The organism is Ameyamaea chiangmaiensis (genome assembly GCF_013376175.1).
Taxonomy (GTDB): Bacteria; Pseudomonadota; Alphaproteobacteria; order Acetobacterales; family Acetobacteraceae; genus Ameyamaea; species Ameyamaea chiangmaiensis.
In genome coordinates, this window is the sequence record NZ_JABXXR010000001.1 from 1 (window position 1) to 91,283 (window position 91,283).

Here is a 91,283-nt window from a genome sequence, read left to right on the forward strand (position 1 = left end):
GCCGTGCTGGGCATCGGCACCTCCGCCGGCAATGTCGTGCAGGGCGCCCAGCATCAGGCCGCCACCCGGCAGTGCCCGATCGATCGCCTCGATCCCGAAGGGCAGCACGGTACGGCGCGGGTCGTGCGTGCGGCCTTCCAGCCGACGGATTCGGTCACGGAGCTGTTCGAGGGCGGGCGTGGCGGCGGACATGGCGGCGGGCGGGCTCGCAGACAGATGGAGTATGTTCGTGTTTTGTTCCTTTGTTAGGGGGTTAGTCAAGGGGTTTGCGCCCGCCTCAGTCGAGACGGACGGAGGGACGTACGAAGCTTTCCAGCCAGTCGACGAACCATGCCAGCAGGCCACGGGCCACACCGAAGACCGCGAACTGGTGCTGGCGATAGAGCATAATGTGGCCCAGCCGCGCCGACAGTCCGCGCAGCCAGCCGCCGCCGAACACCGCGCCGCCGGGGAATGCGCCCCAGCCGTTATAGTCGCCCAGCGCCACCACGGCGCCGCGGTTGCGGAACCGGAAGGGCGGAATGGCCTTGCCCTCGATCCAGGCGGGGAAATGGCGGATCAGATGCAGCGCCTGCTGGCGGGCGGCCTGGGCGGTGGGCGCCACCGGATCGTCGGTGATACAGGCGCAGTCCCCCACCGCGAAGATGGACGCATCGGCGCGGCTTTGCAGGTTGGGGGCCACCTCGATCTGGCCGGTACGGCTGAGTGTCAGGTCGCCCATACGGGTGGTTACCTCCGGCGCCTTGACCCCTGCCGCCCAGACCCGCAGCGTTGCCCGCACGCGGCTGCCGTCCTTCAGGATCAGCCCTTCGGCGTCCGCGCCGCTGACCTGTGAGCCTGTGCGCACCGTGACGCCGATGGCCTGGAGTTCCTTGACGGCGGCGGCCGAGACACTTTCGGGAAAGGCCGGCAGGATCCGGGGACCGGCCTCGAGCAAGGTGATGTTCAGCGGCGGGGGTGTGCGTCCGAAGCTGTACAGGGCAACCAGATCGAGTGCCTTGTGCAGTTCGGCGGCAAGCTGCGTGCCGGTCGCGCCGCCCCCCACGATGGCGATGTCCAGCCCCTGAGCGTTGCCGAAAGCACGAAGCTGCTCGGCCCGGAAGCGGTCGTTGAAGGCGCGTGCCTCGACCAGATTGTCGATGAACAGACAGTGTTCGGCGACTCCGGGCGTGCCGAAATCGTTGGCGCGACTGCCGATGGCCAGAATCATCGCGTCGTAGTCCAGGGTCCGTTCGCCCAGCACCTGTGCGCCATCGGGGCTGGTGATCGGTGCGAGGGTCAGACGCTTGGCCGTGCGGTCCAGGGCCTGGATTTCGCCGGGCCAGAACTCGAAATGATGGCGGCTGGCCTGAGACAGAAAGCTGATTCGGTCGTTGGGATTGCGCGCCGTGCCTGCGGCGAAACAGTGCAGGATAGGTTTCCACACATGCGCGAAACTCTTGTCGACCAGCGTAACGGATGCCCGGCCGGTGCGCCCCAGGCTTTCGCCAAGGCGTGTGGCCAGCGCCATTCCTGCCACGCCCCCGCCCACAATCACGATGCGCACTGGCTTGTCGCTATTGGTCATGGAGTGGTTGTCTCCCGTTTCAGTCACGCGCGACCGGCGCCCTCGGGGAGCGTCGAATCAAGGGACGCGGATAGTAGGACTAAATTTGTCCACATTGTAAGGGGGCCATGCGTGCGGGGCTGACGGGGTGTGATCGCGCTATTGCCCAATGCCGGGGTATGGCGTCAGATAGGCCGCAAGAGCAAAAAAAGGAGGAAACGATGGCGGAAGCCCTTGTTCTGGAAGCCAAAGGAAAACTGGCTCTTCGCGATATTCCGGTCGATCTGGCCGTGGGGCCTGACGATGTTCGGGTGCGTATTCACACCGTCGGCATCTGCGGCAGCGACGTCCACTATTACACGCATGGGCGGATCGGCCCGTTCGTGGTGCGCGAACCCATGATTCTCGGGCACGAGGCGGCGGGTGTGGTCGAGGCGGTGGGTGAGCACGTCACGACGCTGAAAGTCGGCGACCGGGTGTGCATGGAGCCGGGCATACCCGACCCGAACTCCCGTGCGTCCCGTCTTGGACTGTACAATGTCGACCCGGCTGTGCGCTTCTGGGCCACGCCCCCGGTGCACGGGTGCCTCACTCCGCTGGTCGTCCATCCGGCAGCCTTCACCTTTCGACTGCCGGATCAGGTGAGCTTTGCCGAAGGGGCGATGGTCGAGCCTTTCGCCGTGGGCGTGCAGGCTGCGGTGAAGGGGCGGGTGTCCATCGGGGATGTGTGCGTGGTCACCGGGTGTGGGCCGATCGGCCTGATGACGGCACTGGCCGCGCTGGCGAATGGAGCCAGCAAGGTCATCGTGTCCGATGTGGCGGCGCCGAAGCTGGAGATCGCGGCCCGATATGCCAACATCGTACCGGTCAACCTGACCGAGACGACACTGGCCGAAACCGTCCGCCGCGAATGCGGTGCCGACTGGGGCGCGGACGTGGTGTTCGAGGCCAGTGGCAACGCCCGCGCCTATGACGACGCGCTGGGCGCGGTACGTCCGGGGGGAACCCTGGTGCTGGTCGGCATGCCGATCGACAAGGTGCCGTTCGATATTGTCGCCGCCCAGGCAAAGGAGATCACGATCGAGACGGTATTTCGCTACGCCAATGTCTATGACCGTGCCATCGCCGCCATCGCGTCGGGCCGTGCCGATCTCAAGCCTCTGGTATCGGTCACGTACGACCTGAAGGACGGTATCGAAGCCTTCGATCGTGCCGTGGAGGCGCGTCCGTCGGACGTCAAGATCCAGATTCGCTTGTGATCTGTTCGTACGATGTCTCGTAATAAAGTATTGAGAAGACTGGAAAGGTCCGGAATGCAGAAGACGGTTTCAAGCCGCTACACGCTCTCGCGTCGCGGTATCATGGGGTTGACGGCATCGGCTGTTGCGACGCGGTTCATATCGTCGGCAAGCGCGGCTTCGCCGCAACCGCCAAGCGTCGTCAGCGTGCCGCCGCGGGAATGGGGGCCGGGCAGTCCGCCCGTGATGTATCCCGATCCCGACATTATCGTTCTCGATGATCGCTTCAAACCTTATCTGCTGGGCATTACGCAGCTTCGTCGGGTGTGGGACAAGGGGCTCTGGCTTGAAGGACCGGCCTGGTCCGAGCAGGGCAATTACCTTGTCTTCAGCGATGTCCATGCCAATCGGCAGTATCGCTATCTGTGGGAGACAGGTGCGGTCACCGTTCTCAATGGCGATTCCGGCAACAGCAATGGGAATGCCTTCGATTTCGAAGGACGCCAGATCATCCAGCAGGATCTTTATCGCCGGATCATACGGCGCGAGCATAACGGCGTGTATCGCGTGCTGGCGGACAGTTTCGATGGAAAGCCCCTCAATTCGCCCAACGACATGGCGGTTCATCCCGACGGCAGCGTCTGGTTCACCGACCCCACATATGGCGACACGCTGTCGGAAGGCCATCCCGACGCCGCGGGCGGACCGACCAATCCCGGTGGTCGGCTCAATCCGCTGATCGGGCAGGACCAACCGACGCTGATTGCGAACCAGAAGCGCGAATTGCCATCAAACTGTTACCGGATCGATAAATCCGGTCGTATCGATCTTGTGATTTCCGGGGCTGACGTGCCGGATCCGAACGGCATCGCGTTCTCGCCGGATTATCGCACCCTGTATGTCGCCAGTACCACCAAGGGCCCCGGAACGGACGGTCCGGGCGGTCAGTCCGTCATATACGCCTTCGACGTCGAAGGCACGAAGGTCACGCACCGGCGTGTTTTCCACGACATGGTGATCGAGGGGGTGAAGTGCCCGCCCGACGGTTTCAAGGTCGATGTCGACGGCAATCTGTGGTGCGGTGTCAGCGGCCCGCTGGGCTATCGCGGTGTGGTTGTGATTTCGCCCGACGCAAAGGTTCTGGGGCGCATCCGGCTGCCGCAACTGTGCGCGAACCTGACATTCGCCGGACCCAAGCGGAATATGCTGATGATGATGTGCGGGCAGTCGATCTATACGCTTCAGGTTCAGACGCAGGGGGCCGCTCCGAGCTGAAGACGGACGGCGCCGGGCCCCGCACGACGTTATGGTGCGAGGCCCGGGACCGGCGGTATCAGGCCGATTTGCTGAGCGTGGCGTGCCTTTCATCAACGACGTAGGGACCACCGGCGAGGATCTGGAGTGCCAGTAAGGCCATAGTGCCGGCTTCGCGCGCGCCCAGCGGCAACGTCGCGTTACCATTCGTCCAGCGGCACAGCGCCGCCTCGCGAATATCCCAGCCGGACAGCGTGTCGCTCGTGACGTGCGCGTCCAGCACGGTCGAGTGATTGGCGTCAAACAGGGTGATGTCACCAACCAGAACGCCCAAGGTGCGGCGATCGTCGACGAAGGGGCCGATCGCATCGCAGGGCCGGGACGCGTTGGAGCGGATATGGACGCTCTGGACGCCGGGTGGGATCATGAAGATCAGACGGCCCTCCTGTTCCCGGACGGGGCGCAGTATCTTGCCGTTCGCCGTTACGAGATGCACGTTGCGTTCGGTGGTCAGCGCCATCTCTGGCTCTTTTACGTCAAAATCGAGTGCCCGGGCGCGTGCCAGAATTGTGTTATAGAGTGGTTCGACGACGGCGCGGTCGACGCACAGCGGGGCGGCCGCGTCCGCAAGCCACGTTCGCGGTGTCCGGGGTGTCGCCCGTCCGGCGATCGTCACCACATTTCCATACTGGGTGAACTGGCCGCGATTTCCGGTGTCGAGATAGGTTTCGGTCATTGCGCCATCCGCGACGATGATGGAATGCTGTTCCGTCTCGATATGAAAATAGTCATACGACAGAATGGTGCGGTCGTAGGCGATGGACGAGCCATTGATCAGGAGGCGGGCTGGGACAAACCGGCCATTGAAGAAGAGGCAGTGTTCCGGCGTTACCAGAAGGTCCTTGTTGGGGACGCCGTCCGCAAGGGCGTTTTGGCGAATCCTGACGGGATAGCCGGCCTGATCGTCGGGTTTGTCTGTCTGGACGACGGTGTGCGCGGTGCCACTCCAGATAACGTCGCGCAGTTCGGTTCCGCGATCGGTATAGGCAATGATCTTGGAACCCTTTTCCAGGGTTTCGATCGCGACAGGCCCCTGAGGCGTGTCTATGAGCGTGCCTGCCAGGAAGCAGACCCCGATATAGGTGTTGGTGCCGTCATACGTAATGCTCAGCGGATTGTTCGTCGAACTGTTGACCGTGTTATAGGTCCCGTTTGCAAGGGTAACGCCGGACGCGAGGTTGACGGAATAGGTCGCGACCGTCGCATTGCCGCTGCCACCATAGAGTGTGATGGTCTTTGCCGTTGACGTTCCGCTGACCGTATAACCGGTAATGCCGGCCGTCGTGTTCTGTAGTTCGATGGTGTCCAGCGACGGGTTGTAGTTGTTCAGTGTGACGTTCGAGCCGCTGCTGGAGAGAAGGTTCAGAACGCTTCCACCTGCATTGAGCACCAGCGTCCCGCCACCGCTGGTAAAATTGATGGTCGTCCCCTGAAGGATGCTGATCAGGTTCGTCCCGGAGCTGTAGGTGCCTCCATACCCGATATTGATGGTCGAGCCGGACAGCGCACCCGCGAGCAGGCCGCCCGTGAAAGATGCTGCTCCGCCATAGACATTCACGGTTATGGCCGCTGCCGCCTGAATGGCTACGTCGATGGACGTGGTGCCGCCGATATACAGTGTTGGCGCGGTCGCGAGGGCCAGAAGGATGTTGATACTGCCTGTCGAGCCCGGAACAGACACATAGGTCCCCCCAAGCACGCTGGCCAGACTGCCGACGCTGTCGGAGCCGGTAACGATGTGTTCGGAGAGCACGCTGTGCGGAACGCCGGTCACCGTCGTCGTAGGTGCGCCGGCCTGGGTGATGGTGACGGTGCTGATACCGAGAAAGGCGTCGGAGACCGTGTACGTCACGCCGTTGGCTGGATTCGTGTAGGTGCTGGCCATAGGAAATTCACCTCAATGATAATCAGGGAAATTGTTAAATCCGGCGATACGAAATATCTAACACAATAGTTAAAGTCATGTTCTGGTGGTTTAAGGCAACATAAAATTTACCATAGCGCAGATTATCACGTATATGTGATAATTGGCCCTATATTTGTATTTTTATGTTTGTTTTGTAAAAAATTGTGTAATTTCTATTAATAATAGAATATTAAAAATAATAATTTTCAAATCGAGACTATAATGGGAATAATTTTTTTTGTGAGAAATTACCAAAAGTATACTTTTTGTGCTGATACCCCCCCCTCCAAAAACATTGTGTGATTAGGGGCTTTGATCGATAGAAAAAATACTCATACGCGCACAGGACGCCCTTCCGGAGCCTCTGTTCACTTCGCAACGACCGCATCGGATATATGTGGGACCGAATCACGAACCCGTTCCTCGGCCCCTGTGTCTGTGTCCGCTGGAAGGCATCTTCGGACTGCGACGTCAGTGGACGGGTCGACCACGCCTGTCGCATCCTCACCGACGCGGCGATGTTGGGACTGCGTCAACCCGACCGGAAGCTGCCGCGACCGGCAGCGCGAGGGAGGCTGTTGCCCGCGTATACCCCTTGGGGGTATATTGTAGCACTTCACTTCGGGATGATCGGGTATGCCGCGTCAGATCACACTGCCGATTGAGGGTATGACATGCGCCGCGTGCGCCACGCGGCTGGAAAAAGTACTCGGCCGCCTTGAGGCGGTTGAGGCCAGCGTCAACTTCGCCGCCCGCCGCGCACGCATCGAGCTTGCGGACGACGGCGCGGCGGCCTCGACCGGCGCGGTGCTTCAGGCCGTGTCGCGTGCCGGCTTTGCGGTCCCGGAAACGCAGATCGATCTGGCCGTCAGCGGTATGACCTGCGCGTCTTGTGCCGCCCGGATCGAGAAAAGCCTCAACCGCATGCCCGGCGTGCGGGCGGCGGTGAACAGCGCGCGGGGGCGCGCCCACGTCGCGTGGCCGCACGGGGCGACAGATGCAGCGTCGATCGTGGCGCGTATCCGTGCGCTCGGCTTCGATGCCCAGCCGGTTGCCGCCCAAGGCCGATCGGCGCAGGACGGCAACCGCAGAGCCGATCGCCGGTCGCGTTTTCGTCTATCGCTGGCCGTCGCCATGTCCGTGCCGTTGCTGCTGAACATGCTCGCAATGCTTTCGACAGGTCATGACCTTCTGTCCCGCCAGGTGCAGCTTGGGCTGGCGACGGTCGTGCAGACATGGTGCGCGTGGCCCTACTACCGCAACGCCTGGAACGCGGTGCGCACGGGTGGGGCGAACATGGACGTGCTGGTGGCGCTTGGCACCTCCATCGCGTTCGGGTTCAGCGTTGTCGTAACCCTGCTCGGCCTTGCCCAGCCGGTCTATTTTGAGGCGAGCGCCATAATCGTGACGCTGGTGACCCTCGGGCGATGGCTCGAATCCCGGGCGCGCCGCCGCGCGGGTGACGGTATCCGCCTGTTGCTCGACCGCGCGCCGCGTGTCGCGCATCGCCTGGACGCGGGGCAGGTTGTCGACGTGCCGGCCGAGCGGGTGTGCGTGGGTGACGTGTTGCTGGTGCGCCCGGGTGATGTCTTTCCGGTCGATGGGGTCATCGTGGAGGGCACGACCGATGTCGACCTGTCGATGTTGACGGGAGAGAGTGTGCCGGTAACGCGCGGACCGGACAGCGAGGTATTCGCTGCGACGGTAAACCGCACGGGTGCGGTGCGGATGCGCGCGACATCTGTCGGGTCCGACACGGCGCTGGCCCGCATCATCCGGATGGTCGAGGCCGCCGAAGGAACCAAGGCGTCGGTCCAGCGCCTCGCCGACCGCGTGTCGGCGATCTTCGTGCCCGTCATCGTCGCGCTGGCCCTCCTGACGGCCACGGCCGATGTCATACTGGGGTTCGGGCCGGTGAGTGCCATGGTGAACGCGGTCTCGGTCCTGGTCATCGCCTGCCCCTGTGCGCTGGGCCTGGCAACGCCCGCCGCCCTGATGGTCGGCGTGGGACGGGCGGCGCAGGTCGGTATCCTGTTCCGCGATGCCGGTGCCCTTGAACGGGCGGCGGGGCTGACGACGATCGCGTTCGATAAAACCGGAACGCTCACGCGCGGTGCGGTGCGGGTCGTGGAGGCCGTGCCGGTGGGCGAGGGGACGGTGGCCGGCCTCCTGGACATTGCCGCGGCCATCGAACAGGGGACGGATCATCCGGTGGCCGTGGCGATCCGCGCGGCCGCCGGAGGTAGCTCCGGGGTGAGCGGGACGACCGCCCGGGATATCGTGGTCCTGCCCGGCATTGGTGTAACGGGCCGTATCGGCGGCGCGGCTGTCCTGATCGCAGCCCCTCGGGCCGCGCGCGAGAAGGCTGCCGCCCTTGATGAAACGCTGATCAGCACGTGGGAGACGGCGGGCCGGACGGTCGTGTGCGTGCTGCGTGAGGGCGTGGTCGTCGGATATATTGCTCTGGCCGACGAAATCAGGCCGGAGGCACGGGAGGTGATCGACACGCTGCGTCGGCAGGGCCTTCGCACGGTGATGATGACCGGCGACAACGCCCGCGCCGCCGCGCGTGTCGGGTCAGACCTTGGTCTGGACAGCGTACGGGCGGAGATGGCACCGCCGGACAAGGCCCATCTGCTGGAGGTACTGCGGCGCGACGGCGGAGCGCAGGCGCGCGTTGGCATGGTGGGTGACGGCATCAACGATGCGCCGGCGCTGGCCGCGGCCGATGTCGGATTTGCGATCGGCGCCGGGACCGATATCGCGATCGAGGCCGCCGATGTCGTGCTGATGCGCAGTGACCTGACCGGGGTAACGGACGCGTTGTCCCTGTCGCGCGCCAGCCTGCGCTGCATCCGGCAGAACCTGTTTTTCGCGTTTGCCTACAACCTGCTGGGTGTGCCGCTGGCAGCGACGGGCATGCTCAGCCCGATGGTCGCGGCGGGGGCGATGGCGCTCAGTTCGGTGTCGGTCGTCGGCAATGCGCTGCTTCTCGGACGCTGGCGGCCACCCGTGTCGCCGGCGTCCTGAAGCACCGGACCGTCAGAGGGCGGCGATGCCGGTCAATTCGACCTTCCAGTCGGGGTGCGCCAGCAGGGCCTGCACCGTCGCCCGCGCGGGCTTGTTGTCGCGATCCAGCCACGCGTCCCATGCGCGGTTCATGGCGGTGATGTCGCCGATATCGGCGAGGAAGATCTGAACCGAGATCAGCCGGGACTTGTCGGTACCAGCCTCGGCCAGAAGGGCGTCCACCTGCCGCAGGATGTCGGCCATCTGCCCTTCGGCGTCCAGCGAGGCGTCATCGGCGACCTGCCCCGCGAGATAGACCAGTCCGTTGTGCACGACAGCGCCGGTGAGGCGGTCTTCGGGGGCAAGGCGAGTGAGGGTCATGACGGCTCCGTTGTGTTGTCGGGTGGCGTCCGCCGCCACCGGGCCGCCGTTCGTAGCGGAAATCGCCGATGGACGGCACCCTCTCCGGCTGCCGCGGTCTTGACGCATCTGAACACGGCTTCCATTCCCTGAAGGCACACTCACACGGAACAAGAGCAGCATCATGACACAGGCGATTGCAGCAGAGGTCAGCGGCCTTCTTCGGGGATTGGGCATCGCCGAACGCCATTTTATCGGCGGCGATCTGGCTGTCGCGTCGCCCATCACGGGCGAGACCATCGCAACCGTGCCGCAGGGCGCGGCGGCGGACGTGACGGACGTGGTCGCCCGCGCGCAGACGGCCTTTACGGCGTGGCGGCGTGTTCCGGCACCCCGCCGTGGCGAACTGGTGCGCCTGCTGGGCGAGGAACTGCGCGCGCACAAGGATGTGCTGGGCCGTCTGGTCTCGCTCGAGGTCGGGAAGGTCGTGTCCGAAGGTCTGGGCGAAGTACAGGAGATGATCGACATCTGCGACTTCGCCGTGGGCCTGTCCCGCCAACTGTATGGCCTGACCATCCAGTCCGAGCGCCCCGACCACCGCCTGACCGAGCAATGGCACCCCGCCGGTGTCGTGGGCATTATCTCGGCTTTCAATTTTCCGGTCGCCGTGTGGGCGTGGAATGCCGCGCTGGCGCTGGTGTGCGGGGACACGATTATCTGGAAACCATCGGAAAAGGCACCGCTGACGGCCTTGGCGACGCACGCGCTTCTGGAACGCGCGCTGGCGCGTTTTGGTGCCGCACCAGAGGGGCTGGCTCAGGTGCTGATGGGTGGGCGTGAGGTGGGCGGGGCGCTGGTGGACGACGCGCGCGTGGCCATTGTTTCGGCAACTGGCTCGACCCGCATGGGGCGCGATGTGGCGCAGCGCGTGGCCGCGCGTTTCGGTCGGTCGATCCTTGAACTCGGCGGTAACAACGCTTCGATCGTCACGCCGTCGGCGGATCTGGACCTGACCCTGCGCGCCGTCGCGTTCGGTGCGATGGGCACGGCCGGGCAGCGTTGCACGACGCTGCGGCGCCTGATGGTGCATGAAAGCGTCTACGATGTGCTGGTTCCGAAACTTGTCCGGGTTTACCAGACGATTTCGGTCGGAAGTCCGATCGCGGGCCATGCGCTGGTGGGCCCCCTGATCGACAGGGCGTCGTTCGAGGCGATGCAGGATGCCCTTGCGGCCGCGCGCGAGGCCGGTGGCATCGTCCATGGTGGCGAGCGCGTGGACGTGAACGGGGACGCCTCGTTCTATGCGCGTCCGGCTCTGGTGGAAATGCCCGGACAGGTCGGTCCAGTCGTGGACGAGACGTTCGCCCCGATCCTCTATGTGATGAAATATGCGACGCTGGCGGACGCCATCGCGTTGCAGAACGGCGTGCCGCAGGGGCTGTCATCGTCGATCTTCGCCACCGACCTGCGCGAGGTCGAGCAGTTCCTGTCCGCTGCCGGGTCGGATTGCGGTATCGCCAACGTGAACATGGGCCCCTCGGGCGCCGAGATCGGGGGGGCGTTCGGGGGCGAGAAAGAGACCGGCGGCGGCCGGGAGTCCGGTTCGGACGCATGGCGCGGATACATGCGGCGGCAGACGAACGCCATCAACTATGGCCGTTCGCTGCCGCTCGCGCAGGGTGTAACCTTCGACGTGGGCTAAGCGCCCGCGTCGGTGCGACGTCGCCGATCAGGCGCCGGTTTCGACCAGTACCAGCTCCGCGTCGTCCTGCGCGGTTATGCGCAGGGTGGTGACCCCGCCGATCGCCGCGCCGTCGCGCGGGTTGAGCGTGTCCGGTGCGGCCGTCGCGTCCGCATCGGCGATCGTTACACGCCCCTTGGCGGAGACGAGGTAGCCCTGGCGCCCGTCGAGGCGATGTTCGATCGTCTGACCCGCCTTTAGCGTGGCCCCGAGCACACGGCCGTCCGCGCGGATAGACAGCGCGCCCTCGTCTTCGGCATAGCCCGATGCGAGGGTAATGAACTGCCCGGCGCGCGCGTCGCGCGGGAAGGGACGCGATCCCCAGGTCGGTGCGCCGCCACGCTCGCGTGGCAGGATCCAGATCTGGAACAGGTCGGTAGGCGTGGATTCGCGATTATATTCGCTGTGCACGATACCGCTGCCAGCCGACATCACCTGCACGTCCCCGGCCTCGGTCCGGCCGCGGTTGCCCAGACTGTCCTCGTGCGTCACGGCGCCTTCGCGGACATAGGTGATGATTTCCATGTCGCGATGCGGGTGGGACGGAAAGCCTGCGCCCGGTGCGATACGGTCGTCGTTCCACACGCGCAGGTCGCCCCAGTGCACGCGATCGGGATCGTGATAGGACGCGAACGAAAAGTGGTGATGGGCATCGAGCCAGCCGTGATTCGCGGCACCGAGGCTCGCAAAGGGTCTGATATCGATCATCTGTCGTCTCCTACCGGTCGGGCACTGGCCCCCGGTTCTGTTTACGAACCCAGAAATAGCGCTCGACCGGACGCATAGAAATGGCAATGATGGAAAGACAACGATGCCGGATGTTTCATGAATCGACTGCCTGACCTCGAAGCCTGGGCCATATTCGCCAAGGTGGTGGAGACCCGGTCCTTCGCGCAGGCGGCCGAGGCCCTGCGCCTGTCCAAGCCCACGGTCTCCAAGGCCATCACGCGCCTGGAACAGCGCCTGGGCGTCGCGCTGCTCAATCGTACCTCGCGCAAACTGGCGCTGACCGAGGCAGGGCGCGGGGCTGTGGACCGCGCGGCGCGGCTTCTGGCCGAAGGGGAGCTGATCGAGGCCGAGATTCAGGACCGGGCACCGGTGCCGGCGGGCCGCGTGCGCGTATCGGCGCCCATGTCGTTCGGCCTGATGCATCTGGCGCCGATCCTGCCGGACTTCATGGCGGCCTATCCCGCTGTCGAGATCGAGGTCGATTTCAATGACGCCGTCGTCGATCTCGTCGGTGGCGGCTACGATCTGGCGCTGCGGATCGGGACGTTGGCCACGTCGTCGCTGCGGGCACGGCGACTGTGTGCGGTCCGGCTTCTGGTGGTCGCTTCGCCCCAGAACCTGCATCGGTTCGGTCAGCCGGCGCATCCGCGCGATCTGGAGAACCGTCCAGGCCTTGTCTATACCGGCGTCGCGTCACCCGGGACCGTGCGTTTGACCGGCCCCGGCGACGACAGCTATCAGGTCACCCTGTCGGGCGGGTTGCGGTCCAACAATGCGGAGGCGTTCCTCCCGGCGCTGAGGGCCGGTTGCGGGATTGCCCTGATGCCCGAGTTCATGATCTGGCGCGAACTGCGCGACGGGGTTCTGGAACATGTGCTGCCCGACTGGGGGGCGGCGCCGATCGCGCTCCATCTGGTGACGCCGCCCGGCGCGCTGCGCCCGGCCCGGGTGTCGGTCCTGATGGAGTATCTGCGTTCGCGTCTTTCGTCCGCGCCCTGGGCGATCGACCATGATCCCCGTCAGGACGTGTAACACCAGCCCAGAAGGCGGTCGAGCATGGCGTTGATGGTCGTGCACAGCGCGTCGGCCTTGGCCGGTGACACCGGCCAGGGCGCGTTCTCGGAGGCGAGATATGTCGTCTGGGCAAGTTCGAGCTGGATCGCGTGGATGCCGCGTTCCGGTTGGCCGTAGTGACGTGTGGTGTAACCGCCCTTGAAGCGGCCGTTATACACATGGCTGTAGCCTGACGCGGCCGCCACCTGTCGCACCGCATCGGCAAGCGAGGCCGCGCACGACGCGCCGTCATGGGTGCCGATGTTCAGGTCGGGCAGGACGCCTTCGAACAGGCGCGGGATTTCCGAACGGATCGAATGGGCGTCCCACAGGATCGCGGTGCCGAACTGGGCGCGCAGGCGATCGAGTTCCTGCGTGATCGCGTCGTGATAGGGACGCCAGTAGGACGCCACCCGCGCCGCCGTCTCGTCCGGACCCGGTGCCTCGCCATCGCGATAGATCGGGTCTCCGTCGAAGGTCAGATGCGGGACGAGGCCCGTGACGGGGAGGCCGGGATACAGGACGCCGTCATCCGCGCCGCGATTGAGATCGACGACATAGCGGGAATGAGTCGCCCGCAGCACGCCGATCCCGCGCGCCGCCGCACCGTCGTACAGCGCCTCCATCCACCAGTCGGTATCCACGCAAGCCTGGCCGATCGAGCCGAAGCGATCGAGGATGTCGCGGGGCACGTGCCGCCCCGCATGCGGAATGGTGACCAGAACCGGCGTCGTGCCGGGGTTGAGCGTGAAAAGGGCTGGATCCATGGTGGTCTTCTGTCCCGTGTTCGCTGGTCAGTCGTCGAGGAGCGCGGTGACCACGTGCGCGAAGGCGCGCAGGGCGTCCGCACGCATCGGATGCTCGCCGTCGCGCACGCGCCAGGTGCCGTGGCACATCACATCGCGGATTGGCAGCCGACTGGTGGCAAACAGCGCGCTGTCGAACCGTGTGCTGGCCTGACGGGCGGGTATCGGCAGGTGCTCCGTGTCCAGCACGCACAGATCGGCACGCGCCCCCGTCCGCACCCCCCACAGCGGCAATCCGCAGGCCTGCGCGCCCCCCTGCGTGGCCGATTGCCATAAGTAAGTGCCAACGGAGCCGAGGGCGTCGTCCGGCAGGCTGATGCAGCGCTGCTGATGCCACAGGCGCTGGCCGTATTCCAGCAGGCGCAGTTCCTCGCCCGGCGAGATCTGGATATTGCTGTCGGATCCGATGCCGAACGTGCCACGCTCTTTCAGAAACGGCGAGAGCGGAAAGACCCCGTCACCAAGATTGGCTTCGGTGATCGGACACAGCCCCGCAACAGCGCCGCTGTGCGCCAGACGCGTCGTCTCCTGTGCTGTCATGTGCGTGGCATGTACCAGGCACCAGTTACGCCCGACATCGACGGATTCCAGAAGACAGGCGACGGGTGTCTGTCCTGTCGCCGCTACGCACTGGTCGATTTCGGCCTGTTGTTCGGCGATGTGGATGTGAAAGGGGCGGTCCGCCGCCTGTGCCGACAGGGCACGGATCGCGGCGATATCGGCGGCGCGCAGGGAATGGGCCGCATAGCCGGTCAGAATGCGGCCCGGTGCGTAGCGCTGCCGGTCGATGCGGGTGACGAGGTCGTCGATGAACGCCGGATCGGACGCAAAGCGACGTTGCGGCTCCGCCAGCGGCGTGGCACCAAACCCCGCGTGGGTGTACAGCGTCGGCAGCAATGTCAGTCCAATGCCGGTGTCACGCGCGGCGATAGCCAGTTGCTGGGCCATCTCGGCCGGATCGGTATAGGCGTTTCCCTGCGGATCGCGGTGCAGATAGTGAAATTCGGCGACATGCGTGTAACCGGCGCAAAGCATCTCGGTATAGAGCGCGCGGGCGATGGCCTGAAGCTGTTCGGGGGTGACGCGCAGGGCAAGCCGATACATCAGTTGCCGCCACGTCCAGAAACTGTCGCGCGGCTGCAGACGCGCTTCGGCGAGGCCGGCCATGGCGCGCTGAAACGCGTGCGAGTGCAGGTTGGGCATCGCCGGCACCACGAGGGGCGCACGCCAGTCCGCATTCTCGGGCGTTGCGTCCGGTGTGACGGAGGCGAAGTGACCCTGTGCATCGACCTCCAGCCGCACGTTCGCCCGCCATCCGTCCGGCAGCAGGGCGTGCTCGGCAAAACCGGTGCTAGGCAGGGTCATGCTGCGGATCTCCGTCTGGCCATCGCAGCGATCCTACAGGCTTTGACACAGTTGTATATACCATTCATTGTCGCGCACGTCTGACGGGAGAGCGGGAATGTGGGACCGGTTGTGGATCGGGATCAACGCGGCGACGATGGATATCGACAGGGACGCCGGTCCCTACGGTCTGATTGACGACGCGGCCATCGGCGTTCGCGACGGTCGCATCGTCTGGGTGGGCGCGCGCGCCGATCTGTCCGGTCGTCCCGGGGCACTGGCCCGACAGGTGATCGACGGCGACGGCGCTCTTGTGACGCCGGGGTTGATCGACGCGCACACGCATATCGTGTTCGCCGGTGATCGCAGCGGCGAGTTCGAGCGGCGACTCAATGGCGAACGCTATGCCGATATCGCGCGCGAGGGCGGCGGCATTCTCGCAACCGTACGTGCGACGCGCGCTGCCGACGAGGCCGCGTTGCTGGCGTCCGCGCTTGGTCGCGCGCGGCGAATGATCGCGGCCGGAACGACGACGATCGAGATCAAGTCCGGATATGGCCTGACGGAGGCTGGCGAGATCAAGATGCTCCGCGTGGCGCGCGCGATCGAAACCGCGTTGCCGGTCAGGGTGCGGACGAGTTTCCTGGCTGCCCATGCGCTGCCGCCGGAATATGCGGGGCGGCCGGACGCGTATGTCGATCACATCTGTGAGGACATGCTGCCGGCGGTGGTGGCGGAGGGCCTTGTCGACGCCGTGGATGCCTTCTGCGAGGGGATTGCCTTTTCGCCCGATCAGGTCAGTCGAGTCTTCGAGGCCGCCCGGTCGGCCGGCCGGCCCGTGCGTCTGCATGCCGACCAGATGTCCGATCGGAACGGGGGCGCGCTGGCCGCCGCGTTCGGCGCCTTGTCGGCGGACCATATCGAGTATCTGAACGAAGGCGGCGTCGCAGCGATGGCCGCCGCCGGGACGGTGGCGATGCTGCTGCCCGGTGCGTTCTACTTTATCGGCGAAACGATGCAGCCGCCCGTGGCACAGTTGCGGGCGGCCGGCGTGCCGATCGGCCTAGCGACGGACTGCAATCCGGGAACATCGCCGATGACGTCGCTGACGGCGGTGATGAACATGGGCTGCACGCTGTTTCGTCTGACGCCGGCCGAGGCGTTGTCGGCAACGACCCGGGTCGCCGCCAAGGCCCTGGGGATGGTGGGGGAGGTGGGATGTCTGCGGGCGGGACTGCATGCCGATCTGGCGTTCTGGGCGGTCAGTGGACCACAGGAACTGTCCTACTGGATCGGGGGGGTGATGCCTTCCGGTCGCGTGTTTGCCGGGGTGCCCGATGATGCCGTCTGATCGCCGGTTCGCGACTGATCCCTCCACGGTCCGTCCCGTGGCTCGCTATGAGCAGGTCAAGCGTTACATCACCGACCGGATCGCCGATGGCGTCTGGCATGAAGGCGACCGGCTCCCGTCGGAAATGGATCTGGTCGATGCGCTCGGCGTCTCCCGCATGACGGTCAACCGGGCCTTGCGGGAGTTGACCGGCGAAGGGGTGATCACACGGGCCCAGGGGGTGGGCAGCTTCGTCGCCCCCGCGGCACCGCGCGCCGAGCTTCTGGAACTGCATGATATCGCCGACGAGATCACGCGGAGCGGGCACACGCATCGCGCGCGTGTCCTGATGGTGTCGAGCGTCCGCGCCGACATGGCGCTGGCCGCCGCATTCGACGTGCGGCCGGGGACGAAGCTGTTTCATTCCGTCATCGTGCATGACGAGGACGAGACCCCGCTTCAGGTGGAGGAACGCTACGTCGCGCCGCATTTTCTGCCCGATTATCTCGACCTCGATCTGGCGACAGTCCCACCCCACCGGCATCTGAGCCGCGCCGCCCCGGCCGAACAGATCGAGCATGTGATTTTTGCCGTCACGCCGTGCGAGCGCCTGCGGGCATGGCTTGATCTGCCGACACCGGAGCCGTGTCTGCAGCTTATGCGGCGCACATGGGTAAACGGACGCGTGGTGATGCGGGGGACGTTTACCTCCCCCGGAAGCCGGTACAGCATCGGCGGCCGCTACATCCCGTAACGACCGCGTATCGGCTTGACAGGTCGGGCGAGCCGCGCTTACCGAATTTGTATAGACAGGAACAGGCAGGCGCCGCACCGCGCAGGCCCTGCGGAGATATCCCGATGACCGTGATGCCGACCTCACCCGATCGCCATGCCAATGCGCGCGTGGTTCGCGCCGCGACCGGCGCGACCCTGACCGCGCGTAACTGGCAGTCCGAAGCGGCCCTGCGCATGCTGATGAACAATCTCGATCCCGAGGTGGCGGAAAATCCGTCCGAGCTGGTGGTGTATGGCGGCATCGGTCGCGCGGCGCGTAACTGGGCCTGTTTCGATGCCATCGTGGAGGCGCTGTCGAGGCTTGAAGGCGACCAGACCCTGCTGGTGCAGTCGGGCAAGCCGGTGGGCGTGTTCCGCACGCACGAGAACGCGCCGAGGGTCCTGATCGCCAATTCCAATCTGGTGCCGCACTGGGCCAACTGGGACGTATTCAACGAACTCGATCGTCGTGGCCTGATGATGTACGGACAGATGACCGCCGGTTCTTGGATCTATATCGGCAGTCAGGGCATCGTTCAGGGCACATACGAGACGTTCGTCGAAATGGGACGTCAGGCCTATGGCGGCGATCTTTCGGGGCGGTGGATCCTGACGGGCGGTCTCGGCGGCATGAGCGGCGCGCAGCCGCTGGCCGCCGTGATGGCCGGCGCATCCATGCTGGCGGTGGAATGCCAGCCGAGCCGGATCGAGAAACGTCTTGAAACCGGCTATCTCGATCGCAAGGCGTCCTCGCTGGACGAGGCGCTGGAGATGATCGCCGACGCGTGCGCGCGCCGGCAGCCCGTGTCGGTCGGGCTGCTGGGCAACGCGGCGGAGGTGTTCCCGGAACTGGTGCGGCGGGGCGTGCGGCCGGACGCGGTGACGGACCAGACGTCGGCGCATGATCCGCTGAACGGTTATCTGCCCGCCGGATGGACGCTGGAACAGGCCGAGCGCATGCGTGTCACCGACCCGGCGGCGGTGGAAAAGGCAGCGAAGGAATCGATGCGGCTCCAGGTCGAGGCGATGGTCGCCTTTCACGCTGCGGGCGTGCCGACCTTCGACTATGGCAACAATATTCGTCAGATGGCGCAGGAAGCGGGCGCGCGCGACGCATTCTCGTTTCCCGGCTTTGTGCCCGCCTATATTCGCCCGCTGTTCTGCCGGGGCATCGGACCGTTCCGCTGGGCAGCCCTCTCCGGCGACCCGGACGATATCTTCAGGACCGACCAGAAGGTCAAGGAACTGCTGCCCGACGACCAGCATCTGCACAACTGGCTTGATATGGCGCGCGACAAAATCCGGTTTCAGGGGCTGCCGTCGCGGATCTGCTGGGTCGGGCTCGGCGATCGGCATCGCCTTGGCCTTGCGTTCAATGAAATGGTTGCGCGTGGTGAGGTTAAGGCGCCGATCGTGATCGGCCGCGACCATCTCGACAGTGGTTCCGTCGCCAGCCCGAACCGCGAGACCGAGGCCATGCGCGACGGCAGCGATGCCGTGTCCGACTGGCCGCTGCTCAATGCGCTGCTGAACACGGCGTCGGGTGCCACCTGGGTGTCGCTGCATCACGGCGGCGGCGTCGGCATGGGCTTTTCGCAGCATGCCGGGATGGTGATCGTCGCCGACGGCACGCAGGACGCCGCACGGCGGCTGGAGCGCGTGTTGTGGAACGATCCGGCGACGGGGGTGATGCGTCACGCCGACGCGGGATACGACAGTGCCGTGGCCTGTGCGCGGGAAAAAGGGCTCGATCTTCCCATGGTCGGACAGGTATCCGTACGATGAGCGATCCGGAACAGACGATGACGGCGCAGACGATCCGGCTCGACCCCGGCGCGCTGACGCTGGACGACATCCGCGTCGTCGTGGCCGCGCGTCCACGGATCGAGATCGGCGCACCAACGTGGGCGTTGCTGGACGAGACCGCGCGGTCGGTCGATCGCATCGTTGCGCGGGGGGAGCCGGTGTATGGTGTGAACACCGGCTTTGGAAAACTCGCCAAGACGCGCATTGCCGATGACAATCTGCGCGTTTTGCAGCGCAATCTGGTGCTCAGCCACGCGGCCGGGATCGGCGCGCCGATGGCCGAGCGGGTCGTGCGCCTGATGATGCTGTTGAAGGCCAACGGTCTGGCGCGCGGTTTCTCCGGCGTGCGGCCGGACGTGGTTCGGCTGTTGATCGAGATGCTCAATCGTGGCGTGACGCCGGTCGTGCCGGAGAAGGGATCGGTCGGAGCATCGGGCGATCTGGCGCCACTGGCACACCTCAGTGCCGTGATGATCGGCGAGGGCGAGGCCTTCGTGGACGGCAATCGCCTGTCCGGTGGTCACGCCCTGCGCGCGGTCGGTCTGGCGCCGGTCGAACTGGGCCCCAAGGAGGGGCTGGCTCTGCTCAACGGCACGCAGGCGTCCACGGCGCTGGCATTGGTGGCCCTGCTGGATGCGGAGGGGCTCTTTCACTCCGCACTGGTGACAGGGGGGCTGACCCTTGATGCGGCGCGCGGTACGGATGCGCCGTTTGATCCGCGTCTGCATGCGCTGAGGGGACAGAAAGGCCAGATCGCCTGTGCGGCGGTCTATCGTGCCCTGATGGAGGGGTCGGCGATCCGTGCCTCCCATCGTCACGAGGATGAGCGCGTGCAGGATCCGTACTGCCTGCGGTGCCAGCCACAGGTCATGGGTGCGTGTCTGGACTCGCTGCGCCATGCTGCATCGGTTCTTCTGATCGAAGCGAACGCGGTGTCGGATAATCCGATCCATTTCGCACAGACCGACGAGATGATATCGGGCGGCAATTTCCATGCCGAGCCGGTGGCGATTGCAGCCGACCTGATGGCGATCGCGGTCTCGGAGATCGGGGCCATCGCGGAGCGGCGGCTTGCCTTGCTGGTGGACGCGCAGATGAGCGGTCTCCCCCCATTCCTGGTCCATGACAGCGGCCTGAATTCGGGGTTCATGATCGCGCAGGTGACGGCGGCGGCCCTGGCGTCGGAAAACAAGACCCTGGCGCATCCCGCCAGCATCGACAGTCTGCCGACATCGGCAAACCAGGAAGATCACGTCAGCATGGCGACCTTTGCCGCCCGGCGCGTACATGACATCAACGACAACGTGCGGACGATCATCGCGATCGAATATCTCGCCGCGGTGCAGGGGCTGGATTTTCTCGCCCCCCTGACGACGTCGGCGCCTCTGGCCGATGCGGCCACTGCCTTGCGCGCGGTCGTGCCGTTTTATGCGCGCGACCGTGTGTTCACTCCCGACATCGAAGCCGCCCGAGCCCTGGTGGCGGCCGGCGCATTGCCGCGCGCCGTGTTCCCCGTGGCATTGCCGAGGGTCGTCTGACCAGGCGGTGCGGACTGCGGGCCTCGCGACCTGTGGGAGCGGGGGCCGTCGGGATGGCGGCGCTTGATCGGCGTGTGCGCAGAACGCGAGGGTGTCGTTCAGACGAATATGATGCACCCACAGGATGTGCGGCTTTGCGGCGTGACGGAAGTGGGGGTGGTTAACCTTAGGCTGTCACGTGATAAGAACATGATGTTTACCATTTTCGTTCCGTAAAACTAACGTAGTGTCCAGCACGTTTCTTGACTGTGAGGGCGCACATGTTTTCTCCGGATCGACCATCGTATGATGGTGCAGATTCCGTCGAGTTGGTTCCTGCTTTGCGACCGGAACCCGCAGACCTTATGTGGACCACATCAGGACGGTGCTCCGGGACAGCTATAGACCCGCCACGGTGACCGTCGATATCGGCGCACGCTCGTTGGAACTGAACGGCGGGACGAACCCCGCCTTGTATTGTCGCCTACCTGCGCCTTCATGCATCTCGACGATCATCACCAGTGGGATATCGGCGCTATAACGGGCCGTCATCCCTCGGATAACGGTCCATCGTGGCCACGACAATATTGCATGCGTGGTTGTCGGCGCATGTCCCGCACGCATGTTGGTATCACAGGAGGAAGCCGGGTCCGCCGTTGACGCGCCTTATCGGCGCGGGGTGGTGCTCGGTCGTCTGTCGCGGAATCCGATGCCGCCGGGCCGAGAATGAGGGTGGCATAACATCCACGCCATACAATCACATGAGAGATGTGACGTATACGTCGGAAGTGCCGGTGATGTGCTGCTCAAGAATCACGGAATGGTTATTTTGTTGATCAAAATAACATGCCATATGTGATTTTATCCGGACACGGGTGTGATCTCATCACGCTGCCGGTCGTCGTCTCGGCAAACTCCGGGGAGGATAATGTGAGAGGCTCAGTGGCACGGCGGCAGGACGCTATTCTCGCCTATGTCGTGGAGCACGGGCGCGCGACGATCGAGGAACTGTCGCTTTGCTTCTCCACCAGCCGGATGATCGCTCACGGAAGCGCTCGCCTACTGGTTGAACGCGGGGCGGTGCGCAAGGGGCACGGGGGTCTGTCAGCCCTGGCGAGCGGCACGCCCGAGACCTGTATTGCTGCCCCACCAGGCTGCTTTGGTGTTGAAAAATCCGAGAGTGCCCGCGCGGCGGCCGACAGGGTGGAGGCCAGGCCGATTATCGTTCCGGACGATTCCTCGACGTCGGTGATTGTGTCTGAACAGATTCCGCGGACAGGTCCGATCCCGGCACTCGGGCGCATCTCAAGGATGCGGGCCCGAACCTGACCGTGGCGCTGCGAGCAAAGGCGCGCATGGCCGCCGTCGCCATGACCGGGAAGGCAGTCGGGTAGAAATGACTACTGAGGAAAGGAACAGTCTGATGCGTATTGCAGTCGCTGGAGACAGTGCGGGGGCCGGGCTTGCGAAAATACTGGCCGAACACCTTGGGAAAAAGGGCGGCCTGACCGTCGTTGATCTATCGGTTGCCCCTGACGGATCGGCCGAACTGTATGCGGGCCTGAGCGAGCGCGTGGGATTGGCCATCCTGGCCGGGGAGTTCGATCGGGGAATCCTGTGCTGCGGGACGGGGATCGGCGTGTGTATGTCGGCCAACAAGATTCCCGGCATCCGCGCGGCACAGACCCACGACACCTACTCTGCCGAGCGCGCGGCGTTGTCCAACGACGCGCATATCATCACGATGGGTGCGCGCGTGATCGGGTTGGAACTTGCGAAAGTCATCGCCGAAGCATGGCTTGCGAAGACGTTCGATCCCGCAAGCCCGTCTGCGAAAAATGTTGCCGGTGTCGATGCACTTGCACGAAAGTATGCCGTCGCGCATGAATGACGTGTGACAAAAAATAGTCCTCTAGGCAAAAAGAATAAAAATGATGAAAAAAGCCTGTTTTCTGCTGTCTGCCCTGCTGGCGACTTCCGTGTGCACCATGCACGTGGCCCACGCGGATGATCATGCTCCCTTGCGGTTCGTCCTGATTCCCAAGGTGGTGCATCCCTGGTTCGACAAGGTCAATAACGGCGCCCAGGCTGCCGCACAGATGCTGAGCAAGGCGACCGGACGTCAGGTGACGGTCGAGTACCGCGCACCTCAGTCCGCCGACGTGTCGGTCCAGAACGATATCATCGAACGCGCGATCGCGACCCATCCCAGCGGTATCCTGCTCGATCCACTCGATGAGAAGGGAAATCGTTCGACCATGGAGGAAGCGGCCAGTGAGGGGGTTGGCCTGACGGTCTTCGACTCTCCGGCCCCCGAAGGCATGGACGTCACCGGCGTCGGCGCAGATTTCTGCGAACAGGGCACCATCGCGGCCGAGCGTCTGGTCGCTCTCATTGGGAAAAAGGGCGACGTCGCCATCATGATGGGCGTCCCGACCGCACCCAATCATGCCCTGCGGGCCGCGTGCGAAAAGAAGGTGTTCGAGAAATATCCTGACGTGAAGCTGGTCGCTACGGGTATCGATAACGACAGCATCGAGACCGCGCAGAAGCAGGCATCTGCCATCATACAGGCGCACCCGAACCTTGCGGGGTGGGTCACATGCGACGCGTCGGGGCCGGTCGGGGTCGGCCAGGCCATCCGCGAGAGCGGCCAGACGGGCAAGATCAAGGAAGTCGGTCTGGATAACCTCAATGATATGATACAGCTTATCAAGGATGGTGTTGCGGAATCCTCGGCGTCGAGCCGGCCCGAAATGCAGGGCTACTGGGCTGTTGTCGTCGCGTGGCAGAAGGCGAGCGGCCAGAAAACACCTAAATACGTCGACACCGGCATCGATATCCTGACCAAATCGTCGCTCTGAGCACGACAGGGGGAAACTCAGATGTCCGTTCTCAGCGTCAGGGATATTCGTAAGGAGTATCCCGGTGTCGTAGCACTCGATCACGTCGAACTGACACTCGAGGCGGGACAGGTGCATATTCTCGCCGGAGAAAACGGCGCCGGCAAGTCGACGCTTATAAAGACCCTGACGGGTCTCGTGACCCCCGATGAGGGGAGCATCCATATCGAAGGACAGGATGCCCTGGCGGCGCGAGGCCTGTTCGAAAAGATCGCTTATGTGCCGCAGGAGTTGAATCTGTTTGCCCCGATGACGGTCGCGGAGAACATGTTCATGCCGTTTTCGCGGTCGGGGTTCGGGACGGTCACCGTATCGCGTCGGGCGATGGAAAAGGCGGCTGAGACATTCCTTACGCGCTTCGGTATTCGTGCCCGACCCCGCGATCGGGTGGGACAGATCAGCGTGCCGGACCAGCAGTTGCTGCAGATCGCGCGCGCCGCGTGCCGCAGCGACTTTCGTGTTCTGGTGCTGGACGAGCCGACATCGTCTTTGACGGCCAAGGAAACCGCGCACCTTTTCCAGATCATCCGGGCGCTGCGCGACGAGGGCGTGGCGATCGTGTTCGTGTCCCACAAGATGGAGGAGATTTTCGAACTCGGCGACGTGGTGACCGTGCTTCGTAATGGCCGGAGTGTGGGCACCCACCGGATGACCGAGATGACGGAAGACAGTCTCATTCATCTCATGTCCGGCAACAACATCGCTCTCGACGAGCGTTTTCAGCCTCGGTGCGAGCCGGGCGAAGTCCTTCTGTCCGTCGACCATCTGTGCGGTCCGGGGGTGTCAGACGCGAGTTTCGTGCTCAGGCGTGGCGAAATCCTGGGTTTCGCCGGGCTAGTGGGCGCTGGACGATCCGAACTCATGCAGACCATGTTCGGATTTCGGCGTGCGACATCGGGACGCTGCGTTCTGGAGGAGCGGGAGATTCCTCGTGGTCGCCCTGATCGCGCCGTCGCCGCGGGGATGGTGTACCTGTCCGAAGAGCGCAAGCACCATGGAATTTTCCCGCTGCTGAGCGTTCGCGAGAACATCAGCCTATCGATCCTCGATCAGTTGACCAGTTTCGGCGTGGTTTCGGGACGCAAGGAACGCGAAAAGACGCGCGAGATCATTGCCTCGTTTGACGTACGGACGTCCTCTCCGGACAAGAAAATCCGGTTTCTCTCGGGTGGTAACCAGCAGAAAGCCATTATCGGGCGTGCTATGGCACGGCGCCCCCGGCTTCTGATCTTCGATGAGCCTACGAAAGGCATAGATATTGGCACGAAGTTCCAGATCTATCGCATCATGCAGAAACTGGCTGAAGACGGCGTGGGGATCATCCTCGTGTCGTCGGAAATGACGGAATTACAGCGCTGCGCCAGCCGCATCGTCACCCTGTATGAAGGCCGGATCAACGGCACGTTTGATCAGGCGACCACCGACATCAATACGCTTGTGGGTGCGATCATAGGCGCCCGGGAGAGCCGTCATGCCGCCTGACACGATTATCGACACCGAGACGCCGCCACAGTCCCGAGCGACCACGGCGCGCGCGCTTGTCGCCAGGCTTTCGTCCGACCCCCTGGGCGGTGTTGTCGCTGCCCTGATCATCATTTTTATCGTCGCGTGTTGTCTATCGCCGTATTTCCTGACGCGTTTCAACATGACGATCATTGCCCGGTCTCTGGCATTTATCGGTCTGGTGACGATCGGGCAGTCGTTGCTGATGATTCTGGGTGAACTCGATCTGTCGGTCGGTGCGATCGGCGGCCTCTCGGGGATCGCCGGCGGAACGTTGATGGTGCAATACGGCGTCAATCCATGGGTCGCCGTCGGCCTGTGTCTGTTGCTCGGCACGGGGTGCGGGTTCATCAATGGCACGCTTGTCACACGGTTGCGGCTTCATTCGCTCGTACTGACCATCGGCATGGCCGGGGTCTATGGAGGGGCCATTCTGGTTGCGACCAAAGGGGTGGCCATTACCGGTATCCCACACGAGATCTCGTTTCTGGGGGCCGGGAAGGCGTTTGGTCTGCCGATCCCGTTCATCGTTCTGTTGGTATGTCTACTGGTTATTGTCTTCGTGATGCAGAAGACCCCTTTGGGGCGATACGTGTATGCCATTGGCAGCAACCCCGATGCGGCGCGTATGCTCGGTCTTCGTGTCGCGGGCATTCGAACAGCGGCGTTTGCGACGGCCGGGTTTCTGTCGGCACTCGCCGGGATTCTGATGGTCGCCCGCCTCGGGAGTGCTCAACCGTCGATCGGCGATACATGGGTTCTGTCTCCGATCGCTGCCGCGGTGATCGGCGGCGTTGCGACCACGGGCGGAATCGGAAGTCCGCTTGGTGCGGTTCTGGGTGCGGTCATTATCGGAATTATTGAGAACATTATTGTTTTGTTTGGGATTTCGCCATACTGGCAGGCGATCGTCAGCGGTGGCATTGTCGTGCTGGCCATCTCGTTCGATGCCGTGACGCGGCGGTTTCTGAACAAGGGCGTGTAAACGTCCGTCGAGCCACCGGCCGACATTCATCTATAAAAACAAAAAAAGGGCGATGTATTATGACACGGATTTGTGGCAACGCCGACGACTTTGCGGCCTCCGCCCTTCGCGGTTTCTGCCTCGCTTATCACGATGTCGTCCGGCCGGTTCGGGGTGGTGTGCTGCGTGCGAAACCTGGCGCATCGGGAAAGGTCGCGCTGGTCGTGGGCGGCGGGTCTGGTCATTATCCGGCTTTTGTGGGGTATGTCGGCGAAGGCTTCGCTGATGCATCGGTCGCGGGGGACATATTCGCGTCGCCCTCCACACAGGCCATCATCAACGTCGCCCGGGAAGCCGACCGTGGCGGCGGCGTCATTCTGGGGTACGGAAACTACGCAGGTGACGTTCTGAATTTCGGAATCGCGGCGCAGCGCCTGCAGGCCGAAGGCATCGAGACGCGTGTTCTTGCGACGACCGACGACGTGGCCAGCGCGGACGACGCCCATCGCGCCGCGCGCCGAGGGATCGCGGGAGACCTGACGGTCTTCAAGATCACGGGCGCGGCCGCGGAGGCCGGTCTTTCGATTGATGATGTGGCTCGCGTGGGTCACCACGCCAATGACTGGACGCGGACCTTCGGTGTTGCTTTTGGCGGCTGCACCATTCCGGGCGAAAAGGAAAAATTGTTCGAGGTTCCGGCGGGCCGTATGGCGCTTGGTCTCGGATTGCACGGGGAGCCCGGGATTGACGAGCAGGCCATTCCGTCGGCTCCGGACCTCGCGACGCTGCTGTTCGAGCGTGTGCTGGCCGAGGCCCCGTCCGGCGTACCGCGCACTGCGGCGGTGCTGCTGAACGGGCTTGGCAGCACCAAGCAGGAGGAGCTTTTTGTCTTGTGGGACCACCTGAGCGCGCTGTTCGCCGATGCTGGTTACAGTCTCGTGGCGCCTTTGGTGGGCGAATACGCGACGAGTCTGGAGATGGCGGGCTGTTCGCTGACGGTGACGTGGCTGGATGATGAACTCGAGCCGTTCTGGCGCGCCGCCGTGGAAACGCCGGCGCTTCGTCACGGTGTGATTGAGGGCGATGCGATGCTCGCCCTGCCGCGACTGCCCGAACCAGACGTCGTGGCGTTTGAAGCGGACAGCCGCGACGGACGCGCCGGTGGTATCTGTGTTGCTGCGGCACTGAGCAAGCTGTCCCAAGCGTTGGGCAAGGCCGAGGCTGAGCTTGGGCGCATCGATGCGCAGGCCGGGGACGGCGATCATGGGCAGGGGATGGCGCGCGGATCGAGTGCCGCTGACCGTGCCGCTCAACGGGCATTGGCCAAGGGGGCGGGAGCCCGTACGGTGCTGGGCGTTGCGGCCGACGCCTGGGCCGACCGGGCAGGGGGTACGTCCGGCGCCTTGTGGGGGGAGGGCCTGCGTGCCTTCAGCACGGCGTTGGATGACACGTCGCGGCCCACGCTGGAGCAGTTGGCGGACGGCAGCGATCGCGCGCTGAAACGGATTGTGGAGCTGGGTAAGGCAAAGCCGGGCGATAAGACACTTGTCGACGCACTCTGGCCGTTTGTCGAAACGCTCAAGACGACGCTCGGAGGTGGGGAGCGGGGTGCTGAGGCCTGGCGTGCCGCGTCCGAGGCGGCGCAGGCAGCGGCAGAGGGGACGCGTGACCTGGTTCCCCGATTGGGACGCGCGAAGACACACAAGGAACGCAGTAAGGGATACCCGGATGCCGGCGCGCTTTCCCTCGCACTCGCGACGTGCGTGATTGCCGATTTTTTTGTCGAAACAACGGGGTAATTCGTCCGATTATCAAAAATCGCCGTATGCTGGAGCCGCTGCGCACTACACATGCTTCGCGGAGCTTAACCCCGCCATTTGCCTGTTGCCTTGCGTGTCGCGTGCGGTCAACGCTGTCGATCTTGGGAACGCGCATCGCAGCCGAGTTGCAGGGCGCTTCCTGCCTACCTCTGGCGGAAGCCGCCGCCGATCGCCAGAGCATTGCGACCATGCGGACGTTCGGCCGGATGATAGAGAGCCGCGCTGAAATGGCCGATGCGATCAGCACATATGCAAGCCGCGCCGCGGAGAAGTTGCGCATCGAGGGGGTGGGAGCAGCCCATGTCTCAGTGTTCGTGCAGACCAACCCTCATAATGGTGACGCGTGGTATGCCAGTCAGTGCGCCTCCAGCATAGAACGACGGACGACACGCGCATACTCACTCAGGTGGCGTCCCGTCGATCCACGCCAATCATTTGTCGGCCCCGCTCGCGACGGCGCTCATGCGTCAGCTTGGCTTCGGCGAAGGGCAGATCAATGAAGCGCTGAGGCGGGGCGCCCTTCATTGGGGTTGGCCACGCTGCTTGCCTACTGGCTCGGGCACAGGCAGGGGGACGTCTTAGGCCTGACGTGGACAGCACTCGATGCAGGGATCGTGGAGACGCAAAAAACTGGCCGCGTTCCACCGATCGACGTCGCAGCTTATCCCAATCTCAGCGCGGCCCTTGGGGGGCGTCGCTCGATCGAGCACGCATGTCGTCACGCACGAGGGCACGGCGAAACCTTACAACACACACACGTTTGGGCACCGATGGCGGGAGATCGCCAATAAGGCCGGGATACCGACGTCGCTACAATTCAGAGACTTGAGGGCACCGGCGGTCACTGAACTGGCGGACGGTGGAGCGGACATTATTGAGCTGTCTACCCATAGCGGACATGACACCGTGACAATGGCCCGACGCTATGCGCGCCGCACTACGGAGCAATTTCGTCGCGCGGCCGATAAGCGGTCCAAGGACGGAAACAAGCCGTAAACGGTCAGGGAAACACCGGGAAAACGGGAAATGTCCGCCTGCTAACCCATTGAAAATGGTGCCGACACTCGGCAATGCGACACCCACAGTGTGCCTCAGTTCCCCATCCTTTCAATGACTTAACATGACTTATTAGGACAGGATTTCCGTTGTTTTCGGGGCGCTCTACACCAAATTTACACCACGCCATACGGTCCCGCGCAGGGGGAAAGTATGGCATCGATAGTGAAGCGAGGCCGGTCGTGGAGAGCCATGATCGTGCGCAAGGGGCAGCGCGTCAACGCGACGTTTGACACGCGCCAAGAGGCGGAAGAATGGGCGCTCCAAGCTGAGGCGGCCATCATAGCCGGCCAGAAGGTGGCAACCGTCGTTCCGGTACGCGTCGGCCAGACGATAGCCGACCTGCTCCAGCGATATTCGCGCGAGGTGTCTGTTTCCAAGCGCGGGGCGCGGTGGGAGCATCTGCGCATTGGTACTCTGTGCCGCGAGCCGACATTCTGCCTGCCGGTTCATGAGTTTGGACCAGAGGCGCTGGCGGGCTGGCGCGATCAGCGATTGAAGGTGGTCGCCGCCTCGACCGTAAACAGAGACCTCAACCTGATATCGGCGGTCATCACTCACGCCATCAAGGAATGGCGCGCGCCGATAGCGGCGAACCCGGTCCATCTGATCCAGAGACCCCGGAACCCGCGCGCTCGAAAGCGGCGCGTCTCAATGGATGAGAGGCGCGCAATCGCGGCCGCACTCGGGTGGGACATGGCCAGCGAACCTGGCACCCGGATGCAATGGACAGCATTTGCCTTTTTCGTGGCGCTGGAGACGGCCATGCGAAAAGGAGAGGTGTTGTCTCTGCGATGGCAGGATGTGGACCTCGAACGTCGCGTTGCCCACCTGTCGATTACCAAGAACGGCGATGAGCGCGACGTGCCTCTGTCCAGCGAGGCGGTTGCGTTATTCCGGCTTCTCACGAGAGGTGAGGGCTCGCGGCGTATCGTGCGGGTTGAGTCCGGGACGCTCGACCAGTTCTTTCGTCGGGCCCGCGACAAGGCCGGCCTCCCTGATCTGCACTTCCATGATTCGCGCCGGGAAGCAGCAACGCAATTCAGCAAGAAGCTCTCGAACGTGCTGGAGCTATCGGCGGTCACTGGGCACCGTTCGCTGAACATCCTCCGGGACTACTATCGCCCCGACCCAACGGATCTGGCAAAGAAGCTGGGTTGAGCCACTTCTCCCTTGTACTCCACCCCGACCCATGCGATTCGGGCCGCCGAGAAGTTGCGCCGTGAAGGGCTGGAGGCGGCGCATGTCTCGGTGTTCGTGCAGACTAACCCCCACAACGGTGATACCTGGTATGCGAATCAGCGCGCCGTAACGATTGAGGCCACGGCCGATACGCGCGTTCTGGTCCGGACCGCGGCCCGGCTGCTCGACCATGTCTGGCGGGATGGCCTGCGTTATTTCAAGGGTGGGGTGATTTTGTCCGACCTGTCGCCAGCCGGGGAGCAGGGGACACTGCTCGCGAGCCAGCCTGCGGCTCAATCAGATGAGCTGATGGCGGCGCTCGATGCGATCAACGCCCGGCACGGGCTCAACACGGTGCGGCTCGCTGGTGGGGGTGTCCGTCAGACATGGACACCGCGGCAGGGCATGCTCTCAAAGCGATACACGACCCGATTTAGCGATATTTTGTCGGCTCGCGCCTGGTAGTCGGCTTCGGGGGGAGGGGCGCAGAATGTCCGCTAATCGGAGAGAGGCGTTTGGAAACGGACGTCTCCGCTGATCGAGAACGGTCCATGAATCACCATAAGGATCGGCCTTACCAATATCGTATACAACATGCGCCGCTTCCTCTTCTTGGAGAGGCTGAGCGCCGCCGCGTAGCACTCCAGCAGATAATGGTCTCTAATCCGCCCAAAACGCAGATGAGGAACTATCAATCAGCACGCTGAAAGCTTAAAATCACAAGTCGGGCACATCAAACAACCGTTCTTCGATCCCACCTATCGGGATTCACTTGCAGTGCCACCGTGCCGGACCAACTATCCGAAGCCAGATATGGGCCTGCGCTGTGAATCTGAAGCGCCATGATAGCTGTGCTGCTAACTGACCGAGAACAAAGCGGTAGCAGTGCACTTCCATTTGTCCAGCGCATCGCACCATTTTCGACATTGTTCCACCCAGGTAGATCAGTGTCATGCAAATGGGAGATCAACGTCGTCGTGGTCTCAGATTCAAAAATCTTGATATTACCGACCAACACACCAAGTATACGACGATCATCCACAAAAGGACCGATCACATCGTAGGGACGGCTGGCATTGGACAGAATACGAACAGACCTCACGCCAGGAGGGATCTTGAACATGACCCGATCTTCCGCCCTGCGGATAGGATGAAGCATATGCCCGGCTTCGGTGACAAGACGTAACCCATCTTCGTATGTCAGAATCGGAGCTTGCGACCGACCCGCATGTTCGACGCGATCAGCCAGGGACTGAAAGCTCCGAAACAGAGGTTCAACAAAATGACGCGAAACATCGAGCGGGGCCGCCGCATCATCCCAAGTTAAATTACGGCTACGCCCAATTGAGACAACCGGACCGCTCTGGTCGAAGGCGAGCCTGTTACCGGTATCGAGGTAGCTTTCGGTTAATACGCCATCGGCCATAATGACAGAGTGATCCTCTGTCTCCACATGATAATAATCGTAAGATGCTATGCTTTTATCGAAAAAAATCGAACGCCCGTTGACAAGCATTCGGACCGGGACGAAACGACCATCAAGAAACAGACAATGTTCTGATGTAATCATCATATTCTTGTAGGGAACGTTGTGTGCAATCGCCCCTTTCAACAGACGCACCGGATAGCCAGCTTCATCATCCGGCAGACCTGCACGAACGATAGCACGCGATTGTCCTACCCATGTCACCTGCCTGATGGTGCCGTTTGTCACGTCGTCATCAAAGGCAACAATGTAATCGCCGATCTGGATCTCTTCTACGGGAATATCGCCTCTGGTCGTACGTATACGACTTCCCCGACAAAAGCAGGCGACATCAGATACACTCAGAATGGCAGTGTTGCTTCCGTAAGTCTTCCCAAAACTCTGAGACCCGCCACTTCCGGCGACAACTGTATCTGAAAGATTTGGAAGGGCAAAATTCGTAAGACCATTACCGCCGTAAGTTGTGCCCAAAAGGGCAAAAAGCGCCTGGTTTTGAGCAATGGGTAGCAGTGTACCATTCGCCAATACCCACCCCTGAGGAATGGAGGCTGCTGATCCCGCGTAAGCACGAATTTCGCCCATGACGGGACCACTATCGCTACCTGAATTAGGAAAAGCGCCGCTAACACAGATAATGTAATTTAGTGCGAGCCCGGGAGCACGATTGTCAAAAGACGTACCGCTGCCTCCATCAGACACGGGGACATTCGCATCACTCAGTGAGACTGCCTGCTTTCCTACGACAGACCCCAGTTTTAACGTGCTGGATGTCCCGATAATGCTGCGCCCAGTCAGATTAGGTAGCGCAAATGTTGTCCGTCCATCTCCGCCATAAGTGGTGCCAATGACCGCATATAACTGGGGATATTCGGCGATAGGCAGTAATTGCCCGGCCGCTACAAGAAACTGACCACTAGAGATCGAGAATGTTGACCCTGCAAAAGCGTCAACCTCTCCCACAAATCCCGGCGACGACGAATCACTCGTCACGCGAATGAGATAATTAACGTTCAAAGAAGGTTGAGCGTTATCCACTGACTGACTGACGCCACCCAATGCTGGCGGCAACTGGTCTTCGGTCAGCGTGGTCTGGCTTTCACCAGTCACCTGTCCCAAATACGCGCTGCTTTGGCTTCCTACTTCTACTTTTCCTGTCAGATCCGGAAGATTGAAACTTTTATAGCCGTCTCCACCATACATCGAGCCAAGAGAGGCATAGAGCTGCTCGTTGCCCGAAACGGAAAGAAGCTGCCCCTGACTCTTTAAGGTAACTGACGTTAAAACATTGTCAAAAGCAAAGGTTCGGATCATTGATATCGGCATATCCGAGGAGCTTTCGGCAGATACAAAGCTACCGCTGAAGACAATCGCCTGCGTCAACGTTATGGTCTGCTGATTATTATCGAACACCACGGAAGTCATGAAAATACGCGCCTTTGATAATTTTTATTTTCATATTTATTAAAAAATTATATATTTAAATACATTCCTGTGCATGGAATATTTTTAATATAAACACCTCATTTTCGGCCGCTACCTCATAGAAAACAAGCCAAAATATGCATATCACCAAAAATGCGACAAAGGGATTTCCTTCATCCGACAGACCTCTAAAGATGACGCCTGATTATTTTGTTGGGACTCTGTATGACATACGCTGACTTCGCACTCTCTGATCACAACACCGTGCCAACCTACACAGTCGATGATCTGATGGCGTTACCGGGCTTCCTTCAGTGCCTGAATTTCTGCAACCAGCAACTTCTAGCGATCCACAGGCAAATGCCACGAGAAGTCCGTTATGTCGCTGATTTACGCCGCTGGGTCATGACCCACGGCGCACTTGCATTGAACTTTTCACACAGGATCAATCCGGATCTTCCACCGCTCACGGCGACCAATCTTTTTCGCGAGGTCGAACATACGGGGATCGCCAGCCCCAATACGATCACGAGTTATCTGAAAGAAATTCATGGACGAGGCTATATCACCTTGCTGCCCAAAGCGGACAAGCGTATGCGAGCCTATGCCATGACAGAATTTTCTGAAAAAATGTTTTATCTCTATCTTCAGATCAACCTGCAGGGACTGGATCTGATCGACGGTGCCGGGCGTGCTGACATCGCCAGTAAAGATCCGCGAATTTTAACCCACATGCACCCGATTTTTGCGCGTCACATGCTTAATGACCCGGTCTATTATGTGCCCCCTCCGTCGATTGCGCCCCTGGTCAACACAACTATTGGAATCTCTATTCTCAATGAAATGACACGAGCGCAGAAAGAAACGCCATTGGACGCGAGTCGAGTTTATGTTGATCTTGGCAGCGCTAGTGCAATGGCCAAACATTATGGTGTTTCCCGAGGCAACGTCGCACGATTGCTCTCAAAAGTGCAAAACACTGGCCATTATGGGCAAGATGACCGAGGTCCATGGGTTTCAGCACAAATGTTGCAAGACCATTATGTTCTACAAGCCCTCAAAATGGCTCATAGCGCATCAGCCTTCATCGAAGCACAGAAGCTGAGAGCCGAGGAGGCTTTGAGGATGTAACTACCGATTTTCACATGAACTTATAGCACGTTCCGTATGGCTGTATTCTAGGTTTTTTCTTGGGTTCAGTTTGATCGAAGGAATACTGCTGTTAAGTCGTCTTAGGGTCAGGACCCTTTTCGAATTGAACTGTTCAAAGAGGACTGAGACTTATTTCCTCATACGCCATAAGCTACGTCCGCTGCTAGGAAGCATGACGTTGCGCTGTGGTGTCTGGGATGGGCACTGCGGCCCGTCTCCTCATGGGGGGGTAAACAGAATGTCGGCTATCTGTTGAAAAACATGACAAAGCTGCTATTACTTTCCTCCTTGCGGAGCTATAATTCAAATAATCAGAGCCGTATTATTGCGGTCCAAGCGTAGAGGGCGGATAGAGTTTGCGGGCAACCCGCTCCATAGTTAGCCCCTGCACAATGATCGTAAACACCACCACGCCGTAACAGACAGGAAGCAGCAGTTCGCGCAAGTCTCCGGGCGGCAATCCTAGCGCCAGCGAAACCGAGATACCGCCACGCAGACCTCCCCAGGTCAGGATACCAAGAACACGGCCCCGCTCCCATTGCCTGAGGTGAACCGGAAGCGTTGAAAACAGCACGCTCAATGCTCGCACGGCAACTGACAGCGGGATCACGGCAAGGGTCGCCAGCACCGTAAACAGATGTGGCGTGACCTCGAGGATTTCAAAGCCAATCAGCATGAACAGCAGGACGTTCAGCACCTCGTCAATGAGTGTCCATGCGACGTCGAGTTCCTTTCGGGATGCCTCATCGAAAACGGAATGGCTATAGCTTGTTCCGAAACATAGCCCCGCCACCACGACGGCGATCGCACCCGACATGCCAAGCAGGTTGGCAATGCTGAAGGTTCCGGTCGCAAGAGCCAGCGACGTCAGCAGATCGATATGCGGATCCCGTTGTCCCTTAAGCACACGGAGTGCGATCCATCCGGTCAGTGCGCCCAGTAGACCGCCACCGATCGCCTCGCGACAAAAACTCAGAGCAATCTCGGAGGCGGTAACTCCCTGACTGTCCCCGGTCGCCAGTCCTATCGTGACGCCGAAAATCACCACGCCCACGCCGTCATTAAACAGACTCTCACCTGCAAAAACGGCCTGAAGGGGGGCTGGCAGTCCTAGACGTTTCAGCATGCCGACAACCGAAACAGGATCAGTTGGCGCGAGGATAGCCCCAAGGACGATGCACCACGTGAAAGGAATGGCCCGACCCAACAGAGGGAATACGTACCATGCCGCGATCGCCAGAAAGGCAACAGCCAGAACGGTTCCCAGAACAGAAAGAGCAGTCACGGAGGCAAGCTTTGCGCGCAGATGTCCGACATCCACCTGCGTGGCCCCGGCAAACAGAAGTAGGGAAAGCGCGCCATTCAGAAGGGCCGTGGGAAGATTGATCGCTCCGAGAACAGATCGTGGGAGAGCCTGAAGGTCATAGGCCGGTATCAACGGATTCAGGATCATAACCAGCAGGGAAGCCAGTAATGAGAGGACCAGCACACCGATCGTCACAGGAAGGCGAAACGTGTGGTGATTGAGAATGCTGAACCCTGCCGAGAGAGTCAGAAGCAGGGCGAGGAGGCTGATGGTATCCATGCCTTCACCGCTGGCTGCTCCTATCCCCTACGTCAAGAAAAACCGGCAAAGGTCCGCTGTCGGAGATAGCCTGACTGGTCTTCCTATATCCGAGATGAGGCGAAAGCGGCCTGTCCGCTTCTGTATCAGTGAGCGGACAAGCTGATCATGGGGGGAAGCGGAATGTCGGCTTTAATATGGTGTTAATAAAAAAGCGGCCATTCATACTGTCGATCCCGCATCTAGGAAAATATTTTCTTCAAGAAATAGGAATGACCGCCATCCTTTGTAGGTAAGGATCAACGCTAATTACTTTTACAGTCACAGCGTTCCCTTCGTTGAAGGCCGGATCATGCTGGTAATCGGAAGGTAATTTGCTGGCGGGCATGAGCGCATCAAGACCTGGCTCCATCTGAACGAATACGCCGAAGGCCTTCACGGCCTTCGCAGTTGCCGAATGCGTGCTACCAACCGGAAACTGCTTGTAGATGCCTTGCCATACGGGAGGCACCGTCGCCCGCTCAAAGCTTTCGATGCTGTTCCAACTCTTTGTTAGGTCGGTCATCTCATCGAAAAGCTCGGGTGAACGATACGCAGATACAGCGGCTCTCTCCCTATCTTTCGAAGCAGTGATGACCTCCAAAAAATCCCTCGCGTTGTGCAATGTAGTCAACTTGGAATAGTGCGTGTCCTCATCGCGAATCCTTAATGCGATCTTTTCGGCAATCTCCTTGCTGAAATACCAACTGTCCTCCGCGATGGCAGCCAGATAATTTACATCCCCCATCATCTGGTTGTGCACCAGACCGGCCGGAGCTAGCGCGACAAGGTCTTCGTCTGACAAATTTTCAACTCGGAAATCTTCTGTCACCACGCAGAGGCCACGAACGAGAGCTTCGAGTTCGCGGTCGAACACGCTGTCTTCAACTCCGAAGCCAGAAAGCTTTTCTCTAATCGATCCGATCTGCTCATAGCCTTTGAGGCGTTTTGGGCCGAACTGATCCATCCTTTTGAGAAGAAAGCGAATAATCATTAGGCGAGTAAAGTAATTTGTGCGAGAATCATGCTCATCAATGCTAAGAATATTTTTTAAATATCCGTGAGTGCTGTTATAGTAGCGCTGATTTAACCTGAGAAGAACTGTTGTTACTAAACGAAGTGGAAGTACATACTGCCCCTTTGACTGCCTTATTTTAAAAAATTCCTCTTCACCGATATGGCCGCTAGTGCAGAATTCAAGGAATATCTCAAGAGCTCTCCGCATGTTTCGACCCGAAAGGCCGACGATTAGTCGACGGACGTGGAGGCCATGTTCGAAAATCGACCTCATGATTGATGATAGATAGTAAGCCTGCTCGGATGCCGGATAGTCTACATGCATTCCGTTAGGCAAAGCATAGCGAAGGATACGATTACCTTCGGCAGCAATTGAATTCAGCGCCATCTGGATGCGGCTTTGAAGAATGGCCTGGAACAGCGGCGGTTCGATTCGGAACACCATGTCTTTCAGCGCCGTGTCGAGGGGGGGCTCATTTCTATGGTTGTCATAAGTCTCCTCGCGGAGAGGCAGCACGACAAGCCCTGTAAATTCGCGCTGTAACCATTGCGCCGTCTCAAACATCAGGAGTTGCTCGTCTCTTAGCCTCTTGTCGCAATTGTCGAGCACGATGACAAACAGCTTGCCAGATTCCGTGGTCAAATATCGAGCTAATGCCAACGCCGACTTGTGAAGGTCATTCGACAAGGAAGACAGAATATCGGCGAGCTTCGCATTCCAGGCCGTATTGTCCTTCTCCAAGAGGCGGCCAACGCCCTTTCTGAAGGCATTGACGCTAGGAGCGTGCACCGATTTCAAAACACTAATGTCATCAAAATCAATTTTTGGATGGGCTATCTTCAACCCTTCGATGATTTCGCGCCGCAGCCAATCGTATATTTCCGTTCGAGAGATCGGTGCTGGATTCATGTTTATGCGGATCCAGACCGTCTTCGCTTTCACGTCTGCGGGAAGCGCAACCTCCTGCAGATAATCTACGAAAGTAGTCTTGCCGGCCCCCGCGCTGCCTATCAGCAGGAGGATCTGTTGCTCCAGTTTCCTGCCTGACCGGAAAGTCCTGACGATTTCCGAGGGTTTTCCAGTATTCTCCAGCGTCTTGGACTGAGACACCGACGGCGGGGTAGCGGCGCGAATGATCCTATCGATCGGCTCAATGTATCGCTCCCGCCGTTTTGAAGGAATATATCCGTGCTTCGCTATAGCAACACGGTCCTCGTGGTTTATCGGATTGAATATATGCGAGAAATCAGCAGATATCGTCGCACCAAAGTTATTTATCGGAACTTCTTCCCGCTGAATGGCTGATCCACCGACCAGTTTTCTTGGCTTCCACAGACGTTGTGGCCGAAATCGGGGAACGATGGCGTGGTATATCTTCTTGACAGCATTCTCGCTATAGCCCTGCAAAAGCTGACCCATTAACTCGCTCGTCGGCTCTATGTCATCGTAACCCATCTCAAGGGTAGGCTTTGCTTGATCTGCATGCCCTGCCGTGAGGCGCCTGCCATCCACAGCAATGATGAGTGAACAAGGGTTCAGCTTTGTAGGATAGGAAGAGTTCAACTCCGCCGCATACAGCCTTGCCTCCCGAAATGCCTCCGAAAGATCACTCCCCGGTAGTTTCGCCTCTATGATCAGAATAGGGAGACCACTTACTGTGACAATGTAGTCTGGGTAGTAGACTTTGCGGCGTTCGCCCTTATCGATAGCGAGCCCCTTCACATTCGCTTTCGTATGAATGTCGGAAGGCTGGTAACCTAAGCCGCTCGGCAGATCCGATACAAGCAACGGGAAAACAAACTTCTGTTCGACGTCGCTTTCCGTTTTGAGCGCTGATAGCGCCGGCTTGGCAAACTGCATCTAAGGACCAACCTTTCGTCTCATTTTACAGTTGTAGCAGGCTTATTCCTCGGCACAACGGAGTGCGACCCAAGAGTCTACAGGAGGAATAGAAATTTCTTGCAGACAGTCCGCTTTCCGAAAATTAGAGGTGCTCTCCTTACGACCGAGATGTAGGCGATACCGGACGCAATAGACACCTATGAGGTCGGGTCGGCGTCCGGCGCTGGATATCTCCCTAGATTTTCACCCCGCCAGATACTCCCTATTCGCCTCAACCAGCGCGCGCCAGTCCCCACCCATAAGCGTCATCCCCGACGCCGGGACCAACTGCCGCCACGCAACGCCGTGGCACTCCATGATCCGCGACCGGACCCAGCGCCACGTTGCCTTCCGGACCGTGCCCCACGTCAGTAGTGATGCCAGATCCGCGTCGCCGGTTCCGGTGTAGGCCCATGTGATCAGACAGTGGTCGCCCCATGACCCAGGCGTCTGGTCGCCCGGCGTCGTGGTGTCGAGAATTCCGTCATGCTGGTCCGCCAACGCCAGTCGCACGCCCAGATACGCAGAGCCCATCGCCGTCATGATGTTGCGCATGCCGTTGAAGTCGTCGGGCTCGGCCGTGCCCCAGATCGGGAACAGGGTGTCGTTCTCCAGCGCGTACCCGTTCCGGCTGGCATAGGTCAGCACGTCGCACTCGACGCCGCCCTGATCGGTCGCCGGATCGGCCGGAGTGTAGCCGGTCGACCGCTCGTAGAACTGGATCGCGTCTGCGGTGCGCACGTCGACCTGAAACCCGGCCAGCGCCGCCGTTGCGCGGATATGGTTGCCGAGCCCGGCCGATGTGCAGTCGCCGAGCGTGTCGTTGCCCAGCATGAGCGGGCCAGGGTCGATGTGGTCGCGCAGCAGCCGGGGCGGGGCCTGCCGGGCCATCATGCGCAGGGATGGCGCAAGACGTGGCTGACCGGGGCGTACCTGCGCGGGGAGTGCGCCGAGTCTGGGGAGTGTCATGTTGTCACCTTCGGGGCGCGCACCGTCACCGGGCGTCTCTGTGCCCATGCGATGCGGGCCGTTCCCGCCGGCGGCTCGGCAATGCGGCCTGCGCGGTAGAGATCATTGAGAAGCTGCTCGCCAGTGATGAGGCGCTTGCTCTGCTGAAAAACGCCAGCAGCCGCCAGAGCATCCGCGACGTATTCGAAGCAGTAGACGTGCCCGGGCCGCTGCATGCGCTCGATCCGAAAGGCCCAGCCGAGCATGGCGAGCACGTCGTAGTCCGACCCGACCATCGACCGGCAGTAGGCGAGGGCACGCGCGGCTTCGTCATCGGAAAGGCGAACCTCCAGCGCGAGACCCTGGCGCGGCGGCATGCCGAACGACGGGTCGTTCTCGGCCACGGCCACGATGTGCGGGAACGTCGCGCTGTAGATCAGGCCGTCCAGTTCAATCGTGGCATGGCTGTAGTCGGACTCCAGCCGCCAGCAGATCAGGCGGCCGGCAAAGTCCGATGGCCGGTAGAGCCGAACGATCGCTGTCATACGGCCACGTGCAGGATGGCCAGCGCCTGCGCCTCGGTCATGGTCGCGCCAACGCGCCGGGCCGACACGACGCCAAGCAGGCCCTCGAACACCGACACGACCGTCTGGAGCGCGTCGAGCGCCGTTGTGGCGGTCGACAGGGCCGACGATCCCACCTTCGTGTTCGCGCCGCTGATGGCCGCCGCCAGGTCAGACGCCACCGCCTTCAGGTCGGCAAGAACGCTGTCGATTGCCGTCTTGAACGACGTGTTGTCATACGTGACGGTGACGCTCGATCCGGCAGCCGTCGAGAACGCCGCCAGCGACGCCGACAGGGCAACCGACGCTGCCTCGATCCCCGCGACGGCCGGCGCACCGATGGCGCTGGCGATGGCCGCCACCGACAGGATGGTCGACACCGCGTTGAGGCCGGCGGTCCCGTACGCCTTCACCTTCGCGACGTTGACGGTGATGGTCGTCACGTTGCCCGACGTGGAGACGGTGCAGGCACCGAGAACGCCGATTGCGGAACCGGCGGCAAGGGCGCGGAGAAAGCAGCGTCGTGAGGGATTACGCATTGGTCGTGGTCTCCGTGCTGGTGGTCGCAACCGGGGTCTCGATCGCGGTGATGGTGTCGGTGATGCCGCTGAACGCCTTGGCCAGACCCGCGTCGACGGCCGTCAGGTCAAGCGTCGGGTCGAGGCGCGGGGCCAGGGTCTGGACCAGCAGGGATACGGCAGTGCCGGCCAACGCCAGGTCCGCCTTGACGGCGTCGCTCTCGTGCTTGCCGGCAATGGTGCTGATCAGCGTGTTCAGCGCCGTGATGGATGTCAGGTCGGCCATATGGCCCTCCAATAAAAAAGCCGCCCGGTCAGGGGCGGCGTGTGTGGGAATGGGAACGACGGAGCGGGGGCCGATCAGTCACGTGTCCGGCTTGCCGCCGACGACCGGCACGCCAGCCGACGCCAGTGCAGCCTTGCCCGCACCGGTGTGCCCGCGCGGCACGTCGATCGCGCTGATGCCCGGGCGCAGACGCGGAAGCGCCCAGCCGATGCAGCCGGCCAGCGCCGACATGATCTGGTAGACCCCGGCCCAGCGACTATCGGCCGCCGGTGGCTGGATCACCGCGCGCAGGACCACGCACAGGATGATGAGACCGGCCGGGTAGATCGCGTATTGCGACGGTACGTAGCTCAGCACCGCCATCAGACCGCCGGTCGTGATGGACACTTTCGCAAGATTGTTCATGCAGCGATCGCCTTCTGAAAGAGCGCGATGGTGGCGTCATCGACAGAGCCCGCGCCCATCTGGCTGTTGTAATGGCGCTTCCAGTACCGCGCCCAACCGACGGCATCGTCCGCAGCGGGCAGGGGGGCGGGCGCACGAAACACCTTCACCCGCGCCATCGCGCAGGCGTAGCGGTCGTTCGCCACCATCTGGTCAGCACTCGGCCTGTTGCCGCCGAGGATCTTCAGCAGCGCCGTTTGCAGGTCGAGGCGGTAACGGATGAAATTCCGCCAGCAGTCATCGTGCGTGGCCGGTTCCATCTGCCAGTAGCCCAGCGCCGGACCGCCGGAGATCTGATGCCGGTAGAGATAGGCGCTCTCGCGCGCGCCAATCCCGGTCAGGCCGTTCACCGCGCTCGGCGTGTTCATCGCGGCCGGCAGTAGCGCGAGCGTCGGGATGACCAGCGTGTGCTTAGCCTCGGAAATCAGGTTGATCATGGTGCCTCTCGGCTTGCTGAATGCGCCGCAGTTCGTCTTCGGCACGGTCGGCCTGCTGGCGTGTCCGCTCATGCGCCGACCGTTCTCCAGCCAGATCACGCATTGCCGCATCACGCTGTTCGACGATCGCGCGGTAGCGATCCTCATCACGCGCATGCTCGACGCGCTGGCCGGCCTGATAGGTGCCGAACAGTTGGGAAATGCCGCGCAGAACGGCGGCGATAGGAAAGAGAACCGCGATGATCGGGACGACCCACGGGTAATGCTGCGTCAGGAACGGCGCGACGGACGCCCAGATCTGATCGAGGCGCATGTCATCGGAGCCCCCCGATGGCGCGGCTGACGGCGAACATATTGACCCCGATCCAGCCAGCGGACAGCAGAATCACCGGATGAAGGCCATAGGAAAACAGGACCTGGTTCTCGGTGATCCACGCGTAGAAGAAGGCCGCGAGAAAGGCCGCAATTCCCCGCCGCCATCGACTGTCGGCCAGAAGAGTTGCCATCTGCATCAGCCCGGTGGCCGCCATCAGAAGCTGCCAGATCCCGTTGGGCATGAGCAGCATGAATGAGCGCGTAGACGGCAGCGCGTGGAGATGCTCGGGACGGGCGAGTAGGGACACGGCCCCGAAACTCGCCAGCATCAGTCCCGACCATGCCTCGGCCCACCAGTGCTCGCGCCGGATGATCCGACGCAGATATTCCTTGGCGCGCCGGATCATGTGACGCGTCCGATCAGGTCGCGCATGGCGGCCTCCAATAAAAAACCGCCTCAGAGGGCGGCATGGGCAGGGCAGAAAGAAAGGTCTGTCTGTCGCAGGCTGTGTTGCTGCGGTTCAGAACGCCGGCGGACGTGAGGCACGGACACGCGTTGCGGGTCGCGGTCAGGGCCGAGGCCGCCGTCACGGTCCCGCCGGGCTCACTGGATCACGTCCCCGACCGCGATCTTGTGCCATGCGCCGTTTTCGTAGACGGCCATCGTATGCGCGTCTGCGTCGTTCGCGAGCCAGCCGTCCTGCGGGCTGACCAGAGCAATAATCTCGGCCTCTGTCAGTTCCGGCAGAGCCGCATATTGCGTGACGGTCAGCACGTCGGTTTTCGTGCCGCCGCGCACCGCGATACCCTTATTCCCGAACTTGAAATCCCGGCTTACGCCCGGATCAGGATCTGTGAATGCCCCGTTCGAAACGTCGGACTCGCCCCCGGTGATATTGATGGCTTGGAAGAAATCCGGCGACGACCCGTCCATCGGGAACATCATGATGATGCGATTGCTGTTCTTCTCGATCAGCGCGATCCGGCTCGGATTTGTGAGCCACTGCCAGTCGAGGGTGTTCACGCCAGCGCCAAACACACGCCAGAATGTCTGATCCATGTCGCCGGAGCCGGGATGGGCAATCGTGCAGACGACAGCCCCTGAGCACCAGTGAGCGCGATCAACATACCCATTCGGGTCGTTACCGATGATCATGTTGACGTCGGCGTTGTTACCGATGTCCAGAGACGCGACCGGGTGGTCATTGAACATACCGATCCGGTTTTCGACACGCGCGAGATCAAGCATCGACGTGTGATAGATGCCGCCGTTCGCTGACCCGCCATGGTCGTAGAAGCGCAGGTCGCCGAAATTGTTGACGTCAAGGAAATGCTCCTGCGTCCATACCGCCTGCCCGAACGCCAGATAGTCGCCGAAATAGCCATCCGTCGAATTTTCAGTGACCGGGCCGACCTGATCGACGCCAGCTTGTGGCGTGGACAGGGTGATGGTGTTCGTCCCACCGCCGCTGACGATCGTGGTCCCCGGTTGTATCCAGCCAAACAGATGCGGCGCGATGATCGTCTGACCCTCGATCCCCGTCGGCCATGTGCAGTTCGCATCAGGCTGGTCGCCATCACCCGTGCGGACGCACTTGACCTGGTTCGATCCCTTCACGAGCAGGCCATACATGTGCTGATAGGTGTCGTTGACGAAATGCACACCGCTTTGCTGCAAGCCCACTGCCGTAGCCTCAAACGTATTGTTTATGGCGCTGGAGCCTTCCTTCGCGAAGTGCGAGAACTCGATAAAGCCGTAGCCGCGCAGATGATCGAGCATCAGACTCGCGCCATAACCGATCGCCATGTGCTCCATCATTCCGGCCTGGAGATTGTAGTAGTCCGGCTGGCGGAACGTCAGGGCGACATACGCCGAGGGCGACCAGTTCTGGAGCGCCATGCTGTTCGTCCCCGGCATGGCGTAGGACAGCGTCGGCTCGTTGGGGTAGTCCGCGTTCCAGGTCCACTGCGGTCCACCGCCCTGCGGGTTGTTCGGGTCCGCCAGCATCACCCCGGCGGTGGGCTTTGCATCTAGGGCGTCGTTCTTGTCGTAGCCACCCTTAATCCGCGCAACGCTCGACGCGATTGGCGCCGTGATGTTGCCCGCCCCGTCCGTGTAGGTCGCGGTCGGCATGGCCGCCGCTGCCGCGGTGTTCGCGGCGTCGATTGACTGACCCCATTTCTGGATCGTTTGACCGTCAAGTGTGGTGCCAGGTGCGTGCAAAATGCTGTTAGAGCTAGCGCCGCCAGGGATAACGAAACCACCAGATGCAGCAAGAGATGTCCCGACCATCAGCACGAACGCGCCGAACGGGAGAACGAACTGGAGCTTATTCATGATGACTCCACACTTTTCCCTATAATGCCTGCATTGTTCCAGTCCGATGTCCCGTCCCCAGGGTCGGCTGTAGGCAGAGAGTCCCTGTAGGCGTCATAGAGCGCCTTAAACGAAGCCAAAGACGCCTCGTTAGGCGAACCGGGGGGCACGGGGGTAAGTAACGATGCCTCTGAACTGACCGCGATCGACACGTCTACCTGAAACGTGTTTCCTTTACTGGTCAGAACACAAACGGGAATAGTTTGCGGCCCGCTTGCGCTCCAGGTCAGCCATACGGTTACGATGTTCCCGAATGTGCTCGTCCAGGATTGGGTCGCAATCCCGTCTGTGCCGAACTCGCACGCGGCGACATATTCCCCGTCGGATAGGCTGTTGTTAAAGTCGACGCTGTAGTCAGCTCCCGACCCGATCGATGTCGGTGGCCAACGAAGCAATGGGGCCATATAAAGCCCACGCAAGCGCGCACAAGACGCCGTGCCCGTCCGCACTATGCGTGCGCTGGGTGCCCACATCTGACAGTCTCCAACATTCTATGAAATAGAAGAGATGTTACTTATATTTGGGTTTCTAGGACAAATTCGTCCCGATAACGACTGATGCTGTCGAACTCGCGTTATTCAACACGCCAGCCGTCACATTGCTGGACAGGTCGTTACCGTTGACCAGCACCTGCGTCGCACCATTGGCGATGCTGACGCCCGCGCGCTGGCTGTTATTTCCGGGACCACTCATCACGCCGTTAATGAGCACGTCCGTGGCGCTGCTGCCGATCGCGACCCCGTCGCTGGTGTTTGTCGTTCCACCCCGCACATCGCGGGAGTTACTGAAAAACCGGGTGCCATGGACGCTGACGCGCGTTCCGTTAATCACAAGGCCGTCCTGGCCCGCGTCACTGGACTTTCCGCCCACAAATGAAACGTCCTTGGCCCCGGAACCTACATAGACATTCGGTGCGGCCCACGTATCTTCAAGGCTCATCTTGAAGACGTCCGTCGTGGCGACACTGTCAATCTGGAGCGCTGACGCGGCGCAGGAACCACGGGAAAGCCGCTCAGAAATTATGTGAAAAACATGCGCCACACTGGGTTTCCATCTCGCTAGACGTAAGCATGTTGGCGGGTGTGCGTGGAGATGTACAAATCTTCGTGACATCCTCGGTCCGAAAAACATGATTTTCAAGTGTTACCAGCTATGCAACAGTCACGACAGCAGAAAAGATTGCTCACGGGGAGAGCAAAATTTATCTTAGTCCTCCCACAAATTCGCTTTGCGACGGAGAAAATTAGTGGAACTTTATCCAAAGAGAGTTTTCCAGAGACAATTAAAACTTCAGGCTGAATTTATTATCATTTCTTCTGAACAGATAAATTCTGCATTAAAGGAGCGCGATGTAACTAAAGTTTTTTACTCCATTCAGAACTTCCTCAATGCATCTGCCAATATCGCGAAATGTCTATTCGGATCTGGCGGTAGAAAATGCGCGCAGAGAAAATCATTGCGTGAGAGCATAGGAGTTGACGAGAACTCACCATTCAAAAATGTTTCGGCACGAAATAATTTCGAGCATATGGACGAGAGAATAGATCGGTGGTGGGGCGAGTCGCGACGTCATAATCTCTGCGATCTAAATATCACGCCAGCTGGATTTATTCAGGGTTTCGAGACTGTTGAATGGTTCCGGAATTTTGACCCAGAGACGACTGATATAACTTTCTTTAGCGAGAAGTTTAATCTTCAGGAGATTGTAGACGAAGTCCAACGGATATACCCGAAGCTGCAAGAAGAAGCAGGTAAACCTCACTGGGAGTGAGATTTTTTTCAATCACTGTAGGCAGTGGGAAATGACACATCCCTTCATGGGGCCATGGAAGAATGCAGTGGCCACAAAGCTCATAGTGATTGATAGTCCACTGCTTTACGACTTCCAGACGCAGCGATGTAACCTCTGACCTGAGGTTTGCATCAGAACCTTTCGTCGCAAAAGATAGCATCTGCATATCTGACATAGTTTCGAAATCTCCGCCTTCTCTCACTGAAGGTTGTTCGTAACAACGAAGTTGTCGCTGTTGCTTGCATTGTTCAGCACACCACCCGAGGCGTTGCTGGTGAGGTCGTTCCCCACCACCACGGTGCACTGGGCACCGTTGGCGATGCTGACCCCGTAACGCTGGCTGTTGTTGCCCGGACCGCTGGAAGCGCCCGTCACCGTGACGTGCTGCGCGTCAGCCCCGATCGCCACGCCGTCATACGTGTTGACCGTTCCTCCCCGCTCGGCGCGCGAGTTACTGAAAAACCGTGTGCCGTTCACGGTGACGCGCGTCCCGTGAATGACGATGCCTTCCTGACCGGCATCGCTCGACTTGCCGCCATGGAACCCGACGTCCTTCGCCCCCGCACCGACGTAGATATTCGGTGCGGCCCACGTGTCCTCAAGACTCATCTTGAAGACGTCCATCGTGGCGACACTGTCAATCTGGAGCGCTGACGCGGCGCAGAAGTCAGACTCAATGCCGTCAAACTGCACATATCCGGGACCAGCTGGCGCCCCAATAGTGTTGCGCAGCCAGTAACCATGCCCCTCGATGCAGGTTGCATACGCCTTGTAAATGCAGACCGTGTTACACAGGCCGTCAATGACAATACCATGCGCGCGGATGGTTGGCGTGCCAGATGTGGGGGCACTCCCCCCCATGCCAAAATCCCGAATGGTAATGACATCGGACGTCGTGGTGGTGAGACTGGTAATCAGAAACCGGATATTGTCTCCCCCGCGCAGAGGGCCATCGACAACGACCTGTTCCACGACGACATCATTGTAGTGGCGGATTTTCATGCCGTCATAGGGATTGTTGAACGTAACCCGCATGATGCGGATTCTGGCCAGCTGAAGCATGTTGAGGCACTTGCCGCCGGTCTTGTTGCCTTCCTCGAAGTACAGATCGTAGACGTTGTTGTTATACATCCCGCCAGGACCGCCGGCATTGGTCCCGTCGATAGTGACGGTGTCGAAGGCACCATACCCGACGATCTGGCTGGCCTGGCCTTGCCCCTGCAACGACACATGCGGCGAGGTGATCGAGAGGCCACCGGTGACCTTGTACTGTCCAGGCGGAAAGTAGATCGTCGCGCCGCACAGCAGTCCCTGCGCATAACTGATCGCGAGCCTGATCGCCGCCGTGTCATCTGTACTGCCGTCACCAAGGGCGCCGAACTGCCTGACGTTCACCCAGTCGAGGAAGCAGGCTTCGAGCGTGCGACGGAAACTCCCGTTGATTTCCAGAAGCGCTTCCAGCAGGAGAAGATTCTCGGTCTGCCCTCCCTGCGCGTCGACCTTGGTGCCGATCGCGGCAGCGACCGTCGGTGACGTGACGATGTCAGCAGGATCATCCGTCGCGGCGTACGACTGCCATCCCGGCGTCCAGTTGGCGATCTGGGCCATTGAACGTTACTCCCTCAGGATGCTGCGGCGGTATAACTGCTGCCGATCGGATAGGCGCAGACGCCCGTCGTCGCGTCGGGCTCATCAAGGACGATCGCGCTGCCGGCCGGGGGCGCCCACGTCGACACGCCATCCCATTTGATCCGGTTCCAGACATATCCGACAGCAAACGAACCCGTCGCCGCCGTGTAGTACATCGCGTATTGCTTCGGGGCCGAGGCCGTTGATGTCGTCTCGCTCATGGCATCCACTCGATAATGGCGCAGCCGTCAGCACCGGCGCCGCCGTAATACTTCGTTCCGGACATGGCCGTGTCTTTCGCTCCGCCGCCGCCGGCACCTGGGGCGCGACCGGGATAACCGCCGGCATCACCGCATCGGCCAGCGCCACCCCAGGGGCCGCCCGCGCCATCGCCGCCCTGAAGAACCGTTCCGGCCTGACCGTCTGACCCGTCATTGCCATAGGCAGCGTTCGGCGAACTGCCGATCGACACCGTGGGCTGGCCGCCGCGACCGCCGGCGCAGTTCACCTTGGAGCCCGACGTCCAGTTGGCCCCGTTGCCGCCCCCGGCGATGGCGACGATATTGCCGTCGTACGTCAGGGTCGTGTTGCCGCCGTTGTTCTGGGCGCCCGTCGTTTGCTCATCGGGCGCCGCTCCGGCCCCGATGGTGACCTGCACGGTCTTGCCCGCGACAACCGGAATGATGTCTTCGACAAACGCACCAGCGCCGCCACCACCAGCCCAGACGGAATCCGCCGTTGAACTCCCGATGCATGTCGCTCCAGCACCGCCGCCGCCAACGATCTGATAGCGCATGCGGGTGGCCCAGGACGGTACTGTGACGCTATTGCTGGCCGACGTGAACCAGCGACTGGCGATCTGTGAGACCGTGGACAGCAGGGCATAGCCTGCCGTGGGGCTTTTCCATGAAGCGTCGGTGCCGCCGGGTGTCGTCAGGTTCTTCGCTGCCGTCGACACCCACTCGATGCCCGAGGCATCGATGACATGCGCGCCGAGAGGATAGCCACCGATCGCCGCTGCGAACGTTGCATCGTAGGGAGCGATCAGGCCGAGCGCGCGAATGGCCGTCGTCAGCTGGGAGAAATCAGTTTTGGACAGTGCCAGGCCGAGATAGGCGATCGGATGGATCAGCGTTTCCTGAACCAGGTTGAACCAGTCCGCTGCCAATCGGGTGGCGGGCTGACCGGTCGCTGCATTTCCACCGGTAAAGTATCCGCCCGTGCCCGCGGCCGAAGGCGTCGGCATCTGCGCAACAGACGTCGCGTTATCGATTCTATACATGAACTACGCCTTAGTTGATGAACTTACTGAATATCACCACGGAAATCGTTAATGACGTTGGTGCCAGTCTGGCCGAACCTCAGGATCAGGTGTGCTGGGTTTCTCTCCGACAGTTCGCACTGGAGAACGGAATTTCCCCATGTCATGAGAGGGTCGCCCGCGGACGACACATCCGCCTGCGCGTAAGACAGGGAATAGCCCGGGGCGGAAATCACCCAACAGAATGCCCAGTCCTCCCCGTAAACCGGGTCTTCCGCGCAGGCGAAGTCGGCACAGGCCGGCCAATATCGGGTAATGGAGATGGTGTAGCCGAGCTGCGCCGCCAGATTTGTGAAATAGTCAGCTGAGCACCCGCCTGAGTCTGCGAGACGCGCAACTACCTGATTACGGCGTGCAGCCAGCGTTGGAGCTGTGCCCGCGCAGGGATCTGGTAAACCAAGAGTGCTTTCCCAGTCCGTCAGCAACTCCACGGACGTGGCCGGAAAAGCATCGACCAGCAGGTTTTCCGCCCGCGCGTCCAGACGCCCCCATGTCTGCGACCAGATCCATGCCACCGCATAAAGAAGGGACCCGGGCGCACGCGACCAGATAGGTCCTCTGGGCATGATACGCAGGATGGCAGGGCGATAATCGTCCGCGGTATATGCCATGGTTTAACTCACGAAAGTCACGGTCCCGCGCTGCAACAAAGAGCCGACGGTTGCGCCGGTCACGGGTGCCGAAGGCACCGTCACGTTGAATGACGCAAGGCCGAGCGCGCCGAGCGCCTCATTCCAGTTGTTCGGATGGATCGTCCCGCCCGGCGCGGACAGGCGCAGGAACATGTCGTCCAGTGCACCCTCGATGAGCGCCTGATTAGCCGTGGTGTTGCCGTCCCCCAGGTCCGAGATCGTGAAAGCGACCGTCTCGGCGATGGGAGAACACACGACGACCAGCGCATCCACGGGCTGCTCAGTCCAGATGGCGTTGGCCACCCGCAATTGATCGCCGGTGGCTGGAAAATAGCGCGTCTCATCGGACGCTACGCCGTTCGTTCCCTGAGGAAATCCGGAATAGGCCGCATTTGCCTCATCGAGCATCACGTAAACGACGACACTGCCGGCACCGAAACCATTACGATTGATCCAGGCGCGTGTGACACCCGTCACATCTGTTGCCCAGTCTATGTATTCCTGTTCCCGGCCATTCGTTCCGCTTTCTTGAAACTTGGCCATCACTCGTGAACGCAGAGCAGAGTTGGACTCGGCGTCCGCGCCACCTGTGAAGGCCGTCGAGACTGAGCCGGTCGACTGGATCCCGGAAATCGGACTTCCCAGGGTCGCAATCGAACCATCCGCGACATTTCCCGTCGCGCCGGTGTCGGTCAGGGTCACGGCCGCCACCGTTGACGTGCCCGTCGTGACACTGTCCGCGGTCGTCGTCCCGTCCAGACCGCCCACCGTCACCGCGGTGCCGGACGGAATGACCTGAGCGCCCGTTACCGCGAACACGACTGAACCGGACGCGGCACTCGCCGCCTTGCGGTAAACCTTTTTCAGGGCACCCCAGGCGGCCAGATATTCGTCCGTCGCCGTCCATGGGACCGCCTGCATGGCGATCCAGTCAAGATAGCCATAGACCAGCCACGCCAGCCCGGCATTGACCCATGCGAGTGTCCCGAGGACCGAGAACCGGAGCACCTTGCTCACGCCGGAAATCCCGGCATTCAAAACGTCTTGCACGGCCCAGGAGCGGAGCTCGCTGAGCGTCGGCCGTGAATACGGCATCAGGAAAGCCCCTTCCACGCCCATGAAAAATCGAAGGACTGTCGCGTGCTGTCGGGCATCGTCAGAACGATGACCATGCCAACAGCCGTTTTGCTCAGCCAGGAAGCGGTCACCGCGACCGATGCGACAACCTGGTCCGTGACCAGCCACGCCAGCGCCTCATTGCAGATGGCCTGGACCTCCATCAGGATCGCGCTTTCCCCTGACTTGATTACGCGCCGCAGTAGCCACAGCCGCGAACCGATCAGGACACCGCCGTCGCTGAAGGCGTCGCCCCACCAGCCCCGCCGGTCTTCGCCGGGTGCAAGGCCACCGACGCCCACCGCGAGATCGGCGGATGTCGGCTCGACAGGCGCCAGACGGTCAGTGAACAGCGAGACCATCACCGCGGTGCGCAGCGGATTGTCGAGCGCAATATCACTGTCTGAGATACGCCAGTCCCCGCGCCCTTCGGGCACGTTCCAGTCGATCGCAATGTCCACGCGTCACCTCGTCAGGCGACGGGCGCGCCTGTGTTCGATTGGCCCTGCTCAACGCCGCTGTGCTCATGCGTCGTCAGGGCGATGGAGCCAGCCTTGACCTCGATCGCCGTCACCGTGCCGGTGACCTTCAGATCGCCGGTGACGTTGACGGTTCCACTGGACGGAATCAGGTCGATGTCACCGCTCGAGCGCAGCCAGACACGCGACCCCGTAACCATGTGGACCAGGCAGACATCGCCATCGTCCAGATCCCTCGGTCGCGTTCTCTGGTCGCTGCTCGCGATCGAAACGGCCCGGGTCCGATCTCCCTGCAACAGCGCAACGACATGATCCGCGCCCACGCGGGGACGGCTGGCCACACCGGCGACCTGCAACAGCAGGACGTTCTCCAGCATGTCGTCGCCCGGCAGACACATCTGAAGCAGCGGGTAAGCATCATCCTCCAGCGGGGCGGCCGTCTGTCGACCAACGCCCACCATCATCATCATCCGCCGGGACAGGCGATGAAACATGTCATTCATGTTGGCGAGTATCCGAGAGTCTGATTGAGCACCGGGTTCTGGCTGGGCATCACCAGAGGCTCGACGTCGAATGCCTGGGGCGGGAACAGCGACAGGTCGGCATGGGTGCCGTCATGACCCTTCCGGAACGTCACCGACGCGATCAGCATATCCATCTGCCGCCCGGCCGAGGGTATGGTCACCGGCACGATGCGGTTGATGCCCCACATTTCGCCTGCGCTGTCGAACCAGCTATCGGTCGTCAGATCGACGCGCTGCGAACGTCCATAGCGACGGTTCACCTCCCACTGGATTCGCTGTTTCGTGATGGCCAAACCTCCATCAGCAGCCTCGCACGGGATCAGTAATGGTCGATCGCGCGTGATCCCGGGATCTTCGGCCGGTCCTATTATCGTGATGTGCGCCATCTGCGCTCGCAGATCCTTTTCATCGGGCGCGACGCGGATCGCATACGTCGTCTGGAGCAGCGCCGTGATCGCGCTGTGCCGCTCCACTGTCGACTCGATATCCTGATACGCTTCGATGTTCTGCCCTTCGACAAAGCCGCTCGCCATGCCGCTGACGCCGACACGCGCGACCGTCAGGTTCCCGTCCGGCCGGTCATAGAACACGACGGCGGCCAGACGCGTTAGGCGATCGCAGATTTCGAACGGTGTCTCGGTCAGGATGACATTGAACTGCGGCACGCTGTCGCGCGCCAGACCGGATGCCGCGATCACGTCGATCCCGGCAAAGGCGCAGACCTTCTTCATGATCTTCAGAACGTTCGTGTCGTTCATCTGGTAGGTCGAAAACTTCGCGCTGCAATCGACCAGATCCATGCTTTTCGATTTCATCATGACCGCGAGGAAGTGCGTCCCGTCGCGCACGCTGCGCTGCACGGTCTCCACATAGCCAGTGATCATCAGCTTGCCACCGACCGACACCGACGCAGCCGCGCCACTGCGGATCATCGCCGTGCGTCCAGGATCGGGCTGGTACTCAGTCAGGACCAGCTCGGCCGACCACGGCGTCCGGTCGATCGCGCAGTTGATGGTGATCTGTTCCCATCCCGAGATCACATAACCACCCACCACCATCTGCACCTGATCTGCCGGCTGCGCCGATATCCCAAGCGCCTTTCCGGCCGTGTTGAGGAATTCGCTGACCGTGTCACTCATGTTGAAAGTGCCTCAAAGCTTGTCGGCATGAATGCCGGGTGAACGGGATTGGCGCGCCGGATCAGGTCCGGGGCGCGCGATCCATCCTGATAGAGTTGCTGAGCCAGCAGCAGCGCGGGCAGCCCGGCGTTCCGCGTCACCGTCATCAGCGATGGAAGCGCGCTCGCCCGTGCGGACAGATCTGCAAGCACCTTCGCCCGCACCCCGCGCATCGCCAGAAACGTCGCCGTGTTCCCCGCATCGGCCGCGATCGTCGCCTCATCATCGAACAGCGCTGCGACCTGCTGTTGCAGGGCCTCGGCATCATCCGACGACGTCGGCTCGTAGGTCGAGCACGCGACGGCGATCGACAGCAGCGCGGCCTGCCGGCAGAGCATGGCCGTCGCGGTCTGCACCGTCGCGATCGCGCCCCCGATCGGCGCTGATGAGGTGATCACGACCGGCGTGAACGACGTAAGCGTGACCAGTGCCGCGATCTGCTGCGACGGGTCACACAGGGCGGCACGCACCTGTTCGGTCAGCGCCAGGACCAGTGCCGCAATGCTGGCTGCGTTCGTGGCGTCCCCCAGTTCAGCCACGACCGCATCAGCCGACACCAGCGCCGCCGCCATCCCGCTCAACACCGTCGATGCGGTGGCGGTCGAATCTGTTCCGGACACGTTGCCGTTCGCGTAGCGGCCGTTATTTCCGGCCACGACGGCAACGGACCCTGCGACCGCCGCGGGTGACCCGATAGCCGCAACGGCGCCGGCGGCCCACGCCGTTGCGACCCCTGCGCCTGCCGAGGTGACGGAAGAACCGTAATCGTATGAAGACGCCGTGGTGGTCGTGTAATCGTCCGCGGCCGCTGCATTGAAGGCAAGCGTCGCAACCTCGACGGCCGCCGTCAGGGCCTGGGTGACCACCGAACCCAAAAGGTCCGCTTTTTCGACGAACGCAAACTCGATATCGACGATGCCGGTCATCCCGTCGCGCTCGCGCCACGAGAAATCCACCATCCATCCGGTCAGGGCACCAAGTGTCGGATGCACAAACAGACAGGTGCCCGACGTCTCGGCGATATCGACCAGCAGGTTGCGTCGCGTCAGCGCCAGGGCACCCACGAGGAAGCCCCGCACGGAATAGCGCTGGGCGCGTTTGCCCATATCCTCGATCCAGACGCCATCCCGCCACGGATAATCGTGCTCGGCGAACTTGCGGCCATGATTGCCCGCGCTGCCCATAACGGCGAACGGGACACCGTTGACCGAGCATTGCAGGTAATCAGCCGCAAGCCTCGTGATCGATCCCGACATTCACATCCCCGTTCCAGCCGTTGGCGCATTCGCAGACGTTGCCACGCCGCTGGTATGATGCACGGTGACCGGGCCCGAGGATCCGGCCACCCGCACGGCTGCGTTCGGCACCTTGTTCTCGATCGACACCTTCAGGTCGGCCTTCAGCCGGTCATAGGCGTCCATTGGCGTGGACGATGTCGGCATCTGCACCGCGGGCGCTCCCTTGACCGAATAGAGGTCAAGCCCGGCGGCCCCGGGGGCGGACGTGCCCGCACCGTTCAGGAGTGAAGCCCAGCGACCGGCCAGCGCCGCCCGGTTTTCAGGTTCATTCACGCTGTCCGCTGGCCGGAAAAACTCGCTGGACGCTATTCTCGCGGCATCTTGCGCACTGGACGCGCCGCGCAGGTCTCGACCCGCTCCGCTCTCGCTGTTGTCGAGTTCCCACAGCATGAACGCGAGTTGTTCGGAGTAGCGCGACTGGCGAATATCGTGCCCGAACAGACGCGCGAAACTCTTTTGCCTGTCCGCGTGCCACTGGCCGATCCCATAGGCCGCCCCGTTGTCGCCTGACCGGTTGAACTGAAATCCGCTTTCCTGGTCGATATTCGCGACCAGACCGGTCGCCTCTGCGTCGCTGAGTCCCTTTCCGCGGAAGTAACTGTACGCGGCGCGGCCGGCCTGTATCTTGAGAACGCGGTTTTGCTCGGCGTATGATCGCCCCATACCCACGTACGACATGACGTTATCAACAGCGGACGCGCCGGGCAGATACTTGTCGATCAGCGTCCCGATCCTGTCGCCGGGATCAGCGGCGTTTAGTCCGGCATTCACGCCATAACCGACCCCGAGTGCGGCGACGCCTTTCAGTTTCCCGATCCTCGTCAGGGCGCCCACGACGCCCAGCAGTGAACTGGTCAGCAGGCCAAGCCCTGATAGAATGGGCGCCGCATACAGCGCCGTGACCGCAATCAGTGCGTCCCGCCCGGCGTTCTTCCATCCGCCCAGCTCATCGACGACGTTTTCAACCTGCCCATACAGGTTTCTGATCTCTGCCGTGACTTTTCCCCAGCCGCCATTGCGAAGCCAGTCGGTGAACTGCTTCACATAATCGCCGATTTTCTGCGACAGCCACGTCCCGTTCACCTCGATCCACTGCCGCATCAGATCGATGATGGGCGACAGAACAGGTTCGACCTTATAAGCGAGCGCATAGCCGAAATCCGTCACTGCTTCTTCAAGATCAGTTTGTTTTTCGCGAAGGCGGTCTGCCGCATCGATCATTGCCTGAGTTGCATGTGAGTGACGCGTGGCCGTTTGAATCATCCGATTCCATTCTCGGTCCGTCATCTGGAAGATCGGCAGCAGGCTAGAGGCAGCACCTCCAAACATCTCGAATGTCGCGACTGTCCGAGCCATCGGATTGTGAATCTCGCGTAACCGGTGCGCGATATGCTCAAAAACCTTATCTGGCCCGAGATCCTTGAGATCTCTCATCGTCAGCCCAAAAGCCTGAAATTTAGCCAGTGAAGACGGATCCAGACCTTGGCCGGCGTTCCATTGCTGACTTGATAGTGTCGCCAGCGCATCCGTCATCGCATCGGCGGACCCACCGGCGAGTTTTGCCGCATTGCCCATCGCCTGCAACCGGCGCGGATCCATCCCGATCGCCCGGGACGTCGTGCGCAGCTTCGTGCCGGCCTCGGCCCAGGCCGTGCCGAGACGATAAATGCCGGCAAGACTGGCCGCGCCCGTGATGGTGCCCAGGACGGGCACGATGCCCGTCAGGGAGCGGGTCACCTCCCGCCCGACCGACGCCACGCGCGTCAGTCCCCCGCGCAGGCGCGCGAAGGCGACATCATCCATCGCCCGGAACGAGCGCGTGACGAACTGCGCCGGCTTGCTCAGCGCACTCAGCTGCTTCTGGAGACGGCCGAGCATGGTTTTCGTCCGGTCCTCGGCTGTGATGACAACCTTAGCGCCTTGATCTGCCATTGGCTTTTGCGCGCTCCTCGCGCTGTGTGTTGATGCGCCGGGCGTCCTCGACCGCGGCCACCATGCGCGAGCCGGTCAACCCTTCGACGTCCGACAATGACCAGCCGAAAAACAGGCTCAGGTCTGCCGGAAGCGATTCCCAGTTTCCCGGCCAGTCGTAAAAAAACCGGTCAGATACTCGCTCGCTTCCACGAACTTGCTGTCCGGCATGCGCATGACGGCCGCCAGCGCCCAACCGCTGACCCCGGCGACCAGATCGATCTCCGCCTGCATGATCCCCTCGGGCGTTCCGCGCCCAAGCGTGGCGTCATATTTCCGCCGCTCAGAAACCTTCGGCTCGCGCAGTTCCATGCGCCCCCATGTCCGACCCGCCCCTTCAACGGCCGGCTCGAACACGATGCTCTTCGACGGTGACCGATCTGGCTCCGCGTCGTCCGGCCGACGGGCATCCTGTTCGAACCCGGTGACGAACACGATCGCCTCATCCAGAAGGCTTGCCGGCAGCTGCTGCACGGCAATGACCGGCCATCCGGCAACCCGCGCGACCAGGTCGATCTGCGAATCCCGCATGGTCGCCAGCGTCGGACGTTTGCCGATCAGCTTCGTCGCCATCAAACGATGATAAACGTTCGGTTCGGACAAAACGATTTCCGAGAAGGACGTCCCGTCCTTAAGGGTGATCGGGTCGTCAAGCACGACGCAGCCTGGACGGCCGTCCACCACTGCGGCTTCACCTTCCGCGAGGGCCGACATCATCATGTCGTCGGTCAGGTCGTCATATCTCACGATACGATGTCCTCGGTCACGGTCGCGCTCTCGGCGCGGAAGCGGAACGTGCCTTCCTGCGTGTTGACGGTGACCTGTTCCGTCTGCCAGGCATCGGTTGCCGTCACGATGACGCCGTTGGCCAGCGTCAGCACGACCGTAAGGCCCGATGCGCCCTGAAGGCTGCTCATCGCGACGTCACGGCGGCTGCGCAGGTTCGCCTCGATCCAGCCTTCCTGCGGCATCTGACCGAAACCCTCGACGGCCGACTGGCCCTTCGCGGTCTCGTTCGTGTCGCCCGAGACCTGATACTGGGCATCGCCGACAACATTCCAGGTATCGCCATTGATCGTAAGGGTCGCTGTGCCGAACAGCGGCCCCCGAAAGCTTGTCGCCATGGTCTAGCGCTCCGGTGCTCAGGATTTCACGAACTGCGCGCTGCCCGCGATGACCCAGAGCTGGTTCGCGAAATCATACGGCAGAAGAAGTTTGACGACCCCGCCGCCGACATTCTCGGCCACGATATTCGCCGCGAACGTATCCGGGTTCTGACACCACAGATTGGTGCACTGCACACGATACCGGGACACGCACGACTGGCCGATTATGGCTGCCGTAGTGCCCTTCATGCCTGCACCGATCTTCGACCCGTCGGCGACAAGGATGTAGCCCGTGAACGTCGTCGCCAGATACGACCGCAGGTCCTGCAGGCACACCTGCGCCGTGAGCAACGTCTCGACGTCGAGATAGGAGTCGTCGGCAACGCCAGCGCCATTGGTCTGATACGTTGTGACCAGTCGCTCGATCGACACGACATTGCTGTCATCGACGGTGAAGGTGCCGATCCCGTCGTGAAGCAGTGTATTCCGCTCTGACAGGATAAACCGGTCCGCCTCGACGGGCGCCATGACCGACAGGGCAAGCCCGGTGATCGGGGTTGCCGGGTTGCTGCGCATCGTGATCGCAGCCTGTGCGGCGATCTGGGCGGCCCATCGCACGGGCGACGATGGGCTGCTGGAAATGCCCATGACGACGTGATGCGGATCGTTCTGCGTCAGGCCGAACGCGGTCGTCTGGCCATAGGTGCCGCGGTAGGCGGTTACACCGACCCCATAAAACTGGTCCATCGCGTCCCAGCGGTCAGCTGTCCAGGCCTTGAGCGCGGACAGGCTGGCCGCGTCGCTATAGCCGTGCGCGACCAGGTCATAGACGCGCTCGCCAAGCGCATCGAGGCCGCTCGCGAGCGTCGTCGGGTTCTGCGTTCCGCCGGTCGGCTGCGTCACTGCGACCGAGACACCGGCGGGCAGGGACTGCCCACCCGCCGTCCCCAGCAGGTTGATGCCCAGAAGCAGGTCGTTTCCTGCCAGCCCCTTGTTCTTCGCGGTTGCGGTGACGGTCGCGTCGGTGCTGGTCAGCGTCATTGGCACATTGACGACAGACGCCGCCGCCGCGACCACGTTGGACGCGATCGTCGCGGCCGCGTCGCCCGTCTCGACCGGAACGGCGATCAACTGCCCGTCGACATACAGGGCCAACGTGCCGGACGCCGAGGCCGGTCCGGTGATCACGAACGATCCCGTCGCGGCCACGGCCGCCGCATCGTCGGCAAGTGGCAGAACCCAAAGCTCGCCCTGACCGTCCGTCGCAACGTATTCCTGAACAAGGATCGCGCACTGCGATCCATCACCATACTTCGCGATCGCATCCGCAGCACCGGCCGAGATTTCGGCCTTCAGCGCCGTTCCGGTGCCGGAGACCATCTGTCCGACGACGAGAACCCGCCGCGCGGCGGACGCCGTGTTCGCCTTCGAATTGTCCAGTGCGAAATAAAATCCGGGGACACGGTTGGTGTCCGAATATCCGCTGATCGAGATGCTCATGCCGCAGCCTCCGATGTCACGTCCGGCTTGCCCTCGTGCGGCAGGGACGGGGTCACCTCAGTCGCCGAGGCCTCGACGACAGTGTTCACCACCTCAATGTCCCCGTCGCGCAGGCGACGGCGCCAGAACATGGTGTCGGGCACATCCTCGCCCTCGGTTTTCAGCAACCGCTTCGACGCGGGAAAACGCACCGCGCGTCCTTCTGCCGGTTTCACACGCATGGTGCATTACCCTCTGAATTGAATGTGACGCGCATGTCCGCGAAATCGGCGTTCGATTCCGTGGCGATGCGCCCGTTGATTTCCTTGAGGGGTACGCCGTTCGGATTGAACGTCTCGACATACCGGAAGTCGAAGAGATAGCGGACCTCAGCAAGGTGGGTGCCATTACTGCTCGACACGGCGGTCTGTGCCTGTATCGATGGAATATCCGATACCATCTCGATCAGGCCTACATTGGACAGCACCGTCAGTTCGATCTGCTCGGCAAGCGCGTCGACGATGGCGACGGCGTTCTCCTCGCTACCGGCCGCGACCAGACCCTTGACCGCGACGGAAGCCGTACGCGTGAAGCTCAGTGCGTTCGGCCCCGCGCTTTCGCCCCGATCGTCGGCGCACCACAGATAGAGCGCCGGAAGAGCTTCCTCCGACACCGGCTGGGTCCGACCGCAAAAGACATTCGGCCCCGCCAGTGTGTCGGCGGCACGAAGGATATCACCAACGCGGTTGCGCAACTCCACACGGTAGAGGGTCATTCTCGCCATCCGCACAGACCAGCTCCAGACGCGCCGCGCCGAAACTGTCGGGTTGAACCTCGCGCACGCGCCAGGTCACGCCACGCACCGTCATCAGGTCGCCCTGCAAGGGGGCGACCGTAAATTGGGAGAGCTGGACGCCCAGCATGGGAACCGAGGCGGAGATGTGAACAGGGCTCACCCCGTCATCTCCGCCGATCAGGTCCGCTGCCCTGTAGCCGTCGCTGAAGATTCCCGTGATGGAAACCGGCGACGGCAACTGGCTCGACTGCCAGACGACTGGTTCTCCGAACGTGTCCTGGCACGCGTCCAGAACCAGGCCGTCCCAGTCGATGCTCATTAGGCCCCCAGTCGCCCGCGCTGTAGGATCTCTGGCCGGGTGCAGATATGCAGCGGGTAGGAATAGGCTTCCATCCGCCACCAGAAGTTACGATCGCGATCGAAGATCGGGATGATGTACATCGGCTTGCCCAACGTATTCACCCACTGCGCTGACTCTGCCGGCGCCAGTGCGCGCTCAAAGACACCCGGAGCCCCGGCCGGGAAAAATTTAACCTTGTCGCTCGGCACGGCGACGGTCGTGTTGTCATTCGAGCCGCGATAGTTGAACCAGCTGATGCCGCCGAAATCCATGGCTTCGAACGCGGTTCCCTTGCGCAGCTCGCGCGCGGCTTCCCAGTTGAAGTACGTGGTCAGCACGTCCTTGTGGGTGATCAGGGCGTCCCAGAAATCGTCACCACACATGGCCATCACGCGGGTCGACGGCAGCCAGGCTCCCTGTGCCGCACGCATCATCGTCCGGACGATCTTGTTGCACTGGATGCGGAGTGAGCCGAGGACAGGATCTGCGGCGTCGAGGTTGAACCCGATCTCCGCGGCACGCTTGATACCGAATTCCTCGCTCCAGTCGTACAGGACACTGCCGTCGGAATCGAGCAGGATGCCCTGAACCGCACCGAGGCGGTGCAGTTCCCACGTGTATTCCATGTTGGCCGTCAGGCCCGTAGGCCCCGCCAGGCGGCGACTGACTTCATCCTGAATCTGCATCAGGTCGGTCTGACTGCCGAACGCGCGGATGTTCTGAAGCTCGGTCGCGTAAACCGTGTCGCCATGGGCGAGGCGCGGGATTTCGAAGAAACGCGCGCGCCGCTTTTCGGTCTGGCGCTCAGTAGGGGGGGCACCACGATCGGACGTCGGGATGATCACCAGCTTCTGGTCGCGCTCTTCGACCATGAGGAAGGTCGTGCGGACCGGGTTATCATCGAAAAGATTGAGGTCGCCGATGCCGGTCGGCTGAAACGGAACCCGATCGACATACGTCGTGAGCTCCATCGTGGAGAAAGGATCCTGATTGAAAACGTCAAGCGATACCATGGTCGGTTCCCATAGCGCGCACGGCAACGGCCGCCCTTCTGCTGAAGGGCGGCTGTCCGCTGTCGCTGGTTAAGAAAGCGCGTCGCGCGCGCGGAAAGGAATCAGCGGGCGACGATGCCCGCAGCGGCGAGGCTGGCCAGCGCCGCTGCCTGTAGCGTGGCCGCGTTGGCCGCGCCTGTGACGGACGCATCCCACTGGAGCTCGGCGCCGTTGACCTCGGCCATCCGTTTGATGACGGTCGCCCGGCGGCTGGTCTGGGGCTGCAGGCGCATCAGATTGAACAGGATGCCGACAGCCGTATTGGAACCGTTGAACGGCACGTACTGCCCGAACGCTGTATCGATGACCGTGATCACGAAGGAATCACCCTCGACAAAGGCCGTAGTGCCCGCGGTCACCGTGAACCCCAGACCATTACTGCCGGTGAAAGCAGTTCCGACGGCGCCGCTGCCGATCGCATTATCCTTGGCGTCGGTAACCGAGAACGCCGTGTCCGATGTCATCAGCAGGGTATAATTGCTCGGCGACGTTGCTGCCGTCGTGGTGACCGTCCCGATCGTCCCATCGCCGGTGTTACCCTCGGCCACGATGATATCTGCTGCCAGAGACGCGGCGGCCGCGATCACGAGACCGCCCTGAAACGTGACTTCCGCGTCGGTCGCATTCACGACTTCGCCCTCATCGCGGGACAGATAGCCGTTGGCCTCACGGACGAGGAACGCGCCGGAATAGTAATTCTCGTGCAGAACTGGACTGACCATGATGCCCTCCTCAGGCCTTCAGCTTGATGCCGACGCGCTGCGCCGATTTTTCCCAGCTGGACGAAGCCGCCTGGGCGCGTGACTGCGGGGCACGATCCATGCCGGTGCGCGCGCTGGGGAACGCCTGCATGCGGGCCGACAGGCTCCCGGTCGCACTGACGGGGCCGCCCTTCGCCGCCGCGCGTAGTGTCCGGATCGCAGCACTCGCGCTCATCGACGTGTTGAACGCCAGATGGGCCGCCATGTCGGGCCGGGTTGCCGCAGCCTTGTCGGCGAAGATGGCGCCGCACCGGGCGCGTTCCTGACGTCGCGCGGCCTTGGCGTTTTCGTCATCCTCGTCCGTGTCGACATCGTCGCTGTCATCATCAGCGCGTCGACGGCCAGACGGCCGGTCGTCGTCCTGATCGCCCTCATTGTCATCGCCGTCGTTATCGTCGTCGGCCGCGCGACGACCACGGGCACGGGCATTTTCATCGTCCGATGAGTCGTCATCGCTGTCGTCGTCTGCGTCGGCAGGGTCCTGACGATTATCCTCGTCATCGTCCGCGCGGCGTGAGGACAGACTGGTCGAGCCCAGCAGGTGCGCGAACGAAAGCCGCGCGTTTCCGCGATTTGCCATGATATTTCCTGTGTGTTGACAGTCAGAGTGAGCCGACGAAGTCCGCGAAAGACTGAGCCGGCGACATGACGGCATTGGCGAGGCCGGCCGTGACGCCCTCGGCCCCGAGAAAAGTGCGGGCCTGAAACCCGCGTACGTCGCTGGCCCGCAAGCCGCGGTTCCGGGCGACGGTATCGACGAACAGTTCACCCATCGTGTCGATATCGGCCTGCATGCGACCCAGAGCACCCTTGCTCAGGGCCTCATAGGGCGATCTCTCGGCCTTCAGGTCGCCGTAACGGATCAGCGTGACGGTGATGCCGTCCTTGTCCATCGCCCGGGTCAGGTCGGCGTGCATGCAGATCACGCCGATCGACCCGGTGCCGCCCGTGCGTGGCACGGTGATGCCATCGCACGCCGAGGCCAGAGCGTAAGCCGCGCTGAACGCGTTTTCGTCCAGGACCGCGCGAATGGGCTTCTGACCGCGCACCGAGAACACAAGATCGACCAGATCGAAGCACCCGGCCACTTCGCCGCCGGGGCTGTCGATGTCGAGCATGATGCCCCGCACCGTGTCGTCGGCCAGGGCGCAGAGCAGGTTGTGCCGGATCCCGTCATAGCCGGTCATCCCGGAGAATGGCCGGATGCTGCCCAGCTTCTGCACCAGCGTCCCGGTCACCGGTATCACGGCCACGCCGGCCACCACGTCATAGCCGACGTCGCGCGCCGCCGACCCGGGCTCCGCATCGCCTTCATCGTCGGACATGGTCGTTGCCACAGCTCGACCGCTGCTGACGATATGCGCGACGACCAGCCTGTCGGCGAGAGCCGCGACGATGATCTCCGCTTTCTGTGGGTGGATCGCGACGGGCACGTTGAAGATCTTCTGCGCCAGAAAGGGGAGCCTGCTCATGTTGCTTCCGGCTCCTTCTGCACATCGTTGGCCGGCACACCCATCGCCCATTCGGGGAATGGAATGCCGCGATCGGTCATCTGCTTCCGCTCGGTTGCGCGCTGATCGAGGACCTCTTCGTAGTCCAGACCCTGCTCGGCACACTCCCGCTCCAGTGTGCCAAACCCTGCATCCAGACCCATGATGGCACCCTTGCGTTCGGCGACAGGATCCACCCATCCTCGGGCAGGTCCGATCCACCAGCAGCGGGAGAAAGCTGCGCGGGCATCGAGGAAGTCCGGTGCGTTCCGGGGCAGGGGGACCCGTTTGCGATCGAACTGTTCTTCGAGGTGGGCGACATAGATCGGCCGTGCCGTGTCCGCCCCGAAGTCCATCCGGCGGCGATACAGGGTTTTCGAGGCCTCCAGAAAGGATGAGCGTGACGAGGAATAGTTCGTCTGGCTGTAATCCATACTGATCTGCTCGGCAGAGAGCCCCGTTGCTGCGCTGAAATTACGCAGGAACGCACGATGAAACTCCGCAAATCCGCTGTAAGGTCGGCTGGCCGAGACCGTCGAGACTTTCTCGCCGGGTGCAAGCGACGGAATGCGGACCCCGTTGATCGAGATGGGGTTCTGGTCGTGAAATTCCCGACGCAGATTCTGGTAGGCCGACCCTTCTTCACCCCCCATTACGTCATCCGAATCATAGGGGCTTTCGAAGAACGTCGCGAAACAGGTCTGGATCAGAGCCTGCTGCAGCTCCGCCTGGTCATACCGGGACAGCATGCGAAACCGGTTCATGATCGGCGTGAAGATCGACAGCCCACGGTGCTGGTCGGCGTCGTCATGGTCGTACGAATGGACCAACACCGGACGCCCCCAGGGGGTGTACCGAGCCACCCGTTCCCATTCCACGCTCTCGACCGCATCGAAATAGTCGAACTGATGCGCCCGACGGATATGGTAGGCGATGTGCGCGCCGTTATCGTTCAGTTCCACGCCACCACGCAGGAAATGCGTATCGATCTGCTGCCATGGATTGGACAGGCGGTCCGGGTGGATCACCTCCATCGTCATGGCATAGTCCGAACCCATCGGCAGGCGGCCTTCGTCGTAATGCAGCCTGATCAGGGACTCGCCATCCTTGACCCGGTGCATGAAGGCAAGACGCAGCATCTGCTGAACACTCAGGCGCTGCTGCTGGTCGCACAGGAACAGAGGGTCTTCCGACCAGGTGCGCCATTCGGCCTCCACCACGCGGCGGAATTCGTCCGCCCAGACCGGGTCGAACCCCTTCCCATATCTCTGGGACAGCGCCCGGTAATCGGGCTTGGCCACCAGTCGCCATTGCGCTCCGATGACATTGTCTGTCGCGCGTGTGACGACACCCCGCGCCCATCCATCGTTATGGAAAAGGTCCCGCGCGCGCGCCGCCATGCGGTCGCGGTTGAGGTTGATCTCATTGTCCGGGGAGCGGAGAAGGGGGTTCCAGTCCGCACCTTCCTGACTGAAAGGGTTGGCGGAGTCATAGGCGAATGCGCCGCCCATGCCACCCAGGATGCCCGGCAATACGGTCGGAGGCAGCTGCGGACCGGCGCCGCCGTCAGCAACGGCGTTCCACATCTTCGCAAGCAGCCTCGGAGCTTTCATCGGAAATATGGCCTCATCGGTCGGCGCCGACACTCGACGCCGAGTAGAATGTTGAACTCACGAATGTTCTGACGGAGCTGAGCCTGGTCAGCATTGCTGAAGCTGACGCTCCGGCTCCCGTCGCCCTGCGCGTAACTGACGGAAGCCGGCCTCTTGCCGCTCAGTAACTGCTGAAGTGCGACCTGCGCGCCGTTTCGCGCGGCGATCACTTGCGCTTCCGTCATGCCCGCCCACGTACCCCGAGGGACGGGGAAGATTGATTTCAGCATGTGCCTAGCCTCGTAATTTCTGCCGTTTTAAAGCGGCGCGGATCGCCGCGCCCGTGACGCGGGATGCCTTTTGCGACACAAGGCCGTTCACGATGGCCGTGACCGGCAATTTCGCCGAGTAATTCGGCTCCGTGCGAACGAATTTGAATATTTCGGCAATCTTGCCCTTCGAGACGAGCTTGTAGATCCCTTTCGGGCGTCCTGAGGCCCGATCGCGCCCGAGGAAATATTCCGAGCGTTGCCCCTTTGCGACCAGGCCTCGCTTGGCCAGACGCCGCGCGTGAGCGTCCTTCAGGTTTCGTGTCTGGTCGCTCATCATGCCCAACCGTGAGAGCACGACCTTGTAGACGGAGACGGGAACGTTTCCATAACGGTCGAGCGTGACATCGCGCCCAGGCAGGACGTATTGTCCGCCTGAAAGGGTCGCAAGCCGGGCTTCGAACTTCTTCCGGTCGCGCGCGCCGCCGCGTTCTTCCACCCCGATAAATGCGATCCGGGGCACAGGCTTGCCGTCCCGGTCGTGGTCCTTGCTGGCAACCCAGGCCTCAAGTGAATTCCGTGTCGCGGCTTTGACGAAAAATCCACCCAGCGTAAATGGGTTCGGGTTTTCAAACACCTCCTTCATCCTGTCGATGACAGCCGCTTTACTGTCTCGCGCCAGCATGTTCAGGGTGTGGGCGGCCGCCTCCGGAATTTCGTCGCGTGCCAAGGCACTCAATCGCCTCTGGATATCGCGCGTATCGACCGAAACCCGGAGAACGACCATGTCACCTCGCCCAACGCCGTCGCGGCGCGGGCGCCGCAGGCTTCATCATGACTCCCGCCTGGGGGAGGGAGGACCTTGCCAAGGACACCACCTCCGGCGCCTGATCCAGGCCGACCACCAGGCTGTTGCGGTCCCATTCCGCGCACCACCCAGGCGGACTGTTCCAATTGATGCGGTGCAACCCAAAGAGATTGGCCATGACCAGAGTCATGACCATCAGGTCGAGCGCCTCGTTCCGGCCGCCAGCACGCTTCTTCTGCCACCGGCCGTTCGGCAGCCGTTCTTCCGCCACCAACTGCTCGAAAAACGGGTAGGGGGGCTCGACCGGAATCAGGTCGGCTGGGAAATGCACGGCAAGCGGTCCGCTTTCGGCACGTTGCAAAGCCACATGAAGATCGTCTTTCGCCCGGTTGGGGTTGAAGAGACCGACCGGAATTTCACCGCGGGCGGACGCCCGCCTGTCCTTGCGCTGGCTGTCCGGGTGCGACACCGACAGAAACGGCGCATTTGGGGTTGATAGCCCCTTGAGCGGCAATATCGTCCACGCCTCACGGCCGTCGATACGACCCGCGATTTTAACGAGCCCGGCCGATTTCGCCCGACGCCAGGCGTTGTATGCCTGGAGCGTAACGCCTTCCTGACCGCCGCTGTCATAGCCGGCGGCCCGGATACGCATGCCGCGCCCCGTGCCGTCGCTCAAAGGATAGATGCGCGTCGCGAGAACACGCAGAACTTCGTCCCAATCGCCGGGACTGGTCGCAGGATCGGCATCGACCGTCCAATGGTCGACCACCCAGCTTTCGGCACTCACGCCCCAGCCGCGTACGAGGATTTCGAAACGGTTCGACTGGACATCGACGGCGGCCGTAAGGAACCGCACGCCCGGGGGCACGCGCCCGAGGGCAAGACCAGCTTCCGCGCGCTCCGCAAGGATGCCGGCATCAAGGCTGCCGGCCTTGGCAGGCTCCTCGAAGGGCAAGCCCCAACGCTTGACGACGACGTCCTTGAATTTCTGCCGTGCGTCCTCTTCGCCGGCATCATACGCGCGCTTGGCCTTCTCATATTCAAACGCAAGCGACCCGATGCCGCCGATAATGAAGGGCGACATCAGGCCGGTGATCCAGAACCCCGCGATGTCGCGCGCGACCAGTTCCCCGGTGACCTCGCCGGTTTCCGAAATTTCCTGCCCTTCGCCCACCCAAACGCCATCGCGGTTCATGACGCGACGCCATTTGTCCTCGATCTCCGCGCCGCAGCACGGGCACAGGAGGCGTGCCGCGTCGCGGACCTCATCGAGAGGCGCGTCCGCCGGCCAATCCAGCACCATCTCGCGGCCGGCCGATGGGTTTGGCGAGGAAAATCCGTTGCAATGCGGGCAGGGCCAATACCAGACGCGCCGGTCGCTGTCGCGGTAGAGCGACATGATTCCGGACGTCCAGTCCTTGGGCTTGATCCCCGCCGCCCGGTCAGGATGGCTCTCGGCCAGGATCATGGATTCGAGACCGAACGTCTGCCGGCGCAGATCGGCAAGGCCATACGGATCACCGCGTGTGCTGTCGCAGGCATCGAGCTCGGTGATGATGATCCGGGGTGCCGACTTGTTGATCAGGTTGTTATAGGTCGCCGTCAGATACTGGATCCACATCCCCCGGAAGCGCTTGAACGACAAGGACCGCAGCTTCGGTGCCTTGCCGAGCCGGTCGGCCATCATCGGATGAGCCTCGATCATCGGCTCGATCTCGGCCTTCACATACTGCTCGATGACCGTGTCGGTATGGGCGTAATTCAGCATATCGGCAGGGTCGAACCCGACCGACTGCAACTGCCAGTTCTGACCCACCGCCGTTTTGCCCGACCGACCGGGGCCCACGATGGCCGTGGTCAGATGCGTCCGGCTGGTCAGAGCCTTCATAGGCCCCACAAGATAGGGTGCCTCGTCATGACTCCACAGGCCGACATAACCGCCGCCCCGATTGTCGAGGTAGCGATAACGAGCGGCGCAGTCGGCTACGTCGATTTTCTCGGCCGGAAGGAAGGCCTTGAGGGCATCCGCGAGGAGCGTGCGCGGGTCGGCGAACTGGATGTCGTCAGGCGACTTGAAGCTCGGGTTGCTCGCCTGCATCGTCACCACTCTCCATGGCGCGCATCACCTTCTCGACGATGCCACGCTGCATATCTGCAAACCTGATCTCAGCATGTCGGAGCTGCGCGTCCGAGCAGTTCAGTTCCTGACACAACCTGCGCACGAAGATCCCGGACTCTCGCGCTATCTGGGCGAAGGCGCCGCCGGCAAGATCTGCGAACTCATCCACTTTCACCAGCTGCCGGCACTTTTCAGCCTGTCTTACCTTCATTTCCTGCAGGCGCATCAGGTCGATCTGTTCCTTCACAGGAACGCGTGATGACGGAAGTGATTCCGGTTCCGACTTCAAGCCCAGATCGAGCGTGAGCTGGAGCTTCATCAACTCCTCATCCCGATCGGCCTTGCGCGCCTGTTCCTCAGCCTGGCGGTCAGACAGGAAGGTGACGACGTCATCAACGCTGAACTGCCAGTTGACGCCGTTCGTGCCACGCTCGACGACCGGAAACTCAGGCCACTTGTCGAGCCAGCTGGTCAGCGTGGGCAGCGATACCCGGAGAAGCCGTGCGAGTTCGCGCTTGTTGACCGTCATGGCGGTGGCTGGTGCTGAAACCTGATCCATCACTCCTCACCAGACGACAACAGAAATGGAAACACCAAGTGAATTCAAAATCTTATCAGAGAGTGTGACCAACCGGGCGCGAACTTGCCCTCGGTAGGGGACTCCGGCCAGAGGGACCCAAAAATTTCGATCCATCCCGAGGATTTCGCTTATTAGTGCTAATTGGACCACGGCGAGATGGGCGGGATCGCGGGAGGCTACATGATGCCCTCCCGTACCTGGAATGGCACAAAAAAGGCGACGCACGCTCGGAAGCATACGTCGCCGCAAATCATACCTTCGGAAATAGTGCAAAATGGGGAGTTTGGGGAGAGAAAAATTCAGGTTCGCTGATTTTTTTTCCGATGTGCTCAACTGCCACGCGATGCCACTGCTTCGCGGTCTTGTGGTCTATCGAGAACTTCTCAGCAATCTTCCGCCACGTCCACCGATGCTGACCACTGATCGGATGAACAACGAGGCGCATGTTCACCACTTTGCGCAAGCGTTGTTCTGCGGGGCCGAACGTTGATAGCCATCCCAGTGCGATGTCCATGCGCGTCACCGCATCCGCTGCCGGTGCCGGCATGCGCTCGTCGGACTCACGATCCCAGCCCAATTCTTCGAGGTCACGGACCATCTCCGGCCATTGAGCCGTCTTGGCGCCGAGGCGATGGCCGCCACCAGGCAACGCCGCCAGGGTCAGCGCAGCTTCCTCAAGCCACTCCGCGACCTGATCCGGAACGTTGCGCGTGAAATCGATTTCCCGTGCTGTCATGACATCAAATCGCGCCCGCAATCCGGCAATAGCAGAACATCTGCCGAGAAATCACACCCAACTTCGATAAGGCTATTAAGCGTGTAAGACCTTTCCAGAGCAGGAATTCTAAATTCATGAGAGGCCAAACGACTCATGACGAAATATGATTTTAAATCAATCATGCTGCACTCTGCCTCTGCAGATTCGCCAGGAAATCACTCAATTTCGGCTGTTGTGCGCCGCGCTTGACCGGATCCATTTGCTCACGCCCCCACTTCATCACAGCTTCCTCGTAGGCTCGTTCAGCATCGCGTCTTTCCTGCGTCATTCGTGGGGAAGCAGCTTTGATGTCATCGCCGACAGCCCCTTTGAAGTAGTCGAGACTACCGATTTCCTTCTGGTTTCCCTTGGCCGCATGACGCTTTGAGACACGGTCAATCGCTCCGACTACGATGTCTTCGATCTGATCGACGGGAAGGCCTTTCCGCAGACCGTCTGCTGCCCAGATACGGGCGATAGCCCAGCCCCCCATGTGGCGGGCATGGTCAAATCCCGCTGCCGCGTATGCGACCGGACCGATACGCTGAAACACCTCGTCGATTTCCCGCGCGTCAGGCTCAGCTGTAGCTTCTAAGCTTTTAAGAGTACTAGCTTCAGCTAAGCTAGCTACGCGTAAGGGGGTTTCCGTTTGGGTTTTCTGGGTTTCGTCCGTCGACATGGATCTGCCTCCCGGAATGGCCATTGGCGGCATGTGATACTGGTTAGGATTGTTGCGCTCGTTCAGCGCCGTTTTGCGCGGTCTACCGCCCTTTTTCCCATTCTCCCGGTTCGCGAGCGTCCGTGCATCGGGCATCAGCTCGGATGGCCATGTCAGCGCCCCGCTCTCCGCACTCCAACCGAGCAGCTGGGTTTCGGATTGGGTTTCGAGATGGGTTACCAATTCGGTTTCCGTCATACGAAACCGAATGCGCGCCACGTCGGCCAGCGACGGCACGCGACCCCGACCGAACACAACCCGCCCATCGGTTCCATGTTCGAGTACGAGGTGCATCAGCGCCAGCCACACACCAACGGCCGCGAACCCGAGGGCCTGCAGGCGCAGATCGGTGTTCGCGATGAAAATGAGCTTCCGCTCCGGGATCGATCGGGCCATGTCAGAACGCTTTCAGTCGGATGCCACCGTCAACGCGCGCGACGATGGTCAGCCTTTCAAGATCGGCTACGGCCGCCTCCAGCTCGGACGGCGTCGCAGCGAGGAGCCTGGCAAGAAAATCAGGGGTGATGACGCGACCCACGCTCGGCCCGCGCAACTCCGGCAGTTCGTCAGCCACATCGGTCATCTGCAACCAGGCAGCGCGACCGGCGAGGGACAGAAGCGCCCATCGCCGGTCGTTCATGACGGCACGCGCATGTGCGCCGAGCCGCCGCGCCTGAAAGCCGCCTTTACCCGCTTTGGCCATGGGCCCGTCCTTCCGCTGTATTGATCCATGCCGGCGAGTACTGGTCCTCGGCTTCATCACGGAACCAGGTGGTCTCGTTCGTGAAGCGCAGGTGGCACACACCTACGGGCCCCTGGCGTTGCTTCGCCACTTCCAAATCGGCCTTGCCTTCCGCTTTCTGTACGCGACTGTTCAGGTCCGAGACGCGGTTGGCGAAATCCTCGGCACTTTCTCGCTCCCGACGCGTAAGTCCCGCCGCGAGCTGCTTTTCCAAATAGTAATGCTCCCGGTGCAGCAGCAGGATCACGTCGGCGTCCTGCTCCAGCGCGCCCGCATCACGAAAATCCGCCATGGTTGGGCGCTTGTCCTCACGCCCTTCACTCTGACGGTTGAGCTGCGCTAATAGAACCAGCGGCACGTCCAGTTCGACTGCCAACTGCTTCATCTGTCCCGATATTTTCGTGATGCGCTCATAACTGCGCTGGTCCTCAAAAGCCGATCCCGCCGACATAAGGCCAACGTAATCCACGACGATCAGCCCAAGACCGGTGCGCGACCGCTTCATCCGACGGGCGCGCGCCCGCATCTTCGTCGCCGTGATCCGCGCACGTGAGTCAAACCACAAGGGCAGGGCGCCCGCCGCACGCTCGCCATCCTCCAGATCGCGCCACTGCCAGTCGGACAGCTCTTCTCGCATGCCCGTCTCGGCGTGCTCCGGAACGTCATACCGTCGGCCGGTAAACACGGCCTGCGTCGACAGACGCGCATGGGCCGCGCCGAGGCGTGCGCCCAGCTGGGATTCCTTCATCTCGCCCGACCAGAAATAGGTCGGCACACCACCAGCCGCCACACGGGCAGCAATGCCGAGAGCGATGGACGACTTCCCCATCGCAGGGCGCGCACCCAACAGATAAACACAGCCCGGCATCAGGCCGCCGGTCATGCGATCCAGCGCGCGGTAACCCCACGACACCCCGGCCAGACCGGTGCCGCGCGCCGCGGCTTCCCGCGCCGAACGCAAGGCTTCGCCGACAGCGGCACCCGCACTCATCAGGGGCGCGTCCTCGCTCATGCCCATCGACATCTGCAGCAAACCATCTTCCAGCTCATCCACGATGTCCCCGACCGGCGTCGAACCCGGACGGCAGGCACGATCCGCCGCGCGCGTGCACACATCGAACAGCGACCGACGCACCCACGCGTCCCGAATGGCCCGCGCGTAACTCGCGGCATCGAGGACCGAAATCATGGACGTCAGCAAACCGGCCAGCAGGTCCTGGGCCGTCTGACGACCAAGATCCGGCTGGGAATCAAGGTGCCGGCGCAGCGAGATCGGGTTCGCGGCTTCTCCGCGATAGATCAGGTCGCGGCATAACCCGAACACACGCCCCAGCAACGGGTCATAGAAATGCTCGGGCTCCAGAATATCCTCCACAGCCGCGAACGCCCGATTGTTCGTCAGGATCGCCCCAAGAACAGCCTGTTCCGCAACACTGTCGTGCGGAACCTGACGCATCGCCGCCCCGAAAATCCCTGCCGCGTCATCCATGCCCACTCTCCCCACCCGATGACGAAGCATCGGGCTCATACGCGCAATATTCACAAAGCCGCAGCGCGGTTGCCGAACGGACCGTGCCGTTCAGCGTCCCGCACCACACAAACTCGTACCAGCCCTTGCCATCGCAACGGGGGCACACAGCACGGCCGGTCACGTCGAAACACAGTCGGGCGCGCGCTTGCGCTTGCGTGCCTCGCGCGGCACAGGCTCCGGATCCTCGGCCTTCATCGGGCGCGGAATGACCATCTTGCCGCCCCGGACATAGGTCGCGCCCGACGCAAACAGGCGCACCTGATCGTGCAAGGTGAAATCACGCACTTTCGCGGACGCCGCCAGAACCTTCGGGTTCAGCGGACGAGGCCTGCGGACCAGACGCTTACGCGGCATGGCCCATCCCCTCGCCACCGGCACGCTCCAGCAACCGCGACACCAGCGTCGGGGCACCCGGTCGACGCGCCGTCAGCCCCAGACGGGCACGCGCGGCTTTCACCGATCGCGCGGATACGCCGGTCGCATCGGCGATCGACCGAACACTCGCCCCCCGGCGATCCAGCGAAATGATGACCGGGTCGAGACGAGACCAGTCGAGAGTGCGTCGGCACATGGCGTGACCTCAGGTTTTCGGGGTGAAATGGCGCGCGATCAGGGCGCCCGTCCGCTTCGAGCGCGCGACGTGCCTTTCAGCCTGCGACATACGGCGATCAGCCATACGCACGTCATGGCCCTGCATCGCCCGCGCGCCAAAATACAAAATCATCAGCAGACACCGGGTGACTTCCGCCCGGGCCCACGCGACGCAGGCCGCGACCAGCGCGCCGCCCAGAACGGTCACAGCCATCCAGCAGGTGAACCCGTGCGTCACAGATCACACCGCAACGACGCAAGCCGCCCCTCGATCGCCGCCAGTTGGGCAGCAATCCGCGCCTGGTCCGCCTCAAGACGCCGGCGCTGCACACGCCGCGCCGCATCCCATTCCGCCGCCGCAACCGACCGAACCTCGTGGTGCCAGCAGGCACGCACACGGCGTACGGTGATGCCCATTTCCCGTGCGACCGTGGCAAACGCCGCGCGCAGGCCCTCGCGCGGACGGCGCGACTGCACCTCCTGACACACGATGTCCTGAAAGCTCTGGCCGATCGCTTCGGTGCTCATCGGGGGGTCAGACTCCCCCGTCCGCCCGCGCGCGCGGGCAAAATGGGCCAAAATACCCGCGCGCGCGGGTGAATCGGGCGAAATACCCACCATCTCGGGCGTCTCCTCTGCCACTCTGTGCTTGCGACGCATCAGAGGGATTGGCGGAGGAGGATTGAGTGATGGGTTTCGCCGGCGCCGAGACGGACGCGCCCAAGCGATCAAGAAGGCCTGCGACGATCTGCCCGATCGGCCGCAGGCCACCGATGCGGGACGGCGCGTTGCCGCCCCGCATCGGATCATCCACCATGGCAGCTACCACACGACCACAGGAGGATTCGAATATGTCGGCGCCGTCAGAGCGTCCGGCTGATCGCATGCGCAATACGCTGCAGATACTGGAAACCGCCGAGGAAAAAGCGAAGGCCGAAAGATAGAATGGAGACGGCTTCCGAGTGGTTCCGGAAGGCCTCTGAGCGTCCAGGGCACTGAAAATTGCACGTTCTTGCGCTCTTTGCTTCAGAACTTCCTCGTAATCATCGATTGCGGTCGCGGCGATCCTGGCGCGCCGGTTCTGCGCACGCGCCCCTAACCATCCGGCCGCAACGCCCGATGCGGCAACGACAGACAGCAGAAGAAACGCACCGCCGGCAGCCCTGGACTTTCCGCCGAGCTGAGCATGATCTCCGTTCGCCTCGATCCCGCTATGGCCAGAGTTCTTCTGAATAGACAGGTCGAAAAGGACGATTTGCCGGACGCCCAGAAAGCAGGACTGCTGTCCCATCTCAGGAGCCTTTCATCCAAGGCCCTTGAAGGGCTAGCGGCGGAACTCCTTCAACAGGCCCTTTCACATGCCCCGGACGCCATTCGACTGCTTCGTACAAGTTTCTAGATTCGACGAACCCCATGGGAGCGAAACGAAGCGATGATGGCTCAGCAGTATCGAGATTCAGCCAAAATCCATCCGGGAATTGCTTCCATGCTGCACCGACCCAGACACGCAAGGCCGCCGCCCCATAGGGACACCGGTCCAGCCACATGCCGTCAATCTGCAAGGCTGCCCGCAAGCCATCAAAGCGATCGGGCTCAGCCGGGTTTACGGTCATGCTGCCCGCTCCGAGCCATGGGAGGAGGCGACGTTCCCGGCGTGCGAACGATCATCGTCCGACCCAAATATCTCGGGGCAAACGACGGAAAGGGGCAGACCGGAGAGGCGCGCTACGGCTCTGGCATGTTTAGGGGGAACGCGCACCCAGCCAATGACGGTGGCGTGATGGCGATTTACTTCTCGCCCTACGCGAACTGGCCCACCAGCGCTGCGAATGATGTCACGTATGTCCATATGGCCATATGTGGAATATACCAACATTTGTCATCAAGAGAGATGTTGGGTGACTCCACCCCAAGAGCTACTCTACGGCGCACTATCACGCCATGAGCACAGCACAGAGCCTCGGCGCACGCATAAGAACATTAAGGGAACAAAAAGGCTTGACGCAGGTCGTCACAGCAGTCGAGATTGGGATCTCGCGCACGCATTTGACGAATATCGAGCGTGGCGCCGACGTCCCAGGGAGAGGCACGCTCGTGGCACTGGCTGATTTTTTTGGGGTCTCCCTCGACTGGTTGACTACAGGAAACGGCAATATGATTTCGTCACAGGCGCAAAATGAAAAGGAAGCTCTTCTACTGGATGCATTCAGGCGAATCCCGGAGGATGAAACTGACGCTCTATTAGTGTATCTACTTCGACGTGCTGGCGGTGCGCGTGACGCATAAATCGTCCCTATATTCTGGTTTTACAATTTTTTCTATATTGATGGCGGCCTCGCTTGAGTCGTCTAAAGCACAAGACGCTGTTTTTCCTGAGGGAACGCCGCCGACAGAGGAGGTGTCCCCACCAGATACTGTTCCTCCACAGAAAGCGAAAAATTTTCCCCCTTGGTCTGTCTTCAAAGGACAACAGCTCAGTTCCCAGAGAGAGCTGAAGTCTTTAGTTCTTTTGTGGGAACACTGCCTCTAGGGGACGATAAATCTTCATATTTCACAGTTGGGGATGGAATTATTGGTTGTTTCACTGAGACTGGTGTCACGTCAACTCTAGTATTGGTTCTTGCAGGCTCATGGAGATACAGCTCTCAATGGCAAGAAGTTGGATACTATAAAGAAAATTTACTCAGAATTAGAGATGGAGGATGCGCACCTATTAATAGAAAAATCAGATGGCACTTATTGTGGAGCAATTCCGTGGCGTCCTACATGGTTTCGAGTGATTTCGACGTATTTGTTCGCCTCTGGTTCCTGCGCGACGAAATCCGCGACGCATCGGGGCGCATACCGCCACTCGGGATAGAAGGCAGAATGACCCGTGATGATTAGGGTGGAAATTCCCAACATTTAGCTTGACTGGAAGTGTTGGATTATCCCACATTCCCTCCATCACCAGATGGAGGCGCACGTGCTACATCAGAACGACGGCCATGACCGGCCCGACATGGGGAGGGCCACGGATGACGGGCAACTTCGAAATCCGCCTGTCAGAGGACGATCCGGACGATCGCTACGATCCGGGAGAAGTCGGAGCGGCAACGGATTCGCGAACACTTCGTCTGTGGCGTGCGCACGAGGCTCAGCGACAGGGCGAGCTTCGGCTCTCCGCGCAAACGGTATCGATCAGCGGAATTATGGGGCGCTCAGCCACTCTGATCGGGTGGACGTTGACCATCACTCTGGCACTATCCACAGCATCAGCGACAGCAGGCCATCGGCTGCTGATGATAAGTGCTGCCATGGCCCTTGCGAGTGCCATGATCGCAATAGTCAATTTCAGGCCGTTCCGATGGGGCTTGAGCGGCGACTTGCCGTCTTATGTTCTGGGAACGGACAGCAAACCCGTCACGTTCGAGACGGAGCTGGAATACGTGGAAGCTCTGGCTCTGCGGGCGCAGATGGACCTCGATGCCAACAATGTTCGCGTCGATCGAGCCGCGCGTGTGCTGCTCTGGTCACTGATCCTGCTGGGATCGGCGGTGGCCAGTGCAGCACTGATCAGTCTCAGTTTCGTTTTCTGACCGGTGCCGGATGTTCGATCTGCCTCGGTGGCTTCGGATCTGGCTTCGGTTGCGGCGGCGCGGGTCGAACGGCCATAGGTTTCATCCTCGGGTTGGTTGCACTCCCGATGATGGAAGACGCGGGGGCGGCTGACAACGGCCGTCCCCGTACGAAGGCACGACAACAGACGCCGTCATGGGGGATGCACCCATGACGGACACATCAACCCCCGTCACCCCCGAATTGCGCGACGCGGCACTTCGCCTGGTGTCCTCATGCCGCGACCTCGCGTGGGGTCCCGACACCACATCTCTGGCCGCCGAAATGGAGCTGATCGCCCGGCTGTCCGAGCTTGGCAATGCGCTGGGCTACCGCGTCGCCTGGACACGGACGACGCCTCCATGACCCATTCCGCACAGCACCGCCGCACGCGACATCACCTGCCGGCGCGCTGGCATGTGCTTGCGGAACTTCTCATGCACTGTCGTCGGTTTTCCGGCGACGCGCTGTTCATCGCCGCTGATGCCCTCGCCGAGTTCGCCTGTGACGCCGACATGCTCGGCGCGCCGGATATGGCGGCTGAGGCACGCGGTCTCGCAACACGCCTGCGCGACGCCGGAACATGCCGCGCGCGTCAGGACACAGCCACAGGGGCCACCCATGGGTAAGGTCATCCCGTTCGTCAGCTCGGGCACCAGCACGGGCTTTTCTTATGCGATCCGCGACTGGTCGCCCGCCGTGCAGAAAGAGGCCCTGCGTCAGCGCCGCGCCGTGATCTACATGCGGCAGTGCGCCGAGGAACTACGCCAGCGTGGCAACGCCGAGGGCGCGGCCGGTACGGACCTGTACGCCAATGACCTGCAGGCGAAGCTTGAACGCTACCTGATGAATATGCGCCCGCGGCCCGTCGTGCCGACGATCCCGCCGTCCCCGGCGGAGCTGGCCCGTGCCGGAGGATCTGCGCGATGATGTATGGCATCGCAAAGGTCAGCGGTCCTTGGACCGAACGGGAGTGGCAAATCGCGGTGGCTCTGCGCCGGGAGGGCCGTTCGTACCCTGTCATCGCTTCGCGTCTCGCGCGCAGCATACCGTCTGTTCGCAACCGCTTTGGCAGCGCGCGCGCCGCTGGTGTCCCGGTCGACAAGGCCTTCTGGACAGAGCAGGAGGTCGCAATCCTGCTCGCGCGCCGCGCGGCACGGGTTCCACATCACGAGATCGCCGAGGAACTTCGGCGTTCCGTTGATTCGGTGATCTCCAAGGAAGGCAGGCTCCAGACCCGCCTGCGGGACGAGCGCCGACGTGCCGCGGGGCTGACCGCGCCACCAACTGCACGCCCCATGTCCGCGAATAACCGGCCGGCCAAACCGCACCGAGTGATGTCCGAGCCCGAGCATGTCCTTCCTCCAGCCCGCACCCGCGACGGGCTGCCAAGCCTGGCGGCACGCCTCGTCGCGCGGGATCTGGCGTCGGAGATACAGGGCCTGACCGTCGATGCCGATTTCGTCGCGTCCTACGCGGCGGAAAACAAGATCACCGCCACTGGCGACGTGCTTCCTTCCGTCAACGCCCTGCGTGCGTCGTACGGGCTGCCGCCTTTTTACCTCACCAAACCGCGCGCCACCCTGGTGGCATAGGACATCACATGAGTGAATCAGCCATCATTCGCCAGTTTTCCCAGCTCGTCGCGGTCGCCGAGGATGGTCAGCTGAACGACGATCTGGATCAGGAGGTCACGGACCTGGTCGCGATCCTGAACGATGCGGCGGCGTCGAGAAACGGCAAGGCAAAGGGATCGATCACCCTGAAGGTCGATTTCGCACTCGACGGCGGGATCATCACGATCAGCACTGATTACGCGGTGAAGAAACCAAAGGTCGCCCGGGCACGGTCGGCGTTCTGGGCAACGCCCGACAACAAGCTCAGCCGCCGCAACCCGAAGCAGCACGAACTGCCGCTCCGCGACGTCAGCACCTCATCCAACGAACTCCGTAGCCTCTGAAAGACCCGATCATGACTGGACATAGCTCTGACAATGCCGCGCTCATTGACGTGGTGGAACGTCTCCATACCCCGCAGGAATTCGACGTCATCTCGCCGGATGAAACCATTCGGGCGCCCTATGTGGCCGTCCCCAAAGGAATGGAATTGCAATCGGTCAGGTCCTTCCTTGAAGAATACCGGGTTCGCCCGGAGCGGCGGCGTGGCACAGCGAAATTCACCGATCTGATGAGCTTCCTTCAGCATGCCAATCGCTTCAAGGCCGATCACTCGGCGCTCTTCGCCAGCGATGACCCGAAAACACCGTCGCTGACGTCGGTCCTCGACTATCACGAGCCCGGGTCCGACGAGCGTGACGGCACTCACTACGGCCAGCACAGGGGACACTACACCTTCCCGCTGTCGGACACATGGAAGGCCTGGCAGGCGGTCGAGGACGGAAAGCCGTTGTCCATGCTCGACTTTGCTGAATTCCTGGAAGACCGGATCGGCGACGTGATCGAGCCGCTGGGCGCTCCCTATGAAGGAGAGCCGGAATCGGACACGCGACTGCGCGAACAGATACAGCGTCTCGGCGGGACATTGGCATCACCGTCCGTCCTGCTCGATCTCTCGCGCAACTTCAGGGTGAACGAGGACAGCAAGACCAAGGTCGTGCAGAACCTGTCTTCGGGCGAGGTCGTGCTGAAATTCGAGACCGCGCACGTGGATGAACAGGGCGCGCCTGTGAAGGTCCCCAACATGTTCCTGATCCAGACGCCTGTTTTTCATGGTGGGGCAATCTATCGCGTGCCCGTTCGGCTCCGCTATCGCTCCATGGGCGGCAGCGTGCACTGGATCGTCATGCGCCTGCGCCCGGAAATCGTGTTCGAACACGCCCTGAACGAAGCGCTCGCCCTGGCCGAAACCGAAACGGGATTACCCGTGTTCCGGGGCGCGCCCGAGGTCTGATCCATTTTCGTCCGTCTGTAGCACCGTCCTCCCGTATCGTGGGGATCGGTGCGGGAGAACACCATGTCCGCCCATAGCGACACCTCTTCAGAGGCCGGGGAGGGATCATCATGATCCTCTCACGTCGACCGCCAGACTTCGTAATCGGCGATCCGGAGGCACCCTACCTGCTGCGCTGGTATCTGATCCCGCGTAACCGCTGGTTCAACGTCTACCTCCACAAGTTCCTTCGCTCGGACGAGGACCGGGCACTTCACGATCACCCATGGTGGTGGGTCAGTCTGATCCTGCGGGGGCGTTACCTCGAACACACGCCGTCCGACACGTTTCTGCGGCGCGCCTGGCGTCCAAGGTGGGGCAGGGCAACCGCGTTGCACCGTGTGGAGCTCTTTCGCGCCCGTGTATGCACAACCGTGCGCACACCTGATCAGAACGGAATCTGTCGCACACGCCACAGCTTTTCCGATGCCCGATCCATGGAGGCGGTATGGACGATTTTCATAACCGGGCCTCGGGTTCGCGAGTGGGGCTTCGCCTGCCCAAACGGATGGCGCCACTGGCGCGACTTCTGCGGTGTGCGCGAGGACGGCACCAACAGCGGAACCACAGGCCGTGGCTGCGCATGAACGCCATCCCTCTACACATCCCGCGCAAACAGTCGCGGGATCACGAGAGAAAATTGAAATGACCCGGTTCCTGCGATGCCTCGCCACATGGTGGCGGGATGGACGCTCGGGGCGCGGGTGGAGAGTGAGACGATGACGAAATTGAACGAACAGACGCCGCCCACGATCCCCCCGGTCAGCACGGCGCATCTGGGCATGCAGCTTTTTACGCGCGAGCAGGTGGCCGAGATAAAGGCTAAGGTGCGTGCGGAGACGATTAAGGAAAAGGACGCTGAGATCGCCCATTTGCGGGCGGATTTTCGGCTTATAAAATATCTGACTTCGAAGGCCAGCCTCATCGCATCGGAGCGATTGGAAAGCATTCAAGTAGTAAGTGAACGCGCCCTCGCACCTACTGGAGCGCGGCCATGACCACCACGCTACGAACCGACACGGTGCCGGGGGGAGTGAAGGCAGCTGTTGGCTCATACGACTGGCATGTTCAGGATATCTCAGATGATGCACAGGATCCCCCGAGAGCGAGATTTGAGGTAATTTTCGATGAGGATTGGATGCCAGAACATATTGCCTCAGTTCTCACCTATATTGGCATAGAAACGACATTTCTGTTTACAGATCGCCAAGAAGGCGTCGCTCCCGAGCCATTGACTCGCGCAGAGGTCGAGGCCGCAGACATTCCGGACTGGATTGAAAAATACGGGTGGAAGCTTGCTACCGCGTGGGAATGGGACGATGGCGGAATAATGATGCGTTTCGTGCGCCCTGCCATGGCTAAGGAAGCCGCGCATGACTGACCGAGAGTGCAGGCCGCCGGAAGGGACGGAATATCGGACCTACCACTGGTTACGATCAAACGCAGGGACGGTGCCATGCGAATGGACGCACCATGGATGGCTGATATGGGCGATCGAGACCACGCCGCAGTTCGCCTATCTGACAGGCTGGCGCTACGTTGGCCCGTGCGTACCGCCGCAGGACGGGGAGGGGGAGTGATGGGGGAGAGGCTATGGACCGCGCGCGAGCTTGCTGACTTCCTGCGCTATCAGGAGAGCACCATTCGCCGGATGGTAAGCCAGTCACCAGAGCGTCTGCCACCGCGCGTGGCTGGGCCCGGGCGTCCTCGCTGGAGTCCCGAGACGGTCAAGAATTGGTCAATGCGACCGGCTGCAATACCGTCATCACGGGTCGGGCGCCCGCGGCTACGGCCAGTATGATTTGGTCCTCACGCTTTCGTGACTACACCAAACTACACCAAATGAGGCCATAAGACGTTGATTTAAAAGGGATAATGGTGCCGACACTCGGAATTGAACCGAGGACCTACTGATTACGAATCAGTTGCTCTACCCCTGAGCTATGTCGGCGTTGGGGGTCGTATAACCGAGCTCTCGGATGGCTGCAATATGCTTGGAGCCTATCCGGTGCATGAAATGCGCTCTATCATCCGAAGCATGAGCAGCCGCGCCTTTCACTCCTTTCTCCGGTTCGCCGTCCGGATGGCTGCCGTGCCGCCGACGGCGTCCATGCGCGTGGTCGAGGGGCTGATGGAGTGTCCGTGCTGCGGGCATCTCGTCGAGATCGAGGAGATCGCACCGGGCTTCGTCCTGGCGTGTGAGCGGTGTGGGCAGGTTCTGGTACGTCGTCGGCGCACGTCGCCTCTGGCGACGCCGGCGGCATTCTGTATCTCGTCGGCGGCGATCTATCTGGCACTTTTGACCTCGTCGCTGATGACGCTTGACGTGTATGGCCGGGAACGGCGGGTCAGCCTGTTCTCGGGGCCGCTTGAGCTGATCCACGAAGGATGGGGCGAGATCGGCGTGCTCGTCGCGCTGGCGACCGTCGTGTTGCCGGGCGTCGTGATCGCCTGCCTGGGCGCCATACTCTATGCAGCACGTCGCCGGTCGCTGCCCGCGTGGGCGCCGATCCTGCTGATCTGGTATGAACGGCTTCGGCCCTGGTCCATGGTCGAGGTATACGTTCTGGGCGTCTTCGTGGCCTACACCAAGCTTGTCGATATGGCGCATGTCGATGTCGACGCGGGTGTCTATCTCGTGGGCGCGCTGATGGTCACGATGGCCGCGACCGATTCGACGCTGGACACCGAGCGTATCTGGCAGCACCGCCGTCTGCGAGACCTGCCTTGCGGCAGCATCACGGCCTCGTCGATCCGCAGGGGTGGGCTCTATCCTGTGGGCCGTCTTGCCGCATGCACAAGCTGCGGGACGCTGGGCGAGTTCCAGGTCGAGGTGCCGGAGTCGGCCGCACTGGGCTCATGTCCGCGTTGTGCCTCGACGATCAGAAACCGCAAGGCAGACAGCCTGAGCCGCACGACGGCTCTGCTGATCACGGCGCTGATCTGTTATCTGCCGGCCAATATCATGCCGGTGATGACGTTCAACAAAATCGGGCAGGGCGGAGGCCACACCATTCTCGAGGGCGTCGTGGAACTCTGGCAGGGCGACATGATACCGCTGGCTCTTCTGGTGTTTTTCGCCAGTATTGTTGTGCCTGTGTTCAAGATCGTCAGTCTGGCGGTCATGGTGTTTACGACGTGGCGCGGCAGTGCATGGGCGCTCGCTGGCCGGTCGCGGCTCTACCGGTTCGTCGATATCATTGGCCGTTGGTCGATGATCGACGTGTTCATGATTTCGATCCTCGTCGCCGTGGTGCGATTCAACGCCCTTGCGAATATCGAGGCGAACGGGGGGGTGGTATGCTTTGCGGCGGTTGTGGTTTTGACTATCTTCGCCGCCTATACGTTCGACCCGCGCTCGATGTGGGATGCGGCGGGACAGAACGGCCCGGAGCGAAGCCGGGATCTGACGCGTGCACGCCAGACGCTAAGGCTTGGGCCAGCTGACGGGGCCGATGGTGATGGAATGGAGACGGTGAGTCGGTGAGCGGTCAAAACGGTGATTCTCCCTCTGGCGGCCACGCAGGCTCGACCAAGGCTGTCGTCCGGAGGACGCGTTTCTCCATCATATGGCTTCTGCCGATCATCGCGGTCGTCATTGCCGGGTGGCTGGCGTGGCGGGGGCTGGTTGATCGGGGACCCGAGATCTCGATCATTTTCGACACGGCCGACGGCCTGACGAGCGGCCAGACTCAGGTCAAGAACAAGGCCGTAACGCTCGGCACTGTGGATTCGATCGAACTGACCGACGATCAGCGCCATGTGCGCGTCAAGGTGCGCATGAACGCCAGCGCCGCGAAGTCGCTGACGGAGCACGCGCGTTTCTGGGTCGTTCGCCCGCGTCTGAACGGCGCCAGTATTACGGGTCTCGATACTCTGCTGTCCGGCGCATACATCGCGTTCGACGCGGGCGCGGCCGGTGGTCGGCCGACGACACAGTTCGTAGGTCTCGAATCCCCCCCGGGCGTGCGGTCCGACCAGCCCGGACGAACCTATATGCTCGTGACCCAGTCTCTGGGTTCGATCGGGCAGGGTGCGCCGGTCTTCTTTCGCGACGTCATCGTGGGTGAAGTCCTGGGCTATACCATGCCGCCCGGCGGCGAGGGTCCGATCCTGGTCCAGATTTTCGTCCGGTCGCCGTATGACCAGTATCTTCACACCGATACCCGCTTCTGGAACGTGTCGGGTGTTCAGGTCGGTTTCGGTGCGGGCGGCCTGAAGGTTCAGCTCAAGTCGATTCAGGCGTTGTTTTCCGGTGGCGTGGCGTTCGGCGGCACCGAACACGACCACCCGACGGTTGGGCCGGTTGCTCCGTCGGACGCGGTCTTTCTGCTGTTTGACAGCGAGTCGGACGCCGATATCGCCGGGTATCGGCGTCATCTTGGCGTGGCGACCTATGTCGATAGTTCGGTCAAGGGCCTGTCGGCCGGTGCTCAGGTCACGATGTTCGGCTTGCAGGTCGGCAACGTGACGAGTGTGAAACTGGAGGTCGATCCGGCGTCGGCGCGGTCGCGGGTGCGAATCGGCATGGAGTTGCAGCCCGAGCGCATCGAGCAGCTTGGCACCATGTCGCGGGATGATCTGCGGGGCCTTATGCGGGCGATGGTCGACAACGGGATGCGCGCGTCTTTGGACAGCGTCAGCCTGTTGACCGGAGAGTCCATGATTTCGCTCAACTTCGTAAGGCATCCGAAGCCGGCGATGGTGGATGTGGAAGGCGACGATCTGGTGATCCCGAGCCAGCCCGGAGGCATGTCGGGGATCATGGATTCGCTGTCGGTGGTGGCGGACAAGATCGCTGCGATGCCGCTGGACAAGATCGGTGTGCATGTCAACGATCTGCTTGCGCACGCCGATGCCCGCATCAACAGTCCCGATGTGACGCAGGCTCTGCATTCGCTGCGCGATTCGATGCGTAACCTGGCCGACATCACCAACAGCGCCAAGCCGGCGGCAGCAAAGCTGCCGGAACTTGAGGCCTCGCTGCACAAGACACTCGACAGCGCAACGACGCTGCTTGGAACCTATGGCGGCGACACGGATTTCCGCCACAACCTGCAAGAGATGGTGGTCGAGCTTCAGGGCGCGGCACGGTCGATCCGGTTCCTGACGGATCTGCTCAATCGCCACCCCTCCGCGCTGATTATGGGACGCTGAGATGGCCGGATTTCGTCACCTGTTTCTCGCCGGAGGTGCGGCCTGCATCCTGTCTGGCCTCGCGGGGTGTAACAGCGACCCGACACTTTACAGCCTGATGCCGTGGCCGGGTGCCGCGGCACCCGCGCCGGTGGCGGTTGTCGAGGTGCGGACGCCGGTCGTCGCGCAGGCGTACGACCGCGATCGGATTGTCCGTGAGACGAAAGATTATGCAATCAAGGTCGCTGACAGCGATGCGTGGTCGGACGCACCCGGACAAATGATTGCCCGGACACTGGCGCAGGATCTGGCCCAGCGCCTCCCCGGCACGACAGTGTTCGCGCAGAACGATGCCACGTCGATGTCGCCGCAGGCCTTTGTGGAGGTGACGATGACCGGGTTCAGCCGCGTCGCTTCTGGTGAGGCCGTGCTGTCGGGTACCATGGTCGTTCATGCGGCGGCCAAGGGAGCGTTGCCGACGGTCATCCCATTCCGGCTTACGCGTCAGCCGTCGGGTCGCGGCACGGCCAATCTGGTCGCGGCGTTGAGCGAACTGAACGGGGCGTTGGCGGACAAGGCGGCTCTTGTGCTGCGGACCATGGCGCCCGCAGTGCCGGAGGCGGGCTGAAGAAGGCAAAATTGTGCCGGGCACGCGCCCGAGATTACATTTGCGACAAATGATTTCGGGGCCCGTTGTGTGAATTTTTGCCGTGTGCCAGTAAGGCGGCGTGATCGGGGTGGGTAATGCCCCCGGTCGGACATCACACAGTGCGCCGGGGATCTTGATGGCGGGACCGAGCTTCTTGATCCGGTGCGGTTGCGCGGACCGCCGTCGCTTATCGTTCCGACCATCGGTTCGGTCCCGGCGTGGTGCACATGCGCGAACCCGCACACGGGGTCTGTTGCCGATCCTTTTTGCCGTGGTGACGATATGCAGTGTCATCCACACTGCTGTTGCCAATGACGGATCGGTCAGACGAGACTCGCACGGGCGCCTAGTGGTGCAGATGGATTCGCCGTTGGGCCGGCAACTCCACATCGAGCCGGTGTCGCAGACGGCCGCCCCCCATGTCATGGCTGTTCCCGCCGAGGTGCGCTCGGAGGCGAGCCGCCAGATGAGCATCTATGCGCCGCTTGCGGGCAGGATTGTCAGCCTGGGCGTGTCGCCCGGGCAGTTCGTGCATCGAGGCGATATTCTGGCCCAGCTCGCCTCCGGTGACATGGCGCAGGCGTTATCTGACGATGCAAAGGCCCGCGCGGCGCTTCAACTGGCGCAGGAACAGTGGCGGCGGGCGCAGAGCGTCTTCCAGATCGGAGGTGAAGCGTCCAAGGACGTCGAGAGCGCCCATGCCAACGTTCTTCAGGCGCAGGCGGAGGCGCAGCGTACCCATGATCGTCTGGCGTCTCTGGCCCCCACCAACGGAACCGCGCATGGCAGTCTGCTGTCGTTGACGGCGCCGGATGACGGGTTTGTGGTGACGGTCGGAACGTCGGCCGGACAGAACGTGACCGATACGACGGTGGCGATTATGACACTGGTCGATCTGGATGAAGTCTGGGCCGTCGGCGGTGTGCCGGAGGACAGTGCGACGCAGGTCGGGCCGGGCATGCCGGCCGAGGCCTCATTTTTTGCGACCGGTGATCGGCGTTTCGCGGGCAAGGTTCTGACCGTGGCGCCTGTCCTGTCGTCCGATACGCGCCGCATGGAAGTGCGCATGGTCGTGCCGAATGCCGACAACCTCCTTCGCCCGGGGATGTTTGGCACGCTGTTGATTGCCGTCCCGCAGCCGCCACAGGTGATGGTGCCGCAATCGGCGCTGCTGATGAATAATGACAGCACCACGGTGTTCGTGGAGACGTCGGCGGGAGTGTTCGAGCGACGGACGGTGACGATCGGCTATGACGAGGCCGCGCTGCTTCGGGTCCGATCGGGTCTGAATGCGGGCGAGCGCGTGGTGGTCCAGGGTGCCGTGTTGCTGAACGATGATTAATCGCCTGATCGAGATCTGCCTTCGGCAGAGGCGCTTTGTTTTTGCGGTGATGGTCGTGCTTGCTGTCCTGGGCATGCACGCCTGGCAGCAGATCCCTGTGGAAGCCTACCCTGATCTCGGTGCCGTCAACGTTCAGGTGACGACGCAGGTGCCCGGTCTTGCGGCCGAAGAAATCGAACAGCAGATCACGACGCCGCTTGAGCGGCAGTTGGCCAGTACGCCGGGTCTGGTAGAGAGCCGGTCCAGCAGCACGTTCGGGCTGTCGCTGATCACGTTGATCTTCAAGGACGGGACCGACGTCTATTTTGCCCGTCAGCGGGTCAATGAGCAGATCGCGCAGGCCACCCTGCCGTCCGGTGTGACGCCGGGTCTGGGGCCTGTCACCAGCCCGGTCGGTGAAATCTATCGTTATGTCCTGCAGTCCAACAGCAAGAACCTGATGCAGTTGTCCGAGATCCAGCGCTGGGTGGTCCTGCCGGCGCTGTCGCAGATCTCGGGGGTGGCCGGCGTCAACAATTTCGGCGGTTTCACGAAGGAATATCAGCTGGTTCTCAGCCCCGAGGCGCTTCAGCGTTATCATATCGGGGTCAACGACGTTCTGGCGGCGCTCAAGGCGAACAGCATCAACGCCGGTGGCGGCAGGATCACGCGCGGCGACGAATCCTACATCGTCCGGGGCATCGGCATGGTCCGGAGCCTGGACGACATGGGGGCCATCGCGGTCACGGAGCAGAATGGCCAGCCGGTGCTTGTGCGTGATCTCGGTCGTCTCGAACTCGGGCATCAGGTGCGCGAAGGCATTCTTGGGTTTAACGGCAATCCGGATGCGATAGAGGGCATCGTCATGATGCTGACGGGGCAAAACCCGTCCGAAGTGTTGCGCCGGCTTCATGCCCAGGTCAGCGATCTGAACGAGGAACTGGCCCCGCAGGGTGTAAAAATCGTCCCCTATATCGACCGCGACAATCTGGTGAACGCGACCACCGAGAAGGTGACGCACACCGTGCTGGAGGGCGTGACGCTCGTGTTCGTGGTGCTGATCCTGTTTCTGGGCAGCCCGCGCAGCGCCGTCGTCGCTGCCGTCACCATTCCGCTGGCGTTGGCGACGGTGTTCGTCCTGATGCGTGCGCTCGATATGCCCGCCAATCTGTTTTCGCTCGGGGCGATCGATTTCGGCGTGATTGTCGACGGCGCGATCGTCGTGATGGAAGCGATCCTGCGCCTTCGGGAGGAACATCCGGACAGGCGGCTGAGCCTGAGTGACATTCTGGGTGTCACGGACCACATCGGCAAGGCGATCTTCTTTGCGACCCTGATCATCGTGGTTGCTTATGGGCCGCTGTTCGCGTTCGAGGGCGCGGAAGGCAAGCTGTTCCGCCCGATGGCGTTCACTGTCAGCTTTGCGCTGCTGGGGGCGCTGGCGTGTGCCGTCACGCTGACGCCCGCGCTGGCGTATCTGGCGATGCGCAACCCGCACCGACTGTTTCACAACGCGCCGCTGGAGCGGTTGCATCACGCCTATCGTCGCGGGCTCGGTCATATGATTGACCGGCCGATGTTGAGTTATATCGGCGGGATCGTGGCGTTCGGACTGGTGCTCGTATTGGGGTCGACGACGGGGCGCGAGTTCCTGCCGGACCTCGACGAAGGGGCCTTGTGGCTGCAGATCCAGCTGCCGTCCGGCCTCTCGCTTGATCGTACGACCGCCATCGCCGGGCAGATTCGCGACACCATCCGGGCGTTTCCCGAAGTGGCCTCTGTCGCGACGCAGGTCGGCCGCAACGATTCGGGAACCGACGCGTGGACGCCGTCCCACATTGAATCGCCGGTCGTGCTGACATCCTATGCGACCTGGCCGAAGGGGGAGACGAAATCGCTGTTCGTGGCGCGGCTGGCACAGAAGCTGAGCCAGATACCGGGCATTTCGTTCGGCATCAGTCAGCCGATTTCCGACAACATCAATGATCTGGTGGGCGGCGCGCATTCGCCGCTGGTGCTGCGTGTGTACGGCGACGATCTCAAGCCGCTGCGACGGCTGGGCACGCAGATCGTCAACGTGCTGCATGATGTGCCGGGCACGACGACGGCGTCGATCTTCCAGGAGCCGGAGGTTCCGCAGCTTGATGTGGAAATCGACCGGCCGGCAGCGGCGCGCTTCGGGATTTCGGCCTCCGACGTAATGAACGTGGTTCAGAACGTGATCGGGGACGCTGCGGTCCAGGAGATCTATGTCGGCGACCGTGTCTATAACATGACGGTGCATATGCCGCAGGGTCAGACATCGAACCTTCAGATGATCGAATCGCTGCCACTGCATGCGAGTAATGGTGCTCAGATCCCACTGTCGATGGTCGCGCGGATCGGCCTGGAGACGGGCGAGGCCAATATCGCGCATGAAATGAACCATCGGCAGATCACGATCCGCCTCGATAACGGTCATCGGCCGTTGTCCGCATGGTTGCGGGATGCCGAACAGCAGATCCACGCGCATGTTCACTACGATCCCGATGAATACCGACTGGAATGGGCAGGCACGTTCCAGCAGGAGCAGCGCGCGCAGGCCCGTCTTAGCGTCGCGCTCATGATCATGTTCGCCGTGATGCTCGTGTTGCTGTTCGGCGAGTTCGGGCGCCTGCGGCAGGCGGTGCTGGTCCTGGCGGTGGTGCCGCTGGCGACGCTTGGCGGTCTTCTGGCCCTGCATCTGCGCGGCGAGACACTGAACATCGCGACGGCTGTGGGATTCATCGCGCTGTTCGGCGTCGCGATCCAGAACGGGATCATCATGGTGTCCAACATCAACCGTCTGCGAGTAAACGGCGCCCCGCTGCGCGAGGCGGTGCTGGAAGGTGCGGGTGAGCGTTTTCGGCCGGTCCTGATGACCGCGACGGTCGCCAGTGTGGGCATGTTGCCGGCGGCGCTGGCGCGAGGGATCGGGACCGATGTCCAGCGTGGGCTTGCCACCGTCGTCGTCGGCGGTCTCGGCATTGCGACCATTCTGACGCTGTTCATCCTGCCGACGTATTATTGCGAGATGGAAGGGTTCTTCGAGCGGCGTTCGCTGAGGCGGCGCGAGCGCGGGGACGGTGCGTCGTGATGGTAAGCCGGATGCGATACGGCGTGGCCTGCACGGCGGTGCTCTGGCTCGCGGGCTGTGCGGTCGGGCCGAACTTTCATCGACCTGCCGCCCCGACGGCCGCGCGCTATGACCCGAACGGGCTACCCGCCCACACCGCGGGACCGCAAGGTGTGGCGGGCGGCGAGCAGAGCTTCGTTGTCGGAGGTGACATACCGGCGCAATGGTGGACGCTGTTTCGCAATCCGGCGCTGAACGCGCTGGTGGAGCGTGCCATCGCGCGCAATCCGTCGCTTGCCTCCGCGCAGCAGGCGTTGCGGGCCGCGAACCAGAATGTCGGCGTTCAGGAAGCCGCCCTCTGGCCCAGCATCAGTGCGAGCTTCAATCCGACGCGCAATAAGACGTCCAAGGCGCTGTCGCCCGTGCCGGGCAACAACGCCTATCTTTATAACCTGCACACCGCACAGCTGAACATTTCCTATTCACCCGATCTGTGGGGCGGGGTCAGGCGGCAGGTCGAGGCCACCCGGGCGCAGGCCGAGGTCCAGCGCTACCAGATGGAGGCCGCATATCTGACGCTGACCGGAACGCTGGTCAACGCGGCGATCGCCTCAGCCACCGCCCGCGACCAGCTGGAATCGACGCAGAGCATCATCGCGCGCACCGAACGGATCCTGCAGATCACGCAGCGGCAGGTGACACTGGGTGATCTGCCCGAGAGTGCACTAGCCGCGCAGCGGACACTGGTCGCGCAGGCGCGTGCGACGCTTCCGCCCCTGCAACAGCAGATCGACCTTCAGCACGATCTGATCGACGCGCTGACGGGCGACACGCCTGACCGGCCGACGCCGGAATTTCATCTCGCCGATTTCACGCTGCCGGGCGAACTGCCGGTCAGCCTTCCGATGGACCTGGTCTCGCAGCGACCCGATATACGCGCCTCCGAGGCGGCGCTGCATGCGGCGAGCGCGCAGATCGGGGTCGCGATCGCCAATCGCCTGCCGGCGCTCCAGTTGATGGCGACGCCGGGGACGGCGTTCAACAGTTTCAGCCAACTGGCCATGCCAGGATATGGCAACTGGATGCTGGCCGCGATGATCACCCAGCCGCTGTTCGAAGGGTTCTCGCTGTTGCATCAGGAGCGCGCGTCACGCGACCTGTATCAGAAGGCGGTCGAGGATTATCGCGACGCCGTTCTGGGGGGTGTGCAGGAGGTTGCCGATGCGCTGCATGCCGTCAAGAACGACGCCGACCTACTGCAGACCAGCCAGCAGGCGGATGCGGCCGCGCGCCACACGCTGTCCATTGCGGAGGGGCAGGCGCGTCTGGGTGACGTGCCGATCCTGATGACGCTGACGGCGCAGGAGGCGGCCTTTCAGGCGCGCCTGACCCTGGTGCAGAGCCAGTCCGCGCGGCTGTCCGATACGGTGGGCCTGTTTGCGTCGCTGGGCGGCGGCTGGTGGAACCGGCCGGATGTGCGCGCGCGGAACGGGGCTGCGGCCACGCGTTGAG

91 protein-coding genes, 1 tRNA gene and 1 pseudogene are annotated in these 91,283 nt (G+C 61.9%); 39 read left to right on the forward strand and 54 right to left on the reverse strand.

The window, feature by feature from the left end:
- Together HUK82_RS00005 and HUK82_RS00010 are read right to left on the reverse strand one after the other, a co-directional pair.
- Window positions 1-192, reverse strand: a pseudogene (locus HUK82_RS00005) (damage-inducible protein); the annotation flags it as partial.
- An 85-nt stretch (window positions 193-277) separates the two neighbouring features.
- On the reverse strand, window positions 278-1,567 hold the full coding sequence (locus tag HUK82_RS00010) for an NAD(P)/FAD-dependent oxidoreductase (protein WP_176611976.1): 1,290 nt from the start codon (window positions 1,565-1,567) through the stop codon (window positions 278-280).
- A gap of 200 nt (window positions 1,568-1,767) precedes the next feature.
- Between HUK82_RS00010 and HUK82_RS00015 the strand changes: the two genes are divergently transcribed.
- Both HUK82_RS00015 and HUK82_RS00020 read left to right on the forward strand, forming a co-directional pair.
- A complete protein-coding gene (locus HUK82_RS00015) occupies window positions 1,768-2,805 on the forward strand; it encodes an NAD(P)-dependent alcohol dehydrogenase (protein WP_176611977.1) in 1,038 nt (345 codons plus the stop codon).
- 54 nt (window positions 2,806-2,859) lie between these two features.
- Window positions 2,860-4,059, forward strand: a complete 1,200-nt coding sequence (locus HUK82_RS00020) for an SMP-30/gluconolactonase/LRE family protein (protein WP_176611978.1) — start codon at window positions 2,860-2,862, stop codon at window positions 4,057-4,059.
- A gap of 58 nt (window positions 4,060-4,117) precedes the next feature.
- Here HUK82_RS00020 and HUK82_RS00025 read toward each other — a convergent pair whose 3' ends face one another.
- Complete coding sequence (locus tag HUK82_RS00025) at window positions 4,118-5,983, reverse strand: Hint domain-containing protein (RefSeq protein WP_176611979.1); 1,866 nt, start codon at window positions 5,981-5,983, stop codon at window positions 4,118-4,120.
- Window positions 5,984-6,640: 657 nt separating this feature from the next.
- Here HUK82_RS00025 and HUK82_RS00030 point away from each other — a divergent pair.
- Entirely contained in the window at window positions 6,641-9,034 is a 2,394-nt protein-coding gene (locus HUK82_RS00030) for a heavy metal translocating P-type ATPase (protein ID WP_176611980.1), read from the forward strand.
- A 12-nt stretch (window positions 9,035-9,046) separates the two neighbouring features.
- On the opposite strand, the gene HUK82_RS00035 is transcribed toward HUK82_RS00030, so the two are convergent.
- On the reverse strand, window positions 9,047-9,394 hold the full coding sequence (locus tag HUK82_RS00035; RefSeq protein ID WP_176611981.1) for a RidA family protein: 348 nt from the start codon (window positions 9,392-9,394) through the stop codon (window positions 9,047-9,049).
- 163 nt (window positions 9,395-9,557) lie between these two features.
- Here HUK82_RS00035 and amaB point away from each other — a divergent pair, with 163 nt between their 5' ends.
- A complete protein-coding gene (gene amaB / locus HUK82_RS00040) occupies window positions 9,558-11,075 on the forward strand; it encodes an L-piperidine-6-carboxylate dehydrogenase (RefSeq protein WP_176611982.1) in 1,518 nt (505 codons plus the stop codon).
- A 27-nt stretch (window positions 11,076-11,102) separates the two neighbouring features.
- Here amaB and HUK82_RS00045 read toward each other — a convergent pair whose 3' ends face one another.
- Window positions 11,103-11,822, reverse strand: coding sequence for a pirin family protein (locus tag HUK82_RS00045; protein WP_176611983.1), 720 nt, complete (start codon window positions 11,820-11,822; stop codon window positions 11,103-11,105).
- A gap of 117 nt (window positions 11,823-11,939) precedes the next feature.
- Between HUK82_RS00045 and HUK82_RS00050 the strand changes: the two genes are divergently transcribed.
- Entirely contained in the window at window positions 11,940-12,875 is a 936-nt protein-coding gene (locus HUK82_RS00050; protein WP_176611984.1) for a LysR family transcriptional regulator, read from the forward strand.
- Here the strand turns inward: HUK82_RS00050 and hutG are convergent.
- Both hutG and HUK82_RS00060 read right to left on the reverse strand, forming a co-directional pair.
- Window positions 12,863-13,663: an N-formylglutamate deformylase gene (gene hutG / locus HUK82_RS00055; protein ID WP_176611985.1), complete on the reverse strand. Its 801-nt coding sequence runs from the start codon at window positions 13,661-13,663 to the stop codon at window positions 12,863-12,865. The genes HUK82_RS00050 and hutG overlap by 13 nt on opposite strands.
- A gap of 27 nt (window positions 13,664-13,690) precedes the next feature.
- The gene (locus tag HUK82_RS00060; protein WP_176611986.1) at window positions 13,691-15,067 is read right to left on the reverse strand and encodes a formimidoylglutamate deiminase; all 1,377 of its coding nucleotides are present in this window, start codon (window positions 15,065-15,067) and stop codon (window positions 13,691-13,693) included.
- A gap of 97 nt (window positions 15,068-15,164) precedes the next feature.
- Here HUK82_RS00060 and hutI point away from each other — a divergent pair, with 97 nt between their 5' ends.
- The 14 genes from hutI to HUK82_RS00125 all read left to right on the forward strand — a co-directional run bounded on the left by hutI (window position 15,165) and on the right by HUK82_RS00125 (window position 30,366).
- Window positions 15,165-16,397: an imidazolonepropionase gene (hutI, locus tag HUK82_RS00065; RefSeq protein WP_176611987.1), complete on the forward strand. Its 1,233-nt coding sequence runs from the start codon at window positions 15,165-15,167 to the stop codon at window positions 16,395-16,397.
- Window positions 16,384-17,130 carry a histidine utilization repressor gene (gene hutC, locus HUK82_RS00070; RefSeq protein WP_246495466.1) on the forward strand — a complete coding sequence of 249 codons (747 nt, stop codon included), beginning with the start codon at window positions 16,384-16,386 and terminating at the stop codon, window positions 17,128-17,130. Before hutI ends, hutC begins: the two co-directional genes overlap by 14 nt.
- Window positions 17,131-17,243: 113 nt before the next feature.
- Window positions 17,244-18,935 carry a urocanate hydratase gene (gene hutU, locus HUK82_RS00075; protein ID WP_176612060.1) on the forward strand — a complete coding sequence of 564 codons (1,692 nt, stop codon included), beginning with the start codon at window positions 17,244-17,246 and terminating at the stop codon, window positions 18,933-18,935.
- Window positions 18,936-18,952: 17 nt separating this feature from the next.
- Window positions 18,953-20,494, forward strand: a complete 1,542-nt coding sequence (gene hutH, locus HUK82_RS00080; RefSeq protein WP_176612061.1) for a histidine ammonia-lyase — start codon at window positions 18,953-18,955, stop codon at window positions 20,492-20,494.
- Window positions 20,495-21,319: 825 nt separating this feature from the next.
- Window positions 21,320-21,802: a DeoR/GlpR family DNA-binding transcription regulator gene (locus HUK82_RS00085; protein ID WP_176611988.1), complete on the forward strand. Its 483-nt coding sequence runs from the start codon at window positions 21,320-21,322 to the stop codon at window positions 21,800-21,802.
- Window positions 21,803-21,896: 94 nt separating this feature from the next.
- The gene (gene derI, locus HUK82_RS00090; RefSeq protein ID WP_176611989.1) at window positions 21,897-22,364 is read left to right on the forward strand and encodes a D-erythrulose-4-phosphate isomerase; all 468 of its coding nucleotides are present in this window, start codon (window positions 21,897-21,899) and stop codon (window positions 22,362-22,364) included.
- A 40-nt stretch (window positions 22,365-22,404) separates the two neighbouring features.
- Window positions 22,405-23,337: a substrate-binding domain-containing protein gene (locus HUK82_RS00095; RefSeq protein WP_246495465.1), complete on the forward strand. Its 933-nt coding sequence runs from the start codon at window positions 22,405-22,407 to the stop codon at window positions 23,335-23,337.
- A gap of 21 nt (window positions 23,338-23,358) precedes the next feature.
- Window positions 23,359-24,858, forward strand: a complete 1,500-nt coding sequence (locus HUK82_RS00100; protein WP_176611990.1) for a sugar ABC transporter ATP-binding protein — start codon at window positions 23,359-23,361, stop codon at window positions 24,856-24,858.
- On the forward strand, window positions 24,848-25,864 hold the full coding sequence (locus HUK82_RS00105; protein ID WP_176611991.1) for an ABC transporter permease: 1,017 nt from the start codon (window positions 24,848-24,850) through the stop codon (window positions 25,862-25,864). The genes HUK82_RS00100 and HUK82_RS00105 overlap by 11 nt, the downstream gene beginning before the upstream one ends.
- A 59-nt stretch (window positions 25,865-25,923) precedes the next feature.
- The gene (locus HUK82_RS00110) at window positions 25,924-27,642 is read left to right on the forward strand and encodes a dihydroxyacetone kinase family protein (RefSeq protein ID WP_176611992.1); all 1,719 of its coding nucleotides are present in this window, start codon (window positions 25,924-25,926) and stop codon (window positions 27,640-27,642) included.
- Between the two features lie 26 nt (window positions 27,643-27,668).
- Entirely contained in the window at window positions 27,669-28,163 is a 495-nt protein-coding gene (locus HUK82_RS17625) for a DinB/UmuC family translesion DNA polymerase (protein WP_373318274.1), read from the forward strand.
- Window positions 28,164-28,266: 103 nt separating this feature from the next.
- Window positions 28,267-28,659, forward strand: a complete 393-nt coding sequence (locus HUK82_RS17630) for a tyrosine-type recombinase/integrase (RefSeq protein WP_176611993.1) — start codon at window positions 28,267-28,269, stop codon at window positions 28,657-28,659.
- 252 nt (window positions 28,660-28,911) lie between these two features.
- A complete protein-coding gene (locus tag HUK82_RS00120) occupies window positions 28,912-29,880 on the forward strand; it encodes a site-specific integrase (RefSeq protein WP_246495463.1) in 969 nt (322 codons plus the stop codon).
- Window positions 29,881-29,892: 12 nt separating this feature from the next.
- The gene (locus HUK82_RS00125; RefSeq protein ID WP_176611995.1) at window positions 29,893-30,366 is read left to right on the forward strand and encodes a DUF4113 domain-containing protein; all 474 of its coding nucleotides are present in this window, start codon (window positions 29,893-29,895) and stop codon (window positions 30,364-30,366) included.
- A gap of 268 nt (window positions 30,367-30,634) precedes the next feature.
- Here the strand turns inward: HUK82_RS00125 and HUK82_RS00130 are convergent, their stop codons facing one another.
- The gene (locus tag HUK82_RS00130; RefSeq protein WP_176611996.1) at window positions 30,635-32,809 is read right to left on the reverse strand and encodes a tail fiber protein; all 2,175 of its coding nucleotides are present in this window, start codon (window positions 32,807-32,809) and stop codon (window positions 30,635-30,637) included.
- 225 nt (window positions 32,810-33,034) lie between these two features.
- Between HUK82_RS00130 and HUK82_RS00135 the strand changes: the two genes are divergently transcribed.
- Window positions 33,035-33,940 carry a hypothetical protein gene (locus HUK82_RS00135; RefSeq protein WP_176611997.1) on the forward strand — a complete coding sequence of 302 codons (906 nt, stop codon included), beginning with the start codon at window positions 33,035-33,037 and terminating at the stop codon, window positions 33,938-33,940.
- 343 nt (window positions 33,941-34,283) lie between these two features.
- Here the strand turns inward: HUK82_RS00135 and HUK82_RS00140 are convergent, their stop codons facing one another.
- The 8 genes from HUK82_RS00140 to HUK82_RS00175 all read right to left on the reverse strand — a co-directional run bounded on the left by HUK82_RS00140 (window position 34,284) and on the right by HUK82_RS00175 (window position 41,659).
- Window positions 34,284-35,546 (reverse strand): cation:proton antiporter, encoded by a 1,263-nt coding sequence (locus HUK82_RS00140; protein ID WP_176611998.1) that lies wholly within the window; start codon window positions 35,544-35,546, stop codon window positions 34,284-34,286.
- 238 nt (window positions 35,547-35,784) lie between these two features.
- A complete protein-coding gene (locus tag HUK82_RS00145; protein ID WP_176611999.1) occupies window positions 35,785-38,442 on the reverse strand; it encodes a type I restriction enzyme HsdR N-terminal domain-containing protein in 2,658 nt (885 codons plus the stop codon).
- Window positions 38,443-38,667: 225 nt separating this feature from the next.
- The gene (locus HUK82_RS00150) at window positions 38,668-39,432 is read right to left on the reverse strand and encodes a hypothetical protein (protein ID WP_176612000.1); all 765 of its coding nucleotides are present in this window, start codon (window positions 39,430-39,432) and stop codon (window positions 38,668-38,670) included.
- Entirely contained in the window at window positions 39,429-39,956 is a 528-nt protein-coding gene (locus HUK82_RS00155) for a hypothetical protein (RefSeq protein WP_176612001.1), read from the reverse strand. The genes HUK82_RS00150 and HUK82_RS00155 overlap by 4 nt, the downstream gene beginning before the upstream one ends.
- Complete coding sequence (locus tag HUK82_RS00160; protein WP_176612002.1) at window positions 39,953-40,513, reverse strand: hypothetical protein; 561 nt, start codon at window positions 40,511-40,513, stop codon at window positions 39,953-39,955. The genes HUK82_RS00155 and HUK82_RS00160 overlap by 4 nt, the downstream gene beginning before the upstream one ends.
- Window positions 40,506-40,778, reverse strand: a complete 273-nt coding sequence (locus HUK82_RS00165) for a hypothetical protein (protein ID WP_176612003.1) — start codon at window positions 40,776-40,778, stop codon at window positions 40,506-40,508. Before HUK82_RS00165 ends, HUK82_RS00160 begins: the two co-directional genes overlap by 8 nt.
- A 78-nt stretch (window positions 40,779-40,856) precedes the next feature.
- Entirely contained in the window at window positions 40,857-41,183 is a 327-nt protein-coding gene (locus HUK82_RS00170) for a hypothetical protein (protein WP_176612004.1), read from the reverse strand.
- The gene (locus HUK82_RS00175) at window positions 41,180-41,659 is read right to left on the reverse strand and encodes a hypothetical protein (RefSeq protein ID WP_176612005.1); all 480 of its coding nucleotides are present in this window, start codon (window positions 41,657-41,659) and stop codon (window positions 41,180-41,182) included. The genes HUK82_RS00170 and HUK82_RS00175 overlap by 4 nt, the downstream gene beginning before the upstream one ends.
- Between HUK82_RS00175 and HUK82_RS00180 the strand changes: the two genes are divergently transcribed.
- Entirely contained in the window at window positions 41,658-42,002 is a 345-nt protein-coding gene (locus HUK82_RS00180) for a hypothetical protein (RefSeq protein WP_176612006.1), read from the forward strand. The genes HUK82_RS00175 and HUK82_RS00180 overlap by 2 nt on opposite strands.
- Here HUK82_RS00180 and HUK82_RS00185 read toward each other — a convergent pair.
- The 3 genes from HUK82_RS00185 to HUK82_RS00195 form a co-directional block, all read right to left on the reverse strand.
- Complete coding sequence (locus HUK82_RS00185; protein ID WP_176612007.1) at window positions 41,974-42,381, reverse strand: hypothetical protein; 408 nt, start codon at window positions 42,379-42,381, stop codon at window positions 41,974-41,976. The genes HUK82_RS00180 and HUK82_RS00185 overlap by 29 nt on opposite strands.
- A gap of 197 nt (window positions 42,382-42,578) precedes the next feature.
- Window positions 42,579-44,312 (reverse strand): hypothetical protein, encoded by a 1,734-nt coding sequence (locus HUK82_RS00190; RefSeq protein WP_176612008.1) that lies wholly within the window; start codon window positions 44,310-44,312, stop codon window positions 42,579-42,581.
- Window positions 44,313-44,879: 567 nt separating this feature from the next.
- On the reverse strand, window positions 44,880-45,392 hold the full coding sequence (locus HUK82_RS00195; protein ID WP_176612009.1) for a hypothetical protein: 513 nt from the start codon (window positions 45,390-45,392) through the stop codon (window positions 44,880-44,882).
- 205 nt (window positions 45,393-45,597) lie between these two features.
- Here HUK82_RS00195 and HUK82_RS00200 point away from each other — a divergent pair, with 205 nt between their 5' ends.
- Window positions 45,598-46,122, forward strand: coding sequence for a hypothetical protein (locus tag HUK82_RS00200; RefSeq protein ID WP_176612010.1), 525 nt, complete (start codon window positions 45,598-45,600; stop codon window positions 46,120-46,122).
- Window positions 46,123-46,341: 219 nt separating this feature from the next.
- On the opposite strand, the gene HUK82_RS00205 is transcribed toward HUK82_RS00200, so the two are convergent.
- The 34 genes from HUK82_RS00205 to HUK82_RS00370 all read right to left on the reverse strand — a co-directional run bounded on the left by HUK82_RS00205 (window position 46,342) and on the right by HUK82_RS00370 (window position 74,316).
- On the reverse strand, window positions 46,342-47,751 hold the full coding sequence (locus HUK82_RS00205; protein WP_176612011.1) for a glycosyl hydrolase family 28-related protein: 1,410 nt from the start codon (window positions 47,749-47,751) through the stop codon (window positions 46,342-46,344).
- Between the two features lie 14 nt (window positions 47,752-47,765).
- Window positions 47,766-47,993, reverse strand: coding sequence for a hypothetical protein (locus tag HUK82_RS00210; RefSeq protein ID WP_176612012.1), 228 nt, complete (start codon window positions 47,991-47,993; stop codon window positions 47,766-47,768).
- Window positions 47,990-49,054, reverse strand: a complete 1,065-nt coding sequence (locus HUK82_RS00215) for a glycine-rich domain-containing protein (RefSeq protein WP_176612013.1) — start codon at window positions 49,052-49,054, stop codon at window positions 47,990-47,992. The genes HUK82_RS00210 and HUK82_RS00215 overlap by 4 nt, the downstream gene beginning before the upstream one ends.
- Before the next feature lie 23 nt (window positions 49,055-49,077).
- Window positions 49,078-49,704, reverse strand: coding sequence for a YmfQ family protein (locus HUK82_RS00220; protein ID WP_176612014.1), 627 nt, complete (start codon window positions 49,702-49,704; stop codon window positions 49,078-49,080).
- Between the two features lie 3 nt (window positions 49,705-49,707).
- On the reverse strand, window positions 49,708-50,742 hold the full coding sequence (locus HUK82_RS00225) for a baseplate J/gp47 family protein (protein WP_264802233.1): 1,035 nt from the start codon (window positions 50,740-50,742) through the stop codon (window positions 49,708-49,710).
- 77 nt (window positions 50,743-50,819) lie between these two features.
- Window positions 50,820-51,302: a phage GP46 family protein gene (locus HUK82_RS00230; protein ID WP_176612016.1), complete on the reverse strand. Its 483-nt coding sequence runs from the start codon at window positions 51,300-51,302 to the stop codon at window positions 50,820-50,822.
- 11 nt (window positions 51,303-51,313) lie between these two features.
- The gene (locus tag HUK82_RS00235; protein ID WP_176612017.1) at window positions 51,314-51,823 is read right to left on the reverse strand and encodes a phage baseplate assembly protein domain-containing protein; all 510 of its coding nucleotides are present in this window, start codon (window positions 51,821-51,823) and stop codon (window positions 51,314-51,316) included.
- On the reverse strand, window positions 51,820-52,983 hold the full coding sequence (locus HUK82_RS00240) for a phage baseplate assembly protein (protein WP_176612018.1): 1,164 nt from the start codon (window positions 52,981-52,983) through the stop codon (window positions 51,820-51,822). Before HUK82_RS00240 ends, HUK82_RS00235 begins: the two co-directional genes overlap by 4 nt.
- Window positions 52,980-54,278 carry a DNA circularization protein gene (locus HUK82_RS00245; protein WP_176612019.1) on the reverse strand — a complete coding sequence of 433 codons (1,299 nt, stop codon included), beginning with the start codon at window positions 54,276-54,278 and terminating at the stop codon, window positions 52,980-52,982. Before HUK82_RS00245 ends, HUK82_RS00240 begins: the two co-directional genes overlap by 4 nt.
- A complete protein-coding gene (locus HUK82_RS17565; protein ID WP_212648043.1) occupies window positions 54,279-56,057 on the reverse strand; it encodes a phage tail tip lysozyme in 1,779 nt (592 codons plus the stop codon).
- 312 nt (window positions 56,058-56,369) lie between these two features.
- Window positions 56,370-57,038, reverse strand: a complete 669-nt coding sequence (locus HUK82_RS00255) for a phage tail assembly protein (RefSeq protein WP_176612021.1) — start codon at window positions 57,036-57,038, stop codon at window positions 56,370-56,372.
- Window positions 57,035-57,415 (reverse strand): phage tail tube protein, encoded by a 381-nt coding sequence (locus tag HUK82_RS00260; protein ID WP_176612022.1) that lies wholly within the window; start codon window positions 57,413-57,415, stop codon window positions 57,035-57,037. Before HUK82_RS00260 ends, HUK82_RS00255 begins: the two co-directional genes overlap by 4 nt.
- 18 nt (window positions 57,416-57,433) lie before the next feature.
- Entirely contained in the window at window positions 57,434-58,897 is a 1,464-nt protein-coding gene (locus tag HUK82_RS00265) for a phage tail sheath subtilisin-like domain-containing protein (RefSeq protein WP_176612023.1), read from the reverse strand.
- Window positions 58,894-59,118: a DUF2635 domain-containing protein gene (locus HUK82_RS00270; RefSeq protein ID WP_176612024.1), complete on the reverse strand. Its 225-nt coding sequence runs from the start codon at window positions 59,116-59,118 to the stop codon at window positions 58,894-58,896. Before HUK82_RS00270 ends, HUK82_RS00265 begins: the two co-directional genes overlap by 4 nt.
- Window positions 59,109-59,651: a hypothetical protein gene (locus HUK82_RS00275; protein WP_176612025.1), complete on the reverse strand. Its 543-nt coding sequence runs from the start codon at window positions 59,649-59,651 to the stop codon at window positions 59,109-59,111. Before HUK82_RS00275 ends, HUK82_RS00270 begins: the two co-directional genes overlap by 10 nt.
- Window positions 59,611-59,991: a head-tail joining protein gene (locus HUK82_RS00280; RefSeq protein WP_176612026.1), complete on the reverse strand. Its 381-nt coding sequence runs from the start codon at window positions 59,989-59,991 to the stop codon at window positions 59,611-59,613. The genes HUK82_RS00275 and HUK82_RS00280 overlap by 41 nt, the downstream gene beginning before the upstream one ends.
- Window positions 59,991-60,983, reverse strand: coding sequence for a major capsid protein (locus HUK82_RS00285; protein WP_246495454.1), 993 nt, complete (start codon window positions 60,981-60,983; stop codon window positions 59,991-59,993). The genes HUK82_RS00280 and HUK82_RS00285 overlap by 1 nt, the downstream gene beginning before the upstream one ends.
- A gap of 143 nt (window positions 60,984-61,126) precedes the next feature.
- Window positions 61,127-61,786 (reverse strand): head decoration protein, encoded by a 660-nt coding sequence (locus tag HUK82_RS00290; protein WP_176612028.1) that lies wholly within the window; start codon window positions 61,784-61,786, stop codon window positions 61,127-61,129.
- Between the two features lie 10 nt (window positions 61,787-61,796).
- Window positions 61,797-62,405, reverse strand: coding sequence for a hypothetical protein (locus HUK82_RS00295; RefSeq protein ID WP_176612029.1), 609 nt, complete (start codon window positions 62,403-62,405; stop codon window positions 61,797-61,799).
- 22 nt (window positions 62,406-62,427) lie between these two features.
- Window positions 62,428-63,297, reverse strand: a complete 870-nt coding sequence (locus HUK82_RS00300; RefSeq protein WP_176612030.1) for a S49 family peptidase — start codon at window positions 63,295-63,297, stop codon at window positions 62,428-62,430.
- On the reverse strand, window positions 63,294-64,928 hold the full coding sequence (locus HUK82_RS00305; RefSeq protein WP_212648042.1) for a phage portal protein: 1,635 nt from the start codon (window positions 64,926-64,928) through the stop codon (window positions 63,294-63,296). The genes HUK82_RS00300 and HUK82_RS00305 overlap by 4 nt, the downstream gene beginning before the upstream one ends.
- Window positions 64,925-65,197 carry a gpW family head-tail joining protein gene (gene gpW, locus HUK82_RS17635; protein WP_176612031.1) on the reverse strand — a complete coding sequence of 91 codons (273 nt, stop codon included), beginning with the start codon at window positions 65,195-65,197 and terminating at the stop codon, window positions 64,925-64,927. The genes HUK82_RS00305 and gpW overlap by 4 nt, the downstream gene beginning before the upstream one ends.
- Before the next feature lie 4 nt (window positions 65,198-65,201).
- Entirely contained in the window at window positions 65,202-65,963 is a 762-nt protein-coding gene (locus tag HUK82_RS00315; RefSeq protein WP_176612032.1) for a hypothetical protein, read from the reverse strand.
- A gap of 1 nt (window position 65,964) precedes the next feature.
- Window positions 65,965-68,085, reverse strand: coding sequence for a terminase gpA endonuclease subunit (locus HUK82_RS00320; RefSeq protein ID WP_176612033.1), 2,121 nt, complete (start codon window positions 68,083-68,085; stop codon window positions 65,965-65,967).
- On the reverse strand, window positions 68,051-68,665 hold the full coding sequence (locus HUK82_RS00325; RefSeq protein ID WP_176612034.1) for a terminase small subunit: 615 nt from the start codon (window positions 68,663-68,665) through the stop codon (window positions 68,051-68,053). The genes HUK82_RS00320 and HUK82_RS00325 overlap by 35 nt, the downstream gene beginning before the upstream one ends.
- Before the next feature lie 271 nt (window positions 68,666-68,936).
- Window positions 68,937-69,422: a DUF6362 family protein gene (locus HUK82_RS00330; RefSeq protein ID WP_176612035.1), complete on the reverse strand. Its 486-nt coding sequence runs from the start codon at window positions 69,420-69,422 to the stop codon at window positions 68,937-68,939.
- A 160-nt stretch (window positions 69,423-69,582) separates the two neighbouring features.
- Window positions 69,583-70,557, reverse strand: coding sequence for a hypothetical protein (locus HUK82_RS00335; RefSeq protein WP_176612036.1), 975 nt, complete (start codon window positions 70,555-70,557; stop codon window positions 69,583-69,585).
- 1 nt (window position 70,558) lies between these two features.
- Window positions 70,559-70,864: a hypothetical protein gene (locus HUK82_RS00340; protein WP_176612037.1), complete on the reverse strand. Its 306-nt coding sequence runs from the start codon at window positions 70,862-70,864 to the stop codon at window positions 70,559-70,561.
- Entirely contained in the window at window positions 70,848-72,392 is a 1,545-nt protein-coding gene (locus HUK82_RS00345) for a replicative DNA helicase (RefSeq protein ID WP_176612038.1), read from the reverse strand. Before HUK82_RS00345 ends, HUK82_RS00340 begins: the two co-directional genes overlap by 17 nt.
- Before the next feature lie 159 nt (window positions 72,393-72,551).
- A complete protein-coding gene (locus HUK82_RS00350) occupies window positions 72,552-72,788 on the reverse strand; it encodes a hypothetical protein (protein WP_176612039.1) in 237 nt (78 codons plus the stop codon).
- Window positions 72,778-73,005 (reverse strand): hypothetical protein, encoded by a 228-nt coding sequence (locus tag HUK82_RS00355; protein WP_176612040.1) that lies wholly within the window; start codon window positions 73,003-73,005, stop codon window positions 72,778-72,780. Before HUK82_RS00355 ends, HUK82_RS00350 begins: the two co-directional genes overlap by 11 nt.
- 9 nt (window positions 73,006-73,014) lie before the next feature.
- Window positions 73,015-73,239 carry a hypothetical protein gene (locus HUK82_RS00360; RefSeq protein WP_176612041.1) on the reverse strand — a complete coding sequence of 75 codons (225 nt, stop codon included), beginning with the start codon at window positions 73,237-73,239 and terminating at the stop codon, window positions 73,015-73,017.
- A gap of 20 nt (window positions 73,240-73,259) precedes the next feature.
- Window positions 73,260-73,553, reverse strand: a complete 294-nt coding sequence (locus HUK82_RS00365; protein WP_176612042.1) for a hypothetical protein — start codon at window positions 73,551-73,553, stop codon at window positions 73,260-73,262.
- A gap of 7 nt (window positions 73,554-73,560) precedes the next feature.
- Window positions 73,561-74,316: a hypothetical protein gene (locus HUK82_RS00370; protein ID WP_176612043.1), complete on the reverse strand. Its 756-nt coding sequence runs from the start codon at window positions 74,314-74,316 to the stop codon at window positions 73,561-73,563.
- Between the two features lie 650 nt (window positions 74,317-74,966).
- On the opposite strand from HUK82_RS00370, the gene HUK82_RS00375 reads away from it, so the two are divergent.
- From HUK82_RS00375 to HUK82_RS00425, 11 genes are all read left to right on the forward strand, one after another.
- A complete protein-coding gene (locus HUK82_RS00375) occupies window positions 74,967-75,311 on the forward strand; it encodes a helix-turn-helix domain-containing protein (RefSeq protein WP_176612044.1) in 345 nt (114 codons plus the stop codon).
- Window positions 75,312-76,042: 731 nt separating this feature from the next.
- Window positions 76,043-76,603: a hypothetical protein gene (locus HUK82_RS00380; RefSeq protein WP_176612045.1), complete on the forward strand. Its 561-nt coding sequence runs from the start codon at window positions 76,043-76,045 to the stop codon at window positions 76,601-76,603.
- A 190-nt stretch (window positions 76,604-76,793) separates the two neighbouring features.
- Window positions 76,794-76,988 (forward strand): hypothetical protein, encoded by a 195-nt coding sequence (locus HUK82_RS00385; RefSeq protein WP_176612046.1) that lies wholly within the window; start codon window positions 76,794-76,796, stop codon window positions 76,986-76,988.
- The gene (locus HUK82_RS00390) at window positions 76,985-77,251 is read left to right on the forward strand and encodes a hypothetical protein (RefSeq protein ID WP_176612047.1); all 267 of its coding nucleotides are present in this window, start codon (window positions 76,985-76,987) and stop codon (window positions 77,249-77,251) included. Before HUK82_RS00385 ends, HUK82_RS00390 begins: the two co-directional genes overlap by 4 nt.
- Window positions 77,244-77,552: a hypothetical protein gene (locus HUK82_RS00395; protein ID WP_176612048.1), complete on the forward strand. Its 309-nt coding sequence runs from the start codon at window positions 77,244-77,246 to the stop codon at window positions 77,550-77,552. The genes HUK82_RS00390 and HUK82_RS00395 overlap by 8 nt, the downstream gene beginning before the upstream one ends.
- Window positions 77,549-78,217 (forward strand): hypothetical protein, encoded by a 669-nt coding sequence (locus HUK82_RS00400; protein ID WP_176612049.1) that lies wholly within the window; start codon window positions 77,549-77,551, stop codon window positions 78,215-78,217. Before HUK82_RS00395 ends, HUK82_RS00400 begins: the two co-directional genes overlap by 4 nt.
- 8 nt (window positions 78,218-78,225) lie before the next feature.
- A complete protein-coding gene (locus HUK82_RS00405) occupies window positions 78,226-78,582 on the forward strand; it encodes a hypothetical protein (protein ID WP_176612050.1) in 357 nt (118 codons plus the stop codon).
- Window positions 78,583-78,593: 11 nt separating this feature from the next.
- Entirely contained in the window at window positions 78,594-79,532 is a 939-nt protein-coding gene (locus tag HUK82_RS00410) for a DUF2303 family protein (RefSeq protein ID WP_176612051.1), read from the forward strand.
- 110 nt (window positions 79,533-79,642) lie between these two features.
- Window positions 79,643-80,158: a hypothetical protein gene (locus HUK82_RS00415; protein WP_176612052.1), complete on the forward strand. Its 516-nt coding sequence runs from the start codon at window positions 79,643-79,645 to the stop codon at window positions 80,156-80,158.
- Window positions 80,159-80,290: 132 nt separating this feature from the next.
- Complete coding sequence (locus HUK82_RS00420) at window positions 80,291-80,569, forward strand: hypothetical protein (RefSeq protein WP_176612053.1); 279 nt, start codon at window positions 80,291-80,293, stop codon at window positions 80,567-80,569.
- Window positions 80,566-80,952, forward strand: coding sequence for a hypothetical protein (locus HUK82_RS00425; RefSeq protein WP_176612054.1), 387 nt, complete (start codon window positions 80,566-80,568; stop codon window positions 80,950-80,952). Before HUK82_RS00420 ends, HUK82_RS00425 begins: the two co-directional genes overlap by 4 nt.
- A 495-nt stretch (window positions 80,953-81,447) precedes the next feature.
- Here HUK82_RS00425 and HUK82_RS00430 read toward each other — a convergent pair.
- Window positions 81,448-81,522, reverse strand: a tRNA-Thr gene (locus HUK82_RS00430).
- A 39-nt stretch (window positions 81,523-81,561) separates the two neighbouring features.
- Here HUK82_RS00430 and HUK82_RS00435 point away from each other — a divergent pair.
- The 6 genes from HUK82_RS00435 (at window position 81,562) to HUK82_RS00460 (ending at window position 91,282) form a co-directional block, all read left to right on the forward strand.
- Complete coding sequence (locus HUK82_RS00435) at window positions 81,562-83,058, forward strand: paraquat-inducible protein A (protein WP_304504143.1); 1,497 nt, start codon at window positions 81,562-81,564, stop codon at window positions 83,056-83,058.
- Window positions 83,055-84,728, forward strand: coding sequence for a PqiB family protein (locus HUK82_RS00440; RefSeq protein ID WP_176612055.1), 1,674 nt, complete (start codon window positions 83,055-83,057; stop codon window positions 84,726-84,728). Before HUK82_RS00435 ends, HUK82_RS00440 begins: the two co-directional genes overlap by 4 nt.
- Window position 84,729: 1 nt before the next feature.
- On the forward strand, window positions 84,730-85,335 hold the full coding sequence (locus HUK82_RS00445; RefSeq protein WP_176612056.1) for a PqiC family protein: 606 nt from the start codon (window positions 84,730-84,732) through the stop codon (window positions 85,333-85,335).
- 379 nt (window positions 85,336-85,714) lie between these two features.
- Window positions 85,715-86,698 carry an efflux RND transporter periplasmic adaptor subunit gene (locus HUK82_RS00450; RefSeq protein ID WP_176612057.1) on the forward strand — a complete coding sequence of 328 codons (984 nt, stop codon included), beginning with the start codon at window positions 85,715-85,717 and terminating at the stop codon, window positions 86,696-86,698.
- On the forward strand, window positions 86,691-89,792 hold the full coding sequence (locus tag HUK82_RS00455; RefSeq protein WP_176612058.1) for an efflux RND transporter permease subunit: 3,102 nt from the start codon (window positions 86,691-86,693) through the stop codon (window positions 89,790-89,792). The genes HUK82_RS00450 and HUK82_RS00455 overlap by 8 nt, the downstream gene beginning before the upstream one ends.
- Window positions 89,792-91,282, forward strand: a complete 1,491-nt coding sequence (locus HUK82_RS00460; RefSeq protein WP_176612065.1) for an efflux transporter outer membrane subunit — start codon at window positions 89,792-89,794, stop codon at window positions 91,280-91,282. Before HUK82_RS00455 ends, HUK82_RS00460 begins: the two co-directional genes overlap by 1 nt.
- Window position 91,283: the final 1 nt, after the last annotated feature.

Excerpts from the sequence above, each read along its gene's own strand:
- HUK82_RS00060 (WP_176611986.1), bottom strand. The coding sequence starts at position 15,067 with ATGACCCTGCCTAGCACCGGTTTTGCCGAGCACGCCCTGCTGCCGGAC.
- HUK82_RS00155 (WP_176612001.1), bottom strand. The coding sequence starts at position 39,956 with ATGACAGCGATCGTTCGGCTCTACCGGCCATCGGACTTTGCCGGCCGC.
- HUK82_RS00460 (WP_176612065.1), top strand. The coding sequence starts at position 89,792 with ATGGTAAGCCGGATGCGATACGGCGTGGCCTGCACGGCGGTGCTCTGG.
- HUK82_RS00435 (WP_304504143.1), top strand. The coding sequence starts at position 81,562 with ATGCTTGGAGCCTATCCGGTGCATGAAATGCGCTCTATCATCCGAAGC.
- HUK82_RS00305 (WP_212648042.1), bottom strand. The coding sequence starts at position 64,928 with ATGAAAGCTCCGAGGCTGCTTGCGAAGATGTGGAACGCCGTTGCTGAC.
- HUK82_RS00110 (WP_176611992.1), top strand. The coding sequence starts at position 25,924 with ATGACACGGATTTGTGGCAACGCCGACGACTTTGCGGCCTCCGCCCTT.
- HUK82_RS00085 (WP_176611988.1), top strand. The coding sequence starts at position 21,320 with ATGCCATATGTGATTTTATCCGGACACGGGTGTGATCTCATCACGCTG.
- HUK82_RS00445 (WP_176612056.1), top strand. The coding sequence starts at position 84,730 with ATGGCCGGATTTCGTCACCTGTTTCTCGCCGGAGGTGCGGCCTGCATC.
- HUK82_RS00050 (WP_176611984.1), top strand. The coding sequence starts at position 11,940 with ATGAATCGACTGCCTGACCTCGAAGCCTGGGCCATATTCGCCAAGGTG.
- HUK82_RS00315 (WP_176612032.1), bottom strand. The coding sequence starts at position 65,963 with ATGGTCGTTCTCCGGGTTTCGGTCGATACGCGCGATATCCAGAGGCGA.
- HUK82_RS00165 (WP_176612003.1), bottom strand. The coding sequence starts at position 40,778 with ATGGCCGACCTGACATCCATCACGGCGCTGAACACGCTGATCAGCACC.
- HUK82_RS00025 (WP_176611979.1), bottom strand. The coding sequence starts at position 5,983 with ATGGCCAGCACCTACACGAATCCAGCCAACGGCGTGACGTACACGGTC.
- HUK82_RS00130 (WP_176611996.1), bottom strand. The coding sequence starts at position 32,809 with ATGACTTCCGTGGTGTTCGATAATAATCAGCAGACCATAACGTTGACG.
- HUK82_RS00140 (WP_176611998.1), bottom strand. The coding sequence starts at position 35,546 with ATGGATACCATCAGCCTCCTCGCCCTGCTTCTGACTCTCTCGGCAGGG.
- HUK82_RS00385 (WP_176612046.1), top strand. The coding sequence starts at position 76,794 with ATGACGGACACATCAACCCCCGTCACCCCCGAATTGCGCGACGCGGCA.
- HUK82_RS00300 (WP_176612030.1), bottom strand. The coding sequence starts at position 63,297 with ATGAGCAGGCTCCCCTTTCTGGCGCAGAAGATCTTCAACGTGCCCGTC.
- HUK82_RS00335 (WP_176612036.1), bottom strand. The coding sequence starts at position 70,557 with ATGGCCCGATCGATCCCGGAGCGGAAGCTCATTTTCATCGCGAACACC.
- HUK82_RS00010 (WP_176611976.1), bottom strand. The coding sequence starts at position 1,567 with ATGACCAATAGCGACAAGCCAGTGCGCATCGTGATTGTGGGCGGGGGC.
- HUK82_RS00450 (WP_176612057.1), top strand. The coding sequence starts at position 85,715 with ATGGATTCGCCGTTGGGCCGGCAACTCCACATCGAGCCGGTGTCGCAG.
- HUK82_RS00290 (WP_176612028.1), bottom strand. The coding sequence starts at position 61,786 with ATGGTCAGTCCAGTTCTGCACGAGAATTACTATTCCGGCGCGTTCCTC.
- HUK82_RS17630 (WP_176611993.1), top strand. The coding sequence starts at position 28,267 with ATGCAGGGATCGTGGAGACGCAAAAAACTGGCCGCGTTCCACCGATCG.
- HUK82_RS00415 (WP_176612052.1), top strand. The coding sequence starts at position 79,643 with ATGATCCTCTCACGTCGACCGCCAGACTTCGTAATCGGCGATCCGGAG.
- HUK82_RS00100 (WP_176611990.1), top strand. The coding sequence starts at position 23,359 with ATGTCCGTTCTCAGCGTCAGGGATATTCGTAAGGAGTATCCCGGTGTC.
- HUK82_RS00240 (WP_176612018.1), bottom strand. The coding sequence starts at position 52,983 with ATGAGTGACACGGTCAGCGAATTCCTCAACACGGCCGGAAAGGCGCTT.
- hutU (WP_176612060.1), top strand. The coding sequence starts at position 17,244 with ATGCCGACCTCACCCGATCGCCATGCCAATGCGCGCGTGGTTCGCGCC.
- HUK82_RS00345 (WP_176612038.1), bottom strand. The coding sequence starts at position 72,392 with ATGGATGACGCGGCAGGGATTTTCGGGGCGGCGATGCGTCAGGTTCCG.
- HUK82_RS00235 (WP_176612017.1), bottom strand. The coding sequence starts at position 51,823 with ATGAATGACATGTTTCATCGCCTGTCCCGGCGGATGATGATGATGGTG.
- hutI (WP_176611987.1), top strand. The coding sequence starts at position 15,165 with ATGTGGGACCGGTTGTGGATCGGGATCAACGCGGCGACGATGGATATC.
- hutH (WP_176612061.1), top strand. The coding sequence starts at position 18,953 with ATGACGGCGCAGACGATCCGGCTCGACCCCGGCGCGCTGACGCTGGAC.
- HUK82_RS17625 (WP_373318274.1), top strand. The coding sequence starts at position 27,669 with ATGCTGGAGCCGCTGCGCACTACACATGCTTCGCGGAGCTTAACCCCG.
- HUK82_RS00410 (WP_176612051.1), top strand. The coding sequence starts at position 78,594 with ATGACTGGACATAGCTCTGACAATGCCGCGCTCATTGACGTGGTGGAA.
- gpW (WP_176612031.1), bottom strand. The coding sequence starts at position 65,197 with ATGCTGAAATCAATCTTCCCCGTCCCTCGGGGTACGTGGGCGGGCATG.
- HUK82_RS00270 (WP_176612024.1), bottom strand. The coding sequence starts at position 59,118 with ATGCGTGTGAAACCGGCAGAAGGACGCGCGGTGCGTTTTCCCGCGTCG.
- HUK82_RS00325 (WP_176612034.1), bottom strand. The coding sequence starts at position 68,665 with ATGGATCAGGTTTCAGCACCAGCCACCGCCATGACGGTCAACAAGCGC.
- HUK82_RS00095 (WP_246495465.1), top strand. The coding sequence starts at position 22,405 with ATGATGAAAAAAGCCTGTTTTCTGCTGTCTGCCCTGCTGGCGACTTCC.
- HUK82_RS00420 (WP_176612053.1), top strand. The coding sequence starts at position 80,291 with ATGACGAAATTGAACGAACAGACGCCGCCCACGATCCCCCCGGTCAGC.
- HUK82_RS00355 (WP_176612040.1), bottom strand. The coding sequence starts at position 73,005 with ATGTGCCGACGCACTCTCGACTGGTCTCGTCTCGACCCGGTCATCATT.
- HUK82_RS00400 (WP_176612049.1), top strand. The coding sequence starts at position 77,549 with ATGATGTATGGCATCGCAAAGGTCAGCGGTCCTTGGACCGAACGGGAG.
- HUK82_RS00340 (WP_176612037.1), bottom strand. The coding sequence starts at position 70,864 with ATGGCCAAAGCGGGTAAAGGCGGCTTTCAGGCGCGGCGGCTCGGCGCA.
- HUK82_RS00035 (WP_176611981.1), bottom strand. The coding sequence starts at position 9,394 with ATGACCCTCACTCGCCTTGCCCCCGAAGACCGCCTCACCGGCGCTGTC.
- HUK82_RS00205 (WP_176612011.1), bottom strand. The coding sequence starts at position 47,751 with ATGGCCCAGATCGCCAACTGGACGCCGGGATGGCAGTCGTACGCCGCG.
- HUK82_RS00245 (WP_176612019.1), bottom strand. The coding sequence starts at position 54,278 with ATGTCGGGATCGATCACGAGGCTTGCGGCTGATTACCTGCAATGCTCG.
- HUK82_RS00180 (WP_176612006.1), top strand. The coding sequence starts at position 41,658 with ATGGTGCCTCTCGGCTTGCTGAATGCGCCGCAGTTCGTCTTCGGCACG.
- HUK82_RS00275 (WP_176612025.1), bottom strand. The coding sequence starts at position 59,651 with ATGACCCTCTACCGTGTGGAGTTGCGCAACCGCGTTGGTGATATCCTT.
- HUK82_RS00215 (WP_176612013.1), bottom strand. The coding sequence starts at position 49,054 with ATGTATAGAATCGATAACGCGACGTCTGTTGCGCAGATGCCGACGCCT.
- HUK82_RS00260 (WP_176612022.1), bottom strand. The coding sequence starts at position 57,415 with ATGGCGACAAGCTTTCGGGGGCCGCTGTTCGGCACAGCGACCCTTACG.
- HUK82_RS00455 (WP_176612058.1), top strand. The coding sequence starts at position 86,691 with ATGATTAATCGCCTGATCGAGATCTGCCTTCGGCAGAGGCGCTTTGTT.
- HUK82_RS00320 (WP_176612033.1), bottom strand. The coding sequence starts at position 68,085 with ATGCAGGCGAGCAACCCGAGCTTCAAGTCGCCTGACGACATCCAGTTC.
- HUK82_RS00145 (WP_176611999.1), bottom strand. The coding sequence starts at position 38,442 with ATGCAGTTTGCCAAGCCGGCGCTATCAGCGCTCAAAACGGAAAGCGAC.
- derI (WP_176611989.1), top strand. The coding sequence starts at position 21,897 with ATGCGTATTGCAGTCGCTGGAGACAGTGCGGGGGCCGGGCTTGCGAAA.
- HUK82_RS00405 (WP_176612050.1), top strand. The coding sequence starts at position 78,226 with ATGAGTGAATCAGCCATCATTCGCCAGTTTTCCCAGCTCGTCGCGGTC.
- HUK82_RS00425 (WP_176612054.1), top strand. The coding sequence starts at position 80,566 with ATGACCACCACGCTACGAACCGACACGGTGCCGGGGGGAGTGAAGGCA.
- hutC (WP_246495466.1), top strand. The coding sequence starts at position 16,384 with ATGATGCCGTCTGATCGCCGGTTCGCGACTGATCCCTCCACGGTCCGT.
- HUK82_RS00350 (WP_176612039.1), bottom strand. The coding sequence starts at position 72,788 with ATGCCGCGTAAGCGTCTGGTCCGCAGGCCTCGTCCGCTGAACCCGAAG.
- HUK82_RS00280 (WP_176612026.1), bottom strand. The coding sequence starts at position 59,991 with ATGAGCATCGACTGGGACGGCCTGGTTCTGGACGCGTGCCAGGACACG.
- HUK82_RS00120 (WP_246495463.1), top strand. The coding sequence starts at position 28,912 with ATGATCGTGCGCAAGGGGCAGCGCGTCAACGCGACGTTTGACACGCGC.
- HUK82_RS00395 (WP_176612048.1), top strand. The coding sequence starts at position 77,244 with ATGGGTAAGGTCATCCCGTTCGTCAGCTCGGGCACCAGCACGGGCTTT.
- HUK82_RS00375 (WP_176612044.1), top strand. The coding sequence starts at position 74,967 with ATGAGCACAGCACAGAGCCTCGGCGCACGCATAAGAACATTAAGGGAA.
- HUK82_RS00365 (WP_176612042.1), bottom strand. The coding sequence starts at position 73,553 with ATGAGCACCGAAGCGATCGGCCAGAGCTTTCAGGACATCGTGTGTCAG.
- HUK82_RS00015 (WP_176611977.1), top strand. The coding sequence starts at position 1,768 with ATGGCGGAAGCCCTTGTTCTGGAAGCCAAAGGAAAACTGGCTCTTCGC.
- HUK82_RS00105 (WP_176611991.1), top strand. The coding sequence starts at position 24,848 with ATGCCGCCTGACACGATTATCGACACCGAGACGCCGCCACAGTCCCGA.
- hutG (WP_176611985.1), bottom strand. The coding sequence starts at position 13,663 with ATGGATCCAGCCCTTTTCACGCTCAACCCCGGCACGACGCCGGTTCTG.
- HUK82_RS00210 (WP_176612012.1), bottom strand. The coding sequence starts at position 47,993 with ATGAGCGAGACGACATCAACGGCCTCGGCCCCGAAGCAATACGCGATG.
- HUK82_RS00160 (WP_176612002.1), bottom strand. The coding sequence starts at position 40,513 with ATGCGTAATCCCTCACGACGCTGCTTTCTCCGCGCCCTTGCCGCCGGT.
- HUK82_RS00175 (WP_176612005.1), bottom strand. The coding sequence starts at position 41,659 with ATGATCAACCTGATTTCCGAGGCTAAGCACACGCTGGTCATCCCGACG.
- HUK82_RS00190 (WP_176612008.1), bottom strand. The coding sequence starts at position 44,312 with ATGAATAAGCTCCAGTTCGTTCTCCCGTTCGGCGCGTTCGTGCTGATG.
- HUK82_RS00030 (WP_176611980.1), top strand. The coding sequence starts at position 6,641 with ATGCCGCGTCAGATCACACTGCCGATTGAGGGTATGACATGCGCCGCG.
- HUK82_RS00170 (WP_176612004.1), bottom strand. The coding sequence starts at position 41,183 with ATGAACAATCTTGCGAAAGTGTCCATCACGACCGGCGGTCTGATGGCG.
- HUK82_RS00380 (WP_176612045.1), top strand. The coding sequence starts at position 76,043 with ATGACGGGCAACTTCGAAATCCGCCTGTCAGAGGACGATCCGGACGAT.
- HUK82_RS00020 (WP_176611978.1), top strand. The coding sequence starts at position 2,860 with ATGCAGAAGACGGTTTCAAGCCGCTACACGCTCTCGCGTCGCGGTATC.
- HUK82_RS00220 (WP_176612014.1), bottom strand. The coding sequence starts at position 49,704 with ATGGCATATACCGCGGACGATTATCGCCCTGCCATCCTGCGTATCATG.
- HUK82_RS00135 (WP_176611997.1), top strand. The coding sequence starts at position 33,035 with ATGACATACGCTGACTTCGCACTCTCTGATCACAACACCGTGCCAACC.
- HUK82_RS00265 (WP_176612023.1), bottom strand. The coding sequence starts at position 58,897 with ATGAGCATCTCGATCAGCGGATATTCGGACACCAACCGTGTCCCCGGA.
- HUK82_RS00295 (WP_176612029.1), bottom strand. The coding sequence starts at position 62,405 with ATGGCAAATCGCGGAAACGCGCGGCTTTCGTTCGCGCACCTGCTGGGC.
- HUK82_RS00370 (WP_176612043.1), bottom strand. The coding sequence starts at position 74,316 with ATGGGACAGCAGTCCTGCTTTCTGGGCGTCCGGCAAATCGTCCTTTTC.
- HUK82_RS00390 (WP_176612047.1), top strand. The coding sequence starts at position 76,985 with ATGACCCATTCCGCACAGCACCGCCGCACGCGACATCACCTGCCGGCG.
- HUK82_RS00185 (WP_176612007.1), bottom strand. The coding sequence starts at position 42,381 with ATGATCCGGCGCGCCAAGGAATATCTGCGTCGGATCATCCGGCGCGAG.
- HUK82_RS00045 (WP_176611983.1), bottom strand. The coding sequence starts at position 11,822 with ATGATCGATATCAGACCCTTTGCGAGCCTCGGTGCCGCGAATCACGGC.
- HUK82_RS00150 (WP_176612000.1), bottom strand. The coding sequence starts at position 39,432 with ATGACACTCCCCAGACTCGGCGCACTCCCCGCGCAGGTACGCCCCGGT.
- amaB (WP_176611982.1), top strand. The coding sequence starts at position 9,558 with ATGACACAGGCGATTGCAGCAGAGGTCAGCGGCCTTCTTCGGGGATTG.
- HUK82_RS00330 (WP_176612035.1), bottom strand. The coding sequence starts at position 69,422 with ATGACAGCACGGGAAATCGATTTCACGCGCAACGTTCCGGATCAGGTC.
- HUK82_RS00360 (WP_176612041.1), bottom strand. The coding sequence starts at position 73,239 with ATGGCTGTGACCGTTCTGGGCGGCGCGCTGGTCGCGGCCTGCGTCGCG.
- HUK82_RS00285 (WP_246495454.1), bottom strand. The coding sequence starts at position 60,983 with ATGGAGCTCACGACGTATGTCGATCGGGTTCCGTTTCAGCCGACCGGC.